113 protein-coding genes, 3 tRNA genes and 1 pseudogene (1 of these 117 running past the window's edge) are annotated in these 115,343 nt (G+C 44.4%); 56 read left to right on the forward strand and 61 right to left on the reverse strand.

Features of this window, described 5'->3' with window-relative positions; translation table 11 throughout:
• Positions 1-126: 126 nt before the first annotated feature.
• Entirely contained in the window at positions 127-1,299 is a 1,173-nt protein-coding gene (locus B5D40_RS00005; RefSeq protein ID WP_078775233.1) for a TraB/GumN family protein, read from the reverse strand.
• 216 nt (positions 1,300-1,515) lie between these two features.
• Between B5D40_RS00005 and B5D40_RS00015 the strand changes: the two genes are divergently transcribed.
• On the forward strand, positions 1,516-2,214 hold the full coding sequence (locus B5D40_RS00015) for a hypothetical protein (protein WP_198951050.1): 699 nt from the start codon (positions 1,516-1,518) through the stop codon (positions 2,212-2,214).
• A 12-nt stretch (positions 2,215-2,226) separates the two neighbouring features.
• Here B5D40_RS00015 and B5D40_RS15495 read toward each other — a convergent pair whose 3' ends face one another.
• The gene (locus B5D40_RS15495; RefSeq protein WP_158222142.1) at positions 2,227-2,364 is read right to left on the reverse strand and encodes a hypothetical protein; all 138 of its coding nucleotides are present in this window, start codon (positions 2,362-2,364) and stop codon (positions 2,227-2,229) included.
• A 25-nt stretch (positions 2,365-2,389) separates the two neighbouring features.
• On the opposite strand from B5D40_RS15495, the gene cmk reads away from it, so the two are divergent.
• Positions 2,390-3,061, forward strand: coding sequence for a (d)CMP kinase (cmk, locus tag B5D40_RS00020; protein ID WP_198951051.1), 672 nt, complete (start codon positions 2,390-2,392; stop codon positions 3,059-3,061).
• 33 nt (positions 3,062-3,094) lie between these two features.
• Positions 3,095-4,849 (forward strand): 30S ribosomal protein S1, encoded by a 1,755-nt coding sequence (locus B5D40_RS00025; RefSeq protein ID WP_073305998.1) that lies wholly within the window; start codon positions 3,095-3,097, stop codon positions 4,847-4,849.
• A 144-nt stretch (positions 4,850-4,993) separates the two neighbouring features.
• Here the strand turns inward: B5D40_RS00025 and B5D40_RS15135 are convergent, their stop codons facing one another.
• Positions 4,994-5,173 carry a hypothetical protein gene (locus B5D40_RS15135; protein ID WP_143394452.1) on the reverse strand — a complete coding sequence of 60 codons (180 nt, stop codon included), beginning with the start codon at positions 5,171-5,173 and terminating at the stop codon, positions 4,994-4,996.
• Between the two features lie 68 nt (positions 5,174-5,241).
• Between B5D40_RS15135 and B5D40_RS15500 the strand changes: the two genes are divergently transcribed.
• Positions 5,242-5,388 carry a hypothetical protein gene (locus B5D40_RS15500; RefSeq protein WP_158222143.1) on the forward strand — a complete coding sequence of 49 codons (147 nt, stop codon included), beginning with the start codon at positions 5,242-5,244 and terminating at the stop codon, positions 5,386-5,388.
• An 80-nt stretch (positions 5,389-5,468) separates the two neighbouring features.
• Here the strand turns inward: B5D40_RS15500 and B5D40_RS00035 are convergent, their stop codons facing one another.
• The 6 genes from B5D40_RS00035 to B5D40_RS00065 form a co-directional block, all read right to left on the reverse strand.
• Positions 5,469-6,134, reverse strand: coding sequence for a hypothetical protein (locus B5D40_RS00035; RefSeq protein ID WP_078775236.1), 666 nt, complete (start codon positions 6,132-6,134; stop codon positions 5,469-5,471).
• 133 nt (positions 6,135-6,267) lie between these two features.
• Positions 6,268-6,813, reverse strand: a complete 546-nt coding sequence (locus B5D40_RS00040) for a hypothetical protein (protein ID WP_078775237.1) — start codon at positions 6,811-6,813, stop codon at positions 6,268-6,270.
• Positions 6,814-7,167: 354 nt separating this feature from the next.
• Complete coding sequence (gene serC, locus B5D40_RS00050) at positions 7,168-8,274, reverse strand: 3-phosphoserine/phosphohydroxythreonine transaminase (protein WP_073301901.1); 1,107 nt, start codon at positions 8,272-8,274, stop codon at positions 7,168-7,170.
• A 114-nt stretch (positions 8,275-8,388) separates the two neighbouring features.
• Positions 8,389-8,910: an HD domain-containing protein gene (locus tag B5D40_RS00055; RefSeq protein ID WP_078775239.1), complete on the reverse strand. Its 522-nt coding sequence runs from the start codon at positions 8,908-8,910 to the stop codon at positions 8,389-8,391.
• 302 nt (positions 8,911-9,212) lie between these two features.
• Entirely contained in the window at positions 9,213-9,704 is a 492-nt protein-coding gene (gene ispF, locus B5D40_RS00060; RefSeq protein ID WP_078775330.1) for a 2-C-methyl-D-erythritol 2,4-cyclodiphosphate synthase, read from the reverse strand.
• An 82-nt stretch (positions 9,705-9,786) separates the two neighbouring features.
• Complete coding sequence (locus tag B5D40_RS00065) at positions 9,787-10,686, reverse strand: sigma 54-interacting transcriptional regulator (RefSeq protein ID WP_078775240.1); 900 nt, start codon at positions 10,684-10,686, stop codon at positions 9,787-9,789.
• 119 nt (positions 10,687-10,805) lie between these two features.
• Between B5D40_RS00065 and B5D40_RS00070 the strand changes: the two genes are divergently transcribed.
• From B5D40_RS00070 to B5D40_RS00085, 4 genes are all read left to right on the forward strand, one after another.
• The gene (locus B5D40_RS00070) at positions 10,806-12,137 is read left to right on the forward strand and encodes an aspartate kinase (RefSeq protein ID WP_073301896.1); all 1,332 of its coding nucleotides are present in this window, start codon (positions 10,806-10,808) and stop codon (positions 12,135-12,137) included.
• Positions 12,130-13,218 carry a methyltransferase gene (locus B5D40_RS00075; RefSeq protein ID WP_078775241.1) on the forward strand — a complete coding sequence of 363 codons (1,089 nt, stop codon included), beginning with the start codon at positions 12,130-12,132 and terminating at the stop codon, positions 13,216-13,218. The genes B5D40_RS00070 and B5D40_RS00075 overlap by 8 nt, the downstream gene beginning before the upstream one ends.
• Positions 13,215-13,817: a beta-ketoacyl synthase chain length factor gene (locus B5D40_RS00080; protein WP_078775242.1), complete on the forward strand. Its 603-nt coding sequence runs from the start codon at positions 13,215-13,217 to the stop codon at positions 13,815-13,817. Before B5D40_RS00075 ends, B5D40_RS00080 begins: the two co-directional genes overlap by 4 nt.
• A 194-nt stretch (positions 13,818-14,011) precedes the next feature.
• Positions 14,012-14,608, forward strand: coding sequence for a lysophospholipid acyltransferase family protein (locus B5D40_RS00085; RefSeq protein WP_158222145.1), 597 nt, complete (start codon positions 14,012-14,014; stop codon positions 14,606-14,608).
• Positions 14,609-14,644: 36 nt separating this feature from the next.
• Here the strand turns inward: B5D40_RS00085 and B5D40_RS00090 are convergent, their stop codons facing one another.
• The 15 genes from B5D40_RS00090 to B5D40_RS00160 all read right to left on the reverse strand — a co-directional run bounded on the left by B5D40_RS00090 (position 14,645) and on the right by B5D40_RS00160 (position 28,705).
• The gene (locus B5D40_RS00090) at positions 14,645-15,871 is read right to left on the reverse strand and encodes a beta-ketoacyl-ACP synthase (protein WP_078775243.1); all 1,227 of its coding nucleotides are present in this window, start codon (positions 15,869-15,871) and stop codon (positions 14,645-14,647) included.
• On the reverse strand, positions 15,868-16,587 hold the full coding sequence (fabG, locus tag B5D40_RS00095) for a 3-oxoacyl-ACP reductase FabG (RefSeq protein ID WP_078775244.1): 720 nt from the start codon (positions 16,585-16,587) through the stop codon (positions 15,868-15,870). Before fabG ends, B5D40_RS00090 begins: the two co-directional genes overlap by 4 nt.
• Positions 16,588-17,049, reverse strand: coding sequence for a hotdog family protein (locus B5D40_RS00100; protein ID WP_073301886.1), 462 nt, complete (start codon positions 17,047-17,049; stop codon positions 16,588-16,590). It abuts the gene before it with no gap.
• Positions 17,046-18,227, reverse strand: coding sequence for a beta-ketoacyl synthase N-terminal-like domain-containing protein (locus B5D40_RS00105; protein ID WP_073301884.1), 1,182 nt, complete (start codon positions 18,225-18,227; stop codon positions 17,046-17,048). The genes B5D40_RS00100 and B5D40_RS00105 overlap by 4 nt, the downstream gene beginning before the upstream one ends.
• Positions 18,224-18,820 (reverse strand): DUF3261 domain-containing protein, encoded by a 597-nt coding sequence (locus B5D40_RS00110; protein ID WP_078775245.1) that lies wholly within the window; start codon positions 18,818-18,820, stop codon positions 18,224-18,226. The genes B5D40_RS00105 and B5D40_RS00110 overlap by 4 nt, the downstream gene beginning before the upstream one ends.
• Before the next feature lie 39 nt (positions 18,821-18,859).
• Entirely contained in the window at positions 18,860-21,154 is a 2,295-nt protein-coding gene (locus B5D40_RS00115; protein ID WP_078775246.1) for an MMPL family transporter, read from the reverse strand.
• Entirely contained in the window at positions 21,129-21,725 is a 597-nt protein-coding gene (locus B5D40_RS00120) for a LolA family protein (RefSeq protein ID WP_158222146.1), read from the reverse strand. The genes B5D40_RS00115 and B5D40_RS00120 overlap by 26 nt, the downstream gene beginning before the upstream one ends.
• Entirely contained in the window at positions 21,718-22,155 is a 438-nt protein-coding gene (locus B5D40_RS00125) for an acyl-CoA thioesterase (RefSeq protein ID WP_073301877.1), read from the reverse strand. The genes B5D40_RS00120 and B5D40_RS00125 overlap by 8 nt, the downstream gene beginning before the upstream one ends.
• Positions 22,152-23,114 (reverse strand): LpxL/LpxP family acyltransferase, encoded by a 963-nt coding sequence (locus tag B5D40_RS00130; protein WP_078775248.1) that lies wholly within the window; start codon positions 23,112-23,114, stop codon positions 22,152-22,154. Before B5D40_RS00130 ends, B5D40_RS00125 begins: the two co-directional genes overlap by 4 nt.
• A gap of 3 nt (positions 23,115-23,117) precedes the next feature.
• Positions 23,118-23,864: a glycosyltransferase family 2 protein gene (locus B5D40_RS00135; RefSeq protein ID WP_078775249.1), complete on the reverse strand. Its 747-nt coding sequence runs from the start codon at positions 23,862-23,864 to the stop codon at positions 23,118-23,120.
• Positions 23,864-25,873, reverse strand: a complete 2,010-nt coding sequence (locus B5D40_RS00140; RefSeq protein ID WP_158222147.1) for an ApeI family dehydratase — start codon at positions 25,871-25,873, stop codon at positions 23,864-23,866. Before B5D40_RS00140 ends, B5D40_RS00135 begins: the two co-directional genes overlap by 1 nt.
• Positions 25,874-26,157: 284 nt before the next feature.
• The gene (locus tag B5D40_RS00145; RefSeq protein WP_078775251.1) at positions 26,158-26,415 is read right to left on the reverse strand and encodes an acyl carrier protein; all 258 of its coding nucleotides are present in this window, start codon (positions 26,413-26,415) and stop codon (positions 26,158-26,160) included.
• 4 nt (positions 26,416-26,419) lie between these two features.
• Positions 26,420-26,695 carry a phosphopantetheine-binding protein gene (locus tag B5D40_RS00150; RefSeq protein ID WP_073301869.1) on the reverse strand — a complete coding sequence of 92 codons (276 nt, stop codon included), beginning with the start codon at positions 26,693-26,695 and terminating at the stop codon, positions 26,420-26,422.
• A 320-nt stretch (positions 26,696-27,015) separates the two neighbouring features.
• Positions 27,016-28,278 carry a diaminopimelate decarboxylase gene (gene lysA, locus B5D40_RS00155; RefSeq protein ID WP_078775252.1) on the reverse strand — a complete coding sequence of 421 codons (1,263 nt, stop codon included), beginning with the start codon at positions 28,276-28,278 and terminating at the stop codon, positions 27,016-27,018.
• Positions 28,271-28,705 carry a glycogen-binding domain-containing protein gene (locus B5D40_RS00160; RefSeq protein WP_078775253.1) on the reverse strand — a complete coding sequence of 145 codons (435 nt, stop codon included), beginning with the start codon at positions 28,703-28,705 and terminating at the stop codon, positions 28,271-28,273. Before B5D40_RS00160 ends, lysA begins: the two co-directional genes overlap by 8 nt.
• A gap of 188 nt (positions 28,706-28,893) precedes the next feature.
• Here B5D40_RS00160 and rpe point away from each other — a divergent pair, with 188 nt between their 5' ends.
• The gene (gene rpe / locus B5D40_RS00165; protein WP_073301865.1) at positions 28,894-29,541 is read left to right on the forward strand and encodes a ribulose-phosphate 3-epimerase; all 648 of its coding nucleotides are present in this window, start codon (positions 28,894-28,896) and stop codon (positions 29,539-29,541) included.
• Positions 29,542-29,549: 8 nt separating this feature from the next.
• The gene (locus B5D40_RS00170; protein WP_078775254.1) at positions 29,550-30,509 is read left to right on the forward strand and encodes an NUDIX domain-containing protein; all 960 of its coding nucleotides are present in this window, start codon (positions 29,550-29,552) and stop codon (positions 30,507-30,509) included.
• Positions 30,510-30,600: 91 nt separating this feature from the next.
• Here B5D40_RS00170 and B5D40_RS00175 read toward each other — a convergent pair whose 3' ends face one another.
• The 7 genes and pseudogenes from B5D40_RS00175 to B5D40_RS00200 all read right to left on the reverse strand — a co-directional run bounded on the left by B5D40_RS00175 (position 30,601) and on the right by B5D40_RS00200 (position 40,531).
• Positions 30,601-32,328, reverse strand: coding sequence for a chloride channel protein (locus B5D40_RS00175; RefSeq protein ID WP_078775255.1), 1,728 nt, complete (start codon positions 32,326-32,328; stop codon positions 30,601-30,603).
• Positions 32,329-33,294, reverse strand: coding sequence for a magnesium transporter CorA family protein (locus B5D40_RS00180; RefSeq protein WP_233134290.1), 966 nt, complete (start codon positions 33,292-33,294; stop codon positions 32,329-32,331). It abuts the gene before it with no gap.
• A 55-nt stretch (positions 33,295-33,349) separates the two neighbouring features.
• Positions 33,350-34,327 carry a protein translocase subunit SecF gene (gene secF, locus B5D40_RS16390; protein WP_369832917.1) on the reverse strand — a complete coding sequence of 326 codons (978 nt, stop codon included), beginning with the start codon at positions 34,325-34,327 and terminating at the stop codon, positions 33,350-33,352.
• A gap of 24 nt (positions 34,328-34,351) precedes the next feature.
• A pseudogene (gene secD, locus B5D40_RS16395) lies at positions 34,352-35,956 on the reverse strand (protein translocase subunit SecD); the annotation flags it as partial.
• 59 nt (positions 35,957-36,015) lie between these two features.
• The gene (locus tag B5D40_RS00190; protein ID WP_078775257.1) at positions 36,016-37,455 is read right to left on the reverse strand and encodes a glycoside hydrolase family 13 protein; all 1,440 of its coding nucleotides are present in this window, start codon (positions 37,453-37,455) and stop codon (positions 36,016-36,018) included.
• Positions 37,456-37,650: 195 nt separating this feature from the next.
• Positions 37,651-39,621, reverse strand: coding sequence for a 4-alpha-glucanotransferase (locus B5D40_RS00195; protein ID WP_078775258.1), 1,971 nt, complete (start codon positions 39,619-39,621; stop codon positions 37,651-37,653).
• Between the two features lie 94 nt (positions 39,622-39,715).
• Positions 39,716-40,531 carry a hypothetical protein gene (locus B5D40_RS00200; protein ID WP_078775259.1) on the reverse strand — a complete coding sequence of 272 codons (816 nt, stop codon included), beginning with the start codon at positions 40,529-40,531 and terminating at the stop codon, positions 39,716-39,718.
• A 116-nt stretch (positions 40,532-40,647) separates the two neighbouring features.
• On the opposite strand from B5D40_RS00200, the gene B5D40_RS00205 reads away from it, so the two are divergent.
• From B5D40_RS00205 to fusA, 10 genes are all read left to right on the forward strand, one after another.
• Complete coding sequence (locus B5D40_RS00205) at positions 40,648-41,310, forward strand: DNA alkylation repair protein (RefSeq protein ID WP_073301852.1); 663 nt, start codon at positions 40,648-40,650, stop codon at positions 41,308-41,310.
• A gap of 91 nt (positions 41,311-41,401) precedes the next feature.
• On the forward strand, positions 41,402-41,836 hold the full coding sequence (gene dtd, locus B5D40_RS00210) for a D-aminoacyl-tRNA deacylase (protein WP_073301850.1): 435 nt from the start codon (positions 41,402-41,404) through the stop codon (positions 41,834-41,836).
• Between the two features lie 81 nt (positions 41,837-41,917).
• Positions 41,918-43,426 carry a hypothetical protein gene (locus B5D40_RS00215; protein ID WP_233134291.1) on the forward strand — a complete coding sequence of 503 codons (1,509 nt, stop codon included), beginning with the start codon at positions 41,918-41,920 and terminating at the stop codon, positions 43,424-43,426.
• Entirely contained in the window at positions 43,420-44,712 is a 1,293-nt protein-coding gene (locus B5D40_RS00220) for a U32 family peptidase (RefSeq protein WP_078775260.1), read from the forward strand. Before B5D40_RS00215 ends, B5D40_RS00220 begins: the two co-directional genes overlap by 7 nt.
• Before the next feature lie 30 nt (positions 44,713-44,742).
• The gene (locus B5D40_RS00225) at positions 44,743-45,198 is read left to right on the forward strand and encodes a hypothetical protein (RefSeq protein WP_078775261.1); all 456 of its coding nucleotides are present in this window, start codon (positions 44,743-44,745) and stop codon (positions 45,196-45,198) included.
• 81 nt (positions 45,199-45,279) lie between these two features.
• Positions 45,280-46,713 carry a DEAD/DEAH box helicase gene (locus B5D40_RS00230; protein WP_073301844.1) on the forward strand — a complete coding sequence of 478 codons (1,434 nt, stop codon included), beginning with the start codon at positions 45,280-45,282 and terminating at the stop codon, positions 46,711-46,713.
• The gene (map, locus tag B5D40_RS00235) at positions 46,713-47,474 is read left to right on the forward strand and encodes a type I methionyl aminopeptidase (protein ID WP_073301843.1); all 762 of its coding nucleotides are present in this window, start codon (positions 46,713-46,715) and stop codon (positions 47,472-47,474) included. Before B5D40_RS00230 ends, map begins: the two co-directional genes overlap by 1 nt.
• Before the next feature lie 2 nt (positions 47,475-47,476).
• Positions 47,477-47,803, forward strand: coding sequence for a hypothetical protein (locus B5D40_RS00240; protein ID WP_078775262.1), 327 nt, complete (start codon positions 47,477-47,479; stop codon positions 47,801-47,803).
• Positions 47,804-47,845: 42 nt separating this feature from the next.
• Positions 47,846-48,376 (forward strand): DUF697 domain-containing protein, encoded by a 531-nt coding sequence (locus B5D40_RS00245; RefSeq protein WP_078775263.1) that lies wholly within the window; start codon positions 47,846-47,848, stop codon positions 48,374-48,376.
• 148 nt (positions 48,377-48,524) lie between these two features.
• On the forward strand, positions 48,525-50,633 hold the full coding sequence (gene fusA, locus B5D40_RS00250) for an elongation factor G (protein ID WP_078775333.1): 2,109 nt from the start codon (positions 48,525-48,527) through the stop codon (positions 50,631-50,633).
• Between the two features lie 427 nt (positions 50,634-51,060).
• Here fusA and B5D40_RS00260 read toward each other — a convergent pair.
• The 3 genes from B5D40_RS00260 to B5D40_RS00270 all read right to left on the reverse strand — a co-directional run bounded on the left by B5D40_RS00260 (position 51,061) and on the right by B5D40_RS00270 (position 52,778).
• A tRNA-Arg gene (locus B5D40_RS00260) sits at positions 51,061-51,134 on the reverse strand.
• A 165-nt stretch (positions 51,135-51,299) separates the two neighbouring features.
• Positions 51,300-52,220, reverse strand: coding sequence for a LysR family transcriptional regulator (locus B5D40_RS00265; RefSeq protein WP_078775265.1), 921 nt, complete (start codon positions 52,218-52,220; stop codon positions 51,300-51,302).
• A gap of 24 nt (positions 52,221-52,244) precedes the next feature.
• Positions 52,245-52,778, reverse strand: coding sequence for an NUDIX hydrolase (locus tag B5D40_RS00270; protein WP_078775266.1), 534 nt, complete (start codon positions 52,776-52,778; stop codon positions 52,245-52,247).
• A gap of 47 nt (positions 52,779-52,825) precedes the next feature.
• Here B5D40_RS00270 and B5D40_RS00275 point away from each other — a divergent pair, with 47 nt between their 5' ends.
• Entirely contained in the window at positions 52,826-53,884 is a 1,059-nt protein-coding gene (locus B5D40_RS00275; protein ID WP_078775267.1) for a serine hydrolase domain-containing protein, read from the forward strand.
• 92 nt (positions 53,885-53,976) lie between these two features.
• Here B5D40_RS00275 and B5D40_RS00280 read toward each other — a convergent pair whose 3' ends face one another.
• Positions 53,977-55,362 carry a TrpB-like pyridoxal phosphate-dependent enzyme gene (locus B5D40_RS00280; protein ID WP_078775268.1) on the reverse strand — a complete coding sequence of 462 codons (1,386 nt, stop codon included), beginning with the start codon at positions 55,360-55,362 and terminating at the stop codon, positions 53,977-53,979.
• A gap of 42 nt (positions 55,363-55,404) precedes the next feature.
• Entirely contained in the window at positions 55,405-56,352 is a 948-nt protein-coding gene (locus tag B5D40_RS00285; protein WP_078775269.1) for a TerC family protein, read from the reverse strand.
• A gap of 85 nt (positions 56,353-56,437) precedes the next feature.
• Between B5D40_RS00285 and B5D40_RS00290 the strand changes: the two genes are divergently transcribed.
• From B5D40_RS00290 to B5D40_RS00300, 3 genes are all read left to right on the forward strand, one after another.
• Positions 56,438-56,860: a very short patch repair endonuclease gene (locus B5D40_RS00290; RefSeq protein WP_078775270.1), complete on the forward strand. Its 423-nt coding sequence runs from the start codon at positions 56,438-56,440 to the stop codon at positions 56,858-56,860.
• 460 nt (positions 56,861-57,320) lie between these two features.
• Complete coding sequence (locus B5D40_RS00295; RefSeq protein WP_078775271.1) at positions 57,321-58,067, forward strand: exodeoxyribonuclease III; 747 nt, start codon at positions 57,321-57,323, stop codon at positions 58,065-58,067.
• A 36-nt stretch (positions 58,068-58,103) separates the two neighbouring features.
• On the forward strand, positions 58,104-58,739 hold the full coding sequence (locus tag B5D40_RS00300) for a sugar O-acetyltransferase (protein WP_078775272.1): 636 nt from the start codon (positions 58,104-58,106) through the stop codon (positions 58,737-58,739).
• Here B5D40_RS00300 and B5D40_RS00305 read toward each other — a convergent pair.
• Entirely contained in the window at positions 58,736-60,457 is a 1,722-nt protein-coding gene (locus B5D40_RS00305; RefSeq protein WP_233134292.1) for a putative transporter, read from the reverse strand. The genes B5D40_RS00300 and B5D40_RS00305 overlap by 4 nt on opposite strands.
• An 82-nt stretch (positions 60,458-60,539) precedes the next feature.
• Here B5D40_RS00305 and B5D40_RS00310 point away from each other — a divergent pair, with 82 nt between their 5' ends.
• On the forward strand, positions 60,540-61,454 hold the full coding sequence (locus B5D40_RS00310) for a LysR family transcriptional regulator (protein ID WP_233134293.1): 915 nt from the start codon (positions 60,540-60,542) through the stop codon (positions 61,452-61,454).
• Between the two features lie 10 nt (positions 61,455-61,464).
• Here B5D40_RS00310 and phoU read toward each other — a convergent pair whose 3' ends face one another.
• The 5 genes from phoU to B5D40_RS00335 are packed head-to-tail and all read right to left on the reverse strand — an operon-like array spanning position 61,465 to position 65,562.
• Complete coding sequence (phoU, locus tag B5D40_RS00315) at positions 61,465-62,112, reverse strand: phosphate signaling complex protein PhoU (RefSeq protein WP_073301794.1); 648 nt, start codon at positions 62,110-62,112, stop codon at positions 61,465-61,467.
• Positions 62,112-62,867: a phosphate ABC transporter ATP-binding protein PstB gene (gene pstB / locus B5D40_RS00320; protein WP_073301793.1), complete on the reverse strand. Its 756-nt coding sequence runs from the start codon at positions 62,865-62,867 to the stop codon at positions 62,112-62,114. Before pstB ends, phoU begins: the two co-directional genes overlap by 1 nt.
• Before the next feature lies 1 nt (position 62,868).
• Positions 62,869-63,678, reverse strand: coding sequence for a phosphate ABC transporter permease PstA (gene pstA, locus B5D40_RS00325; RefSeq protein WP_078775273.1), 810 nt, complete (start codon positions 63,676-63,678; stop codon positions 62,869-62,871).
• On the reverse strand, positions 63,675-64,508 hold the full coding sequence (pstC, locus tag B5D40_RS00330; protein ID WP_233134294.1) for a phosphate ABC transporter permease subunit PstC: 834 nt from the start codon (positions 64,506-64,508) through the stop codon (positions 63,675-63,677). The genes pstA and pstC overlap by 4 nt, the downstream gene beginning before the upstream one ends.
• A gap of 43 nt (positions 64,509-64,551) precedes the next feature.
• Entirely contained in the window at positions 64,552-65,562 is a 1,011-nt protein-coding gene (locus B5D40_RS00335) for a hypothetical protein (RefSeq protein ID WP_078775275.1), read from the reverse strand.
• Positions 65,563-65,773: 211 nt separating this feature from the next.
• Here B5D40_RS00335 and B5D40_RS00340 point away from each other — a divergent pair, with 211 nt between their 5' ends.
• Together B5D40_RS00340 and B5D40_RS00345 are read left to right on the forward strand one after the other, a co-directional pair.
• Positions 65,774-66,649 carry a substrate-binding domain-containing protein gene (locus tag B5D40_RS00340; protein WP_078775336.1) on the forward strand — a complete coding sequence of 292 codons (876 nt, stop codon included), beginning with the start codon at positions 65,774-65,776 and terminating at the stop codon, positions 66,647-66,649.
• Between the two features lie 184 nt (positions 66,650-66,833).
• Positions 66,834-67,556: an alpha/beta fold hydrolase gene (locus tag B5D40_RS00345; RefSeq protein WP_158222149.1), complete on the forward strand. Its 723-nt coding sequence runs from the start codon at positions 66,834-66,836 to the stop codon at positions 67,554-67,556.
• Positions 67,557-67,742: 186 nt separating this feature from the next.
• Here the strand turns inward: B5D40_RS00345 and B5D40_RS00350 are convergent.
• A tRNA-Val gene (locus B5D40_RS00350) sits at positions 67,743-67,816 on the reverse strand.
• Between the two features lie 66 nt (positions 67,817-67,882).
• Entirely contained in the window at positions 67,883-68,392 is a 510-nt protein-coding gene (locus tag B5D40_RS00355; RefSeq protein ID WP_143394453.1) for a hypothetical protein, read from the reverse strand.
• A 102-nt stretch (positions 68,393-68,494) separates the two neighbouring features.
• Here B5D40_RS00355 and B5D40_RS00360 point away from each other — a divergent pair, with 102 nt between their 5' ends.
• Positions 68,495-69,040, forward strand: coding sequence for a 4'-phosphopantetheinyl transferase family protein (locus B5D40_RS00360; protein ID WP_158222150.1), 546 nt, complete (start codon positions 68,495-68,497; stop codon positions 69,038-69,040).
• A 6-nt stretch (positions 69,041-69,046) separates the two neighbouring features.
• On the opposite strand, the gene B5D40_RS00365 is transcribed toward B5D40_RS00360, so the two are convergent.
• Both B5D40_RS00365 and B5D40_RS00370 read right to left on the reverse strand, forming a co-directional pair.
• Positions 69,047-69,472, reverse strand: coding sequence for a DUF6941 family protein (locus B5D40_RS00365; protein ID WP_078775278.1), 426 nt, complete (start codon positions 69,470-69,472; stop codon positions 69,047-69,049).
• Complete coding sequence (locus B5D40_RS00370) at positions 69,472-74,730, reverse strand: COG1470 family protein (protein ID WP_095849567.1); 5,259 nt, start codon at positions 74,728-74,730, stop codon at positions 69,472-69,474. Before B5D40_RS00370 ends, B5D40_RS00365 begins: the two co-directional genes overlap by 1 nt.
• A gap of 75 nt (positions 74,731-74,805) precedes the next feature.
• On the opposite strand from B5D40_RS00370, the gene B5D40_RS00375 reads away from it, so the two are divergent.
• Genes B5D40_RS00375 through B5D40_RS00390 form a run of 4 tightly spaced genes read left to right on the forward strand, consistent with a single transcriptional unit; the run spans position 74,806 to position 78,182 of the window.
• Positions 74,806-75,618, forward strand: a complete 813-nt coding sequence (locus B5D40_RS00375; protein ID WP_078775280.1) for a prepilin peptidase — start codon at positions 74,806-74,808, stop codon at positions 75,616-75,618.
• 23 nt (positions 75,619-75,641) lie between these two features.
• Positions 75,642-76,583 (forward strand): FISUMP domain-containing protein, encoded by a 942-nt coding sequence (locus B5D40_RS00380; RefSeq protein WP_078775281.1) that lies wholly within the window; start codon positions 75,642-75,644, stop codon positions 76,581-76,583.
• Between the two features lie 58 nt (positions 76,584-76,641).
• Complete coding sequence (gene ispD, locus B5D40_RS00385) at positions 76,642-77,328, forward strand: 2-C-methyl-D-erythritol 4-phosphate cytidylyltransferase (protein ID WP_073301773.1); 687 nt, start codon at positions 76,642-76,644, stop codon at positions 77,326-77,328.
• Between the two features lie 2 nt (positions 77,329-77,330).
• Entirely contained in the window at positions 77,331-78,182 is an 852-nt protein-coding gene (locus B5D40_RS00390; protein ID WP_078775282.1) for an NAD(P)H-hydrate dehydratase, read from the forward strand.
• 8 nt (positions 78,183-78,190) lie between these two features.
• On the opposite strand, the gene B5D40_RS00395 is transcribed toward B5D40_RS00390, so the two are convergent.
• The 5 genes from B5D40_RS00395 to B5D40_RS00415 form a co-directional block, all read right to left on the reverse strand.
• Positions 78,191-78,862, reverse strand: coding sequence for a hypothetical protein (locus tag B5D40_RS00395; protein WP_078775283.1), 672 nt, complete (start codon positions 78,860-78,862; stop codon positions 78,191-78,193).
• Between the two features lies 1 nt (position 78,863).
• Positions 78,864-79,517 (reverse strand): TPM domain-containing protein, encoded by a 654-nt coding sequence (locus B5D40_RS00400; RefSeq protein ID WP_078775284.1) that lies wholly within the window; start codon positions 79,515-79,517, stop codon positions 78,864-78,866.
• A 199-nt stretch (positions 79,518-79,716) separates the two neighbouring features.
• A complete protein-coding gene (dinB, locus tag B5D40_RS00405; RefSeq protein ID WP_198951052.1) occupies positions 79,717-80,790 on the reverse strand; it encodes a DNA polymerase IV in 1,074 nt (357 codons plus the stop codon).
• A complete protein-coding gene (gene uvrC, locus B5D40_RS00410) occupies positions 80,765-82,627 on the reverse strand; it encodes an excinuclease ABC subunit UvrC (RefSeq protein WP_233134297.1) in 1,863 nt (620 codons plus the stop codon). The genes dinB and uvrC overlap by 26 nt, the downstream gene beginning before the upstream one ends.
• Before the next feature lie 16 nt (positions 82,628-82,643).
• The gene (locus tag B5D40_RS00415) at positions 82,644-83,636 is read right to left on the reverse strand and encodes a DUF6588 family protein (protein WP_078775287.1); all 993 of its coding nucleotides are present in this window, start codon (positions 83,634-83,636) and stop codon (positions 82,644-82,646) included.
• Positions 83,637-83,856: 220 nt separating this feature from the next.
• Between B5D40_RS00415 and B5D40_RS00420 the strand changes: the two genes are divergently transcribed.
• The 10 genes from B5D40_RS00420 (at position 83,857) to B5D40_RS00465 (ending at position 94,669) form a co-directional block, all read left to right on the forward strand.
• Positions 83,857-84,231, forward strand: coding sequence for a hypothetical protein (locus tag B5D40_RS00420; RefSeq protein WP_143394454.1), 375 nt, complete (start codon positions 83,857-83,859; stop codon positions 84,229-84,231).
• Positions 84,232-87,831, forward strand: a complete 3,600-nt coding sequence (locus B5D40_RS00425) for a S8 family serine peptidase (protein WP_078775289.1) — start codon at positions 84,232-84,234, stop codon at positions 87,829-87,831.
• Between the two features lie 2 nt (positions 87,832-87,833).
• On the forward strand, positions 87,834-88,832 hold the full coding sequence (locus B5D40_RS00430) for a hypothetical protein (protein WP_143394455.1): 999 nt from the start codon (positions 87,834-87,836) through the stop codon (positions 88,830-88,832).
• Complete coding sequence (locus B5D40_RS00435) at positions 88,832-89,452, forward strand: hypothetical protein (protein WP_078775291.1); 621 nt, start codon at positions 88,832-88,834, stop codon at positions 89,450-89,452. The genes B5D40_RS00430 and B5D40_RS00435 overlap by 1 nt, the downstream gene beginning before the upstream one ends.
• A 2-nt stretch (positions 89,453-89,454) precedes the next feature.
• Entirely contained in the window at positions 89,455-89,847 is a 393-nt protein-coding gene (locus B5D40_RS00440; protein ID WP_078775292.1) for a hypothetical protein, read from the forward strand.
• Positions 89,847-90,449 (forward strand): hypothetical protein, encoded by a 603-nt coding sequence (locus B5D40_RS00445; protein ID WP_078775293.1) that lies wholly within the window; start codon positions 89,847-89,849, stop codon positions 90,447-90,449. The genes B5D40_RS00440 and B5D40_RS00445 overlap by 1 nt, the downstream gene beginning before the upstream one ends.
• Positions 90,450-90,493: 44 nt before the next feature.
• Complete coding sequence (locus tag B5D40_RS00450) at positions 90,494-91,288, forward strand: inositol monophosphatase family protein (RefSeq protein WP_078775337.1); 795 nt, start codon at positions 90,494-90,496, stop codon at positions 91,286-91,288.
• 7 nt (positions 91,289-91,295) lie between these two features.
• On the forward strand, positions 91,296-92,648 hold the full coding sequence (locus tag B5D40_RS00455; RefSeq protein ID WP_078775294.1) for a sodium-dependent transporter: 1,353 nt from the start codon (positions 91,296-91,298) through the stop codon (positions 92,646-92,648).
• Between the two features lie 40 nt (positions 92,649-92,688).
• Complete coding sequence (locus B5D40_RS00460; RefSeq protein ID WP_078775338.1) at positions 92,689-93,456, forward strand: LytR/AlgR family response regulator transcription factor; 768 nt, start codon at positions 92,689-92,691, stop codon at positions 93,454-93,456.
• A 184-nt stretch (positions 93,457-93,640) separates the two neighbouring features.
• Positions 93,641-94,669, forward strand: a complete 1,029-nt coding sequence (locus B5D40_RS00465; protein ID WP_078775295.1) for a glycosyltransferase family protein — start codon at positions 93,641-93,643, stop codon at positions 94,667-94,669.
• A gap of 7 nt (positions 94,670-94,676) precedes the next feature.
• Here the strand turns inward: B5D40_RS00465 and B5D40_RS00470 are convergent, their stop codons facing one another.
• The 8 genes from B5D40_RS00470 to B5D40_RS00505 all read right to left on the reverse strand — a co-directional run bounded on the left by B5D40_RS00470 (position 94,677) and on the right by B5D40_RS00505 (position 100,144).
• Positions 94,677-95,942: a carbohydrate binding domain-containing protein gene (locus B5D40_RS00470; RefSeq protein WP_078775296.1), complete on the reverse strand. Its 1,266-nt coding sequence runs from the start codon at positions 95,940-95,942 to the stop codon at positions 94,677-94,679.
• Positions 95,942-96,790: a TIGR02147 family protein gene (locus B5D40_RS00475; RefSeq protein ID WP_078775339.1), complete on the reverse strand. Its 849-nt coding sequence runs from the start codon at positions 96,788-96,790 to the stop codon at positions 95,942-95,944. Before B5D40_RS00475 ends, B5D40_RS00470 begins: the two co-directional genes overlap by 1 nt.
• A gap of 55 nt (positions 96,791-96,845) precedes the next feature.
• On the reverse strand, positions 96,846-97,460 hold the full coding sequence (locus B5D40_RS00480) for a GNAT family N-acetyltransferase (RefSeq protein WP_078775297.1): 615 nt from the start codon (positions 97,458-97,460) through the stop codon (positions 96,846-96,848).
• Entirely contained in the window at positions 97,405-97,818 is a 414-nt protein-coding gene (locus B5D40_RS00485) for a hypothetical protein (protein ID WP_073301745.1), read from the reverse strand. The genes B5D40_RS00480 and B5D40_RS00485 overlap by 56 nt, the downstream gene beginning before the upstream one ends.
• 186 nt (positions 97,819-98,004) lie before the next feature.
• Positions 98,005-98,088: transfer RNA gene (locus B5D40_RS00490), tRNA-Leu, on the reverse strand.
• A 39-nt stretch (positions 98,089-98,127) separates the two neighbouring features.
• Positions 98,128-98,847, reverse strand: a complete 720-nt coding sequence (locus B5D40_RS00495) for a hypothetical protein (RefSeq protein WP_078775298.1) — start codon at positions 98,845-98,847, stop codon at positions 98,128-98,130.
• The gene (locus B5D40_RS00500) at positions 98,844-99,350 is read right to left on the reverse strand and encodes a hypothetical protein (RefSeq protein WP_078775299.1); all 507 of its coding nucleotides are present in this window, start codon (positions 99,348-99,350) and stop codon (positions 98,844-98,846) included. The genes B5D40_RS00495 and B5D40_RS00500 overlap by 4 nt, the downstream gene beginning before the upstream one ends.
• 2 nt (positions 99,351-99,352) lie before the next feature.
• Complete coding sequence (locus tag B5D40_RS00505) at positions 99,353-100,144, reverse strand: hypothetical protein (RefSeq protein ID WP_078775300.1); 792 nt, start codon at positions 100,142-100,144, stop codon at positions 99,353-99,355.
• Positions 100,145-100,195: 51 nt separating this feature from the next.
• Between B5D40_RS00505 and B5D40_RS00510 the strand changes: the two genes are divergently transcribed.
• Positions 100,196-101,269 (forward strand): toxin-antitoxin system YwqK family antitoxin, encoded by a 1,074-nt coding sequence (locus B5D40_RS00510; RefSeq protein WP_158222151.1) that lies wholly within the window; start codon positions 100,196-100,198, stop codon positions 101,267-101,269.
• An 11-nt stretch (positions 101,270-101,280) separates the two neighbouring features.
• On the opposite strand, the gene B5D40_RS00515 is transcribed toward B5D40_RS00510, so the two are convergent.
• Positions 101,281-102,105 carry a hypothetical protein gene (locus B5D40_RS00515; protein WP_078775302.1) on the reverse strand — a complete coding sequence of 275 codons (825 nt, stop codon included), beginning with the start codon at positions 102,103-102,105 and terminating at the stop codon, positions 101,281-101,283.
• A gap of 95 nt (positions 102,106-102,200) precedes the next feature.
• Between B5D40_RS00515 and B5D40_RS00520 the strand changes: the two genes are divergently transcribed.
• The 13 genes from B5D40_RS00520 to B5D40_RS00580 all read left to right on the forward strand — a co-directional run bounded on the left by B5D40_RS00520 (position 102,201) and on the right by B5D40_RS00580 (position 115,328).
• Positions 102,201-103,472 (forward strand): CotH kinase family protein, encoded by a 1,272-nt coding sequence (locus B5D40_RS00520; protein WP_078775303.1) that lies wholly within the window; start codon positions 102,201-102,203, stop codon positions 103,470-103,472.
• Positions 103,473-103,487: 15 nt separating this feature from the next.
• A complete protein-coding gene (locus B5D40_RS00525; RefSeq protein WP_078775304.1) occupies positions 103,488-104,933 on the forward strand; it encodes a lipopolysaccharide biosynthesis protein in 1,446 nt (481 codons plus the stop codon).
• Positions 104,923-106,032, forward strand: coding sequence for a DegT/DnrJ/EryC1/StrS family aminotransferase (locus B5D40_RS00530; protein WP_073301730.1), 1,110 nt, complete (start codon positions 104,923-104,925; stop codon positions 106,030-106,032). Before B5D40_RS00525 ends, B5D40_RS00530 begins: the two co-directional genes overlap by 11 nt.
• Before the next feature lie 4 nt (positions 106,033-106,036).
• A complete protein-coding gene (locus B5D40_RS00535; RefSeq protein ID WP_073301728.1) occupies positions 106,037-107,485 on the forward strand; it encodes an RNA-binding domain-containing protein in 1,449 nt (482 codons plus the stop codon).
• Between the two features lie 3 nt (positions 107,486-107,488).
• Entirely contained in the window at positions 107,489-108,784 is a 1,296-nt protein-coding gene (locus B5D40_RS00540; RefSeq protein WP_078775305.1) for an ATP-grasp domain-containing protein, read from the forward strand.
• On the forward strand, positions 108,781-109,227 hold the full coding sequence (locus B5D40_RS00545; protein ID WP_078775306.1) for an FAD synthase family protein: 447 nt from the start codon (positions 108,781-108,783) through the stop codon (positions 109,225-109,227). Before B5D40_RS00540 ends, B5D40_RS00545 begins: the two co-directional genes overlap by 4 nt.
• Before the next feature lies 1 nt (position 109,228).
• Positions 109,229-109,978, forward strand: a complete 750-nt coding sequence (locus tag B5D40_RS00550) for a LicD family protein (RefSeq protein WP_073301722.1) — start codon at positions 109,229-109,231, stop codon at positions 109,976-109,978.
• A complete protein-coding gene (gene tagD, locus B5D40_RS00555; protein ID WP_078775307.1) occupies positions 109,975-110,370 on the forward strand; it encodes a glycerol-3-phosphate cytidylyltransferase in 396 nt (131 codons plus the stop codon). The genes B5D40_RS00550 and tagD overlap by 4 nt, the downstream gene beginning before the upstream one ends.
• Positions 110,367-111,281: a LicD family protein gene (locus B5D40_RS00560; RefSeq protein WP_158222153.1), complete on the forward strand. Its 915-nt coding sequence runs from the start codon at positions 110,367-110,369 to the stop codon at positions 111,279-111,281. The genes tagD and B5D40_RS00560 overlap by 4 nt, the downstream gene beginning before the upstream one ends.
• A gap of 65 nt (positions 111,282-111,346) precedes the next feature.
• A complete protein-coding gene (locus B5D40_RS00565) occupies positions 111,347-112,297 on the forward strand; it encodes a glycosyltransferase (protein ID WP_078775309.1) in 951 nt (316 codons plus the stop codon).
• Positions 112,297-113,307, forward strand: a complete 1,011-nt coding sequence (locus B5D40_RS00570) for an acyltransferase (protein ID WP_078775310.1) — start codon at positions 112,297-112,299, stop codon at positions 113,305-113,307. Before B5D40_RS00565 ends, B5D40_RS00570 begins: the two co-directional genes overlap by 1 nt.
• 21 nt (positions 113,308-113,328) lie before the next feature.
• On the forward strand, positions 113,329-114,459 hold the full coding sequence (gene glf / locus B5D40_RS00575; RefSeq protein ID WP_078775311.1) for a UDP-galactopyranose mutase: 1,131 nt from the start codon (positions 113,329-113,331) through the stop codon (positions 114,457-114,459).
• Between the two features lie 11 nt (positions 114,460-114,470).
• Entirely contained in the window at positions 114,471-115,328 is an 858-nt protein-coding gene (locus B5D40_RS00580) for a DUF4422 domain-containing protein (protein WP_078775312.1), read from the forward strand.
• Here the strand turns inward: B5D40_RS00580 and B5D40_RS15140 are convergent.
• Positions 115,318-115,343, reverse strand: partial view of an NAD-dependent epimerase/dehydratase family protein gene (locus tag B5D40_RS15140; protein WP_095849568.1) — the end only. It continues 1,042 nt past the right edge of the window; 26 of the gene's 1,068 nt are visible here — the last part of the coding sequence; its start codon lies beyond the right edge, outside the window; the stop codon is at positions 115,318-115,320. The genes B5D40_RS00580 and B5D40_RS15140 overlap by 11 nt on opposite strands.

Raw genomic sequence — 115,343 nt, forward strand, 5'->3', positions numbered from 1 at the left:
TTATTTTCTTCTGCCATAAGGTGGCTCCTTGGTTGGAAATATACACCTTATTAGCTTCCTCAATTTTTTCCAAGTTGCGGTTAAGCGCTACATTCTCGCTAAGACAGAAAGCTGCTATTTGAATCTTTAATACGCCCGATAAATGCCAATCAGGGCAATAATTTTTCCGATGATGGCAGGGAACCCGGGAAGCAAAAAGCAGAGGATTACTCGCGTAACGCGGTTTTTCCACCAGCGGGAGATTTTCCAGATATCTTCGGAAACGGTTTCAAACTCCGCCACGCGCGGAGGACGCATATAAGCTTGTACGAGAGCGACAAAAAAACCGACACCGATTAGAGGGGTGAGTCCCGTAAAAGGAGCAACAATCAATGCGGTCAGCACGGCTAGCGGGTGGGCCCCGGCGATAATGGAACCCAGCATGGCTCCGCCTCCGGTATAGAGGAACCAGTTCAAAGTCACTTCTCCCGCTTTTTCCAGTCCCGAGTGAATGCCGACGCCGACAATCGACGCAATGATGGCGACCGTTATCGTCCAGCCGAGAATTTTAAACACCGGGGACGAGGGCTTGATCTGGCAGAGGGTGGATTCTTCGGGGAGTGGCTTATTTTCTTCGAGAATTTTCCGAATTCCCTGGACGTGCCCCGCTCCGACGACAGCCAGCACTTTTTTCCCGGACGCATGCCGGATTCGACTTGCCAGATACTGGTCGCGCTCGTCAATCAAAACGGACTTCACTTCGGGGAAAGTCTTTCCGAATTCTTCCATCATCGCGGACAGCGAATCCCGCTCCCGAATGCGTTTCAGTTCTTCTTCGCTGATTTCCGTTTTGTCAAAAAGGCTAGCAAACAGAGAGGCGATGAGCGAGAACTTGCGATACCACGGCGTGCAGCTCCACGTACGGCGCAATGTGACTTTAATGTCCCGGTCGGCCAGAACAATCGGAATGCCTGCGGAACGGGCGGAAAGGACGGCCCCGTAAAGTTCCGCGCCTGGACGCACTCCGGTCGAAAGACCCATTCTTTTTTGGTAAGAACCCAAAACCAAATTGGCGATGAGCGTTCCCAACTGGTGCTCTCGGATAATTTTTTTCAAGTCGTTTTTTTTCCAGCGGTCGGGATCTTCCAGCGATTTGAGCCGACCTTCATCCAATTCAACGCAAACGGTGTCCGGGGACTCCTCTTGAATCGCTTGGGTGACTAAATCTTTCGATTCTTGGGAAATGTGTGCTGTGCCCACCAAAACAAATTCTTTGTCATCGGCGATTTTTATCCGGCAAATATCCGCATTTTCGGTCATAGGGAGCCTCGGAAAGTTGTTTTGCATAAGCCCAAAAGTCTGCGCTTTGACAATTTGAACCTTTCATAGGGGAAAATGGCAAAAAACACCAGTCCCAAGGATTCAAAAGGGAATTTGCAGAGCTGGACATGACTGCAATGATAGATAAAATCCGTTATTCCCTTTAAAAATTTGATTATATTTTTTCTCATAATTGATATCTTGGAGGATGTTGATATGAAAAAGGTGGTCTTGGGTTCCATTTTGGCATTGCTGGTCGGATGCGCCAGCGTTCAGCCGAACGATCCTGTGGCAATCAATGATGCCTTGGTCGGTTTCACGGTAAACTCCCAGGGTAAACATTGGCCGGAAGCGTTGAGCTTTGTGACTCCGGATGAAGCGGAGGAAATCACAGACGAGAACGGCCTGATGAAAGAGGAATACCGCTTGGCAGCAAGCCGTCTCCGTATTTCCGCATTGAAACAGATGCCGTGGCGTGTAGATGGACGAGGCCGTTTAATCGGCATTAAAGATGTCCTCGACGACTTCAATAAAAAGTACATCGTTTCCGAAGAAGAAAAGAAGGTCGGGACCAATCTGGAACAAATGCGCCAGGAACGCATTAACCGCACCCTCGAGAAAGGCAAGCGCATCATGGCCGGCGAAGACGAGCAAAAAGAACCGGAAGTCGAAGTCTATACGAACAAGCTGACCGAAGAAGAAAAACGCAAATACGGCAGCACGGCAGAACTTCGCCCGCCAGAAGAGGAATACGACGGCGAATCCTCGACAACAGAAACCTCTTCGACCGAAGACTTCTCTTCGGAAAGTTCGGACGAGCCTTCACAGGTTTTTGAACCGGAAACTTCCAACGTCGAAGAAGACGGCTACTACGGTCCCGAAGACGACGCCAGCGGTGCCACTTCCGACTTCTAGTTGGGGTCGCTCCTAAAATCCATTGTTAAACATCGACAGCGAAACCTTGCGCTGTAGCGTCATGAAAGCGGACAATCTATTTATTGCCCGCTTTTCGTTTTCATCCTCTTTACCGAAGCCATTTTTTAAGGCGGTCATTTCAGATTTCATCGAGATAAGCTAAATTTGGCATACATTGAATACGAACAAATCCCATATCATCATCGCGATTGACGGTCCTAGCGGAACGGGCAAAAGTACTACGGCGAAACTCGTCGCCAAAGATCTCGGCTTTACTTACCTTGATACAGGGGCCATGTATCGGGCGATTACCTTTGCCGCTTTGGAAAATGAAATTGCCGCAGACGACAAGGCGGGGATAGACCGGCTTTTGAAGTCCACCCAAATTCGCTTTGACGAACAAAACCACATTCTGATAAATGGCAAGGACTGCGAGCAGGAAATCCGCGGCAAGCGAGTGACGGAAGCGGTCAGTCCTTACAGCGCCATTCCCGAAGTCCGGGCAACCCTTACCCAGTGGCAACGCGAAATCGCAAAAGAATGCAACTGCATTCTCGATGGCCGGGATATTGGGACGGTCGTATTCCCCCATGCAAATTTCAAGTTCTTCTTGGTGACAGACCTCAAGGTTCGCGCCGAACGGCGCTATCTCGAATGCCAGCAAAAAGGCATTCCGATGACCCTGGAAGAAATCGAAAAGAATCTGGCCGAACGGGATAGAATAGATTCTTCCCGCGCAACGGCTCCGCTGAAAAAAGCGGAAGACGCTATTGAAATTGACACTACACAACTCTCAATCCAACAACAGGTAAAGATTATCGAAGACCGCGTAGGTGTAGTGGCGTAACTTCGATATCTTTTCCGCAACCCTATATTATATATGTCTCAACAACTCAAATTCGGTTCCGAAGAAGATCTTAAAGAAATTCTTGACGCGGAACAGGAACTCGCTTCCATCAATTCGGATCAGGCAGCTGCCGCTTACGCTGGCATGGAAGGTCTTGAAGCAGGCAAAGTCGTTACTGGAAAAATCAGCCAGGTAAACGAACAGGAAGTTCTCGTCGATGTGAACTTCAAATCCGAAGGCGTCATTTCTCGCAATGAATTCAAAGACGACGATGTTCCCGAAGTCGGATCGGAAATCGAAGTTTACATTGAAAAGCTCGAAGACGATGATGGCCGTCTCGTCCTTTCCAAGCAGAAGGCGGATTTTGTCCGCGTTTGGGAACGCATTCATCAGGCTTTTGAAAATAACGAAATCGTCCGCGGAACGCTCACAAAGCGTATTAAGGGCGGCGTGGTTGTAGATTTGTTCGGCATTGACGCTTTCTTGCCGGGCTCCCAGATCGATCTCCGTCAGATTCCGGATATCAACGCCCTCCTCGGCCAGGAATTCGAACTCAAGGTCATCAAGGTCAATAAAGCTCGTCGCAACATCGTCGTATCCCGCCGCGTCGTTCTTGAAGAACAGCGCAACAGCCAGCGCGACAAGGTTCTTGAAAATCTTGAAAAGGGTCAAGTGCGCAAGGGCATTGTTAAAAACATCACCGACTTTGGCGCATTTATCGACCTCGGCGGCGTAGATGGCCTGCTCCATATCACCGACATGAGCTACAAGCGCATCAATCATCCGTCCGAAGTGGTCAAGCTCGGCGATGAAGTCGAAGTCATGGTACTCGATTTCAATGACAAGAAGGAACGCATCTCTCTGGGCATGAAGCAGCTCCGTCCGCATCCTTGGAAGGACATTGCCGCTCGCTATCCGGAAGGCATGGTCGTTAAGGGCAAAGTCGTTTCCATTACGGATTACGGCGCGTTCGTGGAATTGGAAGACGGCATCGAAGGCCTCATCCACGTTTCCGAAATGTCCTGGACCCAGCACATCAAGCACCCGTCCAAAATTCTGGTCATCGGTCAGGAAGTGGAAGCGGTCGTGCTCAAGGTGGAAGAAGAACAGGAACGCATTTCTCTGGGCTTGAAGCAGCTTGAAGAAGATCCGTGGGAAAAGATTGACCAGGAACTGCCTCCGGGCGCTCGCGTTGTCGGTGAAATCCGCAACCTCGCCTCTTTCGGCGCATTCGTGGAAATCAAGGACGGCGTGGATGGCTTGATTCACGTTTCCGATATGTCCTGGACGAAGAAAATCAATCACCCGTCCGAAATGGTGAAGAAGGGCGACAAAGTCGAATGCGTCGTTCTCGCCGTCGATAAGGAAAAGCGTCGTATTTCCCTTTCGATGAAGCACCTCACCGAAGATCCGTGGGATGTTGTTGAAACGACCTACCCGATCGATTCCGAAGTCAAGGGCAAGATTGTCCGCTTGCTGGATCGCGGTGTTGTCGTGGAACTGCCGAACGGTCTGGAAGGATTCGTGCCTGTATCGAAGCTGACTGCCGAATACATCAAGGTTCCGGCGGACGCTTTCAAGGTCGGCGACGAACTCCCGGCGACGGTTACAGAAATTGACCAGACCAACCGCAAGATTTGCCTTTCGGTCGTGGACTATTTCAAAAACCGTGAATCTGCCGAGCTGATGGCTTGGATGGATTCGCACAAGGCCGGCGAAAGCGGCACCACGATCGGTGAAGCTTCTTCGGCGAAGAAGTCCAAAAAGTCTGAAGAAGAAGCCAAGTAATTCCGCTTCCTATTCGATTTGAAAATCCCGGGTCTTGCGACTCGGGATTTTTTGTTGCAAAAAAACTGGCGAAAATGGATGTGAAGTTGGCGAATCTAATTCTAAAATTCCAAAGCGGGTTTGGAATTTTATTGTCGGAAACGATTAAAATTCGGGGTATTCGTTTATAGAGGATTCCGATGCTGCGGGCTGCGTTCCTTTAGCATCTAGAAATTTGATCGGGGTTGCCGAAACGGTTAGCGTGTTGATAACTCCTATAACCGCCCAAGTGTGCTTACTGGAAATTTTGATGTCGATCAGATCGTCGCCACCGCACTGTTCCAATAAACGCCGCTTGATTTTTCGCTCACGGCTGGTGGCTCAGATGGGGATGACGTCAAAAAGGGCGAAGGATGATGCAGATGTTTCGCAAGCGGGGAGGCGGACAAAATCGCGCCCTTGGATTTGGTCGTATGAACCAAAAGAAACGGGTCTTGAAGAGCATCCCCAAAGGCAAATCGATAATAGAATGGGAAGAAGAATCCACGTCTTACGCATAAAACCTCTGAAATAGAAAAACGTGCGGGCGAAATATAGTATTTAGCAATGAGTTTGTCATAATCGTGTTGATCCTAGGAAGTTAGCGGTGCGTGATACGGAAAAGAATCTGGAACTTTTGGTTTGTGAAGTCATTTACATCTTGTGCCCAAATTTGCGAAATTTGCGCCACTTCAATGCCGATTGACCAAGTATCGTTTACCCACCAGTCCAAACCCGAGCTTGTGCGCCAAGCAAGTCCAATCAATTCAAAAGAAGCATCCTTATTCAATATGTTGGAAATAGAATAGTCCAATAGGATGGCGTTTCCAAAATGGATTCCTCGCCAAAATGTTCGAGGGTATCGGCAAGGATAAACTTCGATTCCCAAACCGCCTCCGCCGGAAAAACTGAAAACGTCTTCCCAGGTGGAGATATCCTCGTATAGGCTCCAGTCGGCATATTTTTCGTTCCTTTCGTATGTTGTCGCCTCTAGATACCCTTGCGGCAAAGCCAAATTGAAATCCGCATAAAGGGCTACGGCGTTGGCGATGGCGCGTCCAAAGCGAAAATCCATACTGGCAAAAGAAAAACCGGAGAAAGAATGCTCCTCTTTTTGGTAAGAGGTTGTTTCGGAATACTTCGCGTTATAATAAGAAAATCCCGATCCGAAGCTGAAATAAAATCCGCGATGTTCTTTGGGATAATCCGCCAAAGCAATAGATGTCACCAATAGTTCCAACAGGCAGATTTTGAAGAAAAATTTCATCTTATCCTCGTGTCATACGGAACAGAAGATGAAATCCTTGGACGGCGTTCGTCAAGTCCGAAAGGGCTTCGAATTGCGGAAACGCGCGAAAATAGGAGATCCCCACGCCTAAAGAAAGCTGGTCGCTAACCCATCAGTCCTTGCCGATTTCCAAAGTGAAAGCAAGATCGACGCTTTGAGTGTTTGTATTTATTAGAGAGGCATCAAGGCTGTAGCCGAAAGAGCCGCCCACAAAAAAACCGTTCAATGCGGAACTGGTATCGCGGAAAGGATAAACAGATGTTCCAAAGGCGACGTAGGTTCTTACAAAGGAGGCGTCACCGCTACTGCTTTCATCATCATACGTTCGGCAAATTTCATCGTCGCAATCCGAATCTCCCCATTTCGAAGAGCCTATGTAAGTTCCTAAATTGAATTGCGTGTAAAATGCGATGACATTTCCGATGCCAATACCAAAACGAAATTCCATGAGGTTTGGACTGACGCCGCTGAATTTGGCGTAGTTATCATCGGAATGCTTTTCAAAATCGATAAAGGAAACGCCGAAATTTTGGCTGCTGTAAAAGCCGCGATGCTGTTTAGGATAAAGATTTTTGACCGTTGTGGAATCGGCAAAAACGGATGCGCACAAAAAGAATACAGCTAAAAATAATTTTTTCAAACAAATTGCTTTTTTCATGAGGCACAATTTAGATAATCAGGATGTAAAATCACAGAAAAAAAATAAGAAATTTCCACACAATCCTTCACCAAATACTTGCTATTCATTTTTTCAAAGCGAGAAATTCCTTTTCGCAAGGGGAACGCGGTTATCCGTTTTCAGTTCCAACTACCCCCTAAACACTAACTTGCAGAAGGCATTTTATATATAAGCCCCAAAAACAATGTAGATACAAATTTATCTGAAATTGTAGAACACTCGGATTGGCATCATCGTGTTTTTTATGAGATTTTATAGGCAAAATGTTCCGTACTGACAACAAAAAAAGCGGACTTTCCCAAAGGAAAATCCGCAGTGCATTTTTTACAAAGATTATCCCAGAACTTTCTTTTCAAAGTCACCAAGACAATCAACGAGAGCTTGTACGCCTTCTTTAGGCATGGCGTTGTAAATCGAAGCACGGAAACCGCCGACAGAGCGATGGCCTTTAAGCTGCTGAAGTCCACGAGCCTTTGCAAAATCCAAGAATTCTTTGGCAAGTTCATCGTTCTTTTCCGCAGAAACGATTTCCTTGTTGAATACGAACGGAACATTCATAATCGAACGGTCCTCTTTGGCTGCCGTACCGACGAAAATCTTGGAAGCGTCCAGAGCACCGTAAAGGAGAGCCGCCTTTTCACGGTTGATTTTTTCGATAACATCGACGCCGCCAATATCTTTGAGCCATTTCAAAGTTCTGTTCATCACATAAACGGCGAATACCGGAGGCGTGTTGAACATATTCTGGGCATCGATATGCGTCTGGAAATTGAGCATTGTCGGGATGTTGCGGTCCACTTTGCCAAGAAGGTCTTTGCGGATAATGGAAACGGTCACGCCAGCGCAACTGATATTCTTTTGCGCACCGCCGTAAATCATTCCGAAATCCGAAACATTGACTTTGCGAGCCAGAAAATCGGAGCTCATATCACAAACGAGATAACCGGATTTGGGCTTCGGGAAGCTGTGCCATTCCGTTCCATAAATGGTATTATTTCCGGTGATGTGCAGATATGTGGCATTATCGCTCATTTTCAAATTTTTGTCGATGTGATTGTACACGTCGGCTTTAGTGGAACAGGCGACATTCACATTACCGAATTGCTTAGCTTCTTTCAAAGCCTTGCTTGCCCAAACGCCAGTATCAGCGTAATCGGCGGTAGCGTTTTGGCCGAGAAGATTCATCGGAACCATGCAGAATAATAAGGAACAACCGCCACCCAAGAAAACGATGTCATAATTTTCGGGAATGCCCATCAGATCGCGAAGAAATTGTTCCGTTTCAGCGAACATATCTCCAATGGGCTTTGAACGATGGCTCATAGAAAGAATGCTGATTCCGCTATTTGCAAAATCCATGCAAGCTGCGGAAGCTTCTTTAAGGGCTTGTTCCGGCAGAACAGAAGGTCCTGCACTGAAGTTATAGACTTTATTTGCCATGGTATGTGTCCTTATTTGAGTGTTTGCCCATAGGGCAATCTTGCGATAAAATGTAACAAAAGGAAGGATTGGTGACAATGAAAAAAAGCAGGTGAGTATGACCTGCCTTTGTTTTTAGCTTTCCAGTGCCGCAATCGCCGATTTATATTTTTTCAAGCGGAATTGGGTTTTGAGTTCTCGGCGTTCCTGCCTGTGAATATATTTGTCTTCTTGGAGAACGCTTAAAATGGCAGCTTTGGCTTTGGAAGCTAGCGGATCGTCCTTTAAGGTTTTTACAAAATTGACGAATTCTTTTTCTCTGGCTTCGTAAGTCGCTTCTTCGGCGGGAATGCCTTCCGCCATCAGTTTGCAACTATATTCGTCAATCCAACCTTGATTTTTGTGATAAGTCATTTTTAAAATACGATCGACCGTTTCTTCGGAAACTCCCATATTGATGACATCTTCTTTAGAGAGTTTGGTAGAAGGGGTGAGAACGTCTTGCAAAACAGCAAGAACTTGAACTTCTTCGGGTTCCCCTTTGTTTTTCAAAAAATCCGCAACGCTTTTGAGAAAGTCGATATACGGGCCGCCGGCTTTGTTTTTCTGTCCTGCGTGAGCCTTTTCGGCAATGGCGAGTGCTTCATTTAAAGTCATGGTCTTCCTTTAGAAATGTTTCTATCCATAATATAGATTCGTGATGTCTTAAAAAGCGAATCTTTTTCGCTTTTTGTCAGGGAATATGACGTTCTACGGCTATTTTGAAATACAGATGAATTGGGGAGGTTTACCGCCGATGATGGATACTTGAGAGAATTTTACTTATAAAAGGGTTAAATTTCAACTTCGCCATCGTTGTTGCGCACGTTTTGCACCGTCATACCGAAGGTTCATGAAGCAAATGCGTTTCACAAGATTATAGAGAGCTTCGTTATCAGCTAGCCCCTCGAACATTCTAATCATTGATAGATTCGACTGACTGTTGCAACAGCTTGAGCAGCGATTCCTTCGCCGCGTCCCGTAAAGCCGAGCTTTTCTGAAGTGCTGGCTTTGATTCCAATGCGGCTTACGTCAATGTTCAATACCCGAGCAACATTTTGTTTCATTTCTTCGCGATAAGGATTGACTTTAGGACGTTCGCAAATGACGACGCTATCCAGGCTTTCAATTTTACATCCCGATTTTTCCACTTCTTCCCGCACCCTAGCAAGAAGCACCAGACTGTCCGCATTTTTAAAAGCGGGATCCGTATCGGGAAAATAGGTGCCGATATCACCAAGCCCCGCGGCTCCGAGAAGCGCGTCACTGATCGCATGCAACAAAACATCTGCATCGCTGTGCCCGAGAAGTCCCTTTTCGTAAGGAATATCCACGCCTCCGAGAATACATTTACGACCTTCTACCAATCGATGAACATCAAATCCGATGCCTGTGCGAAAAACTTTTTCCATAATCATTCCTTTTTTCAAGAAGTAAAATAATAAAATCCGAATGAAAAAATTTTCTTTGTGAATAGCAAAGTTGCTGTCATCTTTACGATTCTTTGACGTTATTCGCTCGGAGTTTTAATTGATAGCACAGAGATCCTCGACTGATGCCCAAGAACCTTGCCGCTTGGCTTTTGTTGCCCGCGCATTCCATTAAAGCGTTTTGAATGCTTTTCCATGAAGGCGTTTTGCCGTAACGATAAGTTCGGCGCGGTTCTTGAATACAGCCTGAAAAAGGATGCAAATCCCAAGGCTCTTCCGAAAGTACGCTTTCTAACGAAACGCCTAAATCTTGCAGCAATTGATAGCGTTCCAATACATTTTTTAGTTGGCGGACATTTCCTGGCCATGGAAAGCGGCAAAGGCTTTTGATTTCGTCATCGTTCAAAAGGCGAGAGGATAAATTTTTCCATAAATCGAAAGCGATGGATTTCAACTCGTCCAAGCGTTCCCGCAGTGGCAGTAGATGTATCGGGAAAACATTCAATCGGAAAAATAAATCTTCACGGAAACGCCCTGCATTCACTGACGCCCGCAAGTTTCGGTGCGTTGCGCAAATCAAACGAAAATCAACGGGAATGCTGCGCTGCTCTCCGATGGGCGTCACCGCCCGCTCTTGCAAAATACGCAGAAGCCGGGTTTGGCTTTCAAGCGGCAATTCGCCGATTTCATCCAAAAAAAGCGTGCCATGATCCGCCGCCCGTACAAACCCCAACTGATTTGCTACGGCTCCCGTATAGGCTCCGCGGCAGGAACCTTCAAACAGGCTTTCAACAAGGCCAGGACTGATCGCTCCGCAATTCACAGCAATGAATGCGGCGTTTGCCCTATCGCTCATTTGATGTAATCGACGAGCCATCACCTCTTTACCAGTTCCAGATTCTCCACAAATAAGAACAGGAACAGACGAGCGAGACGCGATATCCAAAAGTTTATGAACTTCCATTTTTCCTCCAAAAATAGAGAATGGCGGAATCTACAGATGAAGACGTTTTTCGCTCCAAAAAATCCACCATGATTTTCTATTTTTTACAAAAAGAATCTTTTTTTACAAAAGGATAATCCATGGCAGATCGTATCGTTTGCAAATTCGGCGGCAGCTCTGTTGCAGAAGCCAAGCAGTTTCAAAAAGTCAAAGCGATTGTAGAGGCGGATAAACGGCGTAAAGTCGTTGTCGTTTCAGCTCCCGGAAAACGGAATCCTCAGGAAACGAAGCTTACCGATCTTTTGTACACGACTTACGACCTCGCTTCCAAAAATCTGGATTTTTCCGTTCCGTGGAAAATGATTTGCGACCGTTATATTGATATAGCGAAAGATCTTCATCTGGCAACAAAAATCGGAGAAGATTTGTCGGCTTTGGAAAATCAATTAAAAAATGAATTTGAAACCGTAACGACGGATTTTTTGGTTTCCCGCGGGGAATATCTTTGCGCCCGTTTAATGGCGGAATATCTGAACGCGCAATTTGTGGATTCTTTTGAATTGATCGCGTTTGATGAACGCTACCGCATTACATCGAATAGTTATGAAACGATTGCGCAAAAATTGTCCGATGAAAATCAGCTCTATGTGGTTCCCGGCTTTTACGGCGAAGGTCCCAGAAAACAGGTCAAGACCTTTTCTCGCGGAGGCTCCGATATTTCGGGAGCGATTCTTGCAAATGGAATCCATGCCGTTGCGTATGAAAATTGGACGGATGTTTCGGGAATGCTGATGACGGACCCGCGAATCGTTAAAAATCCGCAACCCATTAGCTATGTCAGCTATCGTGAAATTCGAGAACTTTCCTATTCGGGAGCAAGCGTTCTGCACGACGAATCCATAGCACCGTGCCGCGCCAAAAACATTCCGATTAATATCCGCAACACCAATCGCCCGGAAGACGCCGGAACGATTATCGGGCCGACTCCGGAAAAAACGGATTTTCCGATTACGGGAATCGCAGGGCGTAAAGGCTTTTCGATGATTTATATCGAAAAGAGCATGATGAACAAGGAAGTCGGTTTTGGACGGCGCGTTCTTGCCATTCTTGAAGGCGAAGGTCTTTCTTACGAACTCAGTCCCAGCGGCATCGACTCCATGTCCATCGTCGTGGATTCCAAAGCTTTGGAAGCGGTACAGGACGCCGTTCTAGAAGACATCATGCTGCAAATGCACCCGGATAGGGTCAAAGTTTTCCACGGGATCAGCCTTGTGGCGACTGTCGGACACGGCATGACAAACCAGATAGGAATTGCCGCCAAACTTTTCTCTGCTCTTGCCGAAAAGAAAATCAACATCCGCATTATTGATCAAGGTTCCTCGCAAATAAATATCTTGGTTGGCGTCGATGATTCCAATATGGAAAATGCCATTCAAGCAATTTATGGAGCTTTTGTTAAATCCCATGTTTGATTCTTTTTATCAAGACGACATTGACGCGGTAAATGCCAAATTTGAAGCGCAAAAAATCGCATTCGCCCCCCTTTCTTTTCAAGCCGCTCGCGCTCTGCGAGATTTGGGAATTTTAGAACTTGTCAGCAGCTCTCGTAAAAAAGGAATCGCTATTCGTCAAATTGCAGAACAGCTGAAACTTTCCGAATATGGTGTTGGCGTCTTAATGGAAATGGGACTTGGCATGGGAATTTTCAAATTGAAAAGATCGGAATCCTCAGAGCTGATTTTTACTCTTGGGAAAATCGGATTTTTCCTTTTGAATGACGACATGACCAAAGTGAACATGGATTTTTCGGAAGACGTTTGCTATCAAGGCGCCGATGATTTGATGAAATCCGTTATGACGGGGAAACCCGAAGGATTAAAACGTTTTGGTCCTTGGACAACTGTATATGAAGGCCTTTCACAAACCAGCGAAGTTTTTCAAAAAAGTTGGTTCGGTTTTGATCATTTTTATTCGGACTTGGCATTTCCCGAAGCTTTGCCGATAGTTTTTGAACAAAAGGTAAAACATCTTTTTGATATAGGCGGCAATACGGCAAAATGGGCAATCCAATGCTGCAAATACAATCCGGATGTGAATGTTTCCATTATTGATTTGCCTGGTCAAACCGCTGTTGCCGAGAAAAATGCGAAAGCTGCTGGATTTGAAAATCGCATTACAACGATTCCTTGCAACGTCCTTGACGAATCCACCAAATTTCCGCATGGTGCCGACGCCATTTGGATGAGCCAATTTTTGGATTGTTTTTCCCTGCACCAGATTACAAAAATTCTGAAAAAAATCTACCCGGCGATAACTTCGGATACAAACGTTTATATTTTGGAACCGATTTGGGACAAGCAGCGATTTGAAGCCGCTTCTTATTCTTTACAAGCGACATCTCTTTATTTTACTTGCATTGCCAACGGAAACAGCAAAATGTATCGCTTTGACGAATTGAAGCAAGCCGTTGAAAATGGCGGATTTGTTCTTCGGGAAGCGCATCATAATTTGGGAATCAACAGTTACACTCTTTTCCGTTTTCAAAAAAAATGAATGTATATGTAACCCGGTTTTCTGCATGGACGGATGAGCACCCGCCAAAATTAAATTTCGTTCCGATGCTATTTCGGCGGAGACTTAGCGACATTACTAAAATGGTTGTACAAACGGTTCATGACGTTTCCGAGGGGCTTTCGCATACGCATGTAACTTTCGCTTCGGAATTTGGAGAAATCCAGCGGCAGTATAAAATTTCGGAAGGCATTTTATCTTCCGGAGAAGTTTCCCCGGCGCAATTCAGCCTTTCGGTTTTCAACATCCCTGCATCGGCCTCTTCTATTGTAGAGCAAAACATGGTCGGTTACAGTGCCGTTTTTTCTGGGAATAAATCTTTTGAAAATGGGTTGAAAGAAGCGGTGGCGCCAATTCTTTCCGGTCGGGAAAAAGAACGGATTTTTGTATTTGCCGATGAACGAATCCCTGCGGAGTACGCTACCATTGCAAAATATCCGAATCCTGTTTGCGCTCTGGCTTTACGCCTGTCGAGTAAAAAAACGAACGCCATTTGTGAACTGGATTATTCCTCGCTACCCGCAACGGAAACCGCAGCAGAACAAGCTCTTTATTTTTTGAACAATAGACTTCCACAATGAAGTTCCTGCAAAAAATTTTGTATGTCTGGCGTTTAATTGCTAAGGTTATTGCATACGCTTCGTTCGGAATTTGCAGCACTATTTTCACTTTGACTTTTCCCTTCATTTTTATTTTTTCCGGTTTTTCCAAAAAACGTTTTCGAATGTTGGCGAGGGCGGTGAATTTCCGATTTTTTCAACTCTTCGTTTTAGAAATGAAACTGCTGGGAATTTTAACCGTTCATGTTGAGCACAAGGAACGTTTTCAAAATTTTCGCCCTTGCGTTATTGTGGCCAACCATCCTTCTTTTTTGGATGTCGTCATCCTATTTTCCATTATTCCCAACGCCAATTGCATTGTCAAAGGTTCTCTTGCAAAAACGCCTTTTGTGAACACCGTTGTCAGCGCACTTTTTATTCCCAATACGCTCCCTTTTGAAGAACAGTTGGAACGGGCAAGAATTGGCATGAACGAAGGGGAATCTCTGATTATTTTTCCGGAGGGGACGCGTACAAAATCGGGAGAACCTTTGCATTTTAAAAAGGGAGCAGCACGTTTTGCGATTCATTCCGGAAGATGCGCCCTGCCTATTTACATCGGCGGAAATGAAAAAATCGGCATTCGGAAGAACGATGCGTTTTTCCGTTTTCACCCTTCAGAACGATACCATTATAATCTGGATTTGCTTCTTCCTATTTTTCCCGGAAAATTTGAAGAGCATTCGAAACCAGCTGCGGTGGAATTGCTGACAAAAGAAATGCAAAACGTTTTGGAACTTTGTAGAAATCGAGATCCCGAAAAAGAAACGTGAAGAATAAAAAGAAAGGCTGTCTCTTTCGTGCGCGCACTACATTCTTTTGAAAATCAAAGAGGTGTTGATTCCTCCGAAAGCGAAGTTGTTCGACATAAAATATTCAATATCCATTTCTCTCCCGTCGCCCATGATATAATCTAAAGGCGCACACGCTGGATCGATATTTTTCAGATTCAAATTTGGATGGAACCATTTTCGATTCATCATTTGAATGCCGAGCCAAGCTTCAATAGCACCACAGGCCCCTAAAGAATGGCCGATGTAACTTTTTAAACTGCTAATAGGAGCGGCCCTTCCTTGCAAGGCCCCAAAAGTCGCTTGAGTTTCTGCGGTGTCGCCGAATTTGGTCGCCGTGCCGTGTCCGCTAACGTAGCCGATTTGCTGCGGATAAACGCCCGCATTTTTCATCGCCATTTCCAATGCGATTTGCATCGTTTCTTTTTTGGGCTGCGTTAGATGATTGCCGTCCGTGTTGGTTCCGAAACCGACAACTTCCGCATAGATATGCGCGCCGCGAGCTTTAGCGTGCTCGTATTCTTCAAGAATTAAAGAGCCTGCGCCCTCGCCGATGACAAGACCGTCCCGATCTCTGTCATAAGAAGCCGGCGTGATTTCTGGAGAGTCGTTTTTAACACTTGTCGCAAATAGAATATCAAAAACAGCAGAACCCGTCGGATTTAATTCTTCGGCTCCGCCAGCAATCATAACATCCTGTTCACCGTGCATAATCATTTCATAGGCGTATCCGATAGAAAGGCTTCCCGCCGTGCAAGCGGTATTTGTCGTAACAAGACGTCCGGTAAGTCCCAAAAGAACGCTGATATTGACCGCGCAAGTTTGCGGCATACAGCGAATGTAACTGGTTGCCGTAATGTTCGACGAATCGTTATGGATAAGCATGGACATAAATTCTTTGATAGCGTCAAAATTTCCCATGGAAGATCCGAATGAAACGCCGATACGTCCAGCTTTAAGTTCCGGATCATTCAGATCGTAACCCGCAAGGAGCAAAGCTTTTTCCGCAGTGGCTACTGCCATGTGAGCAACGCGCCCCATCCCCCGCATTTTCTTTCGAGGAAATTCCGGAAGAGAAAATGGAATGGGAGCGGCCAATCGTGTATTGATTTGTTTGTAAACATCCCAGCCAGGCATTCGAATCGTGCAATTTTTCAGCAAATGGAGCCGTTCAAAAATTTCATCGTCATCCATTCCGAGCGGAGAAATGCTTGCCCCACCTGTAACCACAACTCGACGTTTCATGCCAAACCTCCATTTACAGAAATGACTTGCCGTGTAATATAGGAAGCTCCTTCCGAAAGCAAAAAGAGAACTGTTGCAGCAACTTCTTCCGGTTTGCCAACACGGTGCATGGGAATGGCTGGCAAAATCATATCAACCGGGGCATCTTTAATCATTTCGGTTTCAATAACTCCAGGAGCAATGCTATTTACGGTGATATTTCGACTAGCCAATTCAACGGCTAAAGCTTTGCTGGCAGCGATAATTCCGCCTTTGCTTGCACTGTAATTGACTTGTCCTCGATTTCCAATAACTCCAGAAACCGAAGCAATGGAAATAATTCGTCCTTGTCTTTTCCGACACATCGGCATGACCAGCGGATGCAAGACATTGTAAAAGCCGTTCAAATTCACGTTGAGGACGCTGTCCCAATAATCGTCGGTCATGGCGGGGAATGCGGCATCTCGGCAAATACCCGAAGAAAGAACAACTCCGTAATACGTTCCTTTTTCGGCAACATCTTTTTCCAGTACGGATTTACAATTTTCTCGATCCGTTACATTAAATTGCAGAAGATGCAAATTTTCTTTATTTTGTTCGGCGAGATTTTTTAAAGAATCCGCATGGCTGTTGTAATGCGCCGTAACCTGATAGCCTGCTGACAACGCAGCCTGTACAATGGCAAAACCAATGCCGCCACTGGCTCCCGTCACAAGAACGCGTTTTCCGTTTTCCATTTATATTCCTCCCATTTTTTGCGGATTGTCCACGGCAATCGTATTGATTGTAGCCGTTGCAAATAATTTATCACCGACAGACGCTTTTCCTTCAAATGTAATCGCTTTGTCCATTTGCGCAATTTGCTTTATCCAAATACGTACGACGGATTTGGCAAGAAATACGTTTTCTTCCGCTTTAAAATTTGTCACGCTTAAAATGAAGCCAACTTGAGACGAATTTTTTTCTCTATTGGCAATACCATTCAATGCGGCTATACTTTGCGCCATATATTCAAAAGCAATCCATACAGGAACGCCGCCAAAATTTTCGTCGTAAAACATTGTCTTTTCGGAAATATCCACTTCCGTCTCAGCAACCGCTTGCGACAAATCGTAAAAAACGACTCGATCGAGCAAATTCATTTTTCCTTTATGCGGCACTAATTGCGCTATTTTTTCTCGAGAATCAAATTCGGTCATGCGTTCCTCGCCAAAACCAAAGATACATTGCAACCGCCAAAACCAAAAGAGTTGCTCATGCAAATATTGAGTTTTTCGGCACGTTCCCCTAAAGAAACCAGATGAATCTGGGGTATGGACAAATCTCGTTCACCGTCAAAATAATGTACAGGCAATTCCCGATTCGGATTTTCGTCTGAAAGAGCAAGGCAGCAAAATGCCGCTTCCAGCGCTCCCGATGCGCCTAAAGTGTGACCGGTCAATCCCTTGGTAGAACTCGATTTCGTATTATCACCGAAAACACGATGAACTGCAACGCTTTCCATAGCATCGTTTAGTTTTGTTCCCGTCCCATGCAAATTGATATAATCCACATCTTTTGCTGAAATTTGAGCGTCTTTCAACGCTTTTAGAATAGCTTGCACGGCGCCTTCGCCATCGGCTCTTGGGGCAGTAACATGATCCGCGTCGGAACTTTCGCCCATGCCGAGAATTTGAAATGGAGACGAATTCGCTTCCCGAGAGACCAAGAAAAAAGCAGCGGCGTCACCAATGGTAAGTCCAGAGCGATTCCTGCTGAACGGAATAGATGGCGTTGCGGAAACCGCTTCTAAAGAATCAAATCCAAGAACAACGGTTTGCGTTTGAATATCCACCCCGCCGACAATTGCGGCATCACAAAAGCCCGCTTCAATCCAATTTCTGGCGGAAACAAATGCACTTGCACTGGAAGCGCAAGCGGACGAATGGGTAAATATCGGGCCTGTAATCCCAAACCGTTTGGCCACATATTCTGCGGCAAAATCAGCCTGTTGTTTTTTCAATAAATAACCGTCTGGGTATTTTCCATTACTTTGAAAAAATGCTAAAGCGGAAAGGGACGATTCGGAGCCGTTATCGCTGGAACCGAGGAATACGCCAATTCGATGCGCTCCCCATTTCTGAATCCATTCGGCAACGGAACTTTCCAAAGAAACCAATGCTTTTTCAGAAAGTCGATTGACGTGATTATCGTAGAAAGAATCCGCCGTATGAGGAAGTTTGCTTTGCGGGATTTCTGCGACATAGCGTTTTTTTCCGCAGTATTCTTTTTGGATAAATTGCGGGGGTATTCCGTTTTTCAAAGCGTCCCAAATAGACTTTTTGTCCGCTCCCAAAGCACAAACGGCGGCAAAATCTTTGATGTAAAGAGGATTCATGGATTTCTTTCCTCCTGATTTTCGGATTCGATTTGATAACGATAATTTCGAATTTTATTTTCAAATCGGATTCTCCCTTTGGATTTTTCCATAACAAGAATTTCCGATTTTCCGTCAGATAGCGATCGCCGCAAACTTGAGCCTTCTTGCGATTCTCTAAAATGCAGACCTGCTTTTTGAAAATTTTCAGAAAGAATTTTGGCAGGATAGTAGCAAAATTGAACGTCAGCTATTACATATTCGGCTTTGACTTTATCGGAATCTATCCAGCGGCTGTTAAAAAAGACGGAATCTTGTGTATAAATTAATTCTGCAATAACATTTCCCATGGAACTGAAAAGCATTACATGAATGAGGGAATCATTCAATAGCATCCAAGAATTTCCCGAAAATTTCTTATCGCCATAAGAACCGGTCATCTGCTGATTTTCTTCTATGGATATATTTGAAAATTTTGGAAGAATCAAATGGGCAAAGTGCGAATCGGAATAATAAATTTTTGTCGCCAAATGCGCAGAACGAGTCGTGCAGGAAATGAGTCCGCATACCACAAAAAGAAGAGCACAGCAGAAAATAGTTCGCCATAAACGCATCAGATAAAAACTTAAAAAATTGTTGGCCGATGGCAATTGCTATTTCCTCGCAAAAGGAGAAAGGCACAAGCTTGCGGAAATGCCGAGTAATACGGTAAGCCCCAAAATAGACACGGGCGCAAAGCTGCTTAAGGCAAGGGTTCCAAAAGAAATCAATGTCGTCAGCGTCGATAAAATCACAGCAAATGCCGTTGAATTTAAATCATCGCCAGCTTCTTTGAAAAAAAGCGAATAGTCAATGCCAATGCCTAAAACGAGAATCAGTCCTGTGATAGCAAAGAAATTAACGGGAATCTCCATATAGCCAAACATCGACATGGTAAATAGGCAAGCTAGTATCGGTGCCCGTACAATTCGTAGAGAATCTTTCCAGGTATAGACGAATGACAGAATAAAAAATACAGAAAAATAGGCAAAAGCGACTAGAGCTAAAGCCGTCATGGAAAGTTCTGTTAAAGCGTGATTCACCGTTTCCATTTTATTGACCGCATAAATTCCCTCGTCAGGACTGGCAAATGAGTCTGCACAAAATTCTTTTGTTGCATGCAAAGGCAAAACCGCACTGTAATAAGAACTATCCAATTGGCCAATCCACAACATATCTCGGAAATTTTCAAATTGTTGCGGCAGTTGTTTTTCTAAATCGGTTTGAATAGCAGGATATTCCAGCTGTTGCCTTTTGGGAATTTTCATTGCTTTTTTCAAAGCGGCATAACGAATGGGAAGGGAACGCCGCAAAGCGGAATCCAGTTGCCGTTGGCGATGAGCTGACGGAGCGAAATCGGAAAAAGCTAAAACCGATTCGATAAGAGAATCTTTTTGCGCGGTCCAAAGGCGTTCTTTTAGATTCTCTTCTTTCTGTAAAACGTCTTCAATAGAATTGCCTCGCACGATAAAATAATGCGGAGAAATTCCCGAGTTCATCCACTTCGCTATTTTGATTTCACTTTTTTCTAAATCCGGAGCAATTTTGTATAACGTGCGAAGATCTGTTTGCAGATTTAGTTTAAAAAATCCAGGAAGCAGGAGTCCTAAAAGAACTGCGAAAACAATATAACGTACCTTTCGAGGAATGGATTCCGCTTTAGAATATCCCTTTAAAGCGAGTTGAATTATTACAGGAGGATTTTGATTTCGCTTTTCTAGTTTCCGAGAAATAATGGGGAATATTAGAAGAACGGAAAGCAAGGCACTTGCCAAGCCGACCATTGAAAAAAATGCCATCTGCCGAAGTACGGGAAAGTTCACGATCATCAAAGCGATGTAACTCAGTTCCGTTGTCATAAATCCGAGTAGAATACTTTTGATTTGAAAGTTCCTATCGGCAAAATGATGCAGCGCGTAATCGATGCTCACTCCGATAACGCTTGTGCCAAAGACAAAAGTGAAAATATGAATTTCATGGAATGTCGCCAAAGTCGCACCAATTGCCGCAAGAATGGCTACGACAATTGAAACTAAAATGGAAAGAATCGGAAGAGGAGAGCGGAAGGCTAAAAGAAGCAACAGCAGCACCGCAACCCCAGAAATACCAGAAATCCAAGCGACTTCTCTTTGGGCTTTTTGGGAACTGGAGTAGCTATGAAATGGAACCCCTGAACATTCAAATGATAGGTTCGGGTGAGCCTTTTGCAACAGAGCCATTTTATCTTCTAGCAGAGAAATAATGTGTCCGTCGGACGCCATATCCGAGGCATTCTGAAGCATTTTTGCGTTTACAAGTACATAAGTTTTTCCTGAATCTTCGACAGTCAGCATTCCTTCACGCAACGAGAGATTTCCGGAAAGTAAAGGATTTTTAAAAAGAAGCCGTTCCTGCGCATTTTGAGACAATAAATAGGGATCTTCTTGCAGGTGGCTCAGTGAACTTGTAGGAAGAGCTCCGAAGGTTCGGGAAAGCGCCCGATGATACAGATAATTTGCTCGAGCGGAATCGCTCATTTGCAGCAAAGACGGGTCTTGCAAGGCAAAACGATTTTTATAAAAGAATTCTGAGAGTTCTCCTAGAGAATTGCTGTCGATGAGCCACGTAGCCGATTCGATCTGTTGGCTTTCCGAAAGCATTTTCCCGATTTCATTTGCTGCAGCCTTGGCTACGGAAAAATCAGAATCGCCGACAAACAGGAGCAGCTGCGTCGCTGAACGCGAAGAAAATTCCGATTCTGCGTTTTGAAACTCTTGGCTTATATCGGATTTTGGCAATACGGAATACAAGCTCTTATCAATTTTCCAAGGATATGCCAAGACAACAGCAACAATCAAAGCGATGTGTAAAATCGCCCACAGGCCGATATGAAAAATTTGTTTCTTACTTTGCGGAATTTCTGAATTCATAGCTTAAAATATTTCCTTCTCCATCAAGCATTTCTACTTTTTCAAGATTCTTTTGACCTTCCAACAAAATGGAAGCCAGCGCTTTTTGAATCATTTTTTCTTTGGGGCGCAAGCCGATTATCCATTTTTTCTTTTGAGTGACAAAATAAATATCGAATTTTTGCTGAAGCGATTCTAAATTGCCATTAAAAATCGCTTGAACGGATGCTGCGATTTCGCGAAAAACTGCATTATTCGCCGCATTCATTTCCACAGAGGTGCCGTCCGGAAAAACCTGGATCATTTTTTCTTTGGAGATTTCAGAACGTGACGCAAAGGGTTTTTCGACATTCAAAATAATGCCGTTTTTGCCAGAAATTAAAAAAGTGCCCGAAGATTCAAAGACGCGTTGAATTTTTTGTACAATCCGTTTTTGAATAAAGGAACCTTCTTGTTTTTTTACAGAAGAAAGAGTTTGTACAATTTCCGCAAATGCGGGCGAGTTAAAATCGGCAGGAGAATCCCATAAAGAATCTTTTGCAAAAAGAATTCCACTCCAAAAAAGAAAAATCGTGAAATATATTTTAACCATTTTCATTCTCGGCGAGATATTTTTCAATTCGCTCTACAAAATCGCGCGGAGAACCAATCATGGATTCATGCGTTTTAAGATTTACCGCCATTTGAGTACTTTCCGCTTTGGTGATGACTTTGCCAGTTTCTACATCCATGAAACGATAGCGGATTTTTAAGCAAACGTCGTATTCGACAAGGGTCGCTTCTATGCGGACCTTTTGCATAAAACGAAGCGGTCGAATGTATTTGATATGCAGCTGCACAACGGGCCAAACATAACCCGCTTTTTCCATTTCAAAATAATCATAATGGATTTTATCCAAAAGAGCGCAACGCGCTGTTTCCATATATTTTACATAATTGCCGTGCCAAGCGACATTCATCGGATCCAAATCGTAAAATTGAATCTGTATTTCGGCACTTGCTGTGATTGTTCTGGAGTTCACGACAATTCTCCTTTTGACCAAAAATTGTAAAAATTATACCACTGATATGGATGCTGCAAACAGAAGCGTTCTAGATGCGAAGTAAATTCGGCAGCCAATTCCGCGATTTTCTTTTTTTGTTCCGAACGCTTTCCCGTCCAAGTTACGGACGAATGAATAACGTGAAATTCATAGGGCGACGTGATATCTAAATCTTTTTTACGAAAAGCAAAAATAAAGTACACGGGAGCTTTTAAAACACAGGCAAGAGTGAATGCGCCTTCGGGAAATGCTGCGTTTTCTCCTAAAAACGGCAAGGAAATTTGGCGTTTTTCAAAATGAGACGACGTTCTGTCCCCGGCAATAGCTATCAGATTTCCTGAAACGATTTTTTCATGCATAGCGATTACGGAATCGGGGCCGATTGTATTGGCATCAAAAGCGTTCTTCATCAACGATGGATTTAATTTGTGCAGAATCGTATTGAACTTTCGGGTTCCCGAAAAATCAACAACAGGGAAAACCTGAAAAATGCGATGGGTATGTTCTTTGCGAAATCCCGTCAAGGAACGTATAGCCTCAATGTTTCCCAAATGCGAACACAAAACAAATGCGCCTTCTCCAGAATCCAAAGATTCGATAAGTTTATTAACATCATCGTTTTGCGTTTCCAATTCCGACAAATTTATTTTGCCCGCCCAACCTCGAATTTTTTCCACCATCGACAAAGCAAACGCCAATATGTGACGATACACAGCAAAATGCGGAACTTTTTGATTTCGCATGGCAAATACGTGTTCCAAGTAAAGGCGAGAACGTTTTCGGACGGGAGATGCTCCCAAATAAAAAAAGAAGACGATGACTGCGGCAAAACATTCTATCCATTTCAGAGGCAAGTGAATGGCTGCCCAAAGCATAAACTGAAACTTCCATTCGGCATTCTCCGTTTCCTTTATTTGAAACCAATGTTCGTTTGCCATTATTTACTTTTTGCCTCTTGCACTTTTGCGCTTTAGTAATTTAGGCAATCGGAGAAGCATTCCAAAACAAAGTCGTGTATGTAAGCGGGAAATTTCTACGTTGTCTCGCCACATTCGAAAATTGGATACGCCGTCTTTGGGATAAATTACTTGGATGGGATAAAAATACATACGGACTCCCGCCCAAGAAAGCCGCACCAGAATTTCAATATCAAAACCCATTCGGAATGTTTGAATCTGCTTCAAAATCGGTTCGGTGAGCCAAAGCGGGTACACGCGAAAGCCGCACATGGCGTCGGGAACAGCAAAAGAAAGCGTCTCTATCGACACCCAAAAATTCGTGATTTTACGACCGATTTTTCGCCCTTTGGGAGCAGAATCGTCATATTGAGGGAAACCGCCGACAAGACAATCCAAATGCTTTTGAGAAGCTTTTAAAAAGAACGGAATGGCTTCGGGATTATGTTGCCCATCGGCGTCGATTTGCAATGCGTGAGAATATCCGGTACGATAAGCTTCTCGAAGCCCGGCACAAACAGCGGCTCCTTTGCCTCCGTTTTTCGCAAGCGATATCAAGGAAATTCGAGAATCGCTTTGGGCGATTTTTTGTAGTATCTGCAATTCTTCAGCGGAATTTCCGTCATCCACCAAAATAATGGGAAGATTCTGCGCCAATAATTTTTGTATCACCGGACGCACCGCATCGGTGTGGCGAAAGATGGGTATCACAGCGCAAGGTTTGAATTCCATTATGGAGCCTTTTTCAAAAGAATCGATCCCGAAGCGTGAACCGTTTCTCCATTGGCGATCCGAAATGACATCTTTCCCAATTCCGGAGAATACGATTCTTCAAAAGTAATAGGTGTATCTGGGAGAATAGGACTTGTAAATTTCGTTCGAGAAATGCGATCTATTTCGCTGGGCAGTTGGAAAAACGCGCGAAAAAATCGCAACGCCAAATCGATTTGAACGACTGCAGGCAATAATTTGAAATGAGGAAAATGCCCATCATAATAATCGCTTGTATTTGGCACGACAATTTTAACCGCCAGCCGATTACCGTTTTGAAAGAAACGGAGTATTTTGAAATTCGGGTCTTCTGGCAAAGCGAACAGCTTTTGAATGTCGCGCGTTTTCACTTTTCCCATCACATCTTGCGGCAATTCTTCCAAGTAGCGCCACTTTTTGGGAGTCACCGTATTCTCTAGGAAATTGGACAGGTAATTGCGAAAATAGGCATTGATTTCTTTTTTGGGCGTTTCCGCAAACTTTAACGTTCCCGTTTCGTTTAAAACCAGAGCAGCTGCCAGAAATTGACGCTTTCCCGCCATCGGAACAACTCGCACATCTCGGACCAACTTGGTTTCGCGCAAACGGTTTTCCACCTCCAAAAGCGATATGCGCTTTTCTTCAATTTTCACAATGGAATCCGCTCTGCCGAGCAGCGAGAAAGTTCCGTCCGATTCTATTTTTCCCAAATCGCCTGTAACAAACCCTTCTGGCTCCGTATAGGAAGAAAGTATTTTCAAACGTCCATCCTCTTCCAGCGTGATTTGATTTGTCGGAATCGGTGTCCATAAAGGAGTAATTTGAATGCGGCGAGTCGCTATGGCACCGGCTTCTGTGCAACCATAAATTTCTTGCACTCCATTTCCCGAAAGCTCTTCGACTTGATGGGCGACTTCATCGGGAAGCACTCCGCCCGCCGACAGCCAAAACGGTTTTTTCTTAAAGGCCAGCTTGGTTCGATTGGCAACCAAACGTTTTAAAAATGCGGGACTTGCCACAATTACTGCGGGATCTGCTAAAATTTGTTCCAGCTCTTCGGGAAATTCAAATCGCGTTTGACGAATAGGAAGTCCTGCGGAAAACGGAACAAAAACCGAGAAAGCGAGTCCGTAAATATGATGGTGATTTACCGTCGAATAAAAGTTACAATGAGAAAAAGAGGACGCAAATCTGCCAGCGAGAGCATCGGCTTCATTTTCAAATTGAGCTGCGGTTTTTGGAATTTCTTTAGGAACGCCCGTCGTGCCAGAAGTATAGAGTGCCGCCTGCGCTTTTTGCGCATTAAAGGTTTGCCAAGGAATTTGAGCGGAAAACCGTTCCAGCACTTGCGGGATTTGCAAAGAATTTTCTTCGCCGGCATCGTTTAAAAATCCGACATTCGGCTTCCGAATTTCTCGAATAAATTCCTTCTGCCGATTAGCCGTAAACAAAATTTTCTTTTGACTTTGAAAAAGCGCAAAGATAGCAACGAGTAGGTGGTAGGTATCTTCAACATTTAAAATCCAAGAATCGTAAGATTCCTGTGAAATGGCACCTCGCAATTTGGAAACGTCTTCTTTGAACATCTTCCATGTTTTGCATACAGATGACAGGCCGGAACCGCGAAAGCACACGACAGAATCGTCCGGTCGAGAATTCGCCTGTATTTGGGAGAACGAGATGTAAGATTGCAATGAGCCTTGTTTCATTTTTCGCACTCCATATTCTACGGCAAAAAGGATTCCCATCAAAATATAGGAAATAAAACCGTTATAAAGAGCCCACCATTTTTCATCGGAGGCAAGAACGGTCCAAAGGGCGATGGCTCCGTTTATGCAAAAAAAAATACACCAGACGATGGTGACTTTTTGACAATAACGCTCTATGGGAATTCGGTCAGCAATACGGAGAATTCGCTTGTCCGCAAAAGTCGCCAGTCGAAATACGAGATTCGTTTTAGAAAAAAGAGTTGCTCCAAAAAGACAAAGCATCCCGCTATTTACCAAGACGGGATAGAATAGAAGAAATTTTGCATTGTCTAAAGAAAACGTCAATATCCCACATAACAACAGAATGGTGGTGAAACCGATTTCTTTTACAGGAATGCTTGGATGTTTGTGCTGAGCAAATAAAAAAATACGAAGAGCCACTAAAAGCAGCAATAGCAATGCCAGTTTACGCGGGGAAAATTCCCCAAAACGGAGAGCGCAAAAAATGAGCACAGGATAAAGAACCAATACGATGGCGAAAAATATCCTGCCGACAAAGAAGTTCATTACTTGTCTTTTGTTTCTTGCGTCAATTCGTAAACGCCATCGACAACATCTTGTAGAGTGCGCATTTGCTTGAACACTTCGGGATCTACATTTCTGGGAATATATTGTTTCAGTTTAACAATCAAATCCACGGCATCGATGCTGTCGAGATTCAGGTCTTCATAAAGGCGAGCTTCCGGAACGACTTTCGCAGCGTCCATTTCAAAATCATTTACTAAAGCGTTGCGAATTTTTTCGTAAATCTGCTGTTTGTCCATAACATCAATCCTTTTTATTTGCCGAAATGTAGGAAGCAAGCGCATTGATCGACGCAAAATGCCGACGGGTTTCTTCATTCACCGTAGAAAAGGTAACACCGAAATTATCTTTAATGGCGATGCCCAGTTCCAGCGCGTCAATGCTGTCGAGTCCAAGCCCCTTTCCCTCTTTATTCAATCCAAAGAGCGGAGCGTCGTCATCAATGTCTTGAGGAGTTATATCTTCTAACTCCAACGACTTGATGAGCACTTCTTTTATCTGCATATTTAATTCAGACATAAAATCTCCAAAAGTAATTTAAAAGATAGCAAAATTCATAAACATCCCTATTCTGGAAAATATTTATAACAGATGTAAAGACGCGAATTCGCTATTTTGATAAATTTTTCAGGCAAATTGCGCAATAAAACTTTTAGGTACGATTTTTTCATACGGGAAATAGCAGTTCAAGTGAAAAATCGTTAGCATACGGAGCTTTCTATTTCCCAAAAATTTTGAAAATGAATTTTTAGAGGCGGCTGATCGAGTTATCATCGACATCAACAAAAAAACGTTCAGAATATAAATTCTGAACGAAAGAAAATAACAGGACTTATCCGCTACAGGGTTACGATTTTTTCGTTTTCCATCAACTGGTCAAAAGTTTGACGTTCCCGAATCAATTTCAATTCACCGTTGGAAAATAGAATTTCCGGAGCGTAACGGCGGCTGTTATAATTGCTCGACATCGCACTTCCGTAAGCACCCGTATCATGCAAAACCAGAAAATCTCCGACTTTGGCTTCGGGCAATTTTCGGGATACGACAAATCCTCCCTCTTCTTGAGTGAACACATCTCCCGATTCGCATAGAGGTCCAGCAACGATGGCATCTTGAGCCTCTCCCAAATTCCTGCCGTCCGAAGAGACAATGGAAATAGCATGGTAAGAACCATAAAAAGAAGGACGCACAAGATCGTTAAATCCGGCATCTACCAAATAAAACAGATTGTCGGCCTGCTTTTTGACGGCGCGAATTTCGGCAACCAGAACAGCACTTTCTGCAACCAGATAACGCCCAGGTTCCACTTCAAGAGCCAGATCATGTCCTATGGATTGCGCAATATCTTTGCGGGTTTTGTTCCACAAATCATAATAGGCTTTTACATCAATGCGGTTATTCTTTTCCGTTTCTTTGTACGGAATGGGAAGTCCTCCGCCTGCAGAAATGACTCGCAAATGTGAACCCAGATGTCTTGACGCATCTCGCATCGCATCACAAACTTTGGAAAGATGTTCAAAGTCCGATCCGCTGCCGATATGCATATGCAGTCCCGTAATCCACATCCCATTGGATTGAGCGAGCTTTAGGCAATCTTTAATTTGCGAATACCAGACACCGTGTTTGGAAAGCGGGCCTCCGGTATTTGTTTTTTGAGAATGCCCATGGCCAAAGCCGGGATTGAGACGAAGAGTGATGTTTGAACGAACTCCCGCATCGGCCAGTTGCTGAATCATGTCCGCGGATCCGACATTCACATGAATCTTGTGTTTTTTGACGAGTTCAATAGCATCCCGATCAAAAATATCGGCGGTATAAACAATTTGAGGCACTTGCTTGTCACTCTCACCGCCTTTGAATCCGGCTCGCAGAGCGCGCACGATTTCTCCGGCACTTACCGCATCGACAACAGCTCCGCATTTTCGAATTAGCGAAAGAATGGAAAGGTTGGGGCACGCTTTTTGAGCAAAGCGAATGGTATCGAAGCACTTGAGTTCCTGAACGCGCTTTTCGATTGTCGCCTGGTCATAAAGCCAAAAAGGGGTGCCGTAATTTGCGACACCCTCTCGGATTATTTTATCTGAAAAAAGACAATCAGACATTCTTCACGCTGTTTTCGCCACCCTGACCGTCAGGAACGCGATCCGGATTGGCTTGGTCAATTTCCCAGCTGCCGTCAAAAACGAATTTATATTGATAGGTTCCCGAAGCGAGTTTTTTCTTGAGGGACCACACACCTTGTTCGTCTTTTTTCATTTTAGCAGGAGCCCAATTGTTGAATTCGCCGGCGACTTCAACAGATTTGGAATCGGGAGAATACACATTGAATACAACTTCTTGCAAAACCGACTTTGTGGCTTTCGGTGCCGATTTTTTTACAGGCGTCGTCTTCTTTTCGGCAACGGCTTTCTTTGTTGTGGAAACTTTCTTCACCGCGCTCTTTACCGGAGCAGATTTCTTTTCTGCGCTTTTTGCCGGAACGGATTTTTTCGCCGTTTGCGCTTTTGTGGTTTTCTTCGTAGTTGACATCGATCAACCTCCTTTTTCGTTGTTAACAAATAATAACAAATAAAATGTCTTTTCCCAAGACCCCAGCGGCAAGGCGAGTGCCTTTTGACGCTTTTTAAGTTGGTATCGTTCGCGAAAAACGCTTTCTTCAGACGCAATTTTGTCTATTTTTGAAATACCGTTTCATTTTTAATGAGTATTAAATTCAAATGAATAATTCGATTATTGCCCCGAGTGTCCTCAACGCCAACTTTCTGAATTTGAAAGATGAAATAACCGCCATTGAAAAAGGAGGAGCAGGACTTGTTCATCTTGACATTATGGATGGACATTTTGTTCCGAACATCAGTTTTGGCCCGGGAATTTCCGCTCTTATCGGTAAAGCGACAACTCTCCCGCTGGATTGCCATTTGATGATAAGCAATCCTGAATTATTCGTCGAAGAGTTCGCTCGAATTGGATCTCACTATATCACCGTTCAAGCTGAATCCACTTGGCATTTGGATAGGATTTTAAACCGGATTCGCGAACTTGGCGCAAAGCCCGCGGTGAGCATCAATCCAGCGACTCCCATTGAAAACATCCAATGGATTCTGGATTTAGTCGATATGGTTCTTGTCATGTCGGTGAATCCGGGTTTTGGCGGTCAAAGTTTAATTCCCTATTGTCTGGACAAAATTCGGAAGTTGAGAGAAATGAAACCGAATTTGGATATTGAAATTGACGGTGGAATCAAGCTCGACAATATCTTGGATGCCAAAAAAGCTGGAGCAAATATTTTTGTTGTCGGCAGTGCCATTTTTAAAACGGATTCTCCAGAAACGACTTGCAAAAAATTCGTCGAAAAAGTGAGGTAAGCATTTTTATGCTGAACACGACCCTTTGCTATATCGAACAGAACGGAGCTTATTTGTTGCTCCATCGAGTAAAGAAGCAAAACGATATCAATCACGATAAGTGGATTGGCATCGGGGGAAAATTTGAAGAGGGCGAAAGCCCTGAAGATTGCGTCCGGCGAGAAGCTCGAGAAGAAACGGGTTTGGAACTCACCGATTTGAAATATTGCGGAATTGTCACATTCTTGAGCGACGGCATGGATGAAACCGAATTTATGCATTTGTTCCGCGCGACGCAATTTACAGGAGAATTGAAAACTTGTGACGAAGGCGTTCTTGAATGGATTCCCAAAGAGAAATTCGCGAGTCTTCCTCATTGGGATGGTGACCGTATTTTTTTAACGCTTTTAGACAGGGGGTCGCCATTCTTTTCACTCAAATTGACGTATAAAGGAAATGAACTGATTGAAGCTTTGTTAAATGGAATCCCTGTAAAAGCAGAAGATTTTTCTTACGGGTCTTTGCCGGATTTTCCACCGATGCGCCGCCAAGAAAGGGCTCTTTCCCATCAAGAAACGTTAGAAATTTTACGCACAAACGAATACGGCGTTTTGGCGATAGAAAACTCTTTGGGCTATCCCTACGGCGTACCCATCAATTACGCTTTTGACGGAGAACATATCTGGTTTCACGGCGCAAAGAATGCCGGAGAAAAAGCGAAAAGCATTTGCAATCATTCCAAAGCGTGCTTTACCGTTGTGCGGAATTCACAAATACATCCTGAAAAATTTAGCACCACTTTTGAAAGTTGCATCGTTTTTGGTCGTATTCGCCCAGCGGAAAATCCTGAAACCGGATTGCGTCTGCTTCTCAAAAAATACTCTCCCGAATACCAAAAAGAAGGTGAAGCCTATATAGAACGCGCCATTAGCAAAACAGGCGTTTTTCGCATGGACATAGAATTTATGAGTGGGAAAAAGCACGAGTAATGGCAACGCTAGCCCCAAAAATTTTTAGTACGATAATTCTTTTGTCTGCAAGAAATCTGGATAAAATTTCCTGATTTAATGCAACACTACTTTATTCCCGCACAACTCGATCGTATGCGCTTAGGATTGTTGCCGCAGAAATCGTTCCGACAATTTCGCCTTTGGAATTTTTGACATAAACTTCATTCATGGAATGCTTAAGCATAAATTTCATAGCACTGTGCAAATCCGCGCTGATGGGCAGAAGCGGAGAATGTGTAATACAATCAGAAACCAACAAGACGTCGGCACTGCCTTCAATGGAAACGATATTGCGCAAGACGAGACTCCAATCCAGAATGCCCAAGTATTCATCGCCATCGTAAACCGGATAAGTATGCGTCACCGCAGAATCTGGAAATAGGACATTGAACGTGTTGATATCATGCTCCGCCTCGTGAATTGTTTTTTTGGCATTCAGGCATAACACACGGGAAGCCTGCATCACCGACTCTACAGAGATGGTTCGCAGCAAATCCGGATCCATTTCCAACCGATGCGCTGGAGACGTGAATTTGTTCAAAACTTGGCTCCGGTAAATCCCCCATTTTCGGCTGAATGCGACATGCACAACAGCGGCCAGCATAATCCCGGGCAATAGTTGATAACTGCCCGTCATTTCGCAAACCATGACCACACCAGCCAACGGTGCCTTTGTCGCTCCGGCAAAAAAAGCTCCCATACCAACCAACGCCATGGCGCCCGGTTTTTGCAAAAGCCCAGGTGCTAAAGTTTCTACGGACACAGCGAAAGCAGCTCCCAATACTCCACCCAGAAAAAGAGAGGGACCAAAAACGCCGCCCGCTCCACCGCTGCCGACGGTAAAAGAAGTCGCCAAAATTTTAGCGACAACAAGCCCCAGCAAAAAGAAAACCGAAGGCGAATGTTCCGAATCCACCAGACGAGTCATGTTTTCCACATAGTCCCAAGTGCCTCCCATCGCCTGCGGAAAAAGCAAAGCGACGAGTCCGCAAAGGATTCCGCCCACAGCGGGCTTTGCCCAGTTGGGAATTTGCCATGATGAAAAAAAATCTTCGACTTTATAATAGATTTTTGCATATAGATACGATGCCGGCACGCAAAGAAGCCCCAGCAGCGCACAACAAAAAAGGGTTGGAACGTTTACAAAGGAAAATTCGGGGACGCTAAAAGTTGGAGCGGTTCCGAAAACGCTGGAATAAACCGAGAACCCGACTACGGAAGCGATAATGGATGTCCAAAAAGCACTGCTTTCAAAATCTTCGCGATAAAGAATTTCTACGGAAGTCAATGCTCCTGCCAAAGGCGCCTTGAAAATGGAACCCAAGCCCGCCGCCATTCCCGCAAGCCCGAATTGCCGACGCACAGCGCGGGTCATTTTGAAAAAACGGCAAATCGTCGAAGCGATGCCAGAGCCGATTTGGGAAACGGGGCCTTCAAACCCCGCACTGCCTCCGCTGCCAAGAGTAATTGCACTCGCTAATAATTTTACAGGCGCGACCCTTTTTCGCAACGCCCGACCGCGGTGATGGAATGCGTAAATGGACCGGTCAGTCCCCTGCCCTGCCGCTTCCGGCGTTTTGGTTATCACAAAGAGCAAAATGCCGACCAGCAGACCGCCGATGGCTGGAGCCAGGAATAAAGCATAGCCCGAAAACGTATCGCGAACAAATCGAGTTGTCGTTTCTAGACTCCAGCGGAAAATGACAGCGACGCATCCGGTAACCAAACCGATAAACGCTGCAAGAAGCATCTTGGGAATGTAAGAATTGATAATGAATAGGCGCGAAATTTTTTTCATTTATTTGCGTTTTCGCCAAACGAAAAGCACCCCGGCGACAGAAAGGACAAATATCGCTATGATAATCCAGAACGAATACGGATTGTTTTCACCAAGCCCAAAAGGAAATTTTACATTCATGCCAAAAATACTTGCCACAAAAGTCGGGAGCGTAATGGCAATGGTGACAATGTTCAGCGTTCTCATCAGCACATTCATGCTGTTATTGACGACGCTTGCCCGCGCATCCATCAAGGAAGCAAGAATGTTGGCGTAGATTTCTGCCTGCTGCAAACTCTGGCGGTTTTCAATGACCACGTCGTCTAAAAGTTCCCGTTCATTTTCGCTGAATTGCATTCCACGCCCCATCTGCAATTTTTTGAGCAACGCTTCGTTAGAATTGAGTGCACTGACGTAATAAATAAGGCCCTTGTTCAACGTGAACATGTATTGCAAATATCGATTGTCCAGCGAATTTTGCAATTTGTCTTCGAGTTCCTCGTTTATCCGGTTCATAATCTTCAAATGTTCGTTAAAGTGATAGACGGAATAGTTGAGAAGCTTAATGACAAAGGTATTCAGCGAGTCTATCTTTGAAAAACGCCGGGAATCCATCAAGGGAATTTCGGCATCGGAAAGGAGCAAAACCCAATCTTCAAACAAGAAGATACCGAAAGATTCTACGCGGAATTCAAAATAATCTTCGGATGTATAATTGCGGGGTTTTTTAAAAACGATAGTCGTAAAATCGTCGTCGTATTCGATACGGGAAAGTTCATCGTTATCGAATGCAGAAGCTATTGTATGTTCGGCGATTTCATATTTTTTTACAAGGGCACCCCGTTGCTCCTGGCTAGGGCTACCCATCAGCACGATGTCCGCGGAATCTTCATCCGAAGCTTTCGTGATGCGGCCATTCTCAATTTTATAATACTTGAGCATAAAAGCCTCTCTTGTATTATGAACGCCTACAATTTTACGAACCAAAAATAAAAAAGACCTAGGACAATGCCTAGGCCTTTGGGTGAATTATTTGTAAAAATTACACAAGACGACGAACGTGTTTGTTGAACCAGACGACGAATGGCGCGCAGATAAACACCGAGGAATAGGTGCCGACAATGGCGCCGAACGTCATCACAAGGCCGAAGTCACGAATGGAAGAACCGCCCATAACGGCTAGAATCACACAGACAAACAACGTCGAAAGCGAAGTAATCACTGTACGGCTGAAACTTTGAGAAACAGAAGCATCGACGGTTTTCGCAAAATCCGATCCTCCGTGGAGTTTCACATTTTCGCGAATGCGGTCATAGTTAACAATCGTGTCGTTTACCGAGTAACCGATCATCGTCAGGAAAGCAGCAACCATAGCTCCGTCCACGGAAAGTCCCAAAAGCGATACAAAGCCGACGGTGAGAACAGTATCGTGCACAAGTCCCAACACCGCACCCAAGCCAAAGCCAAGGCCGAGTTTACCAAAGCGGAACCAGACATACAGACAAATGGCAAGCCAAGCAAGGAAAACGGAAAGAATCGCATTGAATCGCAATTCTTCACCGATGGTTGCTCCGACTTCATCTTGAGAAAGAATCTGCACGCGTTCGTCGGAATCAATGGCCTTAATCACATCTGCGCCTTGTTCGCTCTTTACAGAAACTTCATAGGTGTTTTGCAAAGATGTTGCGCCCATGGTGCGAACCGTTCCATCGGTCACATTGAATTTGGCGAGTACAGCGTTCAAATCTTTCAGATGATCTTCGGCGTCGTTGTATTGCACCCGGAAGACGGTTCCACCAGTAAAGTCGATGCTGAAATTAAATCCTTTGAATACGGAAAAGGCGAGAGCGATAATCACACAAATCGCAGAAATCGACACAAAAACTTTTGCCTTGCTCGTAATTGGCAAATGCGCCCGGTTCAAAGCGGCAAAACCCGCTCCAATCGAAATCGCGTTCGTATCCTGCTTGGCAAGCTTCAAGTCGAAAATAGCGCGGGTAACGGTAAGGGCCGTAAACATCGAACCGGCAATGCCAATCATCAGAGTGAGGCCGAAACCTTTTACCGAACCCGTTCCAATCTTGTAAAGAATCAAAGCGGTGAGGAAAGTGGTCAAGTTAGAGTCGAAGATGGCACTGAAAGCGCGTTCGTAACCTTTCGCAATTGCCGCTCGAGCTTTGTTGCCCGCCCGAAGTTCTTCCCGGATACGTTCGAAAATAATCACGTTGGCGTCAATGGACATACCTACAGTGAGCACCATACCAGCAATACCGGGCAAAGTCAGAGTGGCGCCGAAAGCCGAAAGGACTGCTGCGGTAATCAAAGCGTTACAGACCAGACCGACGCTGGCGACAAGACCGCCAAACCGGTAATACATAATCATAAAGAGAATGGTAATGATAATACCGATTAAAGCAGAGCCAAAACCGCTGCGGATATTGTCTTCTCCGAGGGTGGCGCCAATCGTGCGGCTTTCGATGATGTTCATCGGGGCTTTCAGTGCGCCGGAACGAAGTACCACCGCCAAGCGATTCGCTTCCGCCATATCGTCAAGACCTGTGATTTGCGCTTCTCCATTCGGAATGCGGTCGCGGATAACAGGAGCACTGATAACTTGGTCGTCCAAAACAATCGCCATTTGCTTGCCGATATTTGCCGCAGTCACTGCGCCAAAACGCTTGGGGCCAATGCCCGAGAACTTGAGGCTAACGGCAACTTCACCCGAATTTGTTCCGTCAGAAACACGATAGGGGCGAGCATCGGAAACGTATTCACCGCTCATTTCCGCACGACGCTTGAGCAAATACAAGCGTTTTGCTTTAATCGGAGAATCTTTCAACTTTTCAAAACCGGAACCCCAGGCGAAAACGACATCGTGCGGGATCAAGCTCTGGACGGTGCGATCGTTCAAAATGCGTTTAATCGTTTCGATTTGTTCCTGGGCGACAAACCCGCCGTTGCCGAAAGAAAGGTAAAGAGCGGAAAGAGCCGTTCCCGTTGCCGAGGATTTGACGGAATCCGAACCGGCTGTTGCAGTCAAATCCGTTTTAGCAAGATCATCAGACTTTGCGTTGCCTGCGAAAAGTTCCGCATCGGAAAGGGTGTCTTTTTTCGCCGTTGTGACGGGTTCAGCCGCTGCCGAATCCGCTTGTACGCTGTCTTTCACGTCGCTCCGACCCAGCAGATAATTGTCAATCAGCATGACAATTTGCGAAAACTTTTCCTGTTCCGCCAGGATTTTGAATTCCAGCTTGGCGGTGCTGCCGACAAGCGCCTTTGCCGTAGAATCATCCACGCCCGCCAGTTCAACATTAATCCGGTCGTTGCCCGAAGGGGAAATCTGCGGTTCCGAAAGACCAAACTGGTCCACGCGGTTACGGACAATTTCCAGCGATTGTTGCTGGATGTCTTTAATATCTTCTGTTTTAAGACCTTTGCTGTCTATTTGGAGGGTAATGCTAGTTCCTCCGGCAAGATCTAGACCAAAATTCATCGCCTTGGCGGCTACTTTTGGATTTTGCTTGATAAATTCCTTCTTCGCTTCACCCGATTTGGAGTGTACTTGAATGGAGGGAATTATCGACCATGCGGCAAGAAGGATGACTCCGAGTATGATAAACTCGCGCATTCCAAATAATTTTTTTTTCATCTGATCATTTTCCTTAAAGGCTTGAGAAACCTAAAATTTGGGCTTAAATTTAGAAATTTTTATAAGATGGTTGGACGTTTGGTGAGAACAATGCCATCCTTGGCAACAAAGTAGCCTGCAACGCCCGCAATCGGAGACTTTCCGCTTTCATAAATCACTTCTGTTCGTGCGGAAATTCCCGGCAACGGAACGGGGCCTGGAAATCCGAGGCGCAATTCCACCAGCGTTTTATTGTATTGGCGGCAAATCAGCAGTCCTTGTCCTTCGGGGCGAATGGAAAAAGTTCCCATGGACATCGCCGATTCCCGTTTCCGAAAAGCGAGAAAAGTTTGCACTAGGCGAAAAATCTCGGAATTTTTAGCGTCGGGCAGTTCTTGCCAAGGGAAACAGCGGCGATTGTCCGGATCTTTTCCGCCTTCCATTCCGATTTCATCGCCATAATAAAGAGAGATGGCTCCGGGCAAAGTCAAAAGCAAAGCCCAAGCGACGGCAGCCCGACAGGAATTTCCCCCGGCAAGGGTAAGCAAGCGAGCGGTATCATGGCTTCCAAACAAATTCATTTGCACGCCGAACAGCTTTCGCTCCAATAGATTCTGGAAGGCATTGCAAAATTCAGCAGAGTCCATTCCAGAAACCGAAACGGCCGTCGGATCGCCCGTCGAAACGGCATTTGAAGAAGACATCCCCTCGGGGAACAAAAAACGCAGAGCAAGTTTTCGCACAGGATAGTTCATCACTCCGTCAAATTGGTCGCCAGCCAGCCAGCGCGACGGATCTTCCCAAATTTCACCCATGATATACGCTTCGGGATTCCACTTTTTGACTCGTCGCCGAAACTCCCGCCAAAAATCGTCGTCATCAATTTCATTGGGCACGTCCAGACGCCAGCCGTCAATGCCTCGGCGAATCCAAAATTCCGCGACCCGTAACAGGTATTCCCGGGTTTCTAGATTATCGGTGTTGAACTTTGGCAAAGCAGGCATTCCCCACCAGCAATCGTAATTCGGTTTTTCGGAGTAGGCGTTCACCGGAAAAGAATGAAAGTGGAACCAATTTTTATAGGGCGACGCTTCGCCTTCTTCCATCGCAGAGACAAATGGAAAAAATCCCCGCGAACAATGATTAAAGACGCCGTCCAAAATGATTCGCATTTCTCGTTTGTGCACTTCCCGCACAAGCTCGTCAAAATCTTCAATGGTTCCTAGCACCGGATCGATTTGCAAATAGTCCACGGTATGGTAGCGATGATTTGCGGCGCTTTTAAAAATCGGGCATAGGTACAGCGCATTGGCTCCCAAGTCTTGGATGTAATCCAGTTTTTCAATGATCCCGCGAAGATTTCCTCCGCAAAATCCGTGCACTTCGGGCTTGGCTCCCCAATTGTGAAAACTGCCGGCGCATTCGTACTTTGGCGATCGGGCGAATCTATCGGGGAAAATCTGATAAAATACGGCGGAACGAACCCAATCGGGACAATGAAAATCTTGAGGCGCACTCATAAAAAAGAACCTGTTTCTGCTGCAAAACAATACATCTCATTTTTCCTTTTCGGCATTTTTGAATGAGTTCATTTTCTTGTCTTCGGCGTCCATTTCAACGGTTTCACCACCGACAATGCCAGAACCCATAAAATGACTCTGGGCATCATAATGGCGTTTGTTCCGATGGGAACGTGATTTCCTAGCTTACATTCATCAGCGCAAAGACCGGTTTGCTCGCGCGTTCACGAGTTTCGCAATTTCGTTTTTCAACGTCGAGTTGTCTGAAAGTTCTTCCACCGTGCAAGGCATTTTGTAAGCCCAGTTTTGCGGTCCGACCGTTCCCGGCGTATTTACCCGTTCATCTTCGGGATTTTGCGGCGTCCAGCGGGAACTGAGCGCAAGAAAATCTTGCACCGGAAGAATGCAGAACAAACTGTTCGACTGGAAAATATTGCTGATTAACAATTTGACGACATCCGGGGAAAGGCTTTGCGGAGCATCTCCTTCCAAATGCAAATGATTTTTCCAGAACAAATTTTTATCAAAATCCGGTTCGTTCCAGAGCCCCAAAAGGGTAGAAGTATCATGAACGCTCGTTGTAGAAACAGAAAGTCTAGGATATTCGGAAACGTCGTAATAAGGTTGTCCCGGAGCGTCCCAGTTTCTTGCCCAACGTTCTACGCGAAGCGAATTGATTTGCAGTTCTCCCAAAACGCTAGGAACACAATGCGGAACAGCACCCAAATCTTCAGCGCAGACGACCATGTCGGTTTCTTGAGCGAGCACGGTGAGCAATTTTTTCCCATTGGCATACCAGATGGATTCTTGAGAGGCTTCATTGGCATGCAGCAAACGTCCCAGTATTTCTTGCTCATTTTGCGGAAGGGTTTTCAGAACCGGAGCATTGTACCAATACCAGAAAGGATAGTAAGTATTCGCAGGTGATCCGGGAACAAAAATGCGGTTCCACTGGACTTTCAACAAGGCGTCTTTTACGGATTGCTCTTCTGCGGAATCAATAATGGCGCTTTCGCAGTCAAATTCCTTTTTGAAAACATAGCGGTCGCTGGTAAATGGCAAGAATTCAAAATATTTTTCAAGGCAACTTTCGGTCGCTTCACCAAGAAATTCCCGAAGCTGCTCTTTGGAATAATTGGGACGCTGTAGATATTCGACGGTCTCTTTTTTGAATCCCGCCGCCGACAATTCGGTCTGCGTAACCGGTACTGCGGGCGAAAAATGCCCGAGAATTCCGGTGCGTTCGTTCTGCGGAATCGCCCAAATTCGAAAAAATCCCAAAACGTGATCGATACGATATGCGTGATAAAATTTGCTCGCTTGCGCCAGACGTTCACGCCACCATGTAAAATTTTCCTGTTCTATAACGTCCCAACGATACGTTGGAAATCCCCAGTTTTGGCCGCTGTAGCTGAACATATCTGGCGGAGCACCGGCGCGGTCGTCCAAAGAAAAATACCGGCGGTTAAACCAGACGTCCGCACTATCTTCGTTGATAAGGATAGGGATATCGCCTTTTAGACGGACTCCCATTTCCGTCAATTTATTGGAAGCGACTTTGAATTGCGCTTCCGCTTCAAATTGCATCCAGCATTGGAACAAAACATCCTTGCGGTGCTTGCGATATAGCGAATTGACCCGCAAAGCAGTCGGGTCTTGGTCTTCTTTCCAAGAACGCCAACTCGATTCTCCGTTTTTCTCTTTGAGCATCGCATAGACGGCGTATGGTTTTATCCACGAGTTGGCTTCAATCCATTTAGCAAGGGCGACGTTCTTGTCGAACATCGCATAATTGGCATCAAAAATTTTTCGCAGAATTTGCCGTTTCGCTCGGGCGATTTCCGCATAATGCACCTTTGTTTCGGCGGCGAATCGCTTTTGCAAAGTTTGAATGTCCTTCTTGAATGCGTCGGCTCCGTGAACAATTTGCAAACGGATAAAAACCGGATTGAGAGCAAAGGCACTTCTTGCGCTATAAGGAGAAGATTCGTAGCCGGTATCGTTTACAGGTAAAATTTGGATGACGTTCAATCCGCAAGTTTTTGCCCAGGTTCCAAACGGAACTAAATCCAAAAATTCGCCGATGCCTACACAGTCTTGAGTCTTCAGGGAAAATACAGGAACGGCCACGCCGCTTTGAAAACAAGAAAATTCACCGTATCGCATAATTCAAAGATATATTAAAAAGTAAAATTCGTGCCGCATTTAAATGTTACGCCATTTCCGTGCAGTGCTTTTCCGAACAGTTGTTTCAAAATATTTAAACAATCAAATCTTCGGGACGAGGGTATTTACGAGGGCGTCCTCGCTTCCGTTTAGCAAGAACCGGTTTCCCATCAGGACCGATTTGCATGGGAGGGAGGGAGACTCCCGCCGCTGCAGCTGCGGCACCTGCTACAGCCAGAGCGGAACCCGGCTTAAAAAGGGCGGCCAAATCCGGTGCGGTTTTAGGCTCTCCATTTTCGGCTTGCGCTCCAGCGGCGACAGCGGCAAGAGCGGCTTTCTGTGCTGCAAGAGCGGCTTCCGCCAAATGCTTTCGGACGATTTCCCGCTGACGCTTCGCTTCTTCTTCGGCACGCTTTTTGGCAAGTTCTTCCGTTGAAATGATTTCCGTTTTAGCGGCACCAAATTTTGCACCGCCAAAGGAACCCACAAGAACCCGTCCCGAACTAGGTTGCGCTGGAAGCGGCGCAACGGAAGGCTTAGGAGCCAGAACAGGTTCTGGCGTCGAGAGTTTTTTCATCTGCCCCGGAACAAAAAGCGTTTTTTTGTGAGAAGGCAGCGGACGTTCTGTATATCGAGTTTGTCGGTTTCCTTCAAAATCCGACATCTTGGGCATAGGCCTTGAATAATGCGAGATTTCGTCCCTGTTTTTATATTGGGCCGCAATTTGGCGAATGCGTTCCTGTTCTTTGGCGATTTTCCGAGCTTCGCGTTCCTTTTTAGAAGGGCGAAAACGGTCGCTTTTTTTCTCGTCAACGGGGTGCAACGCTAAAATTTCTTCATTAGAAAGACCGCGTAATTCAGGAGGAACCTCTATAATCGGGAGATTTTCAATGTTTGTTTGTTGTGTCATTTTGAATAAAAACGCTATAAAAGCAAAAGGCAGAACATTTTACCCTTATTTAATTTAAAAAAATCTATTTGTCAAGACCTAGAAATTCTGGAAAGAGTGTTGTATTTTTTAGGCAAATGCTTCGATTTACACAAGATATTATTTTGGCGCTCCGGGCGAGAGCGAATGAAGAAGAAGCTCATGCGATGTCAAAAAGCATGAGGGACTCGTTCGATTTTCTCGGAGTAAATGTTTATAAACGTCGGGAAGCAACCTATCCCATTTTTGACAAGAATCCGCCTCAAAACGGTGACGAATTGGCTGCAAAAATTACGGATATGTGGGCGCAACCTTATCGCGAAGTGCAATATGCAGCCTGTGACTATCTTTTTAGGCATAAGAACCTGCTGGGTGGACAGCACTTGAATTTTTTGAAAATGCTGATTAAAACCCGCCCCTGGAAAGACACCGTCGATACGATTTCCACGAGTATTCTCGGAAGTCTGGCTTGGAGAATCCCGCCGATTCGCCAGAAAATCGCCACTTGGATTCATGATCCAAACATTTGGGTTCGCCGCAGCGTGATTCTTTTTCAGTTTCAATACAAGAATCATACAAATTGGGATTTGCTCAAGTCCTGCTGTCTGTATTGCGCCAAAGACGAGAATTATTACATCCGGACCGGAATCGGGCAAGCGCTTTCGGAATACGCGAAAATCAACCCGAATGAAGTCCGCCACTTTGTGATGGACACGGATTTGCCCGCGCAAACTTCGCAGGAGATTCTTCGGAATATCTAAATCTTTCTTTGTCGTTCTTTGAAGCAGCGGCCCCCAAAGTGCGCTGCTTTATTTTTAAAATGTCGCTAGAAATCTAAACTCGGACGAAAACATGAAATTTCTGATTCAGCGGGTAAAGCAAGCCCAAGTGGATATCGCTAAAGAAACGGTAGGAAAAATCGGGCAAGGTCTTCTGGTGCTGATAGGAATCGGCAAGGACGACTCGCGGGAAACGGCAGAACGCTTGGTGAAAAAGACGCTCTCCCTGCGAATTTTTGCAGATGCCGACGGCAAAACGAATCTTTCGCTACGGGATGTCGGCGGAAGTCTGCTTCTCGTTTCTCAATTCACCCTTTATGCGGATTGCCATAAAGGCAATCGTCCCACATTTAATAACGCCGGCAACGCGGAACTAGCGAAATCTCTCTACGAATACACCATCGAATTGTGCAAAAAAGAAAATGTCCCTGTCGAAACGGGACGCTTCGGGGCCGATATGGCGGTTTCCCTGCTGAATGATGGTCCTTTTACTCTTTTGCTGGAGTAATTTTCCTTTTTTCTTTCCAAGCCTTGCTCGGTTTTGCGCGTTATCAAAAAAATTCAACCAGTTTTTTCTAACTTTACCCGTATGCCATTTGCTGCAAATTTTCCGATACGGTCGTTGCATTTCCTGAATGTATTCCTTTTCTTTTCAGGGATTGCATTCTCTTCGTCGTTTGCCGCATCCCCTATTTATTCCAGCGAACGGATGCGCAATCTGAAGCAACTTGAAACAACTCCTCTTTTATTTGAATACCATCGCATGACGACAGGAACACAGCAGATGTTCTACTTTCCTCGTCGGGATTCCAGTTGGCGTGAAAATTTTGCCGAAAACGAAAAACGGGCTTTACTTCAGTATCGGGACGCAAAACAGGCGATTGCAGCAAGCCTTGTCGGGGGAATCGATTACCGCGGCGGAGAAACTTTAGGCGACACCATTTGGCCGGGACTCGATGGTGGACTTTATCTGCGGGGCTACAGGGATTCGGTGGAATTCATGCTCGATGCCCGCATCTATGTGGAAAACCACAGTGCCAGCTACCCCAAATCCTTTGACCGGGAATTTGTGGAGTTTCAAAAAGAAGAAAACAACAGCGGCGTCGAATACGCAAGCTATGCCCGATACCGCGGAATGTTCGCCATCAATATGGGCTTTGGAAGGTTGATGCTCGCTCGGGATGTTTTTCATTTTGGTCCGGGCTATTACAATAATTTGACTTTGAATCAATATGCGCTTCCTTACAACACGCTTTCCTTTGAATTTCACGTGGGGCCGCTTTCGGTTATAAGTCTATATGGCGATTTGCGCATTTACGCGAACAGCATGAATCGGAAAAATACGAACGACCGTAACCTCTACGCTCACCGCTACGAATTGAATTTAGGAAACTTGATTCTCGGCATGAGTGAAACGCAAATTCTTTACAACGAAAATAAGGTTTGGCTTTTTGTCCCGATTGTTCCTCTCTTTATGGAAAAGGGAAATTTTTCGGAAGACAATAACAACGGAGCCTTAGCTTTCGACGCAAACTATCGTCTTTTCAACCTGGCGCGCATTTACACCGAATTTTACATCGACGATTTTGAAAGCCCCATCAGTTTGATAAAAAACGATAACATTGAAGCCAAGTGGGCGTGGATGGCAGGCGCTCAAATCGGCAAGGATTTTTCCGTGAAAGGCCATAAGCTGGAAGCCGGAGCCATCGCGGAATACGCCCGAGTCGAGCCTTACGTCTATAGCCATTTTCACCCGAACACCGCTCAGGCGGCGCATTTAGGAGTACCTTTGGGTGCGCCAAACGGACCCAACAGCCAGACGATAGACTTTGCCGTTTATGGAAGATTTGCTCGTCGAATAAACGTGAACTTGCGAAACACTTGGCTTTGGAAAGGCACGGACTATGGCAGTGCCATTAACGACACAACGCCGACATCCAATCATTTCAAATTGCCTAAAAAATTCCTCGACGGGGCAAAAATGAAATACTCGCTTTCGCCGGCTATAAGTTATGATGGAGATTTTGTTTTTTACCAGCTGGAATTCACTCTTTTCAACGATGAAAAAATTTATACAAGGCTAGGCGTTAAATGGTAAATTATATTCCCGAATTGCTAGCCCCCGCAGGCGACTTGAAACGTCTGGAATACGCGCTGGCGTATGGAGCCGATGCCGTTTACGCTGGACAGCCCGCTTTTTCCTTGCGCGCCAGGGAAAACGGATTTCGCTCTTTGGAAGATCTTGAAAAAGGAATCGCCCTTGCTCACGCCAAAGGAAAAAAATTCTACTTGACAAGCAACGTCATCGCACGAAACGCCAAAGTTGCGCCTTTTGAAAAATCCCTGTTGGATGCCGTCAAATTAAAGCCCGACGCTCTGATTGTCGCCGACCCTGGCATTATCGCATTCATGCGAAAAGAAGCACCCGAAATTCCCATTCACCTTTCCGTTCAGGCGAATACGACCAATTATCTGACGGCACAATTTTGGCAGTCCATCGGCGTCAGCCGTGTCATCCTTTCTCGGGAACTGAAACTTTCCGAAGTCCTTGAAATCCAAGAGAAATGCCCCGAACTGGAATTGGAAGTCTTTGTGCACGGCAATGTGTGCATGGCGATGTCCGGGCGCTGCATGCTCAGCAATTGGACAACTCGGCGGGACGCGAATCAGGGAATGTGCAACAACTCTTGCCGAATGCCGTATCGCCTTTATGCAAATGCCGAAGTCCAATCTGACGATTATCGGGAACACGAAGGATCATTCTTTTTGGAACGAACCAATACCGAAGGAAATTCGGAGCTGATCGGGCTCGACGAAGATCGCTGGGGCACTTATTTTATGAGTAGCCGGGATTTATGCGCACTGGACGTGATTCCGAATTTGGTGCAAAATCGCATCGCTAGTTTTAAAATCGAAGGACGCACACGGAGCGTTTATTACCTTTCTTCCGTTGTTCTCGCTTATCGCAAAGCCATCGACGCGGCTTTATCGGGAAAAGAAATCCCGCAAATTTCAAAGGATTTGGTTTCGGACACGGATAGCCGAGGACGGATGCCTGGATTTTTCAAAGGTCCGCTTCCCCAAAATTATGAATCGACTCAGGAACCTTCACAAACAGGCGCGGTTGCCGCCCAGATAGATCATGTAGAAAAAGACGGATCCATTTTTATTCATGTCAAAAATAAAATGGAATTGGACGCGCGACTATTTTGGCTAGATCCCGAAATCCATGAAGCAGTGACAGTGCAAGAGCTGAAAGACGCAAAAGGGGTTTCTGTCCATACGTTACATCCCGGTACGGATGGCTGGGTCACGCTCCGTTCTGACGTGACAAAACACACAAAATCTGAAAACTTTGCTTTTTTGGTTTTGAAAAAAGGCTGACTTTCGTTTTGGAGAAGTTAAATTAAGATTATGGAAGTATTCGGCGATTACGAATTAAAGCAGAGTAAAATTTTTCGCGACTTCGACAAGGCGTACTCCGAAGGCAAGTTGGATTATTTAAAACAATTGTTCCTTCCGTATATTTTGAACAACATTGCCGATTTTTACCAGTTTAAAAAGGAAAAACTCAAGCAATTTGCCGAAGCTCTAGATATGCACCAGCTTTTAAAACTTTACCTCTATTACAAGCAGATGCCTATCGATATGCACCGTTATATGGAAGAGCAAAGCCAGTCCATCAAAAAAGTGATTGCCAATTCTTCTAAAGAAAGGCAGACCGCTGTATCGGAATGGATTAAGCAGCACGCCGCCCGTCATCGAGATGTTGCGATTAAAAATCAATGCCTATTCTTTGAAAAAATCGCCGACCAGGTAATTCCGCCCATTGAAAAAGCTCTGCGGGAATACGAAGCGAATACAAACTGATTTTCTTTTTTGACGGAGAAATCCGTTCTTTTTTTCCATCGTTCATGTTTATCGTTTTGCCTATTTCTAACTTTATGCTGTATGAATGAAGAACTAAAAAAAAATACAGAAATTTCAGAACCGTCTTCTAAACCGGCCAATCCTTTTTTGACTCCTCTTCACATTGTAGAGCCCGAAAACAAACTCCCCGATTATAATTTCACCGATTTGCCAGCCGATCTCAAGGCAACTCTTGAAAAACACGGTTGGACCGATTTGATGCCCGTGCAGCGCAAGACAATTCCTTATATGCTCAATGCGCGCGACATGCTAGTGCAATCCAAAACAGGATCAGGAAAAACCGGAGCATTTGTTTTACCGCTTTTGCAGGTGATTGTCCGCGAACACAAATTTCCCCAAGCGCTCATTTTGGTGCCGACCCGGGAATTGGCTCAACAGGTGGAATCCGAAATCGAAAGCCTCTCTCAAGGAACGGGAATCAAATCCGTGGCGATTTTTGGAGGCGTCGGTTACGAAACTCAACTTCGCGCCCTCCGAGAAGGTGTGCATATCATTGTGGCGACGCCGGGACGGCTACTGGATCATGCGCAGCGCGGTCACGTCGATTTTCTTTCTGTTCGCGATTTGATCATGGACGAAGCCGACGAAATGCTTTCAATGGGATTTTATCCCGATATGCAACGCATTCGCCGTTACCTACCCAAAGACATCGCCTGCACCATGTTCAGCGCAACCATCCCGCAAACGGTAAAAAGCCTTGCTCGGGAATTTCAGCGCAAAAATGCCGGATTCCTTTCGCTCAGTTATGACAAAGTCATCGCCAACAATTTGGAACATCGCTACTATATGTGCGACGTGATGGACAAAGACAAATTGACGATAAAAATTTTGGAATGGGAAAATCCGGACAGCTGCATGATCTTCTGCAATATGAAACGGGACGTCAGTTACTTGGAACAGGTGCTTTCCAATTACGGTTTCCGCGTCGGCGCTCTTTCGGGGGATATTTCCCAAAAGCTGCGAGAAGAAACTCTCGAAGCTTTCCGTTATAAACGCTTGAACATTCTCATCTGCACGGATGTTGCCGCCCGAGGAATCGACGTCACCCACGTGACTCACGTCATCATTTACGACCATCCGGACGATCATGAAATTTACGTCCATCGAAGCGGGCGCACCGCTAGAGCGGGCAGAAGTGGAGTTGCCATTTCCCTCATTACGCCGGTAGAAGAAATCGAACTGCAAAAAACCGCAGTCGATTTTGGCATCCAGTTCATTAAAATGCCCGCCATCAGCGAAGAAGAGTTGGCCAATCGCATTCGTCAGAGAGCCGTTGCAGAATTGGACCGCGAAAAACGGATTCTCGGACAAATGAAAAAAGAACGTTTGCGCCGCTTCTTGCCCCTCGTGGACGAGCTGGTTAGCAATTCCGAAGACAAAGAAGTCCTCGCCTATCTTTTGGATAAATTCTACTGGAAAGAATACGACAACAGGCGAAAACAAGGGAATGGATAATGTCCAAAATTAAAATCAAAACAAAAAAAGAAATAGAGCTCATCCGTTCCGCGGGCGCGCTCGCTGCAGAAACTTTGGTTCGGGCAGGTGAAATGTGCAAACCCGGAGTGAATACTCTGGAAATCGACGAATTTATCGGCGACTTCACCAAAAAACACGGCGGCATTTCTGCTTGCCTCGGCTACAATGGATATCCGCGCTACGCCTGCATTAGTTTGAACAACGTCATTTGTCACGGCATTCCCAAAAAGGAAACCGTTCTCAAGGATGGCGACATTTTGAACATCGACATCACGACGATTCTTTCCGGCTACCACGGAGATTGTTCAGCCATGTTCTGCGTCGGAAACGTCAGTCCGTTGGCGAAGGAACTTGTAGATGTCGCCAAACTTTGTCTGGAAGAGGGAATTCAGGCGGCGGAAATGCCAAAAGCTCGTTTTTCGGACATCGGTTGCGCCATTCAGCCTATCGCCGACGAGCATGGATTTAGCGTCGTAGAAGATTATTGCGGACACGGCATCGGCCGCGGCTTCCATGAAGAGCCCACCATTTTGCATTTTGCCAATTCCTTCCGAACACCGATGATTGAAATCGGAAACGTCTTTACAATCGAGCCGATGATCAACGCGGGCAAGCCCGAAACCAAAACCCTCAAAGACGGATGGACCGCGGTGACCGTCGATGGAAGTCTTTCGGCGCAATGGGAGCACACCCTTGCCCTGACTCCCAACGGCATCGACATTCTGACCCTTCCGAGATAATCATGTTTGCCGATCCCCTGATAAAAAAAGCAATCCAGTCGCATCCGCTCGTTCAACGTCTAGGAACCATTCATTCCTTTGTGTTGAATACAGCCGAACAGAAATGTAATTTGGAAATCGGCTTGGTGGGGGAACCGGCTCCTATTCGGTTTTCAGCAAAATATAAAATCGAAAAAACGGATTCTGGCGCGGATTTTTGCGTCTTTGAACCGACTTGCGAAAAAATGTGGATTGAAGAAATTCTGAAAATCTTCTTTGAATCCAAAGGCGGAATTCTGCGCTTTCCTACAAAAGGAATCGTCGCCAAAATTCTTCCCGTTATTTTGTAAGAGCAGAATCGATTTTACTGGCTAAAAAACTACATTAAAACTATGTATAGCATCCAGAAATTCCTGTTGGAACTTCCTTCATCAAAATTGACCCCTTCAAAAAATCCCGAAGAGGCGATTAAAAAACTGACTCAGGCCGCTGCGTTGAAATCCGCCGCGGTCAGTGCGTCTCTTTCCGCACCGGGTGGGATTATCGGGCTTTTCGCATCGCTTCCCGATCTTGCGACCATTTGGAAAATACAGGCGCAACTCGTCGCCGATATTGCGGCTGTTTATGGAAAACTCGGTTATTTGACCCAGCAATCTTTACTCTGGTGCCTGTGCAAACAATCTGGATCGCAAATTTTTCGGGATATCGCCGTCCGCGCGGGAACGCATCTTTTAATCAAAAAAAGCCGTTTGAAAGTGCTGTCCAAAGCCGTCCCTGTTCTCGGAGCCATCGGCGGAGGAGCCTATGCAGCCTACGATACTTATGCCGTTGCCAGAATTGCCAAAGCGTATTTCGAAGCATCGGAATCTATTTCAAGCATCGACGAACCTCTTCCAGAAGCCGAAATTTCCAAGAAATCTTAAGAACCAAAGAGCATTTTAAAATTTCCGATTTTCTAAAAGCCGTTCCAAAATAAAGCGAAAACCGCCCCTCTTTTAAATCAACCCTTGAGTGCCGGTTCATTTTTTGCTATTTTGGCGCCAACTTATCAATCATTTCCACGGAAAGAATATGAACGAAATTCACAAACATCGTAACATTGGTATCTCTGCCCACATCGACTCGGGCAAGACCACCCTCACAGAACGTATTCTGTTTTTCACGAAAAAGATTCATGCCATCCACGAAGTTCGCGGAAAAGACGGCGTGGGTGCAACCATGGACTCCATGGAATTGGAAAAGGAACGTGGCATCACGATTCAGTCTGCAGCGACTTTTGTGAACTGGAAAGATACCACCATCAACATCATCGATACACCGGGGCACGTGGACTTTACCATTGAAGTTGAACGCGCTCTTCGAGTCCTCGACGGTGCTATTCTCGTTTTAACAGGCGTTGAAGGTGTGCAATCCCAGTCAATCACCGTTGACCGCCAGATGAAGCGCTACCATGTCCCGCGAGTTGCTTTTGTGAACAAATGCGACCGTTCCGGGGCAAACCCTCTCCGTGTTGCCGTCATGCTCAAGGAAAAGCTCAACCACAATCCTTGCGTTATGCAGATTCCTATCGGATTGGAAGACAAGCTCCGCGGCGTTGTCGATTTGATCAAGATGAAGGCCCTCTATTTCGAAGGTCCGAATGGCGAAGATCTGATTGAAAAGGAAATCCCGGAAGATTTGCAAGCTCAGGCTCAGGAATACCGTGAAAAGCTCGTTGACTGCTGTGCAGACTTCAACGATGAAGTCATGGAAAAGGCCATGGAAGGCAACTACAACGACATTCCGGAAGAACTTCTCAAAGCGACGATCCGTAAGGCGACGATTGAACTCAAGATGACTCCGGTCTTTATGGGATCCGCTCACAAGAACGTCGGCATTCAGCCTCTTCTGGATGGCGTGTCCGCATTCCTCCCAGACCCGACCGAAGTGGAAAACATCGCTCTCGATGTGGATCACGAAGAAAAGGAAGTCGTTCTCCAGTCTGACGATTCGAAGCCGCTCGTCTGCTACGCATTCAAACTTGAAAACGGACAATACGGTCAGCTTACGTACATCCGAATCTATCAGGGTGCGATTCACAAGGGCGACTCCATTTACAACATGGCAACCGGCAAGAAGGTCTCTGTGGGACGTCTCCGCCGTATGCACTCCAACCAGCCGATCGATATTGAATACGCCGGTTCGGGCGACATCGTAGCACTTTTCGGTATCGATTGCGCTTCGGGCACGACCTTTACCGATGGCACATTGCATTACAACATGACTTCGATGCACGTGCCAAATCCGGTTATCGAACTGGCAATTGAAGCACAGAACCGCGACGATCTTGAAGCGATGTCCAAAGCTCTTAACCGTTTCACCAAGGAAGACCCGACTTTCCAAGTCTATGTCGATAAGGAAAGTGGACAGACCATCATTAAGGGTATGGGCGAACTTCACCTCGACGTCTATATCGAACGTATGAAGCGCGAATACAAGGTTGCCGTTGAAAGAGGTAAACCGCAAGTTGCCTACCGCGAAACCATTACACGCCCGGCCAAGTTCGATTACACTCACAAGAAGCAGACCGGTGGTTCGGGTCAGTTCGCTAAAGTTGTCGGTGAAATGCGCCCGATGCAAGTCGAAGGCGATGCTGAAAAGACCTATAACTTTATCAACAGCGTCGTGGGCGGTCGCATTCCGAAAGAATTCATCCCGTCTTGCGACAAGGGTTTCCAGAGCTGCATGGAAGCGGGTTCTCTCATCGGCTTCCCGGTAGTCGGCATTGAAATGGATCTTCAAGATGGTGCTTATCACGAAGTGGACTCTTCGGATATGGCGTTCCAGATTTGCGCACGTATGGCTTTCCGTCAGGCTTTTGAAAAGGCCGGAGCGCAAATTCTTGAACCGATCATGAAAGTGGAAATCACAACGCCGACCGAATTCCAAGGCAGTGTTGTCGGAAACATTTCTCAGCGTCGTGGCAACATCATGGGCACGACGGAAGAACGTGATGACACGATCATCGAAGCGGAAGTTCCGCTTTCCGAAATGTTCGGTTACATGACGGACCTTCGTTCCATGACTCAGGGCAAAGCGGAATTCACGATGGAATTCAAGAAATACGCTCCTGTTCCTCGCAACATCCAGGACGAGCTGATTAAGAAGTTCGGCGATAAAGCGAAGAACGCCCAACGTTAATTTCTCGTAAAAGAGAAAAAGCGAACTCGAAAGAGTTCGCTTTTTTGCGTTTAAAGAATTTTAAAAAGAAAATAGGCGCAGAGCTTAGCCCTGCCTGCGCCCAAAGGAGGATGATCAATGAAAATCAATATGGGGTTGCGCTCCGGTTGCCTTACCCTGCGGTTTGCTCCAGCATCCCTTCGCTAAACCAAGGCGACTGGGGCGCACCCCACATTCATAAAAGTAATGCAAGATTTCTTTAAAAGCAATCGAAAAGACATCGAACATTCTACCAACATGGAACATTCCGACAACGCATATAAACGTCCAAGAGTTTATAGAAATCAAAGGAAAGATGTGAAGCGTTTGGCGTTTTGAAAGTTCCATCGCAAACTTTACGAAACCCATCCTATAAAAAAACTGACCACTTATCGATGATCAGTTTTCATACTCGAGGCGGGATTCGAACCCACGACCCTCTGCTTAGAAGGCAGATGCACTATCCAACTGTGCTACTCGAGCCAATGGCTCGTTGATGTTTTTTGCATCATCAAGCTTGGTTGATGCTTATCATGATTGACATTGCAATTAGACTTGCGAATTACAATGAAGCAAAATAAGCGGATACAAATATAACAAGGATTTAATTTTTTATCAACTTTATTCTGGATGTCAGTATGGACGCCACTATGATTTTACGCCCAAATAGCTTTTTAATTCCCCGATATAGGCTTCACCAAGAGAACTTAACAACATGTTCTTTTTGGTAATGTAGCCGATTTCCATCACTTCCTTATTGGCCGTCGGATCGCGAAAGGGAATCGCCACATAATCATTGCCGTTTAATTCTTCGCAGATAATTCCCGAGCAAAGCGTGTAACCATTCAAGCCAACCATTAAATTCAGCATTGTCGCTCGGTCGTTCGCTTTGATGGTTTGGGAGTATTCTTTTGTACTTAAAATCTCTTCGGCGTAATATTCCGCACTGTCATCTCCTTGGTAAAAAGAAAGGCATGGATAAGGCGCGAGTTCTTTAAAAGTGATGAATTTCTTTTCGGCTAAAGGATGTTTTTTCCACATATATACAAATGCTTTGCAGCGAATCAGTTCATGAAATTCGCAATCTTTGGCTTCAATCAATTCGCCGATGATTTTGCGATTAAAATCGCTGATGAACAAAATGCCTATTTCGCTTTTTAAATTGCTAACGTCAGAGACAACCTCGCGAGTTTGGGTTTCGCTGATTCCCAAATCATATTCTTCTGCATTAATTTTTTTGGCCATTTCGACAAAACTCTTTACAGCAAAGGAGTAATGCTGTGTAGAAACGGAAAAATGTTTTCGCCGTTTCCCATTTTTCCCATAGAGTCCCAAAAGGGCTTCATAATGGCGATAAAAATCTTTGGCGTAAGCGATAAAAGATTCCCCTTCGCTGGTAAGGGAAACTCCGCGATTTGTCCGATTGAATATAGTGATGCCAATTTCGGCTTCTAAATCATGAATGGACGCAGTTAAAGAGGGCTGCGAAACATAAAGATTTTTGGCGGCTTTGTTAAAGGACGAATTTTCGGCAATACCAATGGCGTAACGTAATTGTTGCAAGGTCATAATTGTAAACCCGTCGTGTAAAAATTACTTTGTTCGCAATAAATAAGAAAAATCTTTAGGATGACTGACAAATCTTTGAGGATTTGTACGCAGCTCCCTTTCCAATTCTTGAGGAGAGAAAAAATAAAATCCATCGACTTCGTGGGGTTGTGGAACCAGTTGTTTTTTTTCTTCTTCGGAAATGTTTCCACGATAAACGTCGTAGAATTCATTGTCTAGATATGTACCGCCGTTCAGCACGCTTTCGTGTTTTGATTCAAAAAGGTAGATAAGATCCGCAGGATTCTTGGAAATGCCAAGTTCTTCGCGAATTTCTCGAATAGCGGAATCTAGACTGGAGTCGCCCGCAGATATATGCCCAGCGCAGCTAGTATCATATAAATTGGGATTATTAAGCTTGTCATGCGCTCGGAGTTGAAAAAGAATGCGCCCGCATTCATCAAAAAGCCAGATGTGTACAGTTCTATGCCAAAGTCCTCTTCGATGAACCTCGCTTCGTCCGCAAATCATTCCTGTTTTTTTTCCGTTGCTATCCAAAATGTCAATTTGTTCTTCCATTTTCACTCTCTGCAAAAATCGTTTGGAAGAAAATCTATTTTATTTTTATGAGCTCTGCATTGGATAACTCTTTAGATTCTTTATTTCAAGATGCCATTCGAAGTGGTATTTTTTCAAAAGCGGTTGTCGGTTTTATTTCTATTGATGGAACACAGATGATTCGCGCTTATGGGACAACGGAAAATGCCATTTTTGATTTAGCTTCGGTGACAAAAGTGTGTCCCACATCAACTCTTGCACTCAAACGAATTTTGGAAGGCGAATTAGATTTGGAGATGAAAGTCGCCGATTTCATTCCAGAATTACAAACAAATTATCGAAATGAAATTCGTCTATGGCATTTGCTGACTCATAGCTTAGATTATCGAGTTCGGATGAGTTCTTTAAAAGACTTGCCTCCAAAACAAATTTTGGAATTTCTTTATTCTTATCCATTTGATAAAAAGCCGGGAACTATTTTTAATTACGGCAATCCGGCAAGCATTTTATTGGGAATTCTTTTAATGCGATTAACTGGGAAAAAATTATCGCAATTGGCGGAAGACGAATTTTTCAAACCGCTGGGCATGAGTCGATCGGGTTGGAATCCTTTGAAAAAATTTTCAAAAGAAGAAATTGTGGCTACAGAAGAATGCCCGTGGCGAAAACGAAAACTTCAAGGCGAAATTCACGATGAAAGTGCCTTTGCTTTACAGTCGCTTTTTCCTGTAGGAAGCGCGGGAATGTTTTCGACAGTTCCAGATTTGCTCCGATTTGTGCAAATGATATTGAACGATGGAGAATATCATGGAAAACGAATTATTGCTTCTGGAATTTTGAAATTGGTTTCTACAAACGCCTTGGCGGGCCGGGTGCCAGGCGAATGTACGGCTCTCGGTTGGGAATTGGATTCTGAAAAATTTATGGGAATGGCGCATGGGCCACATCGTTTTGGGAAAACGGGATTTACAGGAACAAGCATTGTCGCAGATGCGGAAAGAAAAAGCGCTGTTATATTATTGAGCAATTTTACTTACCCCAAAAGAGAAAATTCAGCGGAGAGAATTAACGCATTTCGCGCACGTCTTTCGGAATGGTTCTTTTTGGAGAAGAAATCTTCTTTTTGATTTTTACTGAAAATTTCAAAGTGCCGCAAAAGAAAAATCCGTCGGTTTCCCGACGGATAGCAACCATTTTTTCTAAAGGCCACCTCTAAAAATTACATCAGATTTCCAGGAAAGCGAGGAATTAAATCGATGCTCTTTTGCAAATCGGCATCTGTCGGAATATAATCGGACATTGTGCCATTATTGTAGGCCTCGTAGGCTTTCATATCAAAATAGCCTGTTCCTGTCAAGCCAAAGAGAATGGTTTTAGATTCTCCCGTTTCTTTACATTTCAACGCTTCATCGATAGCGACACGAATCGCATGACTGGATTCCGGCGCGGGCAAAATTCCTTCCACCCGAGCAAATTCTTCCGCAGCATTGAAAACGGCCGTCTGTTCAACAGAGCAAGCTTCCATCAGACCATCATGATAAGCCTGAGAAAGGATGGAACTCATGCCGTGATAACGAAGGCCTCCTGCATGATTCGCCGACGGCATAAATTCAGAACCGAGAGTGTACATTTTAGCGAGTGGGCAAACATGGCCCGTATCGCAGAAGTCGTAAGCAAAAACGCCTCGAGTCAAACTCGGACAAGATGCGGGTTCTACAGCGATAATCCGATAATCCTTTTCGCCGCGGATTTTTTCTCCGAGGAACGAAGAAACCAAACCGCCCAAATTGGAACCGCCGCCAGCACAGCCGATAATGATATCGGGCGAAACTCCGTATTTATCCAAGGCAGTTTTTGCTTCAAGACCAATGACTGTCTGGTGCAAAAGAACTTGAGAAAGTACAGAACCAAGAACGTAGCGATATCCATCTAATTTGGTCGCCGCTTCAACGGCTTCGGAAATGGCGCAGCCAAGGCTTCCCGTCGTGCCGGGATATTCCGCATTGATCTTTTTTCCGATTTCTGTCGTCATGGATGGCGACGGAGTCACATTTGCGCCGTAAGTACGCATGACTTCACGGCGGAAGGGCTTTTGCTCGTAGGAGCATTTCACCATATAGACGCGGCAGTCGATTCCAAAGTAAGCGCAAGCCATAGAAAGAGCCGTGCCCCATTGACCGGCTCCGGTTTCCGTCGTAACGCCTTTCAAACCTTGCATTTTGGCATAATAGGCCTGGGCGATGGCGGAATTCAATTTATGGCTTCCGCTGGTGTTGTTGCCTTCGAACTTGTAATAAATTTTAGCCGGCGTTTTTAATTTTTTTTCTAGGCAGTATGCACGAATCAAGGGCGACGGACGGAACATTTTATAAAAATTGCGGATTTCTTCTGGAATGGGAATCCACGGGTCGGTATCGTTCAGTTCCTGCTTTATCAATTCATCGCAAAAAACAGGACGCAATTCTTCGAATTGAAGCGGCTGATGCGTTCCCGGATTCAAAAGTGGCGCAGGTTTATTTTTCATATCAGCGCGGACGTTGTACCACGCTTGGGGAATCTCTTTTTCGGAAAGATAAATCTTGTATGGAATTTCTTGAGCGCTCATAGCAGTCTCCTAAAAATATGAACGGCATAAAAATAAAAAATCTTATGGAGATTTCTTGGACAAAAGGCTTGCTGCAATGCCGAAAGCTAGCGAAAGCAGAATAACTGCTAAACTGATGGCGGAGGGAATATGACAAAATTGTACAATCAACATTTTTACACCCACGAACGCCAAAATAAAAACGATGGCATATTTCAGTTTCTCGAATTTCCCTAAGATGGCCGCCAAAGCGAAATAGAGGGAACGCAAGCCGAGAATAGCCATGATATTGGAGGAAAATACGATAAATGGATCTAGAGTTACTCCGAAAATAGCGGGAATGGAATCAACGGCAAAAAGGACATCCGAAATTTCAACAACCAGAAGTGCTAAAAACAGCGGGGTGGCCAGAAGTTTTCCCCCGTCCCGAATGAAAAAAGAATGGTCTTGAATCTCGGTTGTCATGGGGAAAATTTTCTTTGCCCAGATGACAATTTTATTTTTACTCAAATCCTGTTCTTCGGAATTGTTGGCGAAAAGCATTTTGAATGCGCTATAAAGAAGGAGGGCACCGAACAGATACATTATCCAGTTGAAATGCTGAATCAGCGCAGAACCTGCAAGAATAAACGCACCGCGAAGAAGGATCGCTCCGATGATTCCCCAAAATAAAACCCGATGCTGGAATTTGTCCGGGATTTTGAAATAAGAGAATATGGCGGCAATCACAAATATATTGTCAAGGGAAAGAGATTTTTCGATGACGTAGCCGGACAAATATTCCAAAACAGCTTCCGAACCGCTTACCATTCCGTCGATATGCTGAACGTGACCCTTTTCGTACAAAAAGTAAATAGCGATGCCGAACAGGAGAGAAAGAATTATCCAGACGAAAGTCCAGACAAGAGCTTCGGAAACCCCAATTTTGTGGTCTTTTTTATGAAAAACTCCCAAGTCAAGAGCTAAAAGCAGAGCGACAAAGGCGAGAAAGATAAACCAAAAAGAAAGCATAAACTACCAAAGAAAAAGGACGTTTTTAAAATACAAAAATGCGTTGCATTTTATGCACAGCAACTTCTGAATTTATTTTTGAATTATGCGTCATCGAAAAAATAGAAAGCAAATAATGCAGGCTGTTCGCAGTGAAAACACGACTCCCGAAATGGTTGTGCGTCGCGCTCTGTTTAGTGCCGGGCTGAGGTATCGTTTGCATTGTCGAAATTTGCCCGGAACGCCAGATCTATTCGTGCTTAAATTTGGAGTGGTTGTTCTGGTGAATGGATGTTTTTGGCATCAGCACGGTTGTCGCTTTACAAATCGTCCTAAATCTAATTCCGATTTTTGGAATAATAAATTTGACAATAACATGGCTCGGGACGTAAAGGTTTTGCAGAAACTTTCTCTACTGGGTTTTCGGGTTGCCGTCATCTGGGAATGTTCCTTGAAACAAAATGGAGAACGGGTTCTAGAACGACTCATCGATTTTATTCGCAGCGATGAGGAATTTGTGGAGATATAGGTAAAATTATAGGAATCACATACAATTCACTGCCAAATACTCGCAATCAATTTTTTCAAAAAACAAACTTCTTTTCAAAAGGGAATTTTCTCGCAGACTGCGAGACGCTCGTCCCTTTTCCCCTCTCCCAATCCCCCGCCACGCTTTGCAATGGGGAATTTTGGATTCTCCTATGCCCACGAATCACTAGCTTGCTTCAAGAAAGCCTTACTACGCTCCTTGAAAGATGCGGATTCCGCACAAAAACAGGGGGCCTATTCTTTAGGCAGAGATTCCTTCTGTTCTCTCGGTCAGGCTTTGAAATGCTAGACCTTCCTGTCGCCATTCACGAATTTACAGGATAATCTGAATTCTGCCGGCACTCTGAACTTATACCAGAAAGAATTTGAAAGAAAATTTCTATTATTCAAGATAGGCCATCTCTAACTTCAAAATGCCTTGAACATCAAGGAGCCAAAATATGAAAATTGCATCTTGGAATGTAGCCGGGATTCGGGCGTGCATCAAAAAAGGGCTGCCAGATTTTTTCAACCAGATTCAAGCAGATATGTTTTGCCTACAAGAGGTGAAAGCGGAAGCGCATCAAATCGATTTTCACCCGGAAGGATACTATGAATATCTATATCCAGCAAAGCGCAAAGGCTATTCAGGAACGATGATTTTCAGTAAAACGGAACCGCTGGACATTCAGTATGGTTACGGTGAAGCCGAATATGATGATGAAGGGCGAAGTATCACCGCGGAATATGACAAGTTTTATCTTGTTACGACATACGTTCCCAATGCGAAACGGGACTTGAGCCGTTTAAATTCAAGAATGTATTTTGAAGATTCCTTTCGTGCGTATTTGCATCGACTAGAAAAAAAGAAGCCGGTGATTTTGTGTGGAGACCTGAATGTTGCACATAATGAAATAGACATTTGCAATGCGAGGGCGAATCGAGGCCATGCCGGCTTTACGGATGAGGAACGATCCAAATTCAGCGAGCTTTTAAACAGTGGTTTTGTAGATACATTCCGGGCGTTGAATCCGGATAAAGTGCAATATAGCTGGTGGAGTTATTTTGGGCGTTCCCGAGAAAACAATGCTGGTTGGCGATTGGATTATTTCATAGTCTCCAAAGATTTTTTCCCGCTGGTCAAAAGCTCTTGCATTTACGATGATGTTTTTGGCAGCGACCATTGCCCTGTAGGTTTAGAATTTTAAATTCCGCGGGAAACGTTTGAAAAGGGATTCATTTGTATGAAAAATACAGAAAGACGCGATTTGGGCATTCCATATATTGCCGATAAAGATTGCTTTGCTGAAATGGCAAAAACACGCCGACTTGTTCAAAAATTGAATGCAATGGATGCTTCGGATTTTAACGCGCTCAAGTCGGCAACCGCGGAATTGTTAGGAACTTGCGAAAACGGCATCATCAATCCGCCGTTTCATTGCGATTATGGCTTTCACATTCATGTAGGAAAAAATTTTTACGCCAATTATAATTGCACCATTTTAGATGTAGCTGAAGTTCACATCGGCGACAATTGTTTATTTGGTCCGAACGTTTCGCTTTATACAGCAGGACATCCGATTCACCCTGACATGCGAAATACCGGCTACGAATATGGAGTGTCGATTACGATTGGCGATAATGTTTGGCTCGGCGGAAACGTTGTCGTTTGCCCTGGAGTTTCTATCGGCAGCAATGTCGTTGTGGGAGCGGGCAGCGTTGTGACAAAAGACATTCCGGAGGATTGCATTGCAGCGGGAAATCCATGCAAAGTCATTCGAAAAATCACCGACGAAGACCGAAAATACTATTTCAAAAAAAGAATGTTCGATCAAGAATCGCTGGAAAATATTCAGCGGATTCTGAAAAAAGAAGATTAAACACTCAGCAGCAAAATGGCTAGAATCTGAGCACTGACAATGCGCAAAAGCATGGTTAGTGGATAGACAGACGCATAAGCCACATTGGTCGCTTCGGAGTTAGAAAGCCCGTTAGCAAAAGCGAGAGCAGGAGGATCCGTCATGGAACCCGCAATCATTCCGCAAAGGCTTAAGTAATTCACTTTGAACACCAATTTCCCGACAATGCCGACGATAATCAGCGGAATAAATGTAATCAGCGCGGCTAGCCCCATAAAGTAAAAGCCATCGCCGTGTAAAAGCACATCAAAGAAACGGATTCCCGCATTCAATCCGACGCAGGCAAGAAAAAGGGTGATGCCCAATTCGCGCAACATGAGATTGGCGCTCGCGGCCATAAAAAAATTCAGCGGACCGATTTTGCGTTTACGAGAAAGAAGAATGGCAACGATTAAAGGGCCTCCAGCTAGGCCGAGTTTTAATGGCATCGGCATTCCAGGAATGGCGACGGGAATCGAGCCGACGATGACACCGATAAAAATTCCTAAAAAAGCAGGAAGAATTTCAGGATGCTCTAAAGCTTTCAAGGAATCTCCCAATTCCTTGGCGACAGCGTCTATACCATCATTAGGGCCGACAACCAATAATTTGTCAGCAAATTTGAGGCGCAAATCCAAACGTCCCGTGAATTTGAAATCCCCGCGAACAACTCTGCTGACAGTCACTCCATAACGTTCTGGAAAATTTAAGGAACCAATCGTTTTTCCGAGCATTTTTTTATTCGTTACCAAAATGCTTTTTGTAGCAAGCTTTGAATCCATTTGAGTAATCGGATGCGCAAGTTTAGAACCGATAACTTTTTCCATAGAATGCACCGCATCTGGCAAACCGACGATATGCACTTTATCGCCATCCTGAATAATGGTTTTACCGTTAGGAGTAAATACGCTTTCTCCGCGCAAAAGACGGGTAATGACAACACCGCTTGAAATCAATCCGGGAATTTCTTTCAAGGGAATGTTGAAAAGATTTTTATTTTCCACTAAAAGACTAGTAGAAACGATTTCCGAACGAGTGGCGGCAATTTCTTTGGCGTATTCATCGGCAGACTGCGCGGGATTTTGTTTAAAGAATACGCGAATTAAAATCATAACCAAAATAATGCCAATAACACCAAATGGATACGCGACTGCATAACCAACGCCTGTTAAAGAAGAATCTACGCCAGCTGCAGTCAGCGCGGAATTAGCCGCTCCAAGAGACGGCGTGTTCGTAACGGCACCACAAAGCATCCCGATAAGTACAGGAACGTTATTGTGCAAATCCGTGAAAAAATAAATGCAAAGGGTAACCACTACGCCAAGAAAAACAATTGACGAAGAAAGAATATTTAAAATGAGTCCGTGTCTGCGAATGGAATCGACAAATCCCGGCCCTACCTGCATTCCTATGGTATAAACAAAAAGGATTAAACCAAATTCCTGAATAAAATGAAGAACGTTCGGATCCATCCGAAGGCCGCAATGCCCCAGCAGAATGCCGACGAATAATGCGCCAGCACCTCCTAGGCTAATTCCTTTTATCTTGATTTTGCCGAGCATCAAACCCAGTGCCGCCGTAATGGAAAGGGCGACAATTTGTTCGGCGACAGAAGGTTTCGTAAAAAGATCGAGCAGCCATTGCATAATTTTTTCAATCCAATAAAAAAGGGTGGATTTTGTGCAAAAGATAGTTTTCATCTTTTTCTTTGACTAATAGTTTTCAAGTATCGAATCCATAAAAAAAAATGATAAGTTCTAAAAGATTTAATTATTTGAATTTATGTGTGAAAAAAGCTATAATATAAACATGGAACTGACGCAGTTGAAATATTTTTTGGAAGTTGCCAGAACGGAACATGTAACTCAAAGCGCAAAAAATCTGTTCATTGTTCAACCGGCTTTAACACAGTCCATCCACAAATTGGAAGATGAATTAGGAATTCCCTTGTTTAAAAATCAGGGACGCAACATCAAATTAACAGAAAATGGTCGTTTTTTTTATGAAAAATTGCGACCTATCTATGAAGAGTTGATGGCATTGCCACAATTGCTGCGAGATAGCGCGGACAAGCAAAATTATAATGTAAAATTAAATGTTTTGGCGGCTTCAACATTGATAACGCAAGCGGTCATTGATTACAAACAAAATAACTATGAACTGAACATAGACTTGATTCAAAATGAAGAAACAAAAATGTTCGACATTTGCGTCCGAACTTATGCGACGTACAAACCGGAATTGGATAACACGGAAAGCGATGAGACCTTTGTCACTTCGGAACAAATTTTTTTAGCAGTCCCCAGCATGTCGGATTATAAAAAATTAGATCGAATTTCTCTATTTGACATCAAAGAAAATTTTATTGGACTTTACGGTTCAAAACAGTATCGGAAAATATGCAACGAACTTTGTGCAAGTATAGGATTTAAGGCGCGCCTTACTTTTGAAAGTGACAATGTTTTGGCGGTGAAAGAAGCGATTGCAGCAGGAATCGGCGTTGGCTTTTGGCCTGAAATTTCTTGGGGAAAAATGGACCACAAAAAAATTCACTTATTAGAAATTACGGATGCGGATTTTAAAAGAGATATTGTTGTTTCTTTGCGGCGGAATAAGCAGGACAATAGCAAAACGGAAACGTTTTACCGTTTCCTTACGCACTACATAGATCATCGCCGTCATCGGAAAATCCGATGATTTCGAAACATTAAACTTCCCGCGACCCTGTTTCAGCAAAAACCACCCATTTGGCAACATTGACAGCATGGTCGCCAATGCGCTCTAGATATTTGGCAATCATGAAAGAATCGATTACATTATCCGCCTCTGCCGAATTGGAACGGATAGATTCGACAAGAGTCTTTTTGGCTTCGATAAACGCGTTGTCGATTATGTTGTCCATATCACAGACACGCTTGGCCAAAGGGAGATCTTTTCGGACAAAAGCATCGATTCCTTGAGATATCATGCGCGAGATATTCGTCGACATAATGGGGATTACAGGAATGGGGGCGGGATTGGTACTTTTTTGGGCGAGAGTCAGGACGATTTCAGAAATATTGGCGCATTGATCGCCAATTCTTTCCAAATCGCTAACCATTTTAAGTGACGCGGATATCAGTCGGAGATCGCGAGCGACGGGCTGCTGGCTTAAGAGCAGACGCAGACACAGAGTTTCGATATCTTTCATCTTTTGATCGATGTCTTTGTCGTTGTCGATATTCCGTTGCGCTTGTTCCTTGTTAAAATAGAGAAGTGCTTCTGTCGCTTCGGCAAAAGCTTCTTCTACAAGGGCCCCCATCTCTATAATGCCGTCGTTCAAAGCTTCGAGTTGAGATGTAAAACGATTTCTCATTATCCGAACCTCCCGGTAATGTAATCTTCGGTTTTTTTATTCTTGGGCATGGAGAAAAGTTGCTCCGTTTCTCCGATTTCTATGATTTCTCCCAAAAGGAAAAATGCGGTGAAATCCGAAACGCGAGTGGCTTGTTGCATATTGTGAGTTACCATAACAATTGTGTATTTACTTTTCAGTTCTAAAACCAAATCTTCGATTTTTCCTGTAGATATGGGATCTAGAGCACTGGTTGGTTCGTCCATTAAAAGAACGTCTGGAGAGATAGCAAGCGCTCTTGCGATGCAGAGTCGTTGCTGTTGCCCACCGGAAAGACCTAACGCGCTTTTAGTCAGTCTGTCTTTCAACTCATCCCAAACACCTGCGCCCTGTAAGGATTTTTCTACGATTTCGTCTAGTTTAATACGATTCCGGATGCCGTGAGTTCTCGGACCGAAAGCAATATTGTCATAGACACTCATGGGAAAAGGATTTGGTTTTTGGAAAACCATACCGACTTTTTTTCGCAAAAGATTGACGTTGAAATCTTTGTAGATGTTTTTTCCGTCCAATTCGATCGTACCTGTGATTTTACAGTTTTCCACAAGATCATTCATGCGGTTTAACGATTTGAGAAGAGTGCTTTTCCCGCATCCAGACGGTCCGATAAAAGCGGTGATTTTATTGGCGGGAATATTCAAATTGACGCTTTTAATCGCGTGAAAATTTCCATAGAACAGGTCCATTTCTTGAATTGTGATTTTATTCAATTCCATATTAAGCCTTCTTGATTTTATTCGCTAATTTGTTTGAAATCCAATTGATAATAAGAACGACTAAGATGAGAATCACCGCTGTCGCATAAGCTTCTCCTGTGTGCAAACCTTCGCGTGAAAGTTCATACATGTGAACAGCGAGCGATCTGCCTGAGGAAAAAATGCCCTTGGGAAAATCGGCAACGGTTCCTGCCGTGTAAATGAGGGCTGCCGTTTCTCCGATTACCCGACCGACTGCCAAAATGATTCCGGACAAAATGCCGGGAATCGCCGCGGGAAGAATGATCGTACTGACCGTACGCAATTTTCCTGCGCCTAAACCGAATGCACCTTCTCGATAGCTGTCGGGAACAGCGAGGAGGGCTTCTTCAGTGGTTCGCAGAATAAGAGGCAAAATCATGATGGAAACAGTGAAAATGCCGGACAAAAGCGAATAGCCCAAGCGGATAGACGTCACAAAAAAGAGCATTCCGAAAAGTCCGTAAACAATGGACGGAATCCCGGAAAGCGTTTCTGCCGTCAAGCGCACAAGTGAAACGATTTTGTTTCCCCGACGGGCGTATTCAACTAGGTATATCGCCGCAAAAATTCCCAAAGGTCCCGCGACCAGTATCGCACCAAATACAAGGATCAATGTATTGAAAATGGAGGGAAGAATGGAGACGTTTTCGGAATTGTATTCCAATGCGAAAAGGGACAGTTTCAAGTATGGAATGCCACTTACCAAAACATAGATGACAAGAAATGCCATGGACACGACGGTAATTGTCATCGATATTTTTACGGCATATCGTAAAATTTTGCTGGTCATACGTGCCCTCGTCTTTTGAGAACGGAAAAAATTAGATTGATGATGAGAATGAAGGCAAATAGGACGACTCCCGTTGCAATGAGCGCTTCTCGATGCAAATCGGTCGCGTATCCCATTTCGAGGACGATGTTCGCCGTAAGAGTTCGCACTCCGTTCAAAATTCCGTTCGGCATTCTCGCCTGATTTCCTGCAACGAGAATTACGGCCATGGTTTCCCCGATGGCTCGTCCAAAACCAAGTACGATAGCGGCGGTAATCCCGGATTTTGCGGCGGGAAGGACAGCGAAGAATACGCTTCTTTCGTGCGTTGCCCCTAGAGCAAGAGCTCCTTCATAATAACTATTTGGAACAGCTCGAATTGTCGCTTCCGATACGGAAATGATTGTGGGAAGAATCATCATCCCCAACAAAAAGGACGCTGCAAGAATACTCGCTCCGCTACCGCCAAAATACGTCCGGACAAATGGAACAATGACGACCAACCCGAAAAAACCGTAAACGACAGAGGGAATTCCCGCCAACAAATCCACCGCCGGTTTCAATCTTTTGTGTAATTGGACAGGGCAGAATCTAGCCAGATACACTGCAGAAAGAATCCCGACGGAAATACCGATGACTAAAGCACCTAAAGTTACATACAAACTTCCTAAAATCATCGGAAAAATGCCGTATAGAGCGGGTTCATCTGTCGGAGCCCAGATTTTCCCAAAAAGAAACTGGAAAAATCCGATTTTCTGCATAGCGGGAATACCGTTTGCAAAAAGAAAAACGCAAATAAGAAGAACAAAGAAAATGCTGGCAAATGCCGAAAGCAAGAATACTCCCGACATCGTTTTTTCTTTGAACTGATTTAGATTCAATCGAAACATAAAGCTATTTGATAGTTGTTGTAATTCGCGCAGAGAAAGCAACATCGCTCAATTCATTTTCGCTATAAACGGAGACTTGTGCCTTCGTTCTCGAACCGAGCTTTTTCACAATTCCCGCCGCCCACGCCCAATCATCCGCATCGGCGTTCAGTTCATCACGGCTATTGACATATTCCACTTCAACAAAAGCCTTGTCTAAAATTCCTGCGGTGGGAATTTCTATTCCGGCGTAAACGGGGAAGTATTTTGTATCCTGCGCGTAATCCGGAGAAACCGCCAAGCCCGCGTCAATCGATTCCTTGTTTACGTCCTCATCCTCTCCGGTGATAATCAGGGCAGCTTCTCCATAAAGGGACAGGTTCTTTGCCATCTTCACATTGGCCCGGAGATTGGCGCGATGCGTAACAATCGCCGAATACTGAATGGGGTCTATTACATTGGCGCGATAACCGACGCCTAAATTCAAATTCTCATTGATTTTGACATCTTCGGTTACACGTAAATAACCTTGGTTGAAATAGCCGTCTTCGGTGGCGAGCATCACGTTGAGCTGCGAAATGCCTTTTTTGAAGCCGACTTCCAAAGCGTCATGCGAATAGTCGCGGGAAAGGAATCCCCGCTTGGAAATACTTTTGTCCAAATAAGCACCGAAATTGCCACCGTTTTCGGTATCCGTTTTCCAATGTCCGAGTTTTAAATTCAATCCCCAATCGTTCCACTTGTAATTTCCGTAGTAGGTGTCCGCTTGGTATCTGTCGGAACCGTTGTTGAAATTGGGCGCATACATGCGAATGGTAACTTTGGCGTCGAAGTCTTCGGATTTATAATTACCGCCAATGTTTGCCCGAAACCAGAATCCGTCTAAATTGTTTTCCTTGTCGTTATCGTAAACGGCTTTCGTCGCTTGGGTTTGAATGTTTCCGGTCAGGTCAAATCCTTCGTCTGCGGCATAAGTCATGCTGCAAGCAACAAGAAGAGCGAAACCGAAAGAACCGTGATTTTTAAGAAATGTCATTTTTTTCTCCTTTGGGCCAAGCCCGATTGAATGACGCTTTGAATGTAGATGTCGAATGTAAAGACTATTGGGCCCAAATTGTAAAATTGGAGAAAAGTCTATTTTGAAAACTTTTATTTTACCCGCTTTTTACACAAACCTTTTATTGCTTTTTACGAAGCCCAGCTAACTTATGAATGTCTTAAAAACAATCAACCAAAAGGAGTTCAATATGAACAAACTAACATTCGTTTCAGCAATAGCGGGAATTGTCGTTTTGGCGATTATAGCAGCCTGCCGCGACGATTCTAATTCTAAAAAGCTTTCGTTTGACACGAACAGGGAAATCACGGTCATCACGCGAGAAGCCGGCTCGGGAACACGCGATGCGTTTACGGAGCTGGTCGGCATCCTTGTAAAACAAAATGGAAAAAAGAAAGACAATACGACGGTAGAGGCTCTTACGATTGATGGAACACAAGGAGTGATTTCTACAGTTGCGGGAAATGAATACGCGATAGGATATATTTCCCTGGGTTCAATGAACAACTCCGTCAAAGCGTTGAAAATCGACGGTGTTTCTCCGGACAAATTAAACGTTAAACGGGGGACTTATCCGATCGCTAGACCGTTTAATGTAGCAACCAAATCGCAAATCAGCGAAATAGCCCAGGATTTCCTAGACTTTATTATGAGCGCAGATGGCCAGAGTATTGTGGATGCGAACGGCTATGTAAGCGTGGTGGAAGGAAAAGTTTATGAAAGCAAGAATCTGAAAGGAAAAATTGTGATAGCCGGTTCTTCTAGCGTTTCTCCGGTAATGGAAAAACTGAAAGAAGGTTATCTCCAAAAAAATCCGGGGGTAGAAATTGAAATCCAAACGAATGATTCCTCGTCGGGAATGCTGGCCGCCAAAGAAGGAACTTGCGATATCGGCATGGCGAGCCGCGATCTCAAATCCAGTGAAAAGGATGTCTTGAACTGTTTGACAATCGCCAGGGACGGCATTGCCGTGATCGTCAATTCTAAAAATCCTCAGGACAATTTGAACAAAGAAACCCTGCGTCAAATCTATACAGGACTTATTCGCAACTGGAATGTGAAATAATCGAACAAGAATGAAATGTTCGGACAGCTTTGCCTTGAGCAAGGCTTTTTTATTTGGAACCGCATTTTAAATGAAAAGGGAATATGCTTTTTGAAGGGCAAGAAAGCCTAGTTGGCTTGCGTATCATTCCCATTTTCTGGTCAAGATCAAAAAAAAAGACTATTTTAATTTTATGGAAATCAAAATGGAAACAGCTAGCCTCTATAATGGCGAAATGGAATACGCGCGTTTTGGCGTTGGAAAAAAATTTTTCATCATCATTCCAGGACTTTCTATAAAGAACATTTTGAAGTCGGCAGCGATAGTTGCCGAATCTTATAAAATTTTTGCGGAAGAATATACCATATATCTTTTTGATCGCCGAAAAATGATTTCACCCGGTTATTCCTTAAAGGAAATGGCCGATGATATTGCAGAAGCCATGAAAAATTTAGGCATTTCAAATGCGGACATCTTTGGCTTTTCTCAAGGCGGCATGATTGCGCAGGATTTGGCTATTCGCTATCCGAATTTAGTTCACAAAATGGTTTTGGGTTCAACGTCTTCTCGCCCAGAGCCGCTACAGTTAAAAGTCATTGGCGAATGGATGCGTTTAGCGAAAGCCGGTGATTCTTCGGGGCTGGTGAACCGATTTATTGACGATGCTTTTTCTAAAAAATTTGTAGAGCGATATCGCCGAGCTTTGCTCGCTCTTTATAGGAAAATTTCGACCGAAGAACTTGCCCGATTTTTCATTTGCGCCAAAGCTTGCAACGAGGTGAATACTTACGACGAATTGGAAAAAATTCAATGTCCCGTATTGGTCATAGGCGCAGGCCAGGATGGCGTTTTGAGTTTGGAAGCCTCTCTTAAAATTGCAAACAAATTAAAATCATTGAAAAAAATCGTGCGAGTTTTATGTTTATGAAGACGGTGGTCACGCTGCTCCCGATGAAATTCCGGATTATAAAGAAAGAATGCTGCGCTTTTTTCAACAGGAATCGATTTAAGTTTATAGCTTTCGACCGTCCATTTATGACCTAAAGAAAACAAAACCCCGAAATTCGTTTAAAAGCAAAAAAATCCAGAATCTTTTGAGACTGGATTTCAACAGTGGTCGATACAGAACTCGAATCTGTGACCTCTACCATGTCAAGGTAGCGCTCTAACCAACTGAGCTAATCGACCGTTTGATGCCCCCAAATTAGAAAGGTTATGAGAAAATGTCAAGGGGAAATATCATAAAATTGCGACTTAGCGGTCGTCGGGATCAACCCAATACTGCATCCGGCCAGAAACGACGGTCCGAGTAGAATCGCAATCGTCTCCGTAACAATGATTAAAAATAAGCCGAATGTCGGCGCTCCATAAAATGCTGTCCTTTCTGTCGAACTTGACATAGCTGGAATCCGCATCGATGATATGGGCGGGAACGCTATTGCCAAGGACGAGATAGGTGTAATTCGGATTGGTTTGCGGCGTATTGAGGCCCAGAACAGGCTTGTAAACCATTAACTGAAGCCGGTCGCCCTGGTCGTTTTTGCCCAGAAAAAGGACAAAATGTTTGTTCACGCGCAAATCCACATCCCCATCATCGGGAGAAATGTCAAGTTTTAATTTTTCACTGCCGTTCAGCTGCAAATTCATGTATCCGCCGCCATCGACCGTCCAACCGCTGTTGATATCGCTGCAAGCGGAAAGCCAAAAGCACACAACAAATACCGGAAAATGAAAGCGCATGGAAATAAAATAGCAAATACGCATTTCTACTATCAAAATCCCAAAAGGCTTTTTCAAAAATACGCCCAATAAAAAATGTGTATTTAAATAGCGTCTCTTTGAATGAATGAAATTTATATTAAAGTCATGATAACGCAATACGAAGTGAATACTCCTTTTGGACTGGTGAATTGGTGCGTTTTGCCTGTAAAAAATCATCTGGATGAAATTTTGTCGGTTTTATCATCGGTTTCGGGAATGCAGCTGACCCGCGTAGATATCAAACGAACTCCGGACGGACGCCCTGAATTTCCCGACTGCGGATTTGACGCGAACTGGACGCACAGCAAGGACACCTGTGTTCTCGCCTATTCTTTTACAGCCAAAGTCGGCGTGGATATTGAAAAATTGCGCCCCCGCGCATTGCGCATTGCCGAGCGTTTTTTCGCTAAAGAGGAAACTACGCTGCTTTTAAAAAGCGGACTTTCTCCAGAAAAAGCGTTGCGCCAGTTCTATCGGATCTGGTGCCGTAAAGAAGCCCTGTTCAAATGTATCGGTGGCTCCTTTTTGAGCGGAGTGCTTTCTCGCAACGTGTTGGAAGAAGAAGTGGACGGAGCACGCCTGATAGACCTTCAACTTCCCCAGCAGCCCAAATCCTTTGCCGCCGCACTCGCCGTCGCACCGAGGATTTAACTCCCTTTAGCTGATTTTTGGGTCAGGTTCATGCGGAAGCAAATCCCGAACATAAAGCGGAAGGGTTACATCCACAACGATTTCATCTATCCGAAGATGAAGAAGATATTTTCCACTTTTTTCAATGCGAAAGCGATTCAGATTTAAAATGAGATTCACTGCAGCCGAGTCCATGGCTGTTGAAAAAGGCAAAAAAGTGACGGAAGTCTCTATCGGTGGAAAAATTTCCTTGTTGTCAAACGGATTTTCCAGCGTGACACGAAGCTGGTGTTTCCCAATTTCGGATCGCGCATATCGAATGCGAAAAACGATTGAACAACGTGGAATGACAACCGGCAAATTCGCTTCGATATAATCGAAAACGCCCAGCATATTCAGCTTTCCGCCTTGATCTGTTGCAGCATCGCAAATGGCAGCAATTTCCGTCTTCATTACCAGTCATCTCCACGATATTCCATGACGATAGGACCGTTGTTCGTTCCCGGCAGCACGGAGGCCGCACTCGAAGGCGCTTCCTGTGCCCGCATCGAAAGATAAATGTCTCCCGATGAAGATACCGCCAACTGAGGACGGAATCCACGAATATAATAGCCATGTTTGGCTCCGAAAATATTTTTGAAATAGGGCAATTCATTTTCACCGAGTTCTGCCCACGCTCCATCCGCAAAACGATAAACGTGCACTTGCGAATTTCGGGCGTAGAAAGCGTCATCGATGGCAAGGAGAGGATTCCCGTTTTCATCCACCGCAAAGAACGTATTGAAGCAACGGTGGCCAAAGGCCGTGAACTCGGCCCCAGACGTGGTAAACGCATTGGAGTTTGTCAATTTAGATTGCGTCGCCTGCGCACGAACTAGGCGCGGCAAGCCGTCATCATCACGACTGCGGAAACCGACATAGAAAAATTCGCCGCTATAGAAAGCCTGAATGGATTCCGCATTGATGTTGATTTTATTGTTTTTAGTGCTGGCTGTCGATGTCGCACCACTAGCGATGTAGTAGTAATAAATTGTGTAATCGCTGGAAGTATTTCCGTTGGCAACAACGATACGGTTGCCGTTTGGATCGAACGCCATGTCCACTTCGCGATAGGTGGAATTTTCATTCATCGTCGCTTTGGTCAAGGCATTCCATTTTGCATTGGAATAATCGTAAACCCGAACGATGTTTGCCGTATTGTTTACCGAACCGAGAAGAATGATAGAAGGAGCGTTGTTCTTGGGATTGATTTTCAGTTTTGCAGATATGACGGAAGTTCCCAAACCGCTTCCCAATGCCGTCCAAGAATTTGAAGCCGAGGCGGATTTGTAAACATAAGCTTTTCGATCGGAATTGCTGATATAAGACAAATACAGATTTCCGTTTCCATCGCAAGCCAGATTCAACGTTTGCCCAACAATCCCAGATATATTCGGGCTGCCAAATGCGGACCACTTATTTCCACTTCTGGATTTAGTAACAAGACTTCCGCTTTCATTGATATAAGCGATATTCAAACGATCATTGCAATAAGAAAGCGCTGGAGCGTTTGCATTCGTCGTCAATTCCAGAACAGAATCTGTTACATCGGAAATGTTTTTCCACGCTTTGCGGAAATAAACCTTTCTGGAGGTAATCTCTGCCTGATGCCGAGACGCAAAGTTTACATCCATCTGCGCTTTTGAAGAATCAAAATAATCCAAACGAACGGTAATGGAACCTTCTTCGGAACTACGCAAGAACGCAGCGTTGAACTCGGCGATACTCGTATCTATCGTACCATCGGAATTTCCTTCATACCAATACTTATCGCTGACATTGCTAAAATTCCACCAGAACTTCTGAGCGTCTTCATCGCCCAACGTTCCGAGTTTAGAAGAACTGGCATTGGCTTCTGACGTATACCAATATCTGGCTTTAGGCGATATTTCCGAAGAATCCTGACTCCAGAGGTAAACCGTATCCGGCATACTGATAATTCCTTCCGGCATCTTGGACATCGTTCGAATAATCGTCGTATCCGTTGCGATAAAATTGGTTCCCGATTCCTGAGCCCAAACGATGCAATAGAATTCATTGCTGCCACGGGAAAGTTTGGCAATGGTCGTGTCATCAAAGAAATAAAAGTCCGAAGCCAAATAGTCCGTCGGGTCGTTGAATGCCCACCAGACATGATTCTTGGAAGCGGTGTCTTGAAGTGCCGAAGACCCCTTATTGCCGCACGTCCATGTATAGCGCTTGATGCTTTGCCAGGCCTTGTTCGCTCGCGCAGTCAACTCCGTCGATGTTCCCGCTAAAATGTAGGCGACGCCCTGATCCACTGTAATCACGGGAATGTCCGTCGTAAAAGAAATATGAATCGTATCCTGCACCTGATTGCCATCGTCATCGGTTGCCCGTGCAATACAGTAATAAGTCGCTTGCGGAGTCGCCGGTCCCATCCAAGTCGTATCGTAAGAAGAAACCGTTCGCCAGTTATCGCCAATCTCTGAAGGGCTGCCACAACTCCATTCCCGTTTAGCAATGTAACCGAATTTGTCGCTGGCCGAAGCGTTTATTCCTATGGGATAATTGACTCGAGTCGTAAAGGACTCCGTCGATACTTTCAATGTCGGCGGATCTTGCAAGACCGTAATTTTGGTCGTATCTTCGGCGATATTGCCGTCGTCATCGGTAATGCGGATAATGCAAAGATAGTCCGAAGTTTCCGTCGTCGGCATAATGGCAGAATAACGTGGGGTCGAAGTGGACGAAACAAAATACTTCCCAGCGACACCCGAATTGCCACAGCTCCATTGATATAGAACGATTTTCCCCAGTTTATCATAAGCCATCGCATCCAGTTCCAGAGTGTCCTTAATAGAAACCGTCAAAGTGTCCTCGCTGGCCGTAACCGTCGGCAAATCCTGAAGGACAGAATAAGTCGCCGTATCAATTGCTGTCAGATTATCGTCGTCGGTAACACGTATCATGCAATACCAAGTACATTCTTTACTCGGAGCGACAACCGTTGTATCCGGCTTTGAAATCTGAACCCAGGTTGGCGATTTCAAGCTGGAACCGCAAAAAAGTTCCACCGATTCAATGCGGCCAAGTGTATCAACGGCGGCACCGGAAACTCGGATGTTCGAATTGATTTTCACTTCGGCGGAACTGGTGAAAAGCGTGATGGAGGGCTTGTCCAAAACCACACGGAATGTCAGCGTATCATAGCCGTATTCGCCATCATCGTCGGTCGCCCGGACGACGCATTTGTAATTGTCCGTTTCTGTTTGAGGAAGGGGGACATTTATCGTTGCAGAAACATTTTTGCCCGGCGTCACCGTCGCCGAAGAGTCCCACGAAATTTTAGAAGCATTGGCATTGCAGCCCCATTCAATAGCGACAACCTTTCCATATTTATCGTTAGCCGTGACAGCGTAAGAAAGCTTCGCATTGATTTTCTGCCGAATAACATCTTCGGTTGTTTTCACCGTAACGGACGGAGGATCGGCAATCACATTGACGGAAATCGCGTCGGAGACGGAAGCTCCACCGTCTTGTTTCAAAGTCAAAACGACATTCTTTTTACCAACGGAACTCCAAGCCAAAGTCGCCTTGTCCGCATCATCCGACGGGCAGACATAACCTTTTGTCAATATTCCATCGCAGTTCCATTGAACGCTTGCCGATGTACCGGCAGGCAGGAATTTTTCAAACTGGAAAGAAAGCGTGTCATTCATCGTCACGGAAGTATCCGCCTTCGGCTGCAAGAAATAAATGATCGGTCGATCTCCAATAAATCCAAAACGGACACTATCCACAACTGTTCCGCCAGCGACTGACGCGGACATCGTATAAATTTTTCCCAATTCGATATTCGGTACCGAGCTTGCTCCCAATATATCCAGCGAAGAAGAGCTGTCGCTACCGAACGCCGTCTTCCGCACAGTCGTAGTGCCGTTGATTTTATAAGTCCAAGTTACCGAATCCGGCAAAGGAATGACATTGCCCGCATAGGCGACAAAATGAAGGGTCGAATCCGAAAGAACCATGGACGTGGACTTGCCGTTGACGCTCAGTTTTAAAGACGAAGCCTTCACCGTGAAATCGATTTTTGCCGTATCCGAAACATTCTGTGCGCTGTCAAGCACGACAAAACGGAAGCGATGGTCGCCGTCGGAAAGATCCTTGAAATTCATAATCCATTCATTCACTTTCAAAACGGAAAGAGAGATTTCCTTTCCATCCAACCAGGCTTTAGCGCTGGCGATTTGCGAACCGGAATCCGAAAGCGTTCCCGAGAACGAGACGTCTCGAGAAGGGAAGAGAGATGTATAATTATTGATGCGGATTTTAGGAACCATAGAGTCTTCCAAAAGCATCGTCGCTACATTTTTTTCGTCGCCCATTTCCACATATTGGTTTTCGAGAATCATGCGCTTGTAGCCAAAACCCGTCGTATCCCGTGCATAAATTCGATAAGTGCCCGGATCAACAGTCGCTTTGAAATAGCCCGTAGCAGTCGTATGGGTAAATGTAAAATTGGATGTTTCCACGTTTTCCAGCACCACTTGAATACCATTGTGCGCTTTTCTTCCCTGGAATTTGGCGTAGCCATAAAAACTTCCTGTCGTAGCACTCAAGTCACCCAAGAAGAAATTCCAAGTTGGCGAAGTCGCCGTATCATAGCCGTCGGTAACATAGACCTGCCAATAAAGACGCCCACGCAAACTTTCATCCATATTCCACACAGAATCGGTAATGGCCTCCCAGCTTTTTTCACGAATCCCCGAAACGACCAAATTGGCATCCGTTAAAATAGGAGCGGTTCCCGCATTGTCGGGGCTTTTGCCCACCCGAATTGAATATCGCAGATCCTCTGGATTATCGTCATCGGAACCCGCATAATAAAAAGCAAAGCGGGGCACATAGATACTCTGACGGCTCGCAGAATCCGGCATCAGCAAGGAAATTTCGGGAATCCGATTAAAATGCAAATAGGCGGAATCCCGAGAAACATTGCCATCTTCATCCACCGCCCCATACACATAGCGCACATCATTATGCCCATTCAAAATGCCCTTTGCTTTCTCATAAGGAATCCGCGCCCGGTAAACAAATCCCGAAGAATCTTTTTTTGCCTCAACCGTATCTGCCGGCTTGTTCTTGGAATCCAGCAAAACCACAAAAGCGCTGTCGATTACGCCAAAAGAATCCGAAGCCATAAAAGGAATCGTCGCATCGTGAAGCCCCCGCGTCCACAAGGTATCTGCGTCCACAGAAATATCGGGTGGCGTATCCACCACTCGGATGTATTGACCTCTACCGGCGGTGTCTCGCGCATTGGCCCCATCGACAGCAATAAACAGCGGCGAATAAATTCCCGCAGAATCATAGGCGTAGGCGAACAATTCTTCATTTTTCCCATCAAATAGGGAATCGACGTCTCCCATTTTCCAAGCATAGCGCAAAATCTTTTTCGTATTGTATTTGAGGAATCCGACAAAATAGACCGTATCATGCACTGTAACGGTGAGAGTGTCATAGGTATAAACAGAATCCAATGCTGCAATCGAATCGATAAACGTTGGAAGTTCTTCCGGTGATTCCGTAAAAGCGAAAATGACGGAATGGTTATTGCGAAGGGTTCCGTTCACACGAATATCGGACTCGCGAGAACAGCCGACAAAGAGCAAAAGGGACAGTGCGACAAAAAGCAATTTTTTCATAAAGATTCCAGTAAATGACAACGTATATCCCAAAATTAAATTCAAATTTTCCAAAAGCAAAACTATCTTTAGGATATGCAAGAAATTCCTATCTGGTATATGGCGATTCTCTTTGCCATTCTGGGTGCCTGCGTGGGCAGTTTTTACAATGTCGTCGTCTATCGGATGCCTCGAGGACTTTCTTTGATTTCCCCTCCGTCCTTTTGCCCACATTGCCAAAAACATATCCCTATCTGGTATAATCTGCCAATAGTCGGCTGGCTCATCCTGCGCGGAAAGAGCGCCTGCTGCCACCAACCGATTAGCATCCGCTATCCACTCGGCGAAGCCTGCTGCGGAATTTTGGGAGTTTTAGCCCTGATTCTTGCCAACTATCCTTTTTCCTGGACAGAACCGGTAGCTCATTGGGCGGATTCCTTTGCGCTTTTTTGGCTTTTGCTCGCCATCTATCCCGTCGTCGCCGTGGATGTCGCGTTCAAGCTTATTCCAGACACCATCAGCATCGGGGGAATCGTCGTGGGTATTCTGCTTTCCTTTTTCCCCGAAGGACTGACCCCGGCACAAAGCATTCTCGGCGGACTCTTTGCGGGGGGAGGGCTCTATTTGTTGGGCTTTATCGCCGGAAAAATTTTGAAACGAGACGCCATGGGGCTTGGGGATGTCAAACTCGTAGCCGGATACGGCGCACTGATGGGTGTCGGACTCGCTTTTGAAACGCTGGTCCTGGCTTCTCTTTTGGGAATTTTGGTGATGGTTCCCTACCGGATGATAAAAAAAGAGAAAAGCCAAGAAATTCCGTTCGGGCCGTTTCTTGCCGTGGCCGCTCCAATCGTCTATCTTTGGGGAGAGCTGTTCTTGAACTACTATTTAGGGCTTTTCCAGCTGTGATTCGCCGGTCGAGGAAGCTTTTTATGCGAATTTTTGCCATCATCCTTGCACTCGTCTTGATTTCCTGCCAACGGGAAACTCCCGCACCGACACCGACGAAAAAAGAAAGTTCTTCCTCTGCGGAAAGCAGCAGTTCCTTCACCTCGTCAAGTTCCGAGCAAAATGCCCCACCACCGAGTTCCAGTCCCCAAATAAAATCCAGTTCCAGCCAATCTCCTGTTTCTTCAGCTACAGAACACTCTTTGACTGTCCAAAACGCATCGGGTTCTGGAACCTACGCTCCCCAAAAGAAAATCCCGATCCAATTGATGCAGCCAAGCCAACAGTGCTTTGCCTTCTGGAAAGTTTCGCCCGGGCGTTACAAAAAAAATTTGAAGCTCCTCTCCACCGATTCCGCCGAGTTTTTGATGCCGGACGCCGACGTGACCATCACGGCTAAATTCAAGCCCTGCGACGCTAAAGGAATTGTCGTAGGCAATTTGCGCTGGATGAACCGCAATCTGAACGTACAAACCTCTTCGGGTTCTTTCTGCTACAAGAATCAGAAAAAAAACTGCGACAAATACGGCAGACTCTATGATTTTGAAACTGCTCAGACCGTTTGCCCCGAAGGCTGGCGGCTCCCATCCGACGCCGAATGGGAATCCCTGGTGCAATTTTTAGGAACGGGTGGAGGAACCAAACTGAAATCCAAAAACGGTTGGCAAGGAGATGAAGAATCCTCTGGGAACGGCACGGATGAAATTCACTTTACAGCGATGCCTTCGGGAATCGTCTATGAAGGAAATTTTATGTACCTGGGAGCCCACGCTTATTTTTGGAGTTCCACGGAAAAAGATTCTCTTAGCGCCTATTATCGCAGCCTGGATTACGATTCGCCGGATATTTACCGCTATCATAATTTCAAAACAGCAGGGTATGCGGTACGGTGCGTTCAAGATGTTCAATCATCAGAAAAGAAATAAGGCATCCTCTGAAAATACATCTTCAAAAAATCGGTTGCGACACATTCGAGAGGTGGATATGAAAAAATTTGCGGTTGTTCTTCCCGCTGGCGGACTGGGAAAGCGAATGGGGACTTCAATTCCTAAGCAGCTTTTGGATTTGGGCGGCAAGCCGGTTTACCGATATTCCTTGGAAACTTTTGCGTCCCTGCCTCAAATTACAGAAGTCGTTTTGGCGATTCCCGCAGATTGGCAATCCCATTTTGAAAAAGATTTGCAGGATTTTTCGTTTGCTCAAAAACTCAAAATCGTTGTCGGCGGCAAAGAACGCTGGCAGTCGGTGCAAAACGGTATCGCCGCCCTTTCTCCCGAAGTGGAATTTGTGTTGGTTCACGATGTCGCGCGGCCCTTGATTTCCAAAGAGCTGATCGAGCAAGTTTTCAAAACTTTAGAAGATAAGGGAGCTTGCCTTGTCGCCCGCCCCTCAACGGACACAGTTAAAGTCGTCGAGAATGGAAAAGTAATTCGAACAATTCCCCGAGAAAAAATCTTTTTAGCGCAAACCCCGCAAGCAGCCGCAGTTTCCACATTCCGAGAACTTTATCAAAAAATGGAAAAGGAACCTCTTCACTTTGTTCCCACAGACGAAGCTTCCATTTTAGAACACTATTCTATTCCCGTCCACATTGTCCCGGGCAATTCTCTGAATGACAAATTGACGACTCTTTCCGACTTGGAAAAATTTCGAGCACTCTTAGGAAAATAAAAATGCACTTGCCTTGTCGCCCAGCCGATTCCAACAAATCCACTTTTGGCAGCGTGCTAAACATTGCGGGTTCCGTCCACTTTCGGGGAGCCGCCTATCTTTCAACGGTTTCCGCTTTGCGAGTCGGCGCAGGCTATGCAACTTTAGCGGCAATTCCTCCCGTCATCGATGCGGTGGCCGCAAAACTTTCCGAAGCCATCTTTCTGCCCCTTCCACAAGATGGAGCAACCATTTCCCGAGACGCTGTTTTCACCTTAAGTTCCCAAATCAAATCTGGAACCATCTGTTCCTTTGGTTGTGGGATTTCCGCGTTGCAAAACGCTTCAGTGAATTTGTCCGAAACCACCGATGAATTGTTGAACATTTTCATTCAAAAAAGAACACCATTGGTACTGGATGCCGACGGATTAAATTTATTGGCCAAGTCCCCAATTTCATTTCGATTCGGCAATCGCTGCGTGATGACGCCACACCCGATGGAACTCGCCCGCCTGCTCCACACCGACGTTGAGCAAATTCAAAAAAACCGTTTGGACGCCGCGCGGGAAGCCTCAAAAAAATATGAAGCCATTGTTCTTCTCAAAGGACACCGAACCGTCATCGCTCTTGGAGAACATGGGAAAATCAACGAAACAGGCAATTCCGCGCTGGCCAAAGCAGGAAGTGGAGATTGCTTGACCGGGGTCATCGCCGGGCTTTTGGCTCAAAAAATGGAACCCTTTGATGCCGCTGTTTTAGGAGCCCACATCCATGGACTCGCCGGAGAAATGGCATCCAAAGATTTTTCGGAATATGGCGTTTTAGCCTCGGATTTGCCCAGCTATATCGCTCGGATAATCCGCGACTTAAAATAGACCCTTTCTTAAAGGGATTCTTCCAATTGGCGAATAGCCGCAAGAATGGCATCTGCCCGTTTTACATTTTCATCAAAAGTGAGTGCCGGCTCTTTGATGCGGAACTCCGGAAAACATTCCAACAGCTCTTCCCGATTTTGCGGATACTTTTTTTGTTTCAAAAAGAAAACGCCGTAAAGGATTGGTAGAATTTCTTCGTAAACGGCAATAAAAAAATCCATCGGAGTAATTCCCGCCTGAATGCGCGTAAATTCCCGAATCAAATGCAAACGGCGACATTCCAGTTCCCACCGGCATTCATTTCGAAGCCCCATTTCTTCCGGGACAAAACCCGACAACGGCGGATTTCCATACAAAAGAACATTTTTTTGAGAAATATGTAAAAATTCCAGAGGATAATCGTTCTGCTTACTCAATAAGAATTCCCGGTCCAAAAAAAATCCAAATTTAAGATTGTCTTTTGCCATATCCCGACTCAAACGATGAACATCTCGCAATTTTTCAGGACGAGAATCTTCTAGAATCAAACTGATTTGCCACGGTTCATGAATCGCGTCAAAACCTTCGTGCAAACAGTTTCCGTGCAAAAATGCCGAAAGTAAATTGTTTCCGAGGAGATCATGGATGCGCTCTCCCCAAGACGAACTTTTGATATCCTGCAAAGTCAAAATTTTTTTCATATCACCTCTCAAAACCGGAATCAAATTTTTGATGTGGAAACTTGCCAAAATCACGAATCGCTTGACGTTTCTGCGCCCTGCTACCCTGTCGAACAAAATAAATATAGGCACCAACGACTAAAATAAAAACCGCTGCGATTAAAAGCCAAGCAATCGCGGGAATGCCATCTTTTGAAGGACGAGGCAATGGAGTGGCCAATTTCACATCGTGAAGGCGAGCCACATTTTTAGATAGCTCGGCTGCAAAAACAAGAATGCCATGCCCAAAGCGATCCTTTCGAAATTCGGGAAGCAGATATTTTTGAGCCAGACGTTCTGCGACATTTTCCGAAACAAATCGGGAAGCCGCCGGAGAAATGGAAATATAACGAGAATGGGCGGAACTATCGATAAGAATAACCGCACGCAAAGTATCGTTCCCCATTTCATCACGGCACAAAGAATCGGCCAGCAATTTCACATTTGAAATCCGGGAGGCCGCCGTGTACAAATACAGGGAAAATCCCGTTTTGTTACGGAGTTCCTCGGTAAATTGTCGATAAGTCAAACGCTCTTTTTCTGAAAGAAAATAAGCCCTGTCTTCAATAGGATCGCCGTCCGGCGCAAATCCGAACAAAGAAACGACAAAAAGCAAAAGAATCGGCAAAAGACGCATCGGCAAAGCTCCAAGTCAAAGAAGTCGCATAGAAAATATAAATTCAAGCCCGCATTTAAAAAAGGCTTTGTTGAAGAAATAGCGTTTCGTGGCCAATGGATAAAGGCAAGATAGACAATTCGGACAAACCACTAATCTCTGGCAACTGACAACGAATCACTAATGCTACTGATTTTTTGAAAAGGCATTTAGGGGGAGTTCAAAACAAATCCGTTTGCATGGAATCGACATCCTCCGAAATTTTATCCAAACGAATTCCGGCACCGAGCAACCGCACCTTTCGATTTTCATCATAGCGTTCCCGAAACAACGAAGAAAAACGTTTCCACGAAGCATCTGGAAAGGTGCGTTCAATCGTAGTGGATTGAAAATCGGCGTATTTGATTTTAACGAAGCAATGAAAAGCCGGAAAAGTTTTTTGCGACTCCCTTTCGATAAAGCGATTGGCGCGACGTAAAAATTCAAAATAAACCGTGCGCAATTCCGATTCGCAATCTTTCCATCCGCGCAAATCTTTGGGAAAAGTATTTTCGGTAGAAATCGATTTTCGGATTTGAGAAGAAGAGACTCTCCGATTGTCAATCCCTCGGGCAAAATCATAAAGGGCATTCCCGAAACTGCCAAAGTCTGCAACCAATTCTTCCCGAAAAAAAGGAAGAATGTCTTTGCATAAAGTCACACCTTTGGACAGAAGTTTTTGTTTGCAAACCTTTCCAACTCCCGGAATTTTTTCCATCGGCAAATTTGCGGTGAAGGATTCCACTTCTTCGGGTCGAATAGTCCATTGTCCATTCGGCTTGTTCCAATCGCTGGCAATTTTAGCAAGGAACTTGTTTGGAGCAATTCCCGCACTAGCGGTAATTCCGTCGCGTTCCTTAAAAATCGTTTCCCGAATTTCTTGCGCAATTAAAGATGCCGAACCGTTGTGCATATCGCTTCCCGTCACATCTAAAAAAGCTTCATCTAAACTCAAGCCTTCAATTCGATTGGTATAACGGTAAAAAATTTTAAAAATTTCTTCGGATTCCGCTTTGTATAAATTCATATCGACAGGAAGCAAAACCAGCTGCGGGCAAAGTCGCATCGCTTGAAAAGTCGGCATTGCCGAATGCAGCCCGTATTCCCGCGCGGGATAATTGCAAGTGGAAAGAACTCCCCTATCCTGAGCGCTTCCTCCGACGGCCATCGGAACATTTTTCAATTCGGGATGGCGACGCATTTCAACGGAAGCATAAAAGCAATCCATATCAATATGAATAATCTTGCGAACCATAATTCTCCGCATCAGGATTATATTCAGCGATTTTATCGCGAATTAAAAGTCCCCTTTTCTTTCCGAAAATTTCCTGAATATCCTCCGGTGGAGCTTTTAAAAAATCGGAACGACATTTATATCGAGAAAGAATTTTAATCCGCGTTTCGTCGCCAATTCCCGGAAGATTCAACCAAGCAACCCGCAAGTCTTCTTTCCGTTTGCTACGCTGATATGTAATCGCAAAGCGATGCGCTTCGTCTCGAGCATTTTGCAACAATTTCAAAGCCGCACTCGTACGATGCAACACAATAGATTTTCTATCGTCGGGAAAAACAATTTCTTCCAATCTTTTGGCAAGTCCAATCAACGGCAAATCTTTATCATGCCCGAGTTCCCGCAAAATCTGCATCGTCGCATCCACCTGACCTTTACCACCATCGCAAACCCACAAATCGGGCATGGGCGTTCCCTCTTCTTCCAACCGTCGAATTCGCCGCGTCATCACTTCTCGCATACTGGCAAAATCATCGACTCCAGAAACGGTTTTGATGATAAACTTGCGGTAATTTTTTTTGTCGGGGCGACCATTTTTAAACGAGACCAAGCTGGCAACGGTATGCGTTCCCGCCAAATGGGAAATATCTACACATTCAATGCGGAACGGCGTTCTTGACAAACCCAGTTCCCGCTGCAAATCAAAAACGCTCTGATCTACTTCATCAAAATGTTTCACACTGGCTTGTGCTTCAACCAGAAGCATTTCCGCATTTGCCAATGCGAGTTTCATAAACTGGACACGCTCGCCTCGTTTAGGAACTGCGATGTTCACCTTATGATGCGCCCTTTCCGAAAGTTCTTCTTCTATCTGCTCACAATCCTCATCAGCAATCGCATTACTGATGGCTATTTCACTCGGGATTCCTTCGCCGTCTTCATACCATGTCGAAAGCATTTCGCAAAAAATTTCCGACTCGTCCTGTTCCTGATCGCATTCCAACTGGAAATGCCTTCTTCCCGAAATCACTCCTTGACGATATTCAAAAATGACTGCTGTCGCCAAATTTCCATTTCGACGCACCGCAATCACATCCAATTTAAGCGTCGTGTCCGTCGTATCGGCTTTTTGAAAAGTCGTCGTCGCCTGTAACGCTTCAATAGCATCTCGTTTTTTGGCTGCCGTTTCAAAATCGAGTTTCAGCACGGCATCTTCCATCTCCCGAGTCCATTCCGAAAGCAAATCATTGCGTTTGCCCTCCAAAACTTTCACCATTTCTCCGACATTCCGCGCATACTCTTCTTGTGTGCAAAGATTAGCGCAAGGAGCAAGGCAACGGCCAATATGATAATTCAAACAAGGTCGCTGCGGTTTAGCAAGAGGGAATATCAATTTGCATTCCCGCATTTTAAAAAGCCGAGCAGAAATGCCTATCAACGTACGAAATGCTTTAGAACTCGGATACGGGCCAAAGCAACGAAAACGAGTGCTCGCATGACGAGAAAGAAAAAGTCTCGGAAAAGGATCCCGCATATCAATCGCAATATACGGATAATGTTTGTCGTCTTTTAAACGGACATTATAAATCGGCTTGTGCTTGCGAATCAAATTGGCTTCTAAAATAAAAGCCTCTTCTTCCGTATCGGTTACAATCCATTCAATTTCTCGAATGTATGGCAGCATCAGCGTCGCCGCCCGATGTCCCGGCTTTTCTTTTCCATCAAAATAACTGCGAACCCGATGCGCCAAGACTTTAGCCTTGCCGACGTAAATCACTTTTTTAGCGGCATTCTTCATCAAGTAAACGCCGGGGCGAAAAGGGAGTTCCGTCAATCGTTTTTGAATGGCTTCTGAAAACAAAATTCACTCCAACGGATTACGGCTTATTCTCCGCTGCAACCTCTCCCGTTTTTTCTTCAGCATTCAATTCTTTTTTCGCAGAAGAATTTCCGATATTCAAATCTTGTTTAAAATACAGGACGTTGGCATTCAAAGAGTGATTCGCTCCCACATTGTAGCCCACAACAGGATGGTAAGCGTCCCCAAAAGCAAACGAAAGTTCTATGCCCATTCGGAATCCGCCGCGACCATCCAAATCCACATCGGGATTTATTTTCCCTTGATAAATGCCATCCTTGGTGTAAGCATCCATGCTTCCGCCCGCTTCCATAGAAACCGTTTGATAACCCAAAGAAAGCATCACTTCCATCATTTTGAATGGCTTATAGCCAAAAACGACTGCGGTATAAGTTGTTCCGAAATCCAAGTCCAGTTGCCCTTTCCATTTATCCGGGGCATAACCGATATAAGCGGAATTGTAACCGAAGAAAAGGCTCACATCAAAATTTTGAAAAGCCGGCGGAAGTTTTTCGATAAAGAAATGTCCGAAGCTGTGCTGGATGCCAAAAGAAAGGAGGTTGTAGCCCTTCAATTCACTCACAGACGGGAAATACATTCCTCGCAAAGCCATTCTCGTATAAAAGAAACTCGCACCGATTTGCAAATAAGGCAAAGTGAAAACGGAAAGGCCGTGCAAATCTTCGTTTCCGCCGAGTCCCCCTTCGGCTTTACCGCCAAAAATCGTCGGGATATTTCCCAAACTCGACGAATGATAATTTCTATCGCCGGATTCAATCAAAGCGATTTGAAAAGGAAGGCCGCCTTCAAAAGAAAGCCCGCGGCCAATGGATGCCGAAGAAATCCAGTTGCCGTTCAAAACCGTTCCCACATAAGTCGCAATCGGCTTGACGTAACCCGTGCGCCCGTTGGATTTTTGAAATGCACTCATCGACTGATAATCGCTGGCCCATTCGGCGGCAAAGAGTGAAATGGCTGAACAAAAAATCGAAATACAGAAAGCCTTTTTCATAGCCGGAAATTTAGAAAATGGCAAGTGTGGGCGAAGATATAGTTTAAAGATATGTTGCTTTATATATCTTTTGAGACAACTAAGGAAAAATAAGAATGCCAATTTGACGGATAAACGGATTTTATATAATTTAGGAATGAACAAGGAGAATCAGGTGAGAAACGTATTGCTCTGCATAATTTTGTTCGCATCTCTTGGGGTAGCCTCAGAAATCTGCAACGTGAAAAATTCAAACCCGGGGATTCCCGAAGGCTCCTGCACGCAATCCGGCTACGTTTGCCATTTGGCTTTCGATACGAATAATTCGCAGAACGTCATCGCCTTTTATCTCGGGGCGGATTCCCTGTGCTCCTCGCTACAGACGACAAAGTTCATCACGAAAAAGCAATCCGACAATACGACCACGAATGCGCACCACCTTTTCCTGATCGAGAGCGAGGAATTTCATACGGACGCCCTGGCGATGACACTTTCCGGAGCACTTGCGCTTTCCGCATCGAACAACAGAAGCCAGATTTCGGTCATCTATCACAAGGTAAAGGAAGCCGAGTACGGCGGAATCCTCTTGCAGTCGATTTCAATCGTAGGAAATTGAGTGGTCAAGAAAGTCGGCATATTGGGAATTTTGGTGTTCCTTTTCTGGGGACATTCTTTTGCCGCTGTCAAGGTGGTTTCCGAACGGCATCGTACGGAATGGAACTGGGTCGAATACAGACTGCACTTACTCAACGGATCTGAAAGTTCCCTGATTAATCCGGAAGTCCGCTATTTCGCTCAAAATTCATGGCTGGAATTCTGTGAAAATAAACAGGATGCAGTCTGTGAAAAAGTCCGTTACGGAATCGTCCCGGCAGATTCGATGCTGACGGCGACCGTGGATTACGTTTCCTTTCCGTTTTCTACGGCAGTCTCAACGGTTTCAAATTCGGAATTCACGACATTTAAAATCCGGATTTCGGGCATCATTCCACCGGATGATTCCATACAAATTCATTTTCGCATTCACCGGAAGGATTGGGCCGGATGGTCTGACGAAAAGAGTTTTTCGCACCAGAAGGATGCCGGAATTTTTGAACCGAACTTTTTCATCTCCGTCTATTCAATGGGCGGGCAGTTGTTGTGGGGTGTCGATCCTGTCAACGGGAAATGGAGCGCAGATGAAATCTGGTGGGATTTCCGCGGGAAACGTTCCGTCATCGAGAAATTTGGCGGCGAAGAGGAAAGCGTCTCGGGGCGTTTCTGGCTGCTGAAGGAAAATCCATTGACAGGGAAAGAACGACGGCTGCTTGCGGAAATCGGAGTCGAACGCTTGAACGCCGGACCTTATCAAGGACTGGATCTGATCCTATTCAAGGCAAGGAATCCGGTTTCAAAGACGACGCTAAATAAAATTGTTTCAGGATTTTACAACGCCTTCGATGCGGACGATACGACTGCAGTGAAGCTGAAACTTTCCGCAAAAGATCTTGGAAAAGACACGCTAAAATTGCAGGTCGGCTGCTGGCGTGACGTTCCGATGTCCGAGTGCAGGAACCTTGTCGAAATCTGTGACGGCAAGGACGCCCGAATAGACAGGACAGTCGTCCTGTCGGATTTCCTCTTGAACCGAATTGAGTGCCTAGAAAGGAATCGCGACATCTATCGGCTGGACGTGATTTACGAAGGGAGTCCGACGAATAACTTTGGCCGCAAAGCAGTTCGCATTTCGGGATTGCAGAACGATTCCGTCTGGAAAGCGGAGCTGAAAAAATCGAAGCCGAGCCTGGAATGGCTCCAGAATGCAGACTATACGGGCGAAGGAATTATTGCGGGAGTCTATGACAAAGGAATTGATTTTAAGCATCCGAGCTTTTTAGAAGACTCGATGGGCATCCTTGTACCGAGAAAGGCTCCTGCAAAAAAAAGTTCATCAAATAGTAAAAGTGATCATGGAACTCATGTCGCGGGAATTCTCGGTGGAAATGGATCGGCTTCAGAAGGCTACCGTTATCGCGGAGTGGCACCCAAAGTACGCATTTTCTCGGACGGAGGGCATTTTTTTAGCCAGATCGGGCATGTCGTAAACCATTCGCACATATGGATAGAAAATTCATTAGAGGAAAATTCTTCTGAGTTCAATTATTATGGGACTAAAAATCAAAATGCTGATCGATGGATTTTTAATGATTGGAAAGACTTTTCTGACTATGGGGATTCTCTTTCTAAACTTGTGGTCTTTGCCGCTGGAAATAATGGCGTTGTAAGGCAGGACGCTGGTTACACATATCAAATCGGATACCATTCGATTCTAGTCGATGCGAAGAATCCCATCACCGTCGGGAACTACGCAATCGTTACTGGAATCCGAAATACGAATTCCAGCATGGGACCCACTTGGGACGGACGAATTAAGCCTGATGTAATGGCTCCGGGATCGACTGTGCAGTACTCTTTTGATTCTTCGAATCCGTTCACCGTGTATATCGACTACGTCAAATTCTACCATAAAGATTCGCTGAAGCCTTTTTTCGTATTGGATTTCTCGTCTTTCGTACAGCCTTCGGCAGAGATGAATATCTCTACGCTGGAAGTCGTGCAGGATAAAGATGCGCTGAATGGATTCGCTCTAAAATATTCGGATTTCAGGCCGGATGCCGGAGAGAGCTATATCAACTGGAAACTTTCAGATTGGGGACTGGATTCTTTAAAGGTCAACAGGGACGATATAATTGAATTTAGACTTCGGACCGAGACAAAGAATTTGGAGCGGCCACGCTTGGGTGGAACAGTCTATTTTTGTCCAGCTGAAGATTTTAACAAAAAGAATAAATGGAATTATGAGCGACGATTTATTGAAGTCATATGGCCTCTTTCTAAAGAATATTCTCTCGCTAGATTCGTATGGAAGCAATCTCTGCGACCGACCCGTTTTTTCCGTTTTGGATTCGCCTACGACCAAGGTATCCTTTCGAGCGTTCCCTGTTCAGAAGTTTCAGAAGAAAATTGCTACGCAGAGGACTCGGGCACGTCGATGGCTGCTCCGTTCGTCTCTGGAATCGGAGCCTTGATATATCAGCGCTTCGCGCAAAAGACGGGAAAACCTCTGACGCAAGAATCCATGCGGAATTCGACAGCCAAGGCGATCCTCATCCATACCGCAGAAGACATGATCGACACCGTCGGCTTTGCGAGGGATCTGGCCAAGGATATTTTTTATACGGAGAATGATGGCCAAAGCCATCTGGTGAAATTAGGAAAGGGACCGGACTTCGCGACCGGCTGGGGCAAGGTGAACGGCGAGAAGGCATTGAACGTTCTGGAGGATTTCAACGAAAAGCGCAGAACATTTAACCGCTTCAGGGAATTCGGAATTGAGAATGGAAAAGAAGCGCACTGGAATATGGCGGTTCCGGTCGGCAAGGAAAATCTGCGCGTGACGCTTGCATGGGACGATTGCGCCGGAATCGACGGCCTATACACTGCAACGAATTTTTCGGCATCAAAGCTTTGTAACGATCTGAACCTGTATTTGATTTCTCCGTCAGGGAAGTTTTATTTTCCGTGGCGCATCGATCCGTTGCCGATCGAGAAAATAGATTTGAGCGGGAATGCAGTCCCCTGGTCTTCGGATACGTTCGGGATCGAGCGGATAAAGGAGTCGGACATGCCCAAAGCGAAACGTTATTGCGGAAAGAACGATGCCGTGCGCGATGAATGCTTCGATCATCTGAACAATGTAGAAGTCGTCGATGTCGATAATCCGGAACAGGGAACCTGGCAGGTCGTCGTGCGGGGAACTGCGGTCCGCGAAGGAAATGTAAATGGCGATGCGCAATTGGCTTCCATTGTCAGCGATTTTACGCTGACAGAGTCTTCGTGCCAGATCATGCATCCTTATAAAGCTCAAAACCATCTGGAGTGCGAATACGCGTTGGGCGACAATCTGGAAGCGTTCGTCACGTTTGACGAGAAAACGTTCGTCGGGGGCGGCGATACGATTACTTTGTCCGACGATTCGGGAAAAATCCTCGGGAAATATGCGGGGAATGCCTTGGCGGGAAAGCGCATCCGTATGAAATCTTCGAAGCTGAAAGTCGAACTGGAAAGCGATAACGACAGTTCCCAGGGCTACGGATTCGAAATCCGCCGGATAGAGAAAGTTCCGTTTTCAATAGCACCCTTGTTTTTGCCGGCGATAAAATCCAGGAGGAGATGAATATGCGGAAATTGTTCGCTGCGATTTTACTGATGGCTACTTCTAGCATTTTTGCCGAAACGTGGACGCAAACGCTGAAAGGGTATGATTGTAGAGGATCTTGCTGGCTTTATGCGGACACTTCGAATGTTTTGTATGGAAAGCATCTGATTACTTCAGATGATGCATGGTTTTGGAATACATCTTCTCTTTTCTTTAATGACTCGCAAATTGTGTTTGGTAATAAATCTTATGACTATGGAGAACCGGACGTTCTGCCTGGGCAGATCATTTTTTCTTATAAGCCGACGATGAGCGGCTGTCGAATTCCAGAATCTTATTACGAACATCAATGTGAGTACGGATTAAGCGTAGTATTTAAAGATACTTCGGACACCTTGAGTGATTCTCTTTGGATTCAAAAAGAAACGGGTTTTGCATTTGATGATACTTTGAATTTAGTAGATACCAATCGGTTCAACTTTATAAAGCCAGAGGAAAGAGCTTCGGATTACCCTATTTTCTTAGCGGATCTTTTTGAAGAAAAAATTTTCTCTTGGAATTTCGGAGTTTACAAAAATTCTAGTACAGGGGATTCTATTTATTATCGTGTAGCGGCCGCTTTGGATTCTATTTTTTTCGTCTATCGAAAAGACAGCGCATACTTCGCCTACTGTCGCTTATTGCAAGCAAGAACCTGTAATTCATTTCAGATACAGTGTATTTTCCAGACGGATCGTTTGCCGTATTTTCCTTCTTTTGAACTAGAAGAATACCCATACCCCTGTTATGCTTTAGCTTGGTACAGAACGGAAGGTGGAGATAAAAATTATTCCTATTGCAATACGCTAGAAAAGATAGGAGATTTTCTTTATACAACGACACCCATCCCATCTCGCCGGAGGTTCACTCCGAAAAATGGAGAAGAAAAATCCTATCAGCTAAACGGCTGCCCGAATTCGGGAAATCACACAGGCGTTATTATTGAAAATGGCAAGGTGAAAGTCCAGCTGAAGAAGTGATGTCTACCGATGGAAATACGGGCCCCTGGTCTTCGGATACGTTCGGGATCGAACGGATAAAGGAGTCGGACATGCCCAAAGCGGAACGTTATTGCGGAAAGAACGATGCCGTGCTAAACGAATGCTTCGATCATCTGAACAATGTAGAAGTCGTCGATGTCGAGAATCCGGAACAGGGAACTTGGCAGGTCGTCGTGCGAGGAACGGCGATCCGCGAAGGAAATGCGGATGGATACATGCAGGTCTCTTCCATCGTGAGCGATTTTGTACTGACGGAATCTTCGTGCCAAATCGTGCATCCTTACAAAGCCCAGGACCATCTGGAATGCGAATACGCGTTGGGCGACAATCTGGAAGCGTTCGTCACGTTTGACAAGAAGACCTTCGTCGAAACGGGCGACACGATTACGTTGTCCGATGGTTCGGGAAAAATCCTCGGAAAATATGCGGGGAATGCCTTGGCGGGAAATCGCATCCGTATAAAATCTTCGAAGCTAAAAGTCGAACTGGAAAGCGATAACGACAATTCCCAGGGCTACGGATTCGAAATCCGCCGGATAGAGAAAGTTCCTTTTTCGATAGCACCCTTATTTTTGTCGGCGATAAAATCGAGGAGGTGAATATGCGAAAATTGTTCGCTGCGATTTTACTGATTGCTACAGGTAATTTGTTTGCCGAAACGTGGACGCAGACGCTGAAAGGGTATGATTGTACAGGTTCTTGCTGGCTTTATTCGGATAGCTCGAATGTGATGTATGGAAAATATTTTGCAAGTCATTTTAGCGATGTGAGGACCGCTACAATTGTCTTGACAGATTCTGGTTTGTCTTTTGGAGAGTTCTTTGACCCTTTTGAGGCGAATTATCCTGGCGTTATCTACTTTTCTTTAGCGGACGGATTGTGTGATTGCAGCTTTTTTGTAGGAGCTGCTCCGCTAGGGAGCAGTGCAATTCCAGCTTTTTGTGGATACGATTTTCTTGTTTCCGCTTTCGCAGCAAATTCTACAGTGCCATAATGGATTCAATCTGGATTCAGAAAACTCCAAGTTTTGTATTTGAGGACGCACTGAATTTAACAGATAGCAATGCATTTTTGCCCGTAATAAATAAGGAGTTCTACCTGAGCGATTTGGTTTATGCTTCAGCGATCCCAAAATTTACTGACACAGTGTTGTCGATTACCTTCAAGCAGATAATCGATTCGATCTATTTTGTCTATCGGAAAGACACTTCCTATTTTGCCTACTGTCAATTACTTCAGTCAAATGGCTGCTTTTCATTCCAGATACAGTGTGTCTTTCAAAATGATGGATCGACTTATTTTCCAACTTTTGAATTGGAATCACACCCTTATCCTTCTTGGTTCCATTCAAGTGATATGATATATTTTGGCACTGGAATTGGCGTTCCTGTAAATGAGGGAACATGTCTTACATGGGAAGAGGTGGAAAAGTACGTAAAAGTCGCAAAGGAAAATGCGGCCATCACAAGTCAAAAACAAAATCGGCAAAAAGAATCAGATTCAAAATCCTATCAGCTGAACGGCAGTCCGAGTTCGGGCAATCACACAGGCGTTGTTATCGAAAACGGCAAAGCAAAACTTCGGCTGAAGAAATGACCTCGGCGCAGATGCCGGCGGGCAATCTTTTTACATTTGTCCGCATGGAACTTTCATCTGTTTTGAATTTGGCAAGTTCGTTTGCCCAAGAAGCCGGAAACGCTGCGCTTTCTATGCAAGATCACTTGGGAAACATCCGATTTAAAACTCCCAAGGATGTCGTGACCGTCGCCGACATGGAAAGCGAACGCATTCTCGTCGCTCGCATTCAGGAGCATTTTCCCGAACATTCCATCCGCACCGAAGAAGCCGGTCACGTGAAAGATGGCTCGCAATTCGAATGGATCATCGATCCGGTCGATGGAACCTTGAACTTTAGCCGCGGCATCCCGCTCTGGGGTGTTTCGCTCGCACTTGTCGAAAAGTCGGAATCGGCAGCAAAGCCTTTGATTGCGGCGGTGTACTTGCCCGGGCTCGGAAAAATATATTCGGCGTATCGCGGAGGCGGCGCTTTTGTGAACGGCAAAAAAATTTCGGTCAGCGCCACGTCGGAACTTTCGAAGGCGATTGTTTCCAACGGGGACTTTAACGTCGGCGACTGGGCGAAAATCAACGCGCAGAACCTGAAAAACTTTCGGAACGAAGCGGAAAACTGCTCGCGCGTCAAGTGCTACGGCAGTGCCGTTGTCGAAGGAACTCTGGTGGCTCAAGGCTCTCTAGACGCATTCGTCATGACCATGAGCTACCCCTGGGACATTGCGGGCATCGCACTGCTCGTTCAAGAAGCTGGCGGCAAGGTTTCCGAATTGTCCGGAGAACCCGTGCGCTTTATCGATGGCGAGCAGGTCCTATTCTCCAATGGAATTTTACATGAACAAATGATTCAAATCCTAAAATGAGGAAAACATGAAAAGAGAAGGATTTAAATCGCGGTTGGGATTTCTCCTCGTTTCCGCAGGATGTGCCGTCGGAATCGGCAACGTCTGGAAATTTCCGTTTTTAGTCGGTCAAAATGGCGGCGGATTTTTCGTATTGTTCTATCTGATTTTCTTAATCGTCATGGGCATTCCCATTTTGACTATGGAACTTTCCGTAGGGCGAGCTTCTCGCAGAACAGCGGTTTCCGGCTACAAGCGACTGGAACCCGCAGGCAGCAAATGGCATTGGCATGGTTATTTCTGTTTTTTGGGTTGTCTGCTTTTAATGATGTACTACACGACTGTTTCCGGCTGGATGCTCAACTATTTTTGCAAATTTTCGTTGGGAGATTTCGCAATGGCTTCGACTGGCGACGTGGGAAATATCTTCACCTCTATGCTCGGCAGCCCAACACAAATGCTTTTGGGAATGACCGCTTCGGTTGTGTTCGGTTTTCTCATCAACAGTTTCGGCGTCCAAAAAGGGCTTGAACTCGTTTCTAAAGTGATGATGGTCGGGCTTTTCATTTTGATTCTCGCCCTTGCCGTTCACAGCTTATGCTTGCCGAACGCCATCGAAGGCGTCAAATTCTATCTGCTGCCAAATCTGGACAATATCCGAGCGCAAGGACTGGGATCCGTCATCACCGCCGCAATGAATCAGGCATTTTTTACGCTTTCTTTGGGGGTCGGAGCTATGGAAATTTTTGGTTCCTACACTTCCGACAAATACACTCTCGGCGGGGAAGCCGTGCGAATTGGCATACTCGACACGATGGTTGCCATTGCCGCCGGACTCATCATCATTCCCGCCTGTTTCGCCTACAATGTGGAACCGGACGCCGGTCCCAGCTTGATTTTTCTGACCCTTCCCCACGTTTTTCTGCACATGGAGTTCGGGCGTTTTTGGGGGGCAGCCTTCTTCCTTTTCATGACTTTCGCCAGCCTTTCCACGGTTTTGGCCGTATTCGAAAACCTCCTTTCGGGATGCCTTGACGAATTCCACTGGACACGCAAAAAAGCGACCCTCGTTTGTCTTGTCGTCGTTTTCGTGTTGTCGATTCCCTGCGCTCTGGGCTATAATCTTCTAAGCGACGTACATCCCATTGGCGAAAAGGACATCCTGGATTCCGAAGACTTCATCGTTTCCAATTTTTTGCTTCCTTTAGGTTCTCTGGTTTATCTTCTGTTTTGCGTCAGCAAATGGGGCTGGGGCTTTGACAATTACTTGGCCGAAGCAAACAAAGGCAAAGGATTAAAAATCCCCCGTTGGTTTAAAAACTATTTCCGATTTGTGCTTCCCATCCTGATTTTAATTATCTTCGTCAATGGATTGCTCTAATCCGAGCAAAAAGGATATAGCTGTAAATTATATTAAGGCCATGCAATTCAAAACATTAATTGTCGATGACGAACCTTTGGCGCGCATGAGAATGCGTAAATTGTTAGAGCCGTATGCAGATCTCGTGACGATTGCGGGCGAAGCGGCTACGGGCGAAGAAGCGGTAAACCTCATTCGTCAAATTCATCCCGACCTCGTTTTTCTGGACATTCAAATGCCGGACAAAAACGGTTTTGACGTGCTGAAAGAAGTCGATGCAGAAGAAGACCCCCTGATTGTTTTTACGACGGCTTACGACGAATACGCTTTAAAAGCTTTTGCGGAATATACGATCGACTACCTGTTAAAGCCCATTGAAGAAGAGCGCCTACAGGTCTGCATGGACAAGGTTCGCCGCCTCGGAGGAATTTTAGGCGGTTCCGTCGATACAGAAGAAGATATGCAACGCCTGCTCAATCGTTCTCCCAGCGACCAGCAGACTTATTTGCGAAGAATCCAAGCTAAAATCGGCGACAGGACAATCGTCATTCCCATTGAAAACATTTTCCGTTTTCAAAGCGAAGAAAAATACACGACGGTTTACGCATCGAACGGAAAGTTCATCATCAGCACGCCACTTATCGAGTTGGAAAAGCGACTGGATCCCGCTCAATTTGTTCGGGTGCATCGCGCCCATTTGATCGCCATCGACGCGATTACAGAATATCAGCGCCTGCCCAACGGGCACTTCACGATTAAATTGCACGACAAAGACCTCTCCGTCATTCCGGTCAGCCGGAACTTTGTCAGCAACCTGCATTCACTTTGATTCATTCTTTAAAATTCTTTTTAACCGGCGGCACTTGCTCCGGTTTTTCTTTTTAGATGGCATAAGACTATGCGAGAAGCAATAATGAAATACGCAGAAAAAAATCGACAACAGGCTAAATAACTATTTTTTATCCTGAACTCCCGCAAAAACAAACCCAAAACGACACATAAAAAATTTTTCGATGCAGTCCATGGTAAAATATCTTTTTGTATTGACAAGTTCCCCAAAAGACTTTTTTTGTGAACAGACCCTTGTCGCCATCGCCTCTTTGCGCGACCACAATCCAAACGCCTTTGTCACCGTTCTCACCGACGACAAAACCGCAGCCACCCTAACGGGAAATCGCGCAGCACTCAAAGATGCCGCCGATGAAGTCAAGGTTTTGGAACTCGACGAAAAGCTTTCGCCGATGCTCCGTTCCCGCTACCTGAAGACCGTTATGCGCAACGTGATCGACGGCGATTTCCTGTATATGGATTCCGACATCGCCGTTGTCGGCGACCTTTCAATTCCTTCTGAATGGAACGGCGGCATTTATGCCGTTTTGGATTTTCACACCAATTTGCACAAGGCAATCAATCGGAAAAAAATTCTGAACAACGCCAAGATGCTGGGATTTTCTCCGATTCTAAACGACGAAATTTTTAACGGGGGCGTCATGTTTGCTCCCGACACGATCGAATGCCGCCATTTTTTTGAAAAATGGCACGAATTATGGCTGTATTGCGTCAGCAAGAATTTTCCTTACGATATGGCATCTTTGGCAGAAGCGAATTTTCATTTCGGCTATATCATGCAAAAAATGCCCGGTGGATGGAACTGTCAGCTGGCTTACGGCAACCGTTTTTTGCCCACAGCAAAAATTTTGCATTTTTTTGGTTCCCGCATTATCGACACCCGCGGCATTCCCGTTCCAAAATCCATGGACATTTTTCTGCCCAAAATTTTGCGCAAGGATTTTTATACAAACCTCAAAAACATTCCCGTTCATGTCGGCGCGGACAAGCGAATTTCTATCAACGCCTACTACGATGAAGTGATCCTGCACGCCAAAGACGCGTTTGAATTTCAGACGAAAAAGGTCGGAGCTCCAGGCGCGTACATCATTCGCAGCTACGCTTTCGCCAAATCCCTCGCCTGGATTTACAAAAAAGCACCGATTCTTTTAAAACCCTTGGAATGGCTCGGAAAACTTTTTAAACCGGAATGACCTCGGATCAATCGATGCGGTAAATTTTCACATCTTTAAATTGATACCGATTTAAATTTTTTCCCAAATTGAATTCCAAACGAGCAAAAAGATCGTCCACAAGCGCCGTATATTCAAACTCGTACGATTTCCAAACCGTATCCATATCCACTTGCTTTTGGAAAGCTTCCGTATCGTATGTATTATACGAGCCCAAACGAACAGTGATAGGAGCTTCCGAATCCGCAATCGCCGTAAAAATCAATTTATATCGACGTCCCTGAAGCAGCGGAATATCTTCATGAATCAGCTGAACACTGTAATTCTGTGTTCCCGCGGACGAAACGGTCACGGTCATTTCATTATTTGAAATACTCGTATCCGCCAATCCTCCCAACTGCTGCACCAAAATCCAATCCCGATGGTCTGCAAAATTCCCATTAGAAACCCAATTGGAATCGATGACATCATAGCGGGCAAGGACATTCGCGTCATATTCATCTTCAAAAACACCGTTGGAATAATATGTCAGACGATGCGCCGCCGAAAATGCCCGGCTAAATCTCGCCGTCAAAGAATCCCACAGCACCTTATTGTGCAACGCATCAAAACGGACCGTGTCGTCCACCGCCTCTGCTGTCGTCATAGGCAAACCGCCGACCCATTTGGGCACGCAAAAACACACCGTCAACGAAACGGCTCCATCTGCGGCAAAGTCCAATTGATTTTTCATATAGCGCACTTCCAAAGAATCCAAGCCGGCGAAAGAAAAAGTAAACGGCACATACGAGCCCGCTATTTTCATTTTTCCTGCCATCTGCGGATTTTCAACAACCGGCGCAAATCTCGCCCCAACTTCTTTCAGCAAACCGGATTCGTCAATTTCAATATCGCCAAACGCGGCCTTCCAGTCTTCCCGAATTTCTGCGGAATCTTCTGCAAACGCAATGGAGATTGGAGCATCCGACGAATACTCGGGCCACAAAGTAAGTCCCGCAGCCAAATCAAAACCCACATAGATGTAGTAGCTAGAATACGCAGAAAGCCGCCACAACGAAAGACTCAAATCATCAATCAGAACCGAATCCGAATCCAAAGCCATCCGAGCAGCCACCGCAGGTTCAGGACTGTCCGTTTCCTCTAATTCATAATCCACGACAAATCGAGCTAAAAAAGAATGCGCCTGAATTTCCGGATTGCCGATTTCAATTCCAGCCTGATCCGAAGTTTTGCTGCAAGAGAACAAAAGAACGGAAAGAATCACCGCAACAAAGGAAACGAGACTTTGAAACATTACATTCCTCGGGTTAATGGAAACAGCTGGATGTTCACTTGAACAACATCATCACCATTTCCGGCTTCACTGGAGAAATCTAATAGTTCTTTTCGCATGAGTTGCAAATGTTTTTTCAAAGCGGGGAAATCTTTACGCTGAATGGAGAAAGTCACCGCCGAAATATCCCGTCGATCCGCCGAAACGCCTTCCATGGACTCTTTGGCCAGGTCCAGCATCTGGCGATGATACTGCCTCACCAGCATATCCTTTACTTCGTCCTCCGTCGTAATCAAAGACTGCTGCTGGCGGTAGCTGTTCGCCGTTTTAGAAATCAATCCGAGGGATGCTAGCAATTTTAAGGATTCCGCCGCCTGTGCAGGCGTTACCAAACCGCCAAGACGCCTAGAAATCCATTCCGGGGCCGGATTGAATCCCCGCAGTTCCACCATTTCCCGAATGACGGAATGATACCATTCTGTAAATATACGGAATTGCGCATGTTCCAATTTGCGCAAACGGGAACCCGGAGTCGATTTGACCAGCTTTCCGTAGTAAAATGATTTTTCCTTATCGGTTGTCGCCTGATTGAAAAAAACCAAGTTTTCAAAGTAAACGGCCCTTTCATCGGTCAAGTCCAGACCCTGGATGATTTTGACAACCGTATTCTTGGTGATATTCCGTTTGCCGTCCATGACGAGTTTGAGATGCGCATGACTGGAAAGTCCCGCTTTAGAAGCAAAGTAGCGCAAACTAAACGCCGGCGATGTCGCCTTTTTAAAAGCATAATAGTCGTGCAGAAACACGCGATAATTCGTGTACTGTAAAACGTCTGGAAAGGACGGTTTTTCTTTTTCTACACTTTCCATGTTAAAAAAATAACCGCTTTGCAAAAAAATAAAAAAGCAAACTGTGAAATCCTGTTTACATTTGAGAACGAGAAAGCAGTTTTCCGTAGCGATTGTGGTGCAGATATTTTCCGTGTAAAAATTCCGCATCCTTCGCCATGCCTTCCCATTCAAAACCAAGGCGTTTAGCGAGCGCGTTGCTTTTCACATTTTCTACAGCCGCAGAAATTTCCACCCGATGTATTCCCAAATTTTGCAAATAGTCCAGCACAAGTCCAACAGCTTCCGTGGCGCAGCCCTCGCCTTCAAATTCGCTCCCTAAAAAATATTCCAAAGCCGACGAACAATTTTTCCAGTCAATCCATTGCAAAATCACTCCACCGATTAAAGCTCCATCTGCAAAACGCCGTATTCCCAAGGCACCGCCGCGTCCCATTTCCCGCTGGACCCGATACGAATCAATCATCGCATAGGCATCCGAAATCGAGCGGAAATTTTCTACCCACGGCAACCAAAGCTGTAAAGATTCCCTCGACGAATCCACCAAAAACAACAATTCTTCGGAATCTTCCGCTTCCCAAAAAGACAAAAAAAGGCGCGAACCTTCCAGCGATTCCAAAGGCAAATCCCACAAACTACTCGACATCTTTGACATAAAAAGCCCGCTGGCATTCCGGATTAGAAAAATCATCGCAGGAATAATCTTTTGACGGGTAGTAATCCCCAGTAACGCGGGTCAAATGAACTGCCGACGCATCTTGCCATTTCGACGGAAAAGCCGATGCGTCCGAAAGATAAATGCTGTCGCCTTTGACGCGATTCCCTTGCGCATCCACGTCGTAGAGGAAAAAACATCCTTTCCGAGCGCAACGTCCCGAATATTGAAAAGACACTTCTCCGTAAATCGTCCGGCAAAAGGAAGAGTTCTGCACCTGAGACGAAAGCTCCCGAAGACCAGCGACTGTCGTTTCCTGACAAGTTGAGAAAGAATCGGAATCGCCACAGCTCCACAAGCAAAGAGCCATAAGCCCAAGAATACTTTTTTTCATGTCCTCTAATATAGATAGTCTTTTTACTCGCCGGGCGACCATCTCCTCGTCCAAATCCGCCAAGGAGAATTTTAAAAATTCTTTCCCTTATGGAAACCGCCACAAAGGCGCATTTTAGAAGAACCGCTTTAATCTGAAAAATTTCCGCCGTCACAAAAAAGTCCCGTTCCAAAAGAACGAGACTTATGCGGGTGAAAGGACTTGAACCTTCATGTCCTTGCGAACACTAGAACCTGAATCTAGCGCGTATACCAATTCCGCCACACCCGCAAGTGTGTGCAACCAATGTTAAAAAAAATCCCCGATTTGTCAAGGGAAAAAATTCTGAATCCAAGCTCTACGGAAAGAAATCCACCAGGACCAATCATGTTCACCCCTTTCATCAAAGCGGATTTTACAAAATTTTGCCCCTAATCCAGAGCAAAAGCGTTCCAGCCAAGGCAAAATCCGTTCCGGCGGATATAGCCGGTCCAAACCGCCCTGCATAAAAGTCCACGAGCCTTCCCGAATTTTCGGATCTCGAAGCAAGTTCTGCGCATCGGCGACCGCGGCTAGATTCGTGCTGATCAGAAGCCTGGATTTTACCGTACGCTTTCCATAAAGCGTATAGCCCACAACCCCCAAACCGCCGTCCGAAATACCGACGAGAGAAACAGTATCTATTTGAATATGAAATCGGGCTTCCATAGAATCCAGTGCATAATCCACCGCAAGCAACGCCTGTTGCGTCAGCCAGTGATTTTCCTTGCACGCTGAAACGCTGACCACCGCAGACTCTCCAGAGGCTTTCTCTAAAAAGGGAACCAGCGCTTTGCCCGCTTCATAACCTTTAGCGCATTTGGAACTTTGCATTCCTCCATGAAACCAGACATAGATCTGCGGAAGTTTGATATTTCCTTGATGCCAAAAAGCGGCAGGACTCGAAAAATCCCCCGCGGAAATCACCAGAGAATCGGCAGAAAATTTTGGAACGGTCGTTTCAGAAAAAGCGAAAGAAAGCATCAAAAGAACGGCGACGAGAATTTTCATTTTGAACGCCTTAGCGATCGACGCAAAGCCCAGAACGCTAGGAATAAAAGCCCGATTTCCAAACACGCTTCCCACAACAACGCCCGAAGCTGGAATGCGCGGATTTCCTCCGATGCCAGAGCACCGTCATTTCCGGCAATTCCCGTCACGATCCATTCCGAATCCGAAATGCGAATTGCCCGCACTTCAATCGGTGCAGGCATTTCCGATTCTGCCCAAAAAGAAATCCACTCCTTTAAAACAAGATCTTCGCTTTGCGGCAAAGCCAGAATGAATACGGCATTGCGGTCGCCATTCAAACTGAAAAAGGCTTTGTCTAAAAGCGGAATTCCCGAACCGCTCCAACCGCGAACCAACGATACCGAGGAAATTTTCCCATAGAACAGATCTTCATTGCCATTCAAAGATTTATAAAAAGGCAGAGTCTGCACGAAAAGATATGACGAAATAAAGCAGCAAAAAACCGACAATGACAAAAAAAGAATTCGGATAGAGCGAGACATTTCTATTTCCTTGAACGAACGGCGAAAAATAAGGTGAATAAAAGCAGCACAATCGAAATCAAATAGAAGACTTGCTGCGTCCAAAATTTAATTTCACGATTTTTCAGGCTTTGTATCTTAAAAGACTGGGCAAGATTATCGCATTGTACAAGCACTCTGTCGCCAGCGACCCGATTCCAGAGTTCCGCAATTTTTGCATTCCACAAAAGAATCGATTCATAACGCAGCCATAAAGAATCCGGCAATTTTCCCTTCCATGCAGAATCCGGCAGAATGGCAAAACCCAGTCGGGCAGAATCCAAATTTTTCACCAGAGGTTCCGCAATTTCAAGATTCCAGCGATTCAACGTCGCCACTAGATTCATCGCACTGTCCAACCAAGAAGCCCTTTCTGGCACATAGCGCTTTATAGAAGCTATCCATACCAACACCGAATTTTCAAACTCCGAAAACTCGCGTTCCGGAGGCATCCAGACAATGGAGCGATCGTTTTCCGAAGCCGCATAAACCGACACGGCGATTTCCCGCAACCCGCGAAGTGAAGACATCAACTCTTCGGAGTTTCCTTCCGACGCCACCCGAACTCTTTCCATTTTTTGCATCACTCGACCGGAAAAAAACTTATAGTCGGACAGCGTATCTAAATAGCGAACATAAACATCCATCTGTTGTTTTTGGGAATAATAAAAGAGCACCGTCAAAGCCAGTGTCAGCAAAAGAATGCCCCAAACCAGAGGCGCATTGATGCGGTTTTTTAAAATTTCACCAAGAGAATGAATCCGATTTCCCTGCATAACTCGAAATTACCTTTTTTCTATGTTATAGATATGCACGAATTTCAAAAAATGATGTTTTTGGCCTGGCTTTGCGCCGTACTTATCGCCTGCGAAGAAGACGACATCCGCCAAACGGAACACTACAACGGCATCCGCAAAACACAAGTCGCCTATAAAAACGACAAGCCTCATGGAGAGTTCAAACGTTGGACATCCCACGGAGATTTGGCGGAATCGGGAATTTATAAAAACGGTTTTCGCGAAGGCGAATGGACAGAATGGTTTGCCAACGGAAAAATACAAGCGCGCGGACAATACGAACACGGTAAAATGCAAGGACTCTGGCTTGGTTATTATCACGATGGAAAAATCGCATGGGAAAGGACCTACAAAGACGGAGAACCCGTCGGCATTTGGACGGAATACTATCCTTCGGGGAAAATTCAAGAAAGAAATTCCTGTTTTAAAAATGCACAAACAGGTGTTCGCGAAGTATTTGCAGCAAGCGGGAAACGGGAACGGCTAGAACACTGCAAGTACGGCATATTGAACGGTTCCGTTGAAACGTATTATCCCGGAGGAGCACTGGAATCCTCGCATCAATACAGCGAAGGTACTCTTCATGGTAAAGCGATTTTGTTTCGAGCAACGGGAAAAATCTGGCGGACCGCTTTTTACAAATTTGGCCTTCGAGATTCCCTTTGGACATATTATTCTCAAGACGGAAGCGAAGAAAAAACAAGCCTTTTCAAAAATGGGAACGGCATTGCCTACGGAGAACTCGGAGAAAAAGGAATCGATGCAGAAACCACTTTTGTGAACAATCTTGTTCAAGATACGATTCGCTACACTCTTCCCGGCCACTCGCTGCTTTACGAAGAAATTTGGCATCAAGGTGAAAAGCTAAAATTGACATCAAGATACACACAAAACAACCAGATTGCCAGTGAAGGCTTCTTCTCAAATGGGAAACGCAACGGATTTTGGAGAAACTGGTATTTGAACGGGAAGTTAAAGGATAGCCTATTTTATAAAGACGACGAAGTTCAAGGCGAACAGCTGCATTACGATTCAACGGGAAAATTATATATGCGTAAAACGCAATTCGGAAAAAACGGACCCATGCAGGTGAAATTTGAATAATCAGAAATAAATCACCAGCTAGTGCCTAAGAAAAATTCCATCCGATGCCCCGTTTCAAAACCAAAAAACAAACCGCGATTCATCTCGTATGCAAAGCCGTATTCAAACGGAAGAGATTTCAATCCATAAGCAATCTGCACTCGCATTCTGAATCCGGAATACTCATCGTCCATTTTTTGATATGCAGGCAACATATTCAAATTCTTGGATTCTTGAATCCGGTGACGCAGTAAAAACACATAAGAAATACGAAGTCCATTCGGCGTTGAAATTTTATAAAAAGGTTTCCAGACCAAAGAAAATTTCTCGCCGATTTCCATACCGGGCTGAAAATTGTCCCTTTCCAAAAAAGAATAAAATCCGAAAGCAGCGCCAAAATACAAAAACGCCGAAATCGGATAAAACGCCATCGGTTCCAAGCCCCAACGCGGAAAACGCTCCTTTTGACTGCCTTCTCCAGGAACAAAACGAAAATTTGCAGCCACTCCCACATATTCCAAAGGAAACCATTTCATTCCCAAATAGGATTCGTTAAAGCCATTCACCTGCAAATCCAACATTTCATGCAATTGCCTTCTCCACAATATTTCCCACTGGTAACTGAAAAAACGATAAGAAACATCGCTGTAAAAACTCAACTGCCGGCACACGGCCAGCTCTGTAGAAAGCCGAGCATCCAAGCTATAAACATCGTCACGAAGTTCCAGTATTGTACCCGTTGCAACCGATGAATACGGCGCGGAAATCGGACGCAAAAATTCCATTGCCAAAGAATAGGATTGCACAAGCAGAGCAAAGCCAAAACCTTTTACGATGATTTTCATCAATTCATTCATTTGGAGATAAGAAAAATAGCTTCAAATTCATCAAAGAAAATTTCCGTTTGCTATAATTAGATGACAAATCCTACGTTTTTAGATTTGAAAAATTCATGCAGGCCCATTCCCATACACCCAATCGCCCTAAACGGGGCACGATATGCGCACAAAAAATCGCATTGCTTTTTGTCTGCACAATATTCTGCGGTTGCATCGGGGAAAATCCGCAGAGCCACTCGACATATCTGCCCTTGAACGACACGGAATACCCGTATGCAGGCGTACCGAGAATCGTCATTGAAACCGAGGGCTTCCAAGAAATCCGAGACAACGAAACAGAAATTCCCGCGAAATTGCAAATTTGGGGAAAGAATGCGCCTGAAAGCGAAGTGCTGAATCTCACCATCCGTGGAAGAGGCAACTCGTCATTCATGATGACCAAATACAGTTTGAAATTGGAATTTTTCGAGAAGCAAAAACTCTTTGGAATGCCTGCCAACAAAGACTGGAACCTGATTTCCAATTTTCGGGACAAAACCCATTTAAGGAATTACATTACCTTTTTGCTCGCCGAATCTCTTGGCGATTATGCAACCCGCTCTTGCTTTACCGAAATTTATCTCAACCGACAATATCTGGGGCTCTACTTATTTACGGAAAGCGTCAAAGTCGGAAAGAATCGGGTAAACATTCCCAAAAATGATTCGAGCTTTTTGATAGAAAAAACCAGAGAGAACAACGCAAAAGAAAATTTATTCACCACAAATCGAAAATATCTATTTGAATTGAAATATCCTAAAAGACCTTCGCAAGAAACAATTCAACTGGTGAAATCGCACTTTAATGACTTTGAATCCTATTTAAAGGAAAACTCTTTCACAAAAGAAAACCCTTTAACGCATTGGATAGATATTGAAAGTTTTTTACGCTATTACTGGATTCAGGAATTTTCCAAAAATCGAGATGGTAATTTTGGACGCAGTATATTTATCACTTGGGAAAAGGGCGGACTCATCAAAATGGGGCCCGTCTGGGATTTTGATTTGGCTTATGGAATTTGGAACTTCGATACGACTCCGCCGTCGGATTGGTTTATTAGGCATTTCGGCTGGTACGGCCTCTTATTCGACCACGAATCCTTTGAAAATCTGGCGAAAGAATATTGGAAAAATCATCGCGGCGATTTTCTAGCGATAACATCCTCCATAGATTCGTTGGCTTTGCAAGTGCGCAAGGCTGTACTGAACGACGAAAAACGCTGGCCTGTTTTAAAGAACGACGATTCCTGGCCATTTGTCGATAAATACGAAAGCCACGAGGAAGCCGTCGATTCTCTGCAAAGTTGGATGACTCAGCGCATCAAATGGCTGGATGAAAATTTATAATTCTATCTTTTACCCATGGTTTCAAAGCAAACTATAATTTCTTCTCTCATTTGGAAATTTCTAGAACGAATAGGAACCCAGTTAGCGCAATTTGTCGTTTCCATAGTCCTCGCCCGTCTGCTTGCTCCTAATGATTTCGGTATTATCGCTCTTGTAATGATTGTCATTGCTATCGCCGATGTTTTTGTGCATAGCGGACTTAATACAGCGCTCATCCAAAAAAAAGATGCCGACGAATTAGATTTTTCTTCCGTATTTTACGCAAGCATGGGCGTAGCAACAATCATTTATACAGGAATCTTTTTCACCTCTCCCTTTATCGCCGAGTTCTACGGGAAAACAGAATTGGTTCCCGTTATTCGCGTTCTTTCCTTGACACTATTTCTCGGTGTATTCAATTCTATTCAGGGAGCCTATATTTCCAAACACATGCTTTTTAAAAAGCTGTTTTTAAGAAGTATCGGAGCCATGATTCCTTCTGGAATTTTAGGAATTGCGCTAGCCTTCTGCGGATTTGGAGTCTGGGCGCTCGTCGCCCAACAATTAAGCAACGTCTTTCTCGCCGTTATCATCATGTGGTTCACCATTCCTTGGCGTCCTCGGCTCCAATTTTCTTTTACAAGATTAAAAGGTTTATTTTCTTTCGGCTGGAAACTTCTTCTATCGTCATTGTTAGACACGCTTTACTCTAAGATGCGAGGATTAATCATTGGCAAAATTTTTACGCCCGCCGACCTCGCTTTCTACGATCGCGGAGATCGTTTTCCCTTTTTAGCGGTAAACAACATCAACAATTCAATCCAATCCGTCATGTTGCCATCTATTTCGGCAATCCAAGACGACAAATCACAAGTTAAAAGACTTATGCGAAGAGCCATCGTCACCAGCTCCTTTTTGATTATGCCGATAATGGCAGGACTTGCGGCGACGGCAAAGCCCATCACACTAATCCTACTTGGCGAAAAATGGCTCCCCTGTGTCCCATTTATGCAGATCTATTGTTTCATTTACTGTTTTTATCCGATTCACACTTCAAATCTTTCCGCCATCAACGCAATGGGGCGAAGCGACATCTTTTTAAAACTGGAAATCATCAAAAAAATTTTAGGCGTTTCTTTGATTTTAGCGTCCCTTTACATTTTTAGATCTCCGATAGGAATCGCCTACGGAACCCTGTGCAATACGCTGTGCTGTGCATTCATCAACGCTCACCCCAACAAAAAGTTACTGAATTATGGCTATTTAGAACAAATCCGGGACATCCTTCCATCCTTTATTCTTGCCATTCTAATGGGCATCATTATCCATTTCATCGAATTTGCAGGATTCAATCTTTATTTAACGCTTGTTTTACAAATCTTAATCGGATTCGCTATTTATATGGGCGCCGCAAAACAATTACATTTAGAATGTTTAGAATATCTGATAGAAACCGTGAAAGGATTTAAATATGGAAGATAAACCGATAACAGTCACCTCCCCATTGCTTCCAAATTTGGACGAATTCATCCCGATGCTCCGTGATATTTGGAATCGGAAATGGCTAACAAACAACGGCCACTACCACAAAAAACTAGAAAATGCTTTAGCGGAATATCTAGGAGTAAACTATCTAAGTCTTTTCACTAACGGAACCCTCCCCTTGATAACCGCATTACAGGCTTTGCGCATTTCAGGAGAAGTGATAACAACGCCATATAGTTTTGTGGCGACGACTCATTCCATCTGGTGGAACGGCATTAAGCCCGTGTTTGTTGATGTTGAGGAAGAAACAGGAAATATCGACCCCGAAAAAATCGAGGCGGCGATCACCCCGCACACAACGGCAATCATGCCCGTACACGTTTACGGCACACCTTGCAATATAAAACGCATTCAAGAAATCGCCGACATTTACGGTTTGAAAGTTATTTACGATGCCGCACACGCCTTTGGGGTAACCATAAACAAGGATTCCATTTTAAAAGCCGGCGATATGTCCACGTTGAGTTTCCACGCTACAAAAGTTTACAATACAATCGAAGGCGGTGCCCTTATCTGCCACGACGAAGCGACAAAAAAGAGAATCGACTATCTAAAAAATTTTGGATTTGCCAACGAGGTAACAGTCGTTGCTCCAGGAATTAACAGTAAAATGGACGAAATCCGAGCAGCCTATGGTCTTTTAAATTTGAAACAAGTCGATTCAGCCATCGCCCAAAGAGCCTCCATAGTTCAAAAATACAGAAACGGATTCAAAAATGTTTCGGGAATCCGAGTTCTTAAAGATCTGGAAGGGGTTCGGCACAACTATTCCTATTTCCCGATTTTCGTGGATGAAAAAGAATATGGAATGAGCAGAGACTCCCTTTACGAGTTGCTCAAGGCGCATCATATTTTTGGACGACGTTATTTTTATCCACTGATAAGTACATTCAGCGCATACAAGGGATTGGCATCCGCAGACCCCAAAAATCTACCAATAGCAAACAAACTCGCAAATCAGGTCCTTTGTTTACCAATGTTCGCCGGTCTCGATAACAAAAACATCGACCGCATTATAAATATTGTCGCAAAATAACAATATGACCCAAGACGAACTCATCAAAAAAATCAAAGACATCGAATGGGATGACTTTGAAGTAAAAGAAGCAGCAACGGCTCTTCCCAAAAACATTTGGGAAACCGTCAGTGCTTTCGCCAATACTTCCGGCGGATGGATTGTCTTAGGCGTAAAGCAAATGGGGAAAAAATTTAGCATCAGCGGCGTTCAAAATGGCGAAAAAATTGAATCGGATTTTTTGAACATTATTCGTAGCCGACAGAAATTAAATCAACTGATTGCCGTAAAATTGAAAAAATACAGAATTGGCAACAAACTAATCCTTGCATTCTATATTCCCTCGTCTCCATTTAAGCCGATTTATTTTTCTTCGGAGTACAACACGTTCATTCGAACAGGTAGCGGCGACCGGCGAGCTTCCGACTTTGAAATTACGGCCATGTTACGGGATCAAGCGTTTGGAACAAAAAGCGAACAGATTATCGAAGAATCTTCACTAAAAATGCTCAATCTTGATTCTCTGGAATCCTATTTAGAACATGTTAAAGCTTTTAATCCGGAATTTCCATATAGCAGATTGCCTACCGAAAAATTTTGTGAAAAGACGGGAATAAGCAAAAAAGGAAAACTGACTTATGGAGGCCTTCTCATGTTCGGCAAGCGAGACCCCATTCAATACCATGTCAACAATTTTTGGATAGATATGCTGGAAATTCCAGGGAAAAATATGGGGGAAGCTGAACCCCGATATACTTTCCGGATGCCAGAACAAGAAAATATTTGGGAATACTATAATGTCCTTATCCAACGTCTAAGAACACATATAGATGCCCCTTTTTCTACGGGACCAAATGGGTTTTCTCCTGACGACAATTCCCAATTATACGCTTTACGAGAAGGCCTCATCAATATGCTCGCCCATGCAGACTATTTCACTCCAATGCATTCAACTATTCGCATATTCACAGATCGCATAGAATTTCAAAACCCGGGGCGATTTCCATTCAATCTGAAAGATCTGCGCTCGCAAAACCATTCCATACCACGCAATCCAATTCTCATCAAATTATTCCGCTACGCCAAACTGTCTGAAAACGCCGGATACGGAATTGACAAGATGCTCTCTTGGGAAAAATTGACCCACAAAAAAGTCAAATTTAAAAGTGATTTTGTCCTTTCAACCATTATATACTATCAAGTGTCTAAAAATTTTGCCGACAAATGGGATGAGCCTCTAAATGAGCCTCTAAATGAGCCTCTAAATGAGCCTCTAACTCATACAGCAAAAGAACTATTGAAAGCTATAAGAAACAATCCCAAAGCAACCAAAGAAGATTTCGCTAAACTGATTCAAAAATCACGTTCTACAATAACTCGGACAATCGCAAAACTCATAGAGCACAAACTTATCATGCGAACCGGATCGGACAAGAACGGTTTTTGGGAAATCATCCAGAACAGGAAATCTTAACCCATGGCACACAAAAAAAACATCCTCGTATTTCCTTGCGGTTCAGAAATCGCTCTTGAAATCTATCGCAGCGTTAAGAATTCAGCGCATTTTAATTTGATCGGAGCCAGTTCAGTCGATGATCACGGGAAATTCGTATTTGAAAACTACATAGGAAATATCCCATTCATCACAGACAAGAATTTTATTAACGCCATCAAAAAGATTGTCAAAGAAAAACACATCGATGCCATTTACCCAGCGATGGACGCCGTTATCGAAATCTTGAAAAAAAATGAAAAAAGCCTCGGATGCAAAGTGATTTCTTCTAATTCGGAAACAACGCAAATTTGTCTTTCCAAAACAAAAACCTATCGAGTTCTAAAATCTTTCGTTCGAGTTCCAGAAATTTATTCCACAGAAAAACTCCGAGAATCGCCCGACGTATTTCCCATTTTTGCAAAACCTGATATCGGTTACGGCAGTCGCGGAGCAAAAAAAATCTGTTCCGTTCTCGAAATGGAAACACACCTTGCCCAATATCCTTCTTGTATTTTGCTGGAATTTTTGCCCGGCGATGAATTTACCGTAGATTGCTTTTCCGACAAATCCGGAAATCTTCTTTTTGCTGCTCCAAGAAAACGTGGCCGTATCATGAACGGCATCAGCGTAAACACAAAAGCGGAAAAAGATGATTCGGAATTTCAAGCGTTTGCAAAAAAAATTAATGCGCAAATAAAATTCCGCGGAGCCTGGTTTTTCCAAGTCAAACGGGACTCAAACGGGAAGCTCGCCTTACTAGAAGTTGCCAGCCGTTTCGGCGGATCTTCTTCACTGTTCCGTGCGCAAGGAGTCAATTTTGCCATGATGTCATTATTTGACGCCTTTGACATCCCGGTATCTGTTCTTCGCAACAATTACGCTGTTGAACTCGATAGAGCTTTGGGCAATAGTTATCAAATAGATTTAAAATACAGCGAAGTCTTTGTAGATTTCGACGACTGCATTTACCTAGAAACAGCTTATGTAAACGATACGTTGATGGCTTTCCTTTTTCGCTGCATCAACGCAGGTATTCGGATAACTCTGCTTTCTAAGCACGACGACGAAAAATTAGGTCCTCTAGACGATTTGTTGGATAACCTTCGGATTCGTCCAATCTTTGACCGAATCCTGCACATAAGACCCGATCAAAAAAAAGTAGATTTTATAGACAATATGGAAGCCATTTTTATTGACGATTCTTTTGCCGAGCGCAAAGCTATTGCAGAAAAATTCCACATCCCGGTATTTAGTATGGATATGGTGGAGATACTATGATGATGTATAAAACAGGAATTACCGTTGGCGTTTTTGATTTATTTCATGTGGGTCATTTAAATTTATTAGAAAGCTGCAAAGCCATGTGCGATTATTTAATTGTTGCCGTTTGTTGCGACGAGTATGTGACAAAAATAAAGCACAAGCAGCCCGTTTATAATGAACAGGATCGGATTCGTCTTCTTTCGGCGTTAAAAGTTGTCGACAAAGTCGTCCCCGTAACCATTGAAGAAATAGAAAACAAATTACTTCTATTAAAAAAGCATCCTTTCGACTGTTTGTTTTCAGGGGATGATTGGAAGGGAAGTCCTCGTTATCAAAAAACAGAAGAACAATTTGCCAAGTTGGGAGTGAGCATTGAGTATCTCCCTTACACAAAAGGCATTTCGACGACACAAATAAAAAATAAATTATTAGGACAGAAAAAAATGGAAGAGGTTTAATATGATTTCTTTTGACATTAAACGCGTTCAAGAAAGACTTCTTAAAATGGCAAAAGAAATCGCCAGTATTCTTGAAGACCACGATATTCCTTATCAAATAGCATTCGGTACGCTTCTCGGAGCTGTACGTCACAAAGGATTCATTCCATGGGACGACGATTTTGATTTTTTCCTTTTCGACGACTCCTATGAAAAAGCTATGGAGGTTCTTCAAAAAAACATCTCGCAAAATATGTTCCTAGAAAATGAAAAGACAGAAGCGCATTTTTTTCATGGATGGGCCCGCATAAAAGACACCCAAAGCGATTGCCAATACGACCTCTATCCTCAAGACAAATCGTATTTACATCACGGGCTCTGCGTAGATTTATTCAGAATCAAAAAAATGCATGGAAAGGATTTTGCCGACTTTCGTTTCAACGAAGCAATGAATTACATTAAACGTCGAAAAAAGTTAGGTCTTATTTCAGACGAAGAATTTATAACACGGCAAAAAAAGTTTGAAGAGTGCTTCGAAAAAGACAAGACCAATTCTACCAAAGAAATTCTCGCCTATCCTTTCGACATTGGCAAACAATATCCCGAAGATGTTTTTCCGCTCAAAAAATACAAGTTTGAAGACACCACATTTTTCGGACCCCAAAATGCAGACAACATTCTGGCAATGCGATACGGCGACTACAGAAAACTGCCACCAGAAAGCGAACGGCACCCGCATTACAGCCAGGTAATATTTAAGGAGAACGAATGAAACGGATTATCACTTATGGAACATTCGATTTACTTCATTACGGGCACATCAATCTTCTCCGTAGAGCGAAAGCCCTTGGCGATTATCTAATCGTAGCTCTATCTACAGATGAATTCAATTGGAACCAAAAGCAGAAAAAATGTTATTTCTGTTATGAAAAACGCAAACAGCTTCTAGAAGCGATTCGCTATGTGGATTTAGTCATCCCCGAAGAGAACTGGGAGCAAAAAAAAACAGACGTCAAAGAATACCACATTGACACCTTTGTAATGGGTGATGATTGGAATGGCAAATTTGATTTTTTAAAAGAACAATGCGAGGTCGTCTATCTGGGACGCACTCCAGAGATCAGTACAACGCAAATCAAAAAAGATCTGGAGAAAAATACATGACAGAAGCAGAACGCCTTATCCAAGATGGATTATTTTCAGACGATTATTTTAAAGAAGAAACTCGAAATGATTTTAAAATTTCGTCAAAAACAAAAAAAATCTGGGCAATCGAATTAGAAATGCTCCTTACCCTGGACAAAGTCTGCCGCAAACATCATCTGAAATATTTCTTGCTCTTCGGAACGCTTCTAGGGGCCGTGCGTCACCATGGATTTATCCCTTGGGATGACGATGTCGATGTCGGAATGTTCCGAGACGACTACGAAAAACTTCTCCTTTTAAAAGACGAATTTCCTGCTCCGATTTTTTTGCAGAACCACAAAACGGATCCGGAATGTTTTATGTCCTATTCGCGCTTGAGAAACTCCAATACGACCGCGATTTCTAAAAAGCTAAGATTTCAAAAAATGAATCACGGTATTTTTCTCGATATTTTCCCATTGGACAATTTACTTCAAAATGAATCTTCCGAACGCTACGAAAAAATAAACGCTCTCAATATTGACAACGGAACATTCATGAAAATGTCCAACCCCAATCTTTCCGGAAGAGATCTGCTTTTGTCAAAAGACTACAAAAGACAAAATAAAGATCCCGAAAAAACGCTAGAGGAAATTCACCTCTTGGCGACTTTGCAAAACGCCAAACCCATGGAATACATTTGCAATCTTGTTTGTACTCTTTCGCCACTACGAACTAAAAGATGGAACGCTGAATGGTTTTCAAAAACGATACCATTTGAAATCGACGGTTTTAAGTTTTCGGGACCTGTAGGCTATAAAGAAATTCTGACAATGAACTACGGCGACTATATGAAATTTCCGCCTTTAGAAGAGCGGCAAGCACATCCTCATTATCTTTTTGACCCAGACAAATCTTACTTGGATTTCCAACCTCAAGACATAGAGTAAATACAAAAAAACTATTATTTAGGACAATACCGAATCCATTTTTAGAAAGAGAACGTTAACGCCTTATGCTCGACAGAACAGAAGAAGATATTATCAGAAATTGGCCAAACCATTTTGATTGCCCATTGGTCTCTGTCCGTTGCACGGCATTCAATCATGAAAAATACATCGCCGAATGCCTTGAAGGATTCCTGATCCAAGAAACGAATTTTCCATTTGAAGTTATTGTACACGAAGACGCTTCGACGGACAAGACAGCATCAATTATTCGGGAATACGAGAAGCGGTATCCAAAAATCATCAAGCCTATCTATGAAACGGAAAATCAGTACTCCAAACAGGACGGCTCCTTTACACGAATCATCAACGCTCACCTGACGGGAAAATATATCGCCATGTGTGAAGGAGACGATTATTGGACTGACCCGAATAAATTGCAGCGTCAAGTAGATTTTTTAGAAAGCAATTCAGATTACTCTATGATTTTCCATGATGCCGCCATAAAAAACGAATTAGAAACTCGTTTAATAAATTCGGTTTATCCTGTTATGAAAAATCAGGACTATTCTGCAACCGAATTGTTTAAAAAATGGACAGTTCCTACAGCCTCTATGCTATACCGACGAGAGGCTTTAACGTATGCCATCAAAAATTCCAAAAACATTTTAAATGGAGATATTTTTTTAGTTGAAAAGTGCGCTCATTTGGGGAAAGTCCGCTGCATCAATGAACAAATGAGCGTATATCGTATTCAACCCAAAGGCGTCACATGGGACGACTCGCAGAAAATACAGCGTTTGCGCAAATATCCCGCCCATTTCAAAGCAATAAAAGAAAATTTTCCATTAATAGAAAAAAACATAGTCAATGCGGCGATCAGCCGCTCGCTAATATGCGCACTAAAATATGAGAATTTTCCTCAAAAAATATCTTACGCCATTCAATCCTTGTACTACTCTCCTAAAGAATTTTGCCTCTCTTTTCTAAAAAAATTACGAAAAATCGTTCATTCATAATGCCACGCATCCACTACTTTAATTTATTAAACATATTCGCCTGCATCAGTGTAATCGCATTACATTGCAACGCCTATTCACATTCATTTGCCCACAACAGTGCTTGGCATCAAGCAATTATTTTTGAAGTTGTCTTTTTTGCCGCAGTCCCCATATTCTTTATGCTTTCTGGAGCAACGCTCTTTTCTTTTAAAGAACGATATACCACAAAAGATTTCTATAAAAAAAGGATTCGGCGGACTTTTTTTCCCTATCTTATTTTCAGTATCATTCTTTACATTCTATTTCTCTATAAAAATTTCCACGACACGGGGGCGTTTTATTTAGACCTACATCATTTCTTTTCTACGATGTCAACAGGGCAAATTCCGTTTTCAAACTACTGGTTTTTCATCCCGTTATTTCTTTTCTATTTATTTCTTCCCTTTCTAGAAAAAATCGTCAATCATTCATCATTAAACGCTCTTGCTTGGCTGTGCATTTTCGTTTTCTTCTTTCAATCATGCGTCCCCCTAATCAATTTATTCGGCGACTTTAATATTACAAAAGCAACGCCTATTAGCGGATATTGTATTTATGCCATTCTAGGATTTGTTCTAAATAAAACCAATCTTGAAAAAAGATGGACAAACCTACTTTGGCTTGGAATTATTACTTTATGTGTTTTTATAATCCGCTATTTAGGTATTTTATCCCTTGAGCATCGAGATACATTGTGGTTCAGCTACTTCGGATTTTATGCCGTGATCCCCGCGATATTTTTCTTTTTAACATTTAAAAGATTAAATCCTCATTTAGACAAACATCCTCAATTAGCAGAAAAGATCAAACAATTATCTTCGCTTAGTTTTGGCATTTATTTAATCCATGGAGTTGTTTTAACTTTACTTCCTTTTGAAAAATCTTCTATTTCTTATCGCATCTTAGGAATACCTCTTGTTTACGGTTCTTGTGCTTTCTTTATTTATTTCGGCAAAAAAATTCCCTTGCTAAAACGAATCATCCCTTAAAGGAGAATCAGCTCTGTCTTTATGAAAAAATGGAATTATCTTATTGTAGGTTCAGGACTTTTTGGTGCAACTTTCGCTTACCGAGCTACGAAATTAGGTAAAAAATGCCTAGTAATTGATAAACGTCCGCATTTAGGCGGAAATATCTACTGCGAAAATATGGAAGGAATCAATGTGCACAAATATGGTGCCCATATTTTTCACACATCCAACAAGCAAGTTTGGGATTTTGTCAATTCCTTTGTCAAATTTAACCGCTACACAAATTCACCGATTGCAAATTATAAGAATAAACTTTATAATTTGCCATTTAATATGAATACATTTTATCAAATGTGGGGAGTACAAACCCCTGCAGAAGCTTTTGCCAAAATAGAAGCGCAAAAAGCGGAAGCTCTTAAATTTATCGGTAATCGTAGTCCAAAAAATTTAGAAGAACAAGCACTCTTACTCGTTGGTAAAGATATTTTTGAAAAGCTCATTAAAGAATATACAGAAAAACAATGGGGAAGAAATTGCAAAAATTTACCGGCGTTCATTATCAAGCGATTACCGCTTCGTTTTACATTTGATAATAATTATTTCAACGATAACTACCAAGGGATTCCTATCGGAGGATACAACAAATTAATAACAGGTTTGTTATCTGGCATAGAATGTCAAACAAGCGTGAATTTTTTTGACAGCTATAAAGACAATTGGAAAAATTTGGCAGAAAAACTCGTTTATACAGGTCCGCTAGATGAATATTTTGCATACAAATTAGGAAGACTTAATTGGCGTTCAATTAAATTAAAATGTCGTATAGAAAATGTTCCGAATTTCCAAGGAAATGCCGTAGTAAATTATACATCTCATGACAAACCGTTTACTCGAATTATTGAGCACAAGCATTTTGAAATGTTTGGGCAAACCATTTATGACATCCCCAAAACTATAATTTCTGAAGAATATTCCTTAGAGTACAAAAATGATGGAGAAATGGAGCCATATTATCCTGTTAATGATGGATACAACAATAAACTGGCGGAAGAATATCGAACATTAGCGAAAAAAGAAGAAAATGTCATTTTTGGAGGCAGGCTTGCAGAATACAAGTATTATGATATGGCTCCAATTATTGATCAAGTAATGAATTTGCAAAATATTTAAATTTATTCAATATGACGAGTACAAATATAAAAATCCTAGTCTGTTGCCATAAAGCAGACATTAAAGCCTCTCAAGAACCATATTTGCCCATACATGTAGGTAAAGCTCTTTCGAATCAAGAACTATGCATTCAAGCAGACAACGAAGGAGACAACATCAGTCACAAAAACCCAAGTTATTGCGAATTGACCGGAATGTATTGGGCCTGGAAAAATCTCAAAAACGTTGATATTATTGGTCTCTGTCACTATCGTCGATATTTTGATTTTCACAATCAATGTAGGAAGAGTTTTCCTCAAACCATTGTTTCTTCGGAAAATTTTGACAAAATCAATCTTTCAATCCCTCAAGACATCATAGAAAAAATACAAAAAGGTTTTGTCGTTACGGCAAAGCCATACCCTCATTGGAGATTTCTTGTTGATGAATACTGCTTTAATCACGTTAGCGATGATTTGCGAGTTTTAGAATCCATTTTAAAAACTTCTCAACCCCAAGAAATAAAAGACGCTTATTTTAAAATCATGTATCAAAGCCATTCTTTGCGGCATTACAATATGTTTTTAATGAATTGGAAAGAATTTAACGACTATAGCACTTGGCTTTTTGACATCCTTCAAAAAGTAGAAGCCCAAACAGACATAGAACATTATAATCCGGTTCAAAAACGAATTTACGGTTATCTCGCAGAACGACTTTTAAATGTATGGATTGAGGCGTATCATAAACCGATTATAGAAAAGCCTATCATTTGGTTTTCTAATTCAGCAGACATTTTTAGCCACTATAGTTACCTAAAATTTAAATTTCGTTGTTGGATCAACGACTTCGCTTTTTGGCTAATTAAACCAAGAAAAGCTATTTTTTGATTTTCATACTTTCAA

Source organism: Fibrobacter intestinalis (assembly GCF_900167415.1).
Classification (GTDB): Bacteria; Fibrobacterota; Fibrobacteria; order Fibrobacterales; family Fibrobacteraceae; genus Hallerella; species Hallerella intestinalis.

Coding starts and splice junctions, on each gene's coding strand:
- B5D40_RS00415 (WP_078775287.1), bottom strand. CDS start 83,636: ATGAAAAAGGCTTTCTGTATTTCGATTTTTTGTTCAGCCATTTCACTC.
- B5D40_RS00230 (WP_073301844.1), top strand. CDS start 45,280: ATGAATGAAGAACTAAAAAAAAATACAGAAATTTCAGAACCGTCTTCT.
- B5D40_RS00520 (WP_078775303.1), top strand. CDS start 102,201: ATGCAGGCCCATTCCCATACACCCAATCGCCCTAAACGGGGCACGATA.
- B5D40_RS00300 (WP_078775272.1), top strand. CDS start 58,104: ATGAAAAATACAGAAAGACGCGATTTGGGCATTCCATATATTGCCGAT.
- B5D40_RS15495 (WP_158222142.1), bottom strand. CDS start 2,364: ATGAAATCTGAAATGACCGCCTTAAAAAATGGCTTCGGTAAAGAGGAT.
- B5D40_RS00245 (WP_078775263.1), top strand. CDS start 47,846: ATGTATAGCATCCAGAAATTCCTGTTGGAACTTCCTTCATCAAAATTG.
- B5D40_RS00305 (WP_233134292.1), bottom strand. CDS start 60,457: ATGAAAACTATCTTTTGCACAAAATCCACCCTTTTTTATTGGATTGAA.
- B5D40_RS00450 (WP_078775337.1), top strand. CDS start 90,494: ATGGAACTTTCATCTGTTTTGAATTTGGCAAGTTCGTTTGCCCAAGAA.
- B5D40_RS00285 (WP_078775269.1), bottom strand. CDS start 56,352: ATGCTTTCTTTTTGGTTTATCTTTCTCGCCTTTGTCGCTCTGCTTTTA.
- dtd (WP_073301850.1), top strand. CDS start 41,402: ATGAAATTTCTGATTCAGCGGGTAAAGCAAGCCCAAGTGGATATCGCT.
- B5D40_RS00455 (WP_078775294.1), top strand. CDS start 91,296: ATGAAAAGAGAAGGATTTAAATCGCGGTTGGGATTTCTCCTCGTTTCC.
- B5D40_RS00075 (WP_078775241.1), top strand. CDS start 12,130: ATGTTTGATTCTTTTTATCAAGACGACATTGACGCGGTAAATGCCAAA.
- B5D40_RS00220 (WP_078775260.1), top strand. CDS start 43,420: ATGGTAAATTATATTCCCGAATTGCTAGCCCCCGCAGGCGACTTGAAA.
- B5D40_RS00270 (WP_078775266.1), bottom strand. CDS start 52,778: ATGGAAGAACAAATTGACATTTTGGATAGCAACGGAAAAAAAACAGGA.
- B5D40_RS00265 (WP_078775265.1), bottom strand. CDS start 52,220: ATGACCTTGCAACAATTACGTTACGCCATTGGTATTGCCGAAAATTCG.
- fabG (WP_078775244.1), bottom strand. CDS start 16,587: ATGGAAAACGGAAAACGCGTTCTTGTGACGGGAGCCAGTGGCGGCATT.
- B5D40_RS00550 (WP_073301722.1), top strand. CDS start 109,229: ATGATTTCTTTTGACATTAAACGCGTTCAAGAAAGACTTCTTAAAATG.
- B5D40_RS00510 (WP_158222151.1), top strand. CDS start 100,196: ATGATGTTTTTGGCCTGGCTTTGCGCCGTACTTATCGCCTGCGAAGAA.
- B5D40_RS00440 (WP_078775292.1), top strand. CDS start 89,455: ATGCGAAAATTGTTCGCTGCGATTTTACTGATTGCTACAGGTAATTTG.
- B5D40_RS00090 (WP_078775243.1), bottom strand. CDS start 15,871: ATGAAACGTCGAGTTGTGGTTACAGGTGGGGCAAGCATTTCTCCGCTC.
- B5D40_RS00240 (WP_078775262.1), top strand. CDS start 47,477: ATGTTTGCCGATCCCCTGATAAAAAAAGCAATCCAGTCGCATCCGCTC.
- B5D40_RS00530 (WP_073301730.1), top strand. CDS start 104,923: ATGGAAGATAAACCGATAACAGTCACCTCCCCATTGCTTCCAAATTTG.
- B5D40_RS00475 (WP_078775339.1), bottom strand. CDS start 96,790: ATGGAAAGTGTAGAAAAAGAAAAACCGTCCTTTCCAGACGTTTTACAG.
- B5D40_RS00560 (WP_158222153.1), top strand. CDS start 110,367: ATGACAGAAGCAGAACGCCTTATCCAAGATGGATTATTTTCAGACGAT.
- B5D40_RS00080 (WP_078775242.1), top strand. CDS start 13,215: ATGAATGTATATGTAACCCGGTTTTCTGCATGGACGGATGAGCACCCG.
- B5D40_RS00545 (WP_078775306.1), top strand. CDS start 108,781: ATGATGATGTATAAAACAGGAATTACCGTTGGCGTTTTTGATTTATTT.
- B5D40_RS00430 (WP_143394455.1), top strand. CDS start 87,834: ATGCGGAAATTGTTCGCTGCGATTTTACTGATGGCTACTTCTAGCATT.
- pstC (WP_233134294.1), bottom strand. CDS start 64,508: ATGTCGGGAGTATTCTTGCTTTCGGCATTTGCCAGCATTTTCTTTGTT.
- B5D40_RS00370 (WP_095849567.1), bottom strand. CDS start 74,730: ATGAAAAAATTGCTTTTTGTCGCACTGTCCCTTTTGCTCTTTGTCGGC.
- B5D40_RS00355 (WP_143394453.1), bottom strand. CDS start 68,392: ATGCGTATTTGCTATTTTATTTCCATGCGCTTTCATTTTCCGGTATTT.
- B5D40_RS00360 (WP_158222150.1), top strand. CDS start 68,495: ATGATAACGCAATACGAAGTGAATACTCCTTTTGGACTGGTGAATTGG.
- B5D40_RS00465 (WP_078775295.1), top strand. CDS start 93,641: ATGCAGTCCATGGTAAAATATCTTTTTGTATTGACAAGTTCCCCAAAA.
- B5D40_RS00110 (WP_078775245.1), bottom strand. CDS start 18,820: ATGCGTTTATGGCGAACTATTTTCTGCTGTGCTCTTCTTTTTGTGGTA.
- B5D40_RS00295 (WP_078775271.1), top strand. CDS start 57,321: ATGAAAATTGCATCTTGGAATGTAGCCGGGATTCGGGCGTGCATCAAA.
- B5D40_RS00375 (WP_078775280.1), top strand. CDS start 74,806: ATGCAAGAAATTCCTATCTGGTATATGGCGATTCTCTTTGCCATTCTG.
- glf (WP_078775311.1), top strand. CDS start 113,329: ATGAAAAAATGGAATTATCTTATTGTAGGTTCAGGACTTTTTGGTGCA.
- B5D40_RS00395 (WP_078775283.1), bottom strand. CDS start 78,862: ATGAAAAAAATTTTGACTTTGCAGGATATCAAAAGTTCGTCTTGGGGA.
- B5D40_RS00105 (WP_073301884.1), bottom strand. CDS start 18,227: ATGAATCCTCTTTACATCAAAGATTTTGCCGCCGTTTGTGCTTTGGGA.
- B5D40_RS00200 (WP_078775259.1), bottom strand. CDS start 40,531: ATGACACAACAAACAAACATTGAAAATCTCCCGATTATAGAGGTTCCT.
- B5D40_RS00040 (WP_078775237.1), bottom strand. CDS start 6,813: ATGAAAAAAGCAATTTGTTTGAAAAAATTATTTTTAGCTGTATTCTTT.
- B5D40_RS00150 (WP_073301869.1), bottom strand. CDS start 26,695: ATGTCTGAATTAAATATGCAGATAAAAGAAGTGCTCATCAAGTCGTTG.
- B5D40_RS00225 (WP_078775261.1), top strand. CDS start 44,743: ATGGAAGTATTCGGCGATTACGAATTAAAGCAGAGTAAAATTTTTCGC.
- B5D40_RS00160 (WP_078775253.1), bottom strand. CDS start 28,705: ATGTCAACTACGAAGAAAACCACAAAAGCGCAAACGGCGAAAAAATCC.
- B5D40_RS00400 (WP_078775284.1), bottom strand. CDS start 79,517: ATGCGTCTTTTGCCGATTCTTTTGCTTTTTGTCGTTTCTTTGTTCGGA.
- B5D40_RS00390 (WP_078775282.1), top strand. CDS start 77,331: ATGCACTTGCCTTGTCGCCCAGCCGATTCCAACAAATCCACTTTTGGC.
- B5D40_RS00505 (WP_078775300.1), bottom strand. CDS start 100,144: ATGCAGGGAAATCGGATTCATTCTCTTGGTGAAATTTTAAAAAACCGC.
- B5D40_RS15500 (WP_158222143.1), top strand. CDS start 5,242: ATGATGCAGATGTTTCGCAAGCGGGGAGGCGGACAAAATCGCGCCCTT.
- B5D40_RS00140 (WP_158222147.1), bottom strand. CDS start 25,873: ATGCTTTGTCTTTTTGGAGCAACTCTTTTTTCTAAAACGAATCTCGTA.
- B5D40_RS00215 (WP_233134291.1), top strand. CDS start 41,918: ATGCCATTTGCTGCAAATTTTCCGATACGGTCGTTGCATTTCCTGAAT.
- B5D40_RS00535 (WP_073301728.1), top strand. CDS start 106,037: ATGACCCAAGACGAACTCATCAAAAAAATCAAAGACATCGAATGGGAT.
- B5D40_RS00065 (WP_078775240.1), bottom strand. CDS start 10,686: ATGGAAGTTCATAAACTTTTGGATATCGCGTCTCGCTCGTCTGTTCCT.
- B5D40_RS00570 (WP_078775310.1), top strand. CDS start 112,297: ATGCCACGCATCCACTACTTTAATTTATTAAACATATTCGCCTGCATC.
- B5D40_RS00175 (WP_078775255.1), bottom strand. CDS start 32,328: ATGAAAAAAATTTCGCGCCTATTCATTATCAATTCTTACATTCCCAAG.
- B5D40_RS00120 (WP_158222146.1), bottom strand. CDS start 21,725: ATGGTTAAAATATATTTCACGATTTTTCTTTTTTGGAGTGGAATTCTT.
- B5D40_RS00035 (WP_078775236.1), bottom strand. CDS start 6,134: ATGAAATTTTTCTTCAAAATCTGCCTGTTGGAACTATTGGTGACATCT.
- B5D40_RS00135 (WP_078775249.1), bottom strand. CDS start 23,864: ATGGAATTCAAACCTTGCGCTGTGATACCCATCTTTCGCCACACCGAT.
- B5D40_RS00435 (WP_078775291.1), top strand. CDS start 88,832: ATGTCTACCGATGGAAATACGGGCCCCTGGTCTTCGGATACGTTCGGG.
- B5D40_RS00005 (WP_078775233.1), bottom strand. CDS start 1,299: ATGACCGAAAATGCGGATATTTGCCGGATAAAAATCGCCGATGACAAA.
- B5D40_RS00085 (WP_158222145.1), top strand. CDS start 14,012: ATGAAACTGCTGGGAATTTTAACCGTTCATGTTGAGCACAAGGAACGT.
- B5D40_RS00070 (WP_073301896.1), top strand. CDS start 10,806: ATGGCAGATCGTATCGTTTGCAAATTCGGCGGCAGCTCTGTTGCAGAA.
- B5D40_RS00515 (WP_078775302.1), bottom strand. CDS start 102,105: ATGAATGAATTGATGAAAATCATCGTAAAAGGTTTTGGCTTTGCTCTG.
- secF (WP_369832917.1), bottom strand. CDS start 34,327: ATGTTTACGGCCCTTACCGTTACCCGCGCTATTTTCGACTTGAAGCTT.
- B5D40_RS00445 (WP_078775293.1), top strand. CDS start 89,847: ATGGATTCAATCTGGATTCAGAAAACTCCAAGTTTTGTATTTGAGGAC.
- B5D40_RS00190 (WP_078775257.1), bottom strand. CDS start 37,455: ATGAGTGCGCCTCAAGATTTTCATTGTCCCGATTGGGTTCGTTCCGCC.
- B5D40_RS00015 (WP_198951050.1), top strand. CDS start 1,516: ATGAAAAAGGTGGTCTTGGGTTCCATTTTGGCATTGCTGGTCGGATGC.
- B5D40_RS00170 (WP_078775254.1), top strand. CDS start 29,550: ATGCTGAACACGACCCTTTGCTATATCGAACAGAACGGAGCTTATTTG.
- B5D40_RS00365 (WP_078775278.1), bottom strand. CDS start 69,472: ATGAAGACGGAAATTGCTGCCATTTGCGATGCTGCAACAGATCAAGGC.
- pstA (WP_078775273.1), bottom strand. CDS start 63,678: ATGACCAGCAAAATTTTACGATATGCCGTAAAAATATCGATGACAATT.
- B5D40_RS00495 (WP_078775298.1), bottom strand. CDS start 98,847: ATGAAAATTCTCGTCGCCGTTCTTTTGATGCTTTCTTTCGCTTTTTCT.
- B5D40_RS00380 (WP_078775281.1), top strand. CDS start 75,642: ATGCGAATTTTTGCCATCATCCTTGCACTCGTCTTGATTTCCTGCCAA.
- B5D40_RS00310 (WP_233134293.1), top strand. CDS start 60,540: ATGTGTGAAAAAAGCTATAATATAAACATGGAACTGACGCAGTTGAAA.
- lysA (WP_078775252.1), bottom strand. CDS start 28,278: ATGTCTGATTGTCTTTTTTCAGATAAAATAATCCGAGAGGGTGTCGCA.
- B5D40_RS00335 (WP_078775275.1), bottom strand. CDS start 65,562: ATGACATTTCTTAAAAATCACGGTTCTTTCGGTTTCGCTCTTCTTGTT.
- ispD (WP_073301773.1), top strand. CDS start 76,642: ATGAAAAAATTTGCGGTTGTTCTTCCCGCTGGCGGACTGGGAAAGCGA.
- B5D40_RS00280 (WP_078775268.1), bottom strand. CDS start 55,362: ATGAGCGCTCAAGAAATTCCATACAAGATTTATCTTTCCGAAAAAGAG.
- B5D40_RS00115 (WP_078775246.1), bottom strand. CDS start 21,154: ATGAATTCAGAAATTCCGCAAAGTAAGAAACAAATTTTTCATATCGGC.
- B5D40_RS00540 (WP_078775305.1), top strand. CDS start 107,489: ATGGCACACAAAAAAAACATCCTCGTATTTCCTTGCGGTTCAGAAATC.
- fusA (WP_078775333.1), top strand. CDS start 48,525: ATGAACGAAATTCACAAACATCGTAACATTGGTATCTCTGCCCACATC.
- B5D40_RS00145 (WP_078775251.1), bottom strand. CDS start 26,415: ATGGACAAACAGCAGATTTACGAAAAAATTCGCAACGCTTTAGTAAAT.
- B5D40_RS00130 (WP_078775248.1), bottom strand. CDS start 23,114: ATGGCAAACGAACATTGGTTTCAAATAAAGGAAACGGAGAATGCCGAA.
- B5D40_RS00340 (WP_078775336.1), top strand. CDS start 65,774: ATGAACAAACTAACATTCGTTTCAGCAATAGCGGGAATTGTCGTTTTG.
- tagD (WP_078775307.1), top strand. CDS start 109,975: ATGAAACGGATTATCACTTATGGAACATTCGATTTACTTCATTACGGG.
- B5D40_RS00275 (WP_078775267.1), top strand. CDS start 52,826: ATGAGCTCTGCATTGGATAACTCTTTAGATTCTTTATTTCAAGATGCC.
- B5D40_RS00580 (WP_078775312.1), top strand. CDS start 114,471: ATGACGAGTACAAATATAAAAATCCTAGTCTGTTGCCATAAAGCAGAC.
- B5D40_RS00345 (WP_158222149.1), top strand. CDS start 66,834: ATGGAAACAGCTAGCCTCTATAATGGCGAAATGGAATACGCGCGTTTT.
- pstB (WP_073301793.1), bottom strand. CDS start 62,867: ATGGAATTGAATAAAATCACAATTCAAGAAATGGACCTGTTCTATGGA.
- B5D40_RS00055 (WP_078775239.1), bottom strand. CDS start 8,910: ATGACTTTAAATGAAGCACTCGCCATTGCCGAAAAGGCTCACGCAGGA.
- ispF (WP_078775330.1), bottom strand. CDS start 9,704: ATGGAAAAAGTTTTTCGCACAGGCATCGGATTTGATGTTCATCGATTG.
- B5D40_RS00025 (WP_073305998.1), top strand. CDS start 3,095: ATGTCTCAACAACTCAAATTCGGTTCCGAAGAAGATCTTAAAGAAATT.
- B5D40_RS00460 (WP_078775338.1), top strand. CDS start 92,689: ATGCAATTCAAAACATTAATTGTCGATGACGAACCTTTGGCGCGCATG.
- B5D40_RS00195 (WP_078775258.1), bottom strand. CDS start 39,621: ATGCGATACGGTGAATTTTCTTGTTTTCAAAGCGGCGTGGCCGTTCCT.
- B5D40_RS00485 (WP_073301745.1), bottom strand. CDS start 97,818: ATGAAAAAAAGTATTCTTGGGCTTATGGCTCTTTGCTTGTGGAGCTGT.
- B5D40_RS00525 (WP_078775304.1), top strand. CDS start 103,488: ATGGTTTCAAAGCAAACTATAATTTCTTCTCTCATTTGGAAATTTCTA.
- B5D40_RS00205 (WP_073301852.1), top strand. CDS start 40,648: ATGCTTCGATTTACACAAGATATTATTTTGGCGCTCCGGGCGAGAGCG.
- rpe (WP_073301865.1), top strand. CDS start 28,894: ATGAATAATTCGATTATTGCCCCGAGTGTCCTCAACGCCAACTTTCTG.
- B5D40_RS00480 (WP_078775297.1), bottom strand. CDS start 97,460: ATGATTTTTCTAATCCGGAATGCCAGCGGGCTTTTTATGTCAAAGATG.
- serC (WP_073301901.1), bottom strand. CDS start 8,274: ATGGCAAATAAAGTCTATAACTTCAGTGCAGGACCTTCTGTTCTGCCG.
- phoU (WP_073301794.1), bottom strand. CDS start 62,112: ATGAGAAATCGTTTTACATCTCAACTCGAAGCTTTGAACGACGGCATT.
- B5D40_RS00100 (WP_073301886.1), bottom strand. CDS start 17,049: ATGACCGAATTTGATTCTCGAGAAAAAATAGCGCAATTAGTGCCGCAT.
- map (WP_073301843.1), top strand. CDS start 46,713: ATGTCCAAAATTAAAATCAAAACAAAAAAAGAAATAGAGCTCATCCGT.
- B5D40_RS00290 (WP_078775270.1), top strand. CDS start 56,438: ATGCGTCATCGAAAAAATAGAAAGCAAATAATGCAGGCTGTTCGCAGT.
- B5D40_RS00500 (WP_078775299.1), bottom strand. CDS start 99,350: ATGTCTCGCTCTATCCGAATTCTTTTTTTGTCATTGTCGGTTTTTTGC.
- B5D40_RS00565 (WP_078775309.1), top strand. CDS start 111,347: ATGCTCGACAGAACAGAAGAAGATATTATCAGAAATTGGCCAAACCAT.
- dinB (WP_198951052.1), bottom strand. CDS start 80,790: ATGGTTCGCAAGATTATTCATATTGATATGGATTGCTTTTATGCTTCC.
- B5D40_RS00470 (WP_078775296.1), bottom strand. CDS start 95,942: ATGTTTCAAAGTCTCGTTTCCTTTGTTGCGGTGATTCTTTCCGTTCTT.